This is a genomic window from Aquicella lusitana (assembly GCF_902459475.1).
Taxonomy (GTDB): domain Bacteria; phylum Pseudomonadota; class Gammaproteobacteria; order DSM-16500; family DSM-16500; genus Aquicella; species Aquicella lusitana.
The window spans coordinates 747541-862883 of sequence record NZ_LR699114.1; the positions used below are offsets into that span (position 1 = coordinate 747541).

Sequence of the window (115343 nt, forward strand, 5' to 3'; positions counted from 1 at the left end):
TTAATTGCATCATGCCAGCCTCCGCTGGCATGGCAAACGAGTGGCATAATAAAATAAATACATCTCTGTACACGACAAAATTTCTAACCGTTCGCCCTGAGGAGGCCGCGAAGCGGCCGTCTCGAAGGGCATTTTTAATCAAATTTCTTTCGCCTTTTTGCATAAATTGACAATCCTTGCCAATCACCCCTGATTAATGCTTCTTTTTTCTGTCGACTCCAACCTTTTATTTGTCTTTCCGATGCCAATGCCTCTTCTCGTGTAGCAAATTCTTGTGAAAATACTCCATATATTTCCTCCTTGGCGAAAAGGACTATATGGATTTCTATAAATATCAGCGAGCCCTTCGAGACGGCCGCTTCGCGGCCTCCTCAGGGCGAACGGTTAGAAGTTTTGTCGTGTACAGAGTAAATACATCCTGTTCCGCCTTGATTCCGTTATTTCTTCTCAATTAATAAGCATCGCCTGGCTACAATTATGCCCAGCTTATATTGTCCTGATGTAAATGCCTTCCCGCATAACCAATGATGTTAGTTGACCATTTGTTGTAGCCTATTTAATAATTAAACCCTCATATGATTATATAAACGAGGGGGTGATGCCATGCAGAGCAATAATAAAATAGATGTAAATAGAAATAAGTTAGCTGTAGATGAACGCATCCAACTATCGCTCAAAATGTTACGCCATTCTAAAAAAAATCCTTTGTCTACTACTCAAGTGATGAATAATTTGATCGCTCTTTGGCAAGAGGGTGATGCAGATGATCTTCATCCGGAACAAGCGAACCTTGTGCATGATTTAATAAATTTGCTACGCAGTCGGGAAAAAGAGCATGACTATACGACACTTTGTTATGATGCAATTGAGCTTTTTGAAGGGATTCAAATCTGGAGAAGAGAAAGCCAAGTGTCTCCCAATTGCCGTCGTGCAATTGAGCAGGCCAACTCTATAGCTCGTGTCCTGCGTGATGAGCTAGAAGGAATTGCCAGGCAATTCCAGCAAAATGAAGAAGATTGTTCGGATGGGATGTGGGCTGCCCAGCAGGCTTTTGAACTCGCTTTAAAAAAGATGTCGGATGAACCCGGTGCAGTCGCACAATTTCTGGATAAACTGGGAATAGAAGCACTGATGGGAGCAAAGACAGTAAATGAAATAAGAAACCGGGTCGAAAATTTATTCGTTTCCGTCATGAAATATAAGGAAAAGTTGATCCATTATGCGTCAATCTATCCCGACAATACGAGTGTTTTAGCTTCCTTTCAGCAGATTTCAATAAAATTCCAGGGAGCTCGTTTTGACCTGGATAATCTTGCTTTGTTGAAAAATGATCTGAAAGCAGTTGTTGAGTCTATTGAAACATTGATCGAAAAAAAGCACCGCATCGAGGATGTGCTGCATCTTGATAAGCCGAATTACGCTTTGAAAACAGGATTATTTTTTCAGACCAGAGAAAAAATCTCGCCAGATAATGCAAGCGCTCCTATGCTGAGGAGATCCGCATCGTTTTCTTAATTTATGAAAAACAGGCTAAGTTATGTATTCGCAGGGAAGAAATAGTAGTCAGAGAAAAATCATAGAAGTTTTATCGAGTCCCCAGAAAGAGGAGAGAGCAGATTTGTTAAATAATCGCGCTCTCCCGCCTGTGCCACAGAAGCCGCTGCCTCCTGTGCCTGCGGGTAATGCCTCAACTCGGCGGGTTATGCAGGGGAAGAAAACTATACCGCCTGTGCCTGTCAAACCTTTGCCGCCGATACCTGTTTCACAGCGGGCTGATAGCAAATCTGCGGCCGAAAAAAAACAGACCTCGTGGCCGCCCCAGAAAACGGTGCCTTTGGTGTCGCCGCCTGATGCCAAGGGAAGATCCCAATCTGACTCTGCTCTGGCAGGGCCTCATGCCAATCCAAACAGTTTAGCACCTGTATCGCAGGTTCCAAACCAGAAGCCCAGTTTACAAGGCTCAAGTTTACCCGACTTGTATGCGCGCTCGGATTTGAGGTTATCTATCTTTGTCAAAGAGATAGTCATTCAATCGCATGAGGCATTGCTTAATCCATCCCTGGCTCCCTATGTCTCAGAGCAGGATGATATCCATGCGGGCAAGCGATGCGCCAAAAATTTCATAGAAAAATTACGCAGCCCTGGCCTTGATCGTAGCGATAAAGAGCAAAGCTGCTTGTTGGGATTGCTAACGAAACTTTTTCAGCTGACCACGAAGCAACAGTTGGATTTTTTTGCAGAGTTAAAAAAATCAACTGTTAATCCAGAAGATTGCAAAAAAATGACAGAGATTTTCGACCTGAATGAGCAGAAAATGGCTGATCTCAATATTAAACTAAGTACCCTCAAAAAATTTATGGACCTCGTCAAAACAGTAGCAGACGGGCAGTCAGTGACGCTCGATTCTCTGACATCGCAGCCTGTTCCTGCTCAAAGACCGTTACCCATGGCACAAAGCTGCCGGCAGTTTCAGCCTCCTTCGAAGGGGCATCAGGCAGCTACGAGGTTGGAGGATCCTCATGCGACTGAAAATAATGCCTCCAATGAGAAGCCAGATGACACAAAACCAGAAAAGACGGGGTGGGTGAAATGCAGTGGCAAAACAGCTTAGTACTTAATAATAAAAGGGAGATCAGCTATAAAAAAATATGGATATCAGGCTCTAAAAATGATAAAAATGCGGGTCAGGAATTCTGTTGGAGGCCCTTAAAGGGGCTTCTTTTTGTTTTTATTTCAAAAAAATAACAAGTTATGGTACTATGTCCAGTATTATGAAAAATCAGAAGCAAGGGATGATTAGACAACGCACTCTTAAGAATGTCATTAAGGCCACTGGCATTACATTGCATGGTGGTGAGCGGGCCGAAATCATATTACGTCCGGCGCCTGTTAATACTGGCATTTTGTTCCGTCGTATTGACCTTGAGCCTATTGTCGAAATTCAGGCATTGGCTGAAAATGTGGGCGACACAACTTTATCAACCACTTTGATGAAGGACAAAGTCAGAATATCGACCGTTGAGCATTTATTATCAGCTTTTGCAGGGCTCGGCATCGATAATGCATTTGTAGATGTCACAGCGCCAGAAATCCCCATTATGGATGGCAGCGCAGGGCCTTTCGTTTTTCTGATCCAATCGGCAGGCATTGAGGAGCAGAACGCACCAAAGCGTTTTATCCGCATCAAGCGCAAGATTAAATTGACTGACGGTGACAAATGGGCAAGTTTTGAGCCGTTTAACGGCTTTAAAGTTACGTTTACTATCGACTTTGATCATCCGCTTTTTAAATCCAAGAACAAAACAGCGACGCTGGATTTTTCCAGTCTTTCCTATGTAAAAGAAGTCAGCCGTGCCAGAACATTTGGCTTCATGGCGGATTTTGAAAAACTGCAGGCAATGAATTTGGCCCGTGGCGCTAGCCTTGATAATGCGATTGCGATTGATGATTTTCGCGTATTAAATGATGACGGTCTGCGCTATGAAAATGAATTCGTCAAGCATAAAATCCTGGATGCGGTGGGTGATCTCTACCTGCTCGGTTCCAGTCTGATTGGTGCATTCAATGGTTATAAATCAGGTCATGAGCTCAATAACAAGATTCTGCGCCATTTGCTTGCTCATCAAGATGCTTGGGAATTTGTGACTTTTGAAGACAAGAGCACGGCACCCATCTCCTATGTGCGTCCTATTTTATTGGAAGCTTAGGACTGGCTGTTCGGTCTGCAATTCTTTCCATTACTTCCCGTAATTTCGGATCGTCCAATGAGGACGCGATTTCGCGTACAATGCTGGCTGTTTCAGTGGACAGAGGCGGCATTTTTGCTGCAGATTGCTTTGCTGGCGGCGAGGCAGGTTGGCTGAGGGAAGGCAGAACTTTGCAGTGAATTTCCTGGATTTCTTGTAAAGCGGGATCCTGTTTGAATTTTCTAAGCAGATCCATAGCTTGGAAGCGAAGCTGGGTGGCGACAGAGCCATTTGCTGCAAGAATAACTAAGCGACGATTCGAATAGTTTGCTACTTGACAGAAGGCCCTTAAGGCCGGATCAAGATAAACTGCTATTTTTTCCTCCAATGCTTTTAGCACTTTTACTTTATTGAGCAACGACTGTAAGTTGTGGTTGCTAGTATCAAAATAAGCATTCGCTTTTTTAGAATCCATTGTTTGACCCTGATATTCTTTGCTTTCTAAATACTACTATAACAAAGATAAACGTTACTACACTCTCTCACCCCTGCGACCTACGCGAGGATGACACAGTTGAAATAAACACCCTCGTGTAATCGCTGCGGCAAATGCTTTTAACAGTCATTTTTTTGACAAAACTGATCTTTTATCATACAATTTTTCCAGCAAACATAATAAGAAATGAGGGTGGTCAGCGAGGTAAAAGTGATGTTTTCCTTTTTTAATACTTCAGAGAAACTCAATGCAAACGAGATTGTAGACAGACTGGAAAAAGGACTGTGCTTAGAAAACTCATCGCTTGATTTTAGCAAAGATTACCGTACACGCCATCATAATACTTATTTGTTGCAGGCGCTCGCTTGGAACAGGCAAAAAGCGGCACTCAGGCTTTTGGAGCGCGATAAATCGAAGGAAGCGCTGAACTTGAAAGATGACTGGGCAACTTGTCTTAACACACCATTAATTTTAGCAGCTAAAATTAATGCGACAACCATTGTGCAAACCCTGATTGAATTGGGAGCGAAAGTTAACGAGCAAGATTATCGTGGCTTCACGGCTTTACATTACGCTTGTCTATTACGAAACCATGAAGCCATTCAATTACTTCTTGCGGCAAGAGCCGATGTTCGAATCAGAGATGCGTTTGGAAAATCTCCCTATTATTACTATTGCACGGAAATTTCGGAAGATGACCTTCAATATCGTTATGGCAGCACAGATGGTTACTTAAACCGTATGCCTGATATGGATAATCATTATTTTGGTACCAAGAAAAAATGTTTAAGCGCGCTTCGGTGGTATATTGCTCATGTGATGGTGAATAATGATTGGGGTAAAGGTGAATATGTAGGTAAATTTTCGCTATATGATTGGGCAGAACGGTGTTTGTTAAGCCGAGAGCCGGTTTATCATGCCAAAATTTATGAAGCCATGATGAAATGTTTTTGTGATAACAGGCCAAAGATGGATATAAACCTGGCAGGTCAATTATCAAAGATATCTTTAAATGTTTACCAGGATGATAAATACAATCAATACCGGCTGGATCCGTTGGATTTAGTGCCACGTTCAGCGATTCACCTGAAAGAAAATGATGAGATTTGGGTTGAGCTGCAGGAGATGGTCCCTCGGGGTTATCGCAACCGTTGAGCCCTTTATATCTGCGCACTTTATGATCATTCTCTTCAATAAGCTAAAGCAGATGCCTTTTTTAACCTGATTCCCTTGATTTTTCAGGCAGATTCCAGCATCTTTGTCTTTTTCATTTTGGCAGAATATTATTCTTCTTTGTTTTTCTAGGTAAAGATAACTCTCATGCTAAATCGCATTTTTACGAATGTTCTTGGTAGCCGTAACCAGCGTGTATTGCGTCGGTTATGGAAAACAGTAGAAAAGATTAACGCACTCGAACCCCAGATTTCAGCTTTGTCTGATGAAGCGCTTCGGGCGAAAACCGTTGAATTCAGGCAGCGCTTGCAGAGTGGGGCAGTTCTTGATGAGATTCTGCCGGAAGCTTTTGCAGTCGTTCGCGAAGCCTCAAAGCGGGCTTTGAATATGCGTCACTTTGACGTGCAGCTGATTGGCGGTATGGTGCTGCATGGCGGAAATATTGCGGAAATGCGTACGGGCGAAGGCAAAACGTTGATGTCAACGCTCGCGGCTTATTTGAATGCCTTACCTGGCAAAGGTGTCCACATTGTGACGGTGAATGATTATCTTGCCAAGCGAGACACAGAGTGGATGCGGCCCTTATACGAATTTCTGGGATTGACAGTAGGCACTAACCTGCATGGTATGACGCCGCAGGAAAAACAGCAGGCTTATGCCGCTGATATCACCTATGGCACGAATAATGAATTTGGCTTTGATTACCTTCGCGATAACATGGTCTTTAATTACAATGACAAAGTACAGCGCGGTCTTCATTACGCCATTGTAGACGAAGTGGACTCAATCCTGATTGATGAAGCACGGACACCGCTCATTATTTCCGGCGCTGCAGAAGAAAGCGTCGACCTTTACGTGGCGATTGATTCCATTATTCCCCAGTTGCAAAAACAGACAGAAAAAGAGGGCCCTGGCGATTACAGTCTGGATGAAAAATCCAAACAGGCTTATCTCACTGAAGAAGGCCATCAGCATGTAGAAGAATTATTAATCAAGGCAGGTTTGCTGAGTGAAGGTGAAAGTCTTTACGATGCCAACAATATTGTGCTGATGCACCATATTTATGCGGCCTTGCGGGCGCATACGCTGTTCCATCGTGATGTGGATTACATTGTTCAACGCGGTGAAGTCGTGATTGTAGATGAACATACCGGCAGAACCATGCCGGGGCGTCGCTGGTCAGACGGGCTGCATCAGGCAGTGGAAGCAAAAGAAAAAGTTAAAATCAACCAGGAAAACCAGACGCTCGCTTCCATTACTTTCCAGAATTATTTTCGCCTCTATGAAAAACTGTCCGGCATGACAGGGACGGCGGATACAGAAGCCTACGAATTTCAGCAGATTTATGGGCTGGAAGTCATCGTTATTCCAACGCATAAGCCCATGATACGTATGGACCAGGCTGACTTTGTTTACATGACGGCGGATGAAAAGTTTGATGCCATTGTGGAAGATATTCAAAAGACCCATGCGACGGGTCAACCCATTCTGGTGGGTACGGCTTCCATCGAAGCCTCAGAGCATTTGTCGCGGCTGTTGCAGAAAGCAAAAATTCCACATCAAGTGTTGAATGCTAAATTCCATGAGAAAGAGGCGCAGATTGTGGCCGAAGCAGGCCGCCCGGGGGCAGTGACGATTGCTACTAATATGGCTGGTCGTGGAACTGACATTGTGCTTGGCGGTAATCTGGAAGCAGAACTGAAAGCGCTGGAAAACCCGACAGCGGAAGATATTGAACAGCGTAAAAAAGCCTGGCAGGCACGGCATGAACAAGTCGTCAAGGCGGGCGGGTTGTATGTGCTTGGCACTGAGCGGCATGAATCGCGCCGTATTGATAATCAGCTGCGTGGCCGTTCGGGCCGTCAGGGTGATCCGGGCAAGTCGCGGTTTTATCTGTCCCTGCAGGATAATCTGCTGCGTATTTTTGGCGGTGACAGGTTGAATGCCATTATGCAGCGCATTGGCATGGAAAAGGGCGTGGCGCTGGAATCGCGCATGTTATCGCGCAGCATTGAGAATGCGCAGCGCAAAGTGGAAGCTTACAACTTCGATATTCGTAAGCAATTGTTAGAGTACGATGATGTAGCCAACGAGCAGCGTAAGGTGATTTACCGCCAGCGCGACGAACTACTGACCTCTGATTCAATCGCTGATGTGATTGCTGATATGAGCCATCGGGTCATGGAACAGACTGTCAGTGCCTTTATTCCACCACACAGCATGTCGGAAGAATGGGACATCGAAGGACTTGAGCAGCGTCTGGAGCGCGATTTCAATCTGAAACTGCCCATACGTCAGTGGCTTGAAGAAGATGATACGTTGGATGAAGACCGCTTGCGCGAACGTATTCAAACGGCATTTCGTGAAGCGTATCAGAAAAAAGAAGAACAGATTAGTGCGCCCATTATGCGTCAATTTGAAAAAGCAGTCATGCTGCAAACACTGGATAACTGCTGGCGTGAACATCTGGCCGCGATGGATTATCTGCGTCAGGGCATTCATTTACGTGGTTATGCCCAGAAAAATCCCAAACAAGAATATAAGCGTGAATCATTTGAACTGTTTGCACAGTTGCTTGATAAGGTCAATTATGAAGTCCTGTCTGCGTTAAGCAAGTTTGAAGTCAAAGTGGAACAAGATGTTGAACAGATGGAAGCGCAGCGTCGCCAGAGTCTGACTCGACAAGCCATGGAATACAAACACGCTGCCCCTGATATTTTGCATGGCACCGATGTAGCAGAATCTCAACCGGAAGTACTTCCATCCAATGTCACTTATATGCGCGACCGTCCTAAAGTAGGCCGTAACGATCCTTGCCCATGTGGTTCAGGCAAAAAATATAAGGCATGTCACGGGAGCCTCACTTGATCAGGACGGTTGTAGGCATCCTGGCCAGGGCAGAAAAAGTGCTGGTCGGGCAGCGGCCGGAAGGCAAGCCCTATAGTGGTTATTGGGAATTTCCTGGCGGTAAGATCGAACCCGATGAAACCGCCATCGATGCGCTGCGACGTGAACTGCAAGAAGAGCTGGACATAACAGTGATTTCAGCTCAGCCCTGGTTTGAGCATACGCATACTTATCCTGATAAAACTGTTTTGCTGGAAATGTGGCGTGTGACTGCTTTCTCAGGCGAACCGCTCGGCAAGGAAAATCAGTTATTACGCTGGGTCACGTTGCCGGAAATGTTAGAATTGCGTTTACTGGAAGGCAACTGGCCGATTATAAAAAAAATAAAAACATTATTTTCGCAACAAGAAGATTAAATAAAAATATAGCCAAGTAATTTTGAGCCATGGCGCTGTCATCCTTGTAAAGGTTAGGTAATTCGTTGATGAAACTGCACCTGTCATTGCGAGCGTAGCTAAGCAATCCAGACCTCCTTCGATTAACTTTGGCCATTTTTGAAAAGCGTTTACAAAGCTGTCATCCTGAGCGAAGCGAAGGATCTCCTTTTGCACATCAGGAGATCCTTCGCTTCGCTCAGGATGACAAAGCTTTGCTCAGGATGACAAAAAGCTGCCATCAGGATGAGAGATTCGTGAATACCTATTTTATTTTTGTCTTTGTTGATACCTGGTCGGGGTGCTTTTATAGCCCAAATTCCGGGCATGCTATTTCATCCTGTTTGGGAATCGTAGCTGCTACCTTAATCAGTGATATTCTCCCTATTATACTGTTTGGATCCAGAATGGATCGTTCCTTAAACATGGTTTCACGGTTTTTATAAAAAGCGCCCGAATTTTTTTCCATGGCAGATGAACAGGTCTTATCCGATTTGACAGGTTGGATTGCTGTTTGCTGTTTGATGGGAGGAAAAGGTTCCTGCATTCCACTGACTTGCGTATGCTCCTGCATGAGACTCGGAAGAGGTGGCAGATTTTGAAGAGTGGTGGCAACTTTTTGATGTGTAGAGAGTGTTTCTGTTTTCTTATCTTCAGTTGTTGCGACTGTTATTCCCAAACGTCGCATGATTTCATGCCATAAACTTGTTTCATTGTCCCAATTTCGTTTCACATCATAATACATAACGTTGTTCGGTAAATCACGTTGACGCATCGAGTCAACAAAATAAATTCGAAGCGCGGCAGGATTGTTTTTGTAATAGTGTTGCGGCGGATTACACCAAATGTGAATGTGGCTGTTACTTTTTATTAAATGAATATGAGTAGTAACCTGAAAGTGATGAGTATTATCGCTATTCTGCTGAATACCCAGTTTTTGCAAAAAGGTTTGCAAAGCACTATCTGAACCGCTTAGAAATAGAGTACGATGTTGCATGAGCATCCTGCTCCTTTTTTACACAGCTAAAACACTTAATCTTTATACTTAGCAATTCTATAATCGGTTTCTTAAACAAATATTAAAACCAAGGATACTTCATGAAGATAATCGTTATAGGCGGAACAGGCACAATAGGCAAAGCGGTGGTTGAAGAATTGTCAAAGCGCCATACCATTGTGGTTGCCGGACATCAGCATGGCGATGTGCAAGTCGATATGCGGGATGGGCAATCCATTGAGCGCATGTATCAATCCGTAGGTGCATTTGATGCCGTCGTTTCAACGGCAGGCAAAGTGCATTTTGGTGACTTTACCCAGATGACGCCGGAGCTGTATGGTGTGGGTCTGCAAGACAAGCTGATGGGCCAGGTGAACCTGGTTTTGACAGGATTGCGCTATATCAACGACAAAGGCTCATTTACTTTAACCAGCGGTATTTTAAACCATGACCCTATTCGGTTTGGCTCATCGGCATCTATGGTAAATGGCGCATTGGATAGTTTTGTAAAAGCGGCTGCGATTGAGATGCCTCGGGGCATACGCATTAATGTTATCAGTCCGACCGTACTCAAGGAATCCATGCCGGCTTATGGCGATTATTTTCACGGTTTTGAACCTGTGCCGGCCACGCGTGTTGCGCTTGCCTACAGTAAAAGCGTGGAAGGCGCACAAACCGGGCAGGTCTACCCCGTGGGCTATTGATAGGCGTGTGCAGGTTGATGCAGGTAAAACGCAATGGTTTTCATTATGCCTGATTCCAGCGTTTCCTGCGGCGACCAGCCGAGTTCAGCTTTGATCTTGGCATTATCTATCGCATAACGAAAATCATGCCCAGGCCGGTCTTTGACAAATTCCAGCAGGGTGGCGTAAGACACGCTGTGCGGTTTGATTTTATCCATCTGCTCGCAAATGAAACGGGCAAGCGCGATATTTTCCCATTCATTATTACCGCCTATATTATAACTTTCGCCTACTTTTCCCTGTTCAATGATCGTCATGATTGCACGGCAATGATCATCCACATAGAGCCAGTCGCGAATATTTTTGCCATTACCATAGACAGGTATCGGTTTCCTGCTAAGACAACCTTGAATGACAGTTGGGATGAATTTTTCTGCATGCTGATAAGGGCCGTAATTATTCGAGCAGTGAGAAATAGTGACGGGCAGTCCGTAGGTATGATAGTAGGCTCGTGCCAAGTGGTCTGCGCCGGCTTTACTGGCAGAATAAGGCGAGTGAGGATCGTAAGCCGTTTTTTCAGTAAATAAAGGATCGGTTGTCTGCAGGGAGCCATAGACTTCATCGGTTGAAATATGATGAAAACGGCAATGAGATACACCGCATTCTTCTATTTCAAACCAGTGATGGCGCGCAGCTTCCAGCAGCACAAACGTGCCTAACACATTTGTTTGCACAAAAGCGGCAGGTGCTGTGATGGAGCGGTCCACGTGGCTTTCAGCAGCGAAATGCACGATGGTATCAATATGATGGTGCATCAGGATATGGCGTAAAAGTTTGGCATCAGTGATGTCGCCTTGTATAAAATGATGGCGTTCTGCGTGCGGTAAATGGGTTAAGTTATCCAGGGAGCCCGCATAGGTTAGTTTGTCCAGATTGACAACGGCGACATCAGGAAAATGTGTGAGCACATAGCGAATAAAATTTGATCCAATGAATCCGGCACCGCCGGTGACAAGCATACTGCGAGGTTGATAATGGGACATAATTTGCCTTTAACTAGAAGAATGGATTAAACCGTTTAAGGCACGTTCAATGCCTGATTGCCATGACGGCTGCTCGATGTGGTACAGTTTTTTAATCTTGCTGCAATCCAGCACAGAATAAGCTGGCCGTTTTGCCGCGACAGGATATTCAGCAGTTGAAATAGCATTGATTTTTTTAACTGACAAGGACATGTGCCTGGAAGCTGTTTCGATAATGGCTGAGGCAAACGCATGCCAGGAAACCGCCGGCGCGCTGCAATAATGAAATGTTCCCCACTGCGAAAATTTTTCTATTATTGAAAAAATAGCGAGTGCAATGTCACCCGCATAAGTAGGACACGTCAGTTGGTCTGCCACGATGTTGAGTTGTCCTTTTTCCTGCGCGAGGCGCAGGATCGATTTAAGAAAATTTGTTTTATGTTCGCTAAATACACCACTTACCCGCAGAATAATGTGTGAATCACATGCTTCACGTACCGCTTCTTCGCCAAGCCATTTGCTTTTACCGTAATGATTAATCGGATTAACATCATCCTCTTCGGCATAAGGAGCAGTCTTGGTTCCATCAAAAAGATAATCTGTCGAGAGATGAATGAGTGGTATGCGGTGTTTACTGCAGGCATGAGCTATGTGTTTTGCGCCCAGCACATTGGCTTGATCCGCTTTCCCCCTTTCCGCTTCCGCTCGATCAACTGCTGTATAGGCGGCTGTATTAATAACACAGTCTGGCATTTGGGCAGTCAATACACGTTCGATAGAGGAGGGTTGGCTGATATCCATCTCGCTGTGTGAAAGCGCGTGAATTTGAAATTTACCCGCAACAGCATGACGACAAAGTGCCTGTGCAACTTGCCCTTCGCCGCCGGTAACAAGCAATTTAAGTGAATAAGTTTTCATGTGCGATCTCGTGCAAAGCGGGATAAATTTCGTCTTTGGGTGAGAGAACAGGGCTACTGACTGGCCAGGCAATATTCAAGCGCGCATCATTCCAGGCAATGCCATGCTCATAGGAAGGAGCATAATAATCGGTGCATTTATAATGAAAATCGGCTTCTTCAGACAGGACACAAAAACCGTGTGCAAAGCCAGGAGGAATATACATTTGTATATGATTTTCATCACTTAAGGTAATGCCAAACCATTGGCCAAACGTAGGCGAGCTCTTTCGTATATCGACCACCACATCCCATACGCTGCCACGCGTGACCCAGACAAGTTTTCCCTGTGCATGCGGTAACTGATAGTGGAGACCGCGCAGAACGTTGCGATGAGATCGTGAAACATTGTCTTGCACAAAGTGAGGGATGCGAAGGCTGCCATAACGCGTTTGTTGGTGTGTCTCGAAAAAATAACCACGGCTATCTTTAAACACCCGTGGTTCGATGATGAGAAGGCCCGATAAGGGACCGTTAGTGGTGTGCATGATAACCTCTATATTAAATCCAGCAGATAGGCACCGTATCCGCTTTTGATCTGCGTTTCAGCAAGCGTTTCGAGCTCTTCGGTGGTAATAAAACCCATACGCCAGGCAATTTCTTCGGGGCTGCCGATTTTCAATCCTTGTCGCTGTTCAAGCACGTAAATAAAATTGGCGGCGTCCAGCATGGATTTGTGTGTTCCTGTGTCAAGCCATGCAATACCGCGCCCCAATTTTTCCACACGCAACTTTTTTTGCAACAAGTAAAAGCGATTTACATCCGTGATTTCTAATTCACCGCGCGATGAAGGCGATAACTGTTTTGCGATCTCGATAACCTTATTATCATAGAAATAAAGCCCGATAACGGCGTAATTAGAAGCAGGTGTTGCCGGTTTTTCAATAATCTCAACGGGTTGGTTTGCTTCATTGAAGCAAATGACACCGTATCGTTGCGGGTTTGAAACATAATAGCCAAAAATGGTAGCGCCTGAGTTTAATTGGGCTACACTCTGCAGTTTTTCCGATAAACCGTCCCCATAGAGGATATTATCGCCGAGAATAAGACAGACGCTGTCATTACCAATGAAATTTTCTCCAATGATAAAAGCTTGCGCAATTCCTTCGGGGTACTGCTGTGTCGCGTATGCGAGTGATATACCCCATTGCGACCCATCGCCCAATAGTTGCTGGAAGAGGGATAATTCATGGGGCGTAGTGATTACCAGGATATCGCGTATACCCGCTAGCATAAGAGTGCAAAGTGGATAATAAACCATGGGTTTATCGTAAATGGGCAGCAATTGTTTACTGATCGGCCGTGTGGCAGGATAAAGCCGTGTTCCCAACCCACCGGCAAGAATAATCCCTTTCATTTAAAAAACCTCGTCATTGAGTTCTTCTCTTTTTCCTGGTGGAGGATGACTCTTTTACCAAGAAATGTTATTCATTAACATTCTGAGGATTTTACTCAAGCTGGAATATAATCGCTACATTTGTTTCGAGGGATTAAACTATTATGACACAGGCACTGGTAACCATACTTGTTCCCAACTATAAAACGTTGGAATTGACCAAGCTTTGCTTACGCTTATTGCGAAAATACACTGACAGCAATCAAGCGAAAGTGGTTGTTATTGATAATGATTCACAGGATGAGTCGCTTTGCTATTTACGCACCGTCTCCTGGATTGAGTTGATAGAGCGCAAAGCCATAGCCGGTGAATCCCCTGTTCAATCACATGCGCGTGCACTAGATATGGCCCTTGAACGGGTAACGACACAGTATGTCTTGTCTATCCACACGGATACGCTGGTCAAACACCCGCGATGGCTGCCTTTCCTGTTATCGCAAATCGAAAAAAAACCAACAATAGCGGGCGTAGGATCATGGAAACTGGAATCAAAGCCGCTTTGGCGACAATTGCTCAAATTACTGGAACGACAGTGGCAATCGCTTTACTACCGTCTTATCGGTAAAACCAGCCATGGTTTGGAAGGCATGGGAAAAAACTATTATTATCTGCGTAGTCACTGCGCGCTTTACCGGACGGAGCTGCTTAAGAAACTTAATTTACATTTTGCAGACGGAGATATGGTAGCGGGCAAGGAAATGCATAAGAAGCTGGTTGAAAGTAATTACCAGATGATTTTTTTGCCTTCAGACATTTTAATTAAATACCTGGAGCATATTAACCATGCAACGACTGTGTTGAATCCACATCTTTCACGACAAAAAAGTGTTGACAAGGGACGACGGCGCATTGAGAAGAGCCTCGCCCGCATGAATGTGGCGGCGATATTACAGGATGCCAGCCTGGATCACTAGTTAGAATTTATTCCGTTTCGACTTTACTTATTCTCATTCCCTAATTTTAAACTTGGGAAAGGGATTATTGTATTTAGTTTTTGTAACTGAATGCCCTTCAATTGTTCCTTAATATCAAAATTGCAGTATTTTTTGAGAAAACTATTCATATCATTATCGGATGAGATAAGTTTTAATAATGATCCTATGGCTCTCGTATAATAATATTGACCTTGAATCCCGGCGTTCAGTACATTAATGGGATCCTGTGTGCTAAGTAAGAATGAGCGGCTATGTTTTTTGCATTCGGCATGAAAAAAAGTCGTCATTTTTTCCAGAATATCTTCCTTTAATATTTTTAATATGATTTGTTGATCTGCCTCATCTGTAAGTATTTTTACCTTGTTGCAAAGCTGGATACAATTTTGCTTGTCTGATGCGGATAAGTGCTCTAGATCTATTTGACCTAATTGTAATTCAAGACAACGAAGCATATTCATTAACATTTCATCTTTACGTTTTTTGCTTTCTTTAAAAAGCCCTACAATTTTTTTCTCCAGTATTCGATGATCGTTGGAGGCGAGTTTCTCCTGGCGATGGAGGAATTCTTCTATTCTTTTTTCATTGATAGCGAACGTTTGTTCTTCTGTAGCATTGGTTGTTTCATATTTACGGGCAATATGCTGAAAAGTTTCAAGCGCCGTTTGAAGGGTGGGCCGGTCTTTGGGATCTTCTGCAGCCATTTGTTTGATAAGCTCATAAGCTGCTTTTTGCTCCGGAGAGACGGGCGGTTCTACCCATTTGAAGATATCGCGTACTTCGTTGCCCTTGTCCTTGGTGATAAAATTAAAAACTTCAGCGAAAATAAGCCCCAGTGCATACACTTCGGTTGCTTCGCTTGGCTGTGTTGCCAATCCTTTGCGTAATTCAGGAGCATAGTAAGTTAAGGTACCTACGACGCACCGTACAGGTTGTTTTGTTTCTGCATCAATAGGAGATACCGTGCCAAAATCGATGACTTTTGCCTGGCGCTTCGCAGGATCATAAATAATATTGCCTGGCTTTAAGTCACAATGATAAAAACCCAATGCCTTGCGATCTTCATTTTTATAGTGGTATGTTCCTTGAGCATGGTGCAGCTTTTGGACGTCAGTTAGTGTGCCAATGGCTATTTCAAGGCAGGTTGAGAAGGCGATAGGCCCAGTTTCTAGTAGTGCATCGAGTGGTAAGCCATCCACGTAGTCCATTACGATACAAAACTGAATTTCTTCATGAGAGGGGGCCCGCTTGGGCCGCTGGACGCTTCTTCCTTTGATTTCACCTGTTCCTCTATCCATTGCTTCAAGTGCTGCTATTTCAAGCTGAACGGTTTCTTTTACTTTTTCGGGAGGGATATTCACTTTCCGAAATCCTGACCGCGGTTTGATGGATTCCTGGGTTTTGATAGCAACGGCTGCGCCAGAAAGAAGATTTTGGCCTGGTTTAACGAGACCGTAAGCCCCTTTTTTAAGATTCTTTTTGTTACGACTGCCTTTATCAACTGCGTAATAGCTTCCTTTTAATTTGATAATGGGCCGGATTTCTGTCTCACTATCTGAAAGAGTTAATAGGGCTTCCTGCAGGCTTTTCTTGTCGTATCTTCCGTCCGGTTTTTTTTCTAATAGCGAGATGACGAGACTGATGCCTTCCTCAGGCAGCAATTTGTGGTTGTCATTTTCTTTCACTGACCTTTGTAATGCTTCAGGAAGGGATTCAAGATCAGGGATAATAGAACGATGATTGCTTTGCATGATACAGCCTACTCCGCGTTACTTATCTTTAATTTTTATCGGAATAGTATACCAAGTATTGATCATTTTTTAAAATATCAAATATAATCAAGTGGTTAAGAAGAATCGTGAGAAGATTGAACAACACAGGCAGGAGCGCTTTTGTCTGCTCTGCTTAGAAAAGTTAATAGAAATCGCCAAGGTAGGCATTATTCAGCTTAATCTGAATGCAATACAGGCCTGCAGCCATTAAATGAAAAAAACTTATTCGTATTTAAAGCCAAAACGAGAAAAGTGGCCTTCTAGTTCATCAACATTATTAAAACGAATGCGTACGTAGCCGCCGCCCCGTTCTTCACAGTCTATTTGAACATGATTACCCAGGTGTTCGGAGAGTGCGATTTCCAAGTGTTTGATATTGGCATCACTATAAGGACTGTCATTTGAAAGCGAAGCGTTCTGCAATTTTTTTGCTTCCATCTCCGTCTTGCGTACATTCCATCCTTTTTGTACGCATCGCTCCGCCAATTCGATTTGGTGTTTGGGTTCAAGGCCTGCCAAAATCTTGCCATGTCCCTCGGAAAGCTGGCCTGTCATTAATAAGGATTGAACACGCGGATCTAATTTCAGCAGGCGCAAGGAATTCGTGATGGCAGCACGTGACTTGCCTACCGATGCAGCTACTTCTTCGTGAAGATAATGAAACTCATCAATCAGGCGCTGATAAGCTTGTGCTTCTTCAATGGGGTTTAAGTCTGCACGGCTGATATTTTCCACAATAGAAGCCTGCAGGGCTTGTTCATCCGAATAATGATTAACCAGGCAGCTTACTTCGTTGAGACCCGCTAATTGCGCTGCACGCCAGCGCCTTTCCCCGGCCACGATCTCATATTTGCTGTTCGCGATGGGTCGTACAACAATAGGCTGAAGGATGCCCGTACTTTTAATGGAATCGGCCAGTTCTTTTAATTTTTCAGGATCAAAATGCTGCCGGGGCTGATATTTGCCGCGCACCAGCAGGTCAATGGCGATTTGCTGTAGGGTGGATTTACGTTTTTGCATGGAGGTATTGTACCCGAATCAGAGGGAAGAAGGAGAGAAAAATTTGGGCACCTGAAAATGCGAACGCTCAGGCCGCACGCTAGTCGGTTATGGCTTTTTTCCCAATGCTCAACCAGTTCTGTTATTTCGGATGAGGCCAAGTCAATCAATAGTTATGAGGTATAAAATTCTTATAAGCTTATTTCTAAGCAGTCGAAAAGTTGTAGCTTTATAATAGTGGTTACGGAAAGATAATAATTATAAAAACGCTGACGATTATGTTTGTATTTTAAAAAATAATTGTTCACTGGATTTTTTGTAGAAAAAATGGCGTTTTGTCGTGTACAGAGCGTTTTGAGTTTAATCGGTTCAATTTATTTTCTGGCAGTGAACTAAAATGGCAAATTCTAAAGTTAACTTATTGATTTTACTCATCGGGGTGACAGGATTTGAACCTGCGACATCTGCCTCCCGAAGACAGCGCTCTACCAGGCTGAGCTACACCCCGAATCTTAGTATGTTCTTTCTACAACAAAATCACTCAGCTCTTCCAGCGCTCGGCGGTACGGCGTTAAAGCAAGATGCGATAGCGCTGATTTGGCCTTTTGAGCATGGTGTCTCGCTGCGTCGGCAGTGTACTTTATTGCATTCGTAGATTCAATAATCCCGAGTATGGTTGCCAGATTTTCGCTGGAGCCGGTGGCAATTGCCTCACGCAGCATAGCGAGATCGGCCCCTTTGCTTTTACGCATGGCATGAATGAGCGGCAGGGTGGTTTTGCCTTCTGCAAGGTCCTGGCCTACATTTTTGCCCGTTTGCTCAACGGAAAGCCCATAATCAAGCGCATCGTCAATTAGCTGGTAAGCAAGACCCAGATGCAGGCCATAATCGCGCATGGCGATGATATCACGGTCTGACTCAGTGGAGAGGAGGGCTCCCAACTGGGCGGCAATTTCAAATAATTTGGCGGTCTTCCGCTGGATGATTTCAAAGTAAAAATCTTCTGTGGTATCCGGGTTATTGCAATTGACCAACTGGAGGATTTCGCCCTCTGCGATGTAATGTGTGGCTTTGGCGAAAATATCCAGAATAGGTTGGTGCTTAAGATCCACTACCACCTGAAAAGCGCGGGAATAAAGAAAATCACCCACTAGAACGCTGGCATCACTGCCCCAGATGGTATGAGCTGTTTTATGCCCGCGTCTTAACGTCGAGCTGTCTACCACGTCATCATGCAGTAAGGTAGCGGTATGAATTAATTCGATGACCGCAGCAAGAGCGACATGTTTTTGCACATTCTCTGCGAGTGCGCGTGCGCTCAGCAGCAATACCATCGGGCGAACACGTTTTCCGCCGCAGGTTAATACATATTCAATGATCTGCCTGATCAAAGGGATGTTGGATTCCAGCTGGGAAATAATAAATCGGTCTGTGGATTCCAGATCTGCTTTCACCAATGTACGAATAGACTCTAATGGCATGTGTCATCCCATTTTTTATTGCAATGTTGAATCGTAGTAACCCGCGAAAGGCCTGTCAAGGTGATATTGCGAAGTAAGATCAAGAATATCGCCATTATTCCCGTGATCATGATAAATTAGATCGACTGAGTTTTAGTCAAAATGTAGGGAGAAAAAGCAATGCCATCGTTTGATATTGTTTCCAACATAGATCAACATGAAATTACTAATGCAGTTGACCAGGCTAATCGTGAAATAACGACCCGTTTTGATTTTAAAGATACCAATGCACGGCTTGAGCTTAATAAAGACAAAATTACCATGATTGCGCCAACGGATTTTCAATTAAAGCAGGTGGATGAAATATTGCGTAATAAGTTGGCAAAACGGCAGGTGGATATCCGCTCGTTGCATTATAAGGACGTGAGCACCAGCTTGAATGAAGCAAAACAGGTAATCGAAGTAAAGCAGGGCATTGATGCGGAGAATGCAAAAAAACTGACTAAGCTGATCAAAGAGTCAGGGCTAAAGGTGCAAGCTGCCATTCAAGGCGACCAGGTTCGCGTGACAGGCAAAAAGCGCGATGATTTACAAGCGGTGATCGCCCTGTTGCGTGAGGCAAAGGTCGCCATACCACTGCAGTTCGTTAACTTCAGAGATTAATCATTAGCGATATTAGCGTTTTTTGCCGGCAAAGGGGTTTTCACTGGATTTGAATTCCACTTTGACCGGTGTGCCGTATAATTTCAATTTTGTCTGAAAATAATTGGCGAGAAAACGTTTATAACTATCGGGCAGGGCATTAACGCGATTGCCGTGAATAACAATCGTAGGCGGATTGTGCCCGCCTGGATGTGCGTAACGCAATTTTACGCGGTGCCCGTGCACGAGCGGAGGTGAGTGAGTCACTAATGCTTTTTCCAACAGCCGCGTTAATATGGGCGTTGACAGTTTTTTGGTAGCTGATTCGTATGCTTCATCGATAGAATCAAACAAATTGCCAACACCAGAGCCATGGAGTGCCGAGATGAAGTGCACTCGGGCGAAACGCACAAAATCTAGATGTCTATCAATGGTGGCTCGCGCGTGTTCACGTGCTTCTTCTGTCATGCCATCCCATTTGTTAATGGCAATGACCAGTGCTTTGCCGCAATCCAGCACAAAGCCTAATAGCTTCATATCCTGTTCAGAGACGCCAATGCGCGCATCAATCACATAAAGCACAACATTCGCGTTTTCAATGGCCTGCAATGTTTTTACCACTGAAAATTTTTCTGGCACTTCAGAAATTTTCTTTCGTTTGCGAATGCCAGCGGTATCGATGAGCGTGTAATGTTTATCAAAACGTTCCAGTGGAATAAAAATACTGTCGCGCGTGGTACCAGGCATATCATGCACAATGACGCGTTCTTCGCCGAGTAATCGGTTAGTCAGCGTTGATTTGCCAACGTTAGGGCGGCCGACAATAGCCAGCTTTATCGCGGAAACAGCTTCTTCTGTTTCTGCAGGTTGCTCTTCCATTACATCAGGAAAGAGCTGTTCAATCAGACGCGCGATTCCGGAGCCATGCACTGCAGCAATGGCAATCGGCGCTTCCATCCCCAACTCATAAGCCTCAGCAACGCTAAGCGCGGGGTCTTGTCCTTCCGTTTTATTCACAGCAAGATAAATGGGTTTTCCCGTGCGCCGCAGCATTTCTGCTATCATTTTATCTTCTGGCGTCACGCCTGCTTGCCCATCAATAAGAAAAAGAATTTTGTCTGCGTCTTCGATGGCTTGCGTTGCCTGATGCGTGATGAGCTTGCCTACTTCATCCGTTTCTTCTGTAATACCGCCTGTATCAATGAGAATAAAACGTCGGGATTCAAGTTCAACTTCACCATACTGCCTATCGCGGGTTGTACCGGGATAAGCAGAAATCAGCGCGTCACGCGTGCGCGTCAGCCGGTTAAACAGGGTTGATTTGCCGACATTGGGCCGGCCTACAATAGCAACAACAGGTAACATGGTCAGCTCAATGTATAAGCAACTAAATAGCCGCTATTGGTTAACACGTACAACACGTTATTCTCAACAATGGGTGCAGCATTCATGGCGCCAACGTAATCACGCGCTACAAAACGCCCATCACGTTTATCTAGCCAGTGCAGGAAACCTTTGCTGTCACCGACGATAATATAATTTCGCAGCGTTGCAGGCCCTGTTACTCCGCGATGTTCAAGATCTGTCTGACGCCAGTTGACGCCTCCGCTTTCAGCGTTAAAAGACCAGATATAACTTTTTGCGTCTGAAATGTAGATGGCATTGGCATCCGCCGTCATGCCTGTATAAGAAGAAATATCATGTGTCCAAAGCGTTCTGCCGCTTCCCCAGTCGAGTGAAGCTATTTTACCCTGATAAGTGGCAGCATAAATACGATGTTCAAAAACAACGGGGTCGGCATCAATATCGATCATACGCTGGATGGCAAAGGCGCCTTCCGGAATGGCAATGGGCTGCATCCATAACAACTGTCCATCGCCCAGCGTGAGTTTGGCAAGATTGCCGTTGGCATAGCCGACAATGACACTTCGGTCTTGGATCAGAGGTGCACTGGATCCGCGCAGGATCAGGTTGGGTTCCACCTGTTGGAATGACCAACGTTCACTTCCATCGGTTGCAGAGAGGGCGCGCGTGTAACCATCAATGGTTTTGATAATGACCATATCGCGGTCTACTGCAGGTGTAGCGAAAATGGCACCCGGCACGGTTGTTCGCCAGCGTTCCTGGCCATTTGCTTGCTGCAGGGCGATAACATCTCCCTGGCGGCTGCCTACCACAATAATACCATTACCCACGCCGGGGCCGGTAGTCAGGGGATAACGTGTATAGACCTGCCAGTTTTTGCGTCCGCTTGTTTTATCAATGGAAGTCACTGCACCGCTTGCACTGGCAGTGAAAATGGCGGTTTCGCCTATGCCTGGACTCATTTTTAAATAATCGTCGCCAATTCCCGAGCCTGCTCTGGCAGACCACAGGCGAACGGGTTTAATTTCAGGCGTGAAATGCGAAAGCGGTTTGGGATCTGGCGTATTGTCTTTATCGAAGAAGCCGCTGCAGGCAGTAAGGAAGAACATCAAGGCAATCAGGAGAAAATTTTTTATTGATAGGTTACGCATACATAAGAGCTCGGATTATCATGGGTTAAATGGATTAATGTTTTTATTCATTCCGAAATACGTGAGCGTTTAAGCTTGGCTCGTCTTGTTTGTTATCAGGTTATCGTATTTCATTTGTAATAAAGGCCGTATCACTTCAGCATTGGGCAATTGAGATAAAGCCTGCTGGTACGCTTGGCGTGCCATGCTAGTGTTTTTCATGGCAAGATAAGCATCACCTTTGACTTCTTCGGTGAGGCCGTTGAAGCTTTTATCATCTGTTTTTTGCAGGACCTTAATGGCTTCTTCCGGTTTCTGGTCAGCAATGAGAACCCGTGCCAGGCGGATGCGTGCAATTTGCCTGAAAGCGGCAGTGTCATTATGATCTAAAACCCAGTTAAGCTGTTTTTCGGCTTCTTGATAGTTTTTCTTGAGCACAGCATCGCGTGCCAGCATAAAAGCAGCCATTTGACCATAAATGGTTTTAGGATAATGGCTGAATAGCTTCTTAGCCTGCACTTGCGTTGCTTCAACGTTATTCTGGGCGCGCTTGGTCAACATTTCATCGTAAACAGCAGAAGCGTGGCGCAATATTTTTGCCTGCCGTTGCTGCCAATAGCGCCATCCGGAGATGCCGATGGCAGCAATGATGACACCGGTGATGATGACCAGCGCATACTGCTTAATCCAGTTCTTTACGATCTCAATTTGTTCTTGTTCAGTCAAATACTCAGTCAAGGGAAAAATCCTCAGCTGCTGGTTCCCGCTTAATGCAGGGATCCCTTAAGTTGTTTATATGCTTCGCACAAGCCGAGCTTGTACTTGATTGCACTGAGAGGAGAGTATTCCGATTCCCCTCTAAGAACACCCGTCACGTATGTCAGCGGAAACCGCTGGCGCTTTACCATTCGGCTTTGTATTAAAGCAGATTTCTTTCTAAGAGGGAATGCCTTACTTCTTCGAAATATTTAATCTCAAGTATTCTGCTAGTTCATCCTGATGCATGGTATGCTGTGGCAAGTCCTCACGCAGGGTTTTAAGCGATACAGAACGGGTCTTGCGCTCATGCTCGCCAATGATAATGGCATATTGGGCGCCGCTTTTGTCTGCTTTTTTAAATTGATTTTTCAGGCTTCCGCCGCCGCAATGCAGCTGGAGACGCAAGCTGGGCACTTTGCTGCGCAAATAATTGGCTAGTTTAAGACCTGCTGCAAAGGATTCATCGCTGTCTGTAATGAGATAAGCGTGCAGTGCGGCTTCAGCCCGATGGTTAAATCCGGCTTGCTGTAGCAGCAGAACCGTGCGTTCCATGCCAAAAGAAAAACCAATGGCAGGGGTTGCTTTGCCGCCTAATTGTTCTACAAGCGTATCATAACGGCCGCCGGCACAGAGAGTGCCTTGGGCACCCAGTTTATCGGTGACCCATTCAAAAACGGTTTTAGAGTAATAATCCAGTCCGCGGACGAGAAAGGGGTTGACTTCAAAAGCGATGCCTGCATGACTTAAATATTCATGCAGTTTTTCGAAATGTTCATAAGCGGCTTGATCGAGATGATCAATGAGCTTGGGAGCGCTGCCAATCAGTTTTTGCATGTCAGGATTTTTACTGTCCAAAATACGAAGCGGATTTTTGTCTAGCCGCCTTAAACTATCTTCATCGAGTTGGTGCTTGTTTTTCTCAAAATATTGGACGAGATGCTGGCGATATGCCTTACGTGATTCCAGTGTGCCTAATGAATTTATCTGCAATTTAACAAACGATTTCAGGCCAAGCTTTTCAAGCACCAAGGCAGACATCATAATTAGTTCAGCATCGATATCCGGTCCTTCCAGGCCAAATACTTCGGCTGAGCATTGATGAAACTGGCGATACCGGCCTTTTTGCGGGCGTTCGTAACGGAAAAAAGGGCCCGAATACCAGAGCCGCTGAATTTGATTATAAAAGAGCCCATGTTGAATGCCGGCACGCACGCACGAAGCTGTCCCTTCAGGACGTAAAGTCAGGCTTTCCTCATTCCGATCAAGGAAGGTATACATTTCTTTTTCAACGATATCGGTAATTTCGCCGATGGAACGTTTAAAAAGTTCGGTTTTTTCCAGAATAGGGAAACGTATTTCATGGTAACCGTGCCCTTGAAAGATTCTTCGCATTGTATTTTCTACGTGATGCCAGAGTAAGGTCTCCGGCGGAAGAATATCATTCATGCCGCGCACGGCCTGGATCATTTCAGCCACTCTTTTCTCCTTTATTCAGCGTCTTCGCTGGTCGTTTCGGTGTTATTGCTTTCTAGACCCGAAGAAGGTTCTGCACCCAGTTCAGCCCCTTCTTCCGTATTATCTTCTACGGTATTCATCTCTGCTTTTTCTGGTTGTTTTTTGGTACTCGCAGCTACCTGCGCGGGTTGTTGATCGTTGGTTGCAGAACCGGTCTCATGCGGAGCAGCGGACTGTTCCTGTCCGGCATTTGTCTGGGCGGCAGAATTACCGGCAAGGGGCGGATGGGAAACGGATTCAGCCGGGTTGGCGCTAGTAGAGGGTGGTGCAGCGACAACAGCCTGAGAAGACGGTGAGGGTAAAGCATTATTATCCGTTGCCTGATTTGCCACAGGGCTGACCGATGAAGCCGTTGCAGGAAGTGATTCTGTCACGGTTGGTGCATTAGTCGGTTTGTTAACAATGATGCGAACCGGGTTTTCGATAGCAGGAGGGGTGGCGGCTGGTTTCGATGATTTAGTATACCACCAGATTCCTGCGAGCCCCAGTATGGTAAAGATGACAAGATAAGTAAAAAGCTGGACAAAGTAGTTGCTGCTGGTAAGCGGCTCTGACAGTTCGGACAGGGCCGGTTTTATCGTAGGCACGCTTTCTGGTACGGTGACTTTGGGGATCATGGGCTCGATGGCTTTTGTGATCTCATACTCGGGGATCTGCAGCAATTTCCCGTAAGCGCGAATATAGCCGCGAATAAAGGTGGGTGGTATCTCAGCAGGATATTTGTCTTTCTCAAGCATGGTTATAATTTTTTCGCTCAAGCGTAATTGGGCTGCTGCATCCTTGCGTTCAAGTCCAAGTGCTTCACGAGCAGACTTCAAGCGGTTTCCAAAAGGAATAGGCTTATGTTCGGTCGTTTGCGTTTCTTGAGTTTCGTTTGTCATAGAACGTCACTGTCCTTGTTTGTTGAGAAAGATCTGTTATTAAAAATTTGTCCAATATTAAACCAGTCTGGTGTCTTTTCGATAGTGTTTATTTATTTAACTGTATTATCCCAGTGAAGTCTGGATGACAAACGAGTTACACAGTTAGATAAACGCTTTCGCTTTTTCTGAGTAAAAGATACCCGTTAGACTGTTTAATATATACTAAATTGTATGCCGTTCAGCTGGTTACGCCAATCATTTCTTTAGAAACCTTTGCTTTTCCGCGCAAATACCGCTCCTGCCTGCGAGTACGGTCTTTTACCTGGCCAACCAGCTGGCCGCAAGCGGCGTCAATGTCATCGCCCCGGGTGCGGCGGATGGTAGTGTTTATGCCTGCTTTCAGTAATATATCTCTGAAATGCAGAATGGTATCGTTGTCAGAGCGCTGATAGGGGGTATGAGGAAAAGGGTTAAAAGGAATCAGATTCATTTTAGCCCGCACGCCTTCGAGAATGCGAATAAGTTGTCTCGCATGTTCAGGCTGGTCATTGACGCCTGCCAGCATGACATATTCCATGGTAATGGAGCGCCGGTTGTCATCCTTGAAGTATTCCCTGCAGACGGCCATTAATTCACGGAGTGGATATTTTTTATTGAGCGGTACCAGTTTATTGCGTAATTCATCATTCGGAGCATGCAGTGAAACGGCCAGCGCAACGTCGCTTACTGCGCGCAGCTGATGCATGGCAGGTACCACACCCGCTGTGCTTACCGTGACTCGCCGCTTGGAAAGCCCGTAGGCGAAATCGTCCAGCATAAGGTGAAGGGCAGGCACGACATTATCAAAATTCAGCAGCGGTTCACCCATGCCCATCATGACCACATTGGTGACAGCATGGTCATGCACGCCATCGAGTTGTGAAAGCTTGCGAACTGCAATCCACAACTGACTAATAATTTCGGCTGTGCTTAAATTGCGATTAAACCCTTGTTTGCCAGTAGAACAGAAATCGCAGTTGAGAATACAGCCTACCTGTGAGGAAATACAAAGTGTGCCACGCGTTTTTTCCGGTATAAATACCGTTTCGATGCAGTTGCCGTCGCTTAACCTTAATAGCCATTTATAGGTACCGTCACTGGCTGCCTTTTCATAAATGACCTGGGGTACGCTGATTTCGGCTGTTTCAGCAAGCCGTTCGCGTAATACCTTGCTGATGTTTGTCATGGCGTGGAAATCCTGCACGCCATTAAAATGGATCCATTTTAAAATCTGATCTGCACGATAAGGTTTTTCACCCATGCTGACAAAAAAATCCTGCATGGCTTTGCGGTCAAGACCAAGTAAATTGATTTTAGCGGTGGGCGATATTTGCATGGCTTTTCTCGTTTCAGGCCCCGCATGAACGGAGCCTGTTTTTTAATCTTTAAGCAAGTTCGCTTTCTGGTACATGCGCAAAGATTTCTTCCGGTTTAAAGAAAAAGGCGATTTCCTGTTTTGCAGTGTCCGCTGCATCAGAACCATGAACAGCATTATGGTCGATGGATTCGGCAAAGTCGGCGCGAATGGTACCGGGGGCTGCGTCTTTGGGATTGGTCGCACCCATGATTTGCCTGTTCAATGCAATGGCGTTTTCTCCTTCCAGCACCTGAACCAGAACCGGGCCTGAGCTCATGAAATTGACTAGCGCAGCGAAAAAAGGACGTTCTTTATGTACGGCGTAGAATTGCTCAGCTTGTGTTTTGGAAAGGTGCATCATTTTCGCGGCAGCAATGCGTAACCCGCCTTTTTCGAAACGGCTAATGATTTCGCCGATCAAATTTTTTGCAACCGCATCGGGCTTAATGATGGATAATGTTCTTTCATTTGGCATGATTATTTCCTCGAAAATAGTTAACTAAATTCATTATGGACTTATTTTAACGGTGTCATTCCCCCCAGGGGCGAGGGAGGACAAATAGCGTGACATTCCACCTTTAGGTGTGCAAACACTGTCCATTCCGGCGCGGAATTATACCGAATTTTTTATCTTTTTGCCCCAATATTGTGCTTTATTTAACAATTCTTTTTCATTTAAAGTCAGTAACTCGCGATTTTTCAGGAGCTGTTTACCCGCCACCCAGACATGGGCGACCTGATAACGCGAGCTTGCATAGACAATTTGCGAAATGGGGTGATAAAGAGGGAGTGTTTCAATCTGCTCCAGATCAATGGCGATCAAGTCGGCTGCTTTGCCTGGGGCCAATGAGCCGGTAAGGTGGTCAATACCCAAGGCTTTTGCACCGTTAAGGGTGGCCATTTTGATTACCTTTTCTGCTGAAACCGCCTTGGGGTCATTTGCGACCGTCTTGCCAAGCAAGGCCGCGGTTCGCATTTCGCTAAACATATCAAGGTCATTATTGCTGGCGGCACCATCCGTACCCAGTGCGACATTGATACCGAGGCGCGTCAGTTTTTCCACGGGACAGCCGCCGCAGACGAGCTTCATGTTCGATTCAGGGCAGTGCACGATGCTGGGCTTGGTCTTTTGGAGGATATCAAAGTCGTTGTCATTAACTTGCGTCATGTGAATAGCGATAAGATCAGGCGAAGCCATGCCAATTTCCTGTAGGCGTTCGAGCGGACGCTTGTGGTATTTTTCCAGGGATTGCTGAATTTCTGCTGGTGCTTCCTGTAAATGAATATTGATTTTCAACCGGTGCGTATCAGCAATTTCTTTTGCTTTTATCAGATGCTCAGTAGAAACAGTATAAGTGGAATGGGGCGCAAGCGTGGGCGTGATGCGTTTTTTATCTTTATACTGATGATAAAATTCCAGCGCTTTTGCGAAGTATTCTTCGGGCGTTTTTGCCCAGGCGGTGGGAACATCGATAATGGTCATACCGATATGAGCGCGTAGACCCGATAAATCAGCCGCTTCCGCTGTGGCGCCCATAAAAAAATACATGTCATTAAAGCAGGTGATACCGCCGCGAATCATTTCACCCATCGCGAGCAGGGAGGCATCATACACGAGTTCCTGGCTAACCCATTTGCTTTCCGATGGCCAGATATAATGATTCAGCCAATCCATTAAATCCAGATCATCCGCAAGACCACGAAATGCATTCATAGCGAGATGCGTGTGGCTATTAATCAAGCCGGGCATAACCGCATGGGAGGAGTAATGATGCACGGAGGTTGCCTGATATTTTCTTTCCGCGTCTTTGCTCGGTAAAATTGCTAGGATTTTGTCATCCCGGATGGCTAAGGCATGATTTTCCAAAAGCGCTTGTGCTTCTTCGCAAGTGATGATCCATTTGGCATGAATGAGATGATCAATTTTTTCCATGGTTGGGCCCGCCTTAAAGAAATCGGCTTTAAGCTTTAATCAGCGGAGAGGGAGGGATTCGAACCCTCGTGGGAGTATAAACTCCCCATCCGATTTCGAGTCGGCGCCGTTATGACCGCTTCGGTACCTCTCCAATAAGGTAGCTTGAATTATACTGACTCTGACTTTTCTTTCTAGTCTTTCAACTCTTAAATGAATTATATACTTGAGCAGGCACATGTTGAGGGGCTGGATCCTCACGGCGAAGATTGGATACAGGGAACTGGAAATACTGAATACCCTGTGTAGGCACAGAAGATTGCGGAGGAGAATGCGATATTTCCCTTCTGGTTGGCGGCTTGGAAGTGGCGGCTTGTTGCACTGGGAAGAACTGCAGGGCGCTTGGATTTTGAGTCTCCTGCGTCGGCTGCTTGTCGGCCACGTGCAAAACCCTTGGAGAAGGTGAAAGATTTTTAACAGGTTCTTGTTGCCGTTTCAGGTTCTGGTTTTCGCTGGGCTGTCTACCAGGTTGCGATAGAGTACTAGGGTGGGGCATTGTGGGCGCAAAGATTTTAGGCGTGCATAAATCAAGAACTTGCACCTCTCTAGCAAGCGCGTTGAAATAGATGACGATTTCATTGATTTTTCTTTCCAAAGTATTTATGTCCTGCTGTTTTGTATGAAGTGTCTTCAGCAAGAGGTTGACGGTGTCCTTGGTTTGCGAAAGATTGTTCTCCAGTTGTATTCTTGCCTCTTTTTCCTCTTCCAGATTGGCTCGCAATTTCCCTACCTCAGATTTTAAACTTTTAATATTTTCCATGAGATCTTCTTCATCTGGATCTCCATGTAAATTGGGCGCCTTTCTTTTTTTGTTATTTGGATTGGCCGTGTTTACAACAGCTACAGGCGTTTCTTGAGACAGCTGAAGTTGATTCGTGTACAAGTTGTTTGGCGGTAATGGCTGGGGCATAGACTGAATAACGTCAGGCGTGAAAACACTTTCAATCCACGCGGTAACGTCAGCCTCTGAATTGTTATCTTGGTTATCTATCTCATGACCTGAAAACATAAAAAACTCCTCGTTTTTAATTATAAGAAGAAGTTAAGAATGAATGAGCTGTATCTGCGCGTTACAGACCCGGTGGCTCAATGCTCACTGTTTTAGCGCTCTCAGGATAATTTCGATCCGGGATTGGATAACGATTCTGGAACGCATCCGATGAAATACCCGGCGGCATTTTGAGCGGAGGAATGCTTCTGGCAGATAAATAGTGTTTGTCACGGTATTGAATAAAAGAAGGCTTAGGAATAGAAGAACAGCCGATCAGAAAAATAGGCAATAACAATAGTATGAAAAGACGTCCGAGCAAGCTCATATTTTATTTTACTCCTGCATTTTGCATGGCCTCTTTTACCTCGTGGTGGTACTTGCTGTCCAGTGGTAATAAAGGTAGGCGTATGCCTAAGGAAATTTTACCCATGGCATGAAGAGCCCATTTGGCGGGAATAGGGTTAGATTCAAGAAACAGGCGTGTATGTAGCAGCATGAGTTCTGCATTAATTTTTTCTGCCAGCATGCGATTGCCATTCAATGCGGCTTGACACATTTCGTGCATTTTTAAGGGCGCAATATTGGCAGTCACAGAGATGACGCCACGGGCTCCCTGCTGCATCAAGTCTAACGCTGTTGCGTCATCGCCACTGTAAACTGCAAATGTTTTATCACAGCGGGAGAGAATTTCCTTCGTTCTTTCCACTTTGCCAGTGGCTTCCTTGATGCCAATAATATTTTTAATTTTTGAAAGCCGCTCAACGGTTTCCGGCAGCATGTCACAGGAGGTCCGTCCGGGGACATTATATAAAATGACAGGGAGCGCGATTTTTTCAGCGATGGTTTTATAATGCTGATATAAACCATTTTGGGTCGGCTTATTATAATAAGGTGTTACAATCAGGCAGGCATCTGCGCCAGCCCGTTTGGCATTTTCAGAAAGAGTCAGGGTAGTTTGTGTCGCATTAGTACCGGTTCCGGCAATGACGGGAATACGTTTGGCTACTTGTTTCACGACGCGCGCGATCAGGTCAGATTGTTCATCATGGTTTAGCGTTGCGGATTCTCCAGTCGTGCCTGCGACAATAATGGCGTCAGTTTTGGATTCAATATGCCATTCCACCAGGTCTTCCAGTGCTTTTTTGTCGATGCTTCCATCGTCATGCATGGGTGTTACTAATGCGACCATACTTCCTTTGAACATGATAGCCCCCTTGATTTGAACAGACATTTTCGCAGGTTAATACGCTTTTTCAACTGATACAGGCGGTTCGAGTCGCTTTTTTTGAGACAATACAGCGCCCTGAAAAGTTGGAGGAATTGTGTAAACTTATATTCCATAGGTGCTGATTTGTCTATAATTTTTTGCTATCTCTGCGTATAATTTAACCCCTTTTTTGAGATTTGGCAGGTCAGACAAGCATGATGAAACAATCTAGCATGGCAGAGTTTTTATGGGGTCATCGCGGCAGATTCAGCTATTTACTCATCGCAGCTCTACTTTTGCTTTTCACCCTTTTGGGCGCACGAGAATTATGGACGCAGGAACATCGCTGGGCAGACATCGTTTTTGGGATGTTTTATAGAAATGATTTTCTGCATCCTTACCTGGGCAAGCTGCGTTACTATGATAAACCTTTGCTCTCCTATTGGTTCATCGCTGCTGTTGCCAAGCTGACGGGTGCACTGACTACCTGGGAGCTGCGTTTGCCTTCTGCGCTTGCCGGATTACTGGCGCTCTGGGCAGTCTATCGTCTGGGAGCCAAACTCAGAGACAGACAGTTAGGATTACTGGCCGGCTGGTTGCTGCTGACGACATTTTATTTTGTATTTTGGGCCCGCACCAGCAGCGCCGACATGCTGAACCTCACTGGCTCTGTTTGCGCAGTCGCCTGGTATTTCGAGAAGCGGGAAAACGCGGGCTTTTTTGCCTATTTTATTTTCTTTACGATTGTTGCGTTAACGGCTTTATGCAAAGGACTGGTGGGCATGATTGTCCCGTCGATTGCTGTTTTGGTGGATATGTGCATGCAAAAATCCTGGAAGCAGCATTTGCGTCCGCCTCTTTTTATCGCGTTGATTCCAGCCATGATGATTTATTTATTTCCATTCTGGGCATCCAGTTATTTTGGCGGCGAATCTTACGGACAAAATGGATTGTATCTGGTTTACCGCGAAAACATATTGCGATATTTCCAGCCTTTTGATCACAAGGGGCCGATTTATACCTATTTTCTCTACCTCCCCATTTATTTGCTACCATGGACCCTTTTCTTCATCCCCGCTTTGTTTACGTTGAAATCACGCTGGAAAACGATGTCAAATTCTTCCCGCTGGATCGCGTGGACACTGTTGCTGCTATTTTTATTTTTTACATTGAGCGGTTCACGCCGCAGTTATTATATATTGCCCATTGTACCCTTTGCTGTTCTCTTCACAGCTGATTGGCTATTATCAGACGCAGCCAATGCAGTAAAGCGGCGGTTATGGTCAGCGGGCTGGATAGTTACCGTGTTTCTTTTGCTGTTTTTAACACTAGACATACTGCAAACAGGCTATTATCTGGTGTTTGGTCCAGACAGGTTTGCAACTGCGCTGAAGGAAGAAGCCGGCAAAATCAAACCATGGGATAGCTGGCGCATCGTCTCGTTAGATGCCGAAGCCAAATTAAGTTTTTATTTACAATTGCCGCCTGATTACACCGCCTATGGCATAAAAGGCGACAGAAAAAAACAAGCCGCAGAGGCGCTTGAAAAAGCCTGGCCTATCATAAAAAGCAAACCGGAAAATACGATTTTTATTACGCGAAAAGTATATGCACCAGCGTTACAGTCAATCCTTGCCGGCTATCGCATGGTAGAAGTGTCTTACCCATTCCAGGCTACTTTTTTAAAAGAAGATGACATAAATGCACCGGTTGCATTTATGCCTGATAATCCGTTGGTGTGATGAAATCACAAAAAGCAATTTTACTTTTTTGCGACTTGTTTTGTTTAAGGAAAAGAATTTACTATTCAATAAAACTTATACTATGATATACCCTCGTATTTTGCATTAATTGGACATAATGAAGAAGGAAGTTGAGCATGACTGAAAATTTGCTGCAAAAGTTAGAAGAAAAAATGATGACACTGCTTTCCGAAGTGGAAGATTTACGTAATGAAGTTCAACGTTTGAATCAGGAAAATTCCTCGTTGAAAATGGAAAAGGAAAATCATACCAAAAAAGTTCAGGATTTAATTTCCTTGCTCGACGCTATTAATGTCGTGGAAAATACCGCTTCCCATTTAAATCATAATATGACAACCGTAAAACCGGTTTTACTTCAGGATATTCAGGAAAGAGCTTTCTAACTTTTTTGTTGGCAAAGGGAGTCCCTATCACATGGCTGTGAAAAGCGACAAGGTATTATTGAAGAAACTGAAAAAACAGGTGCGGACCTTGCAGCGCAAGGAAGCACAGAGCCGCAACAAGTTGCGGGCTGCGCTCAAGAAAATACGCAAGCTGGGTAGAGCCCATAAAACCAAGCTGCTGCGTAAAGCGCGTTTAATGAAAGCCAAGATAGCTGAAACGCAGGCAGCGACCTATGCCAAAGTGGCTGGCGAGATCGAAAACCAGTTACAGAAAAATATCGATGCCAAAAGCAAATCGCTACAAACCGCATTGAACAAATTTGAAAAAAAACAGATCGCCAAACTGCGGAAAAGTATTTCTAAAAAAGGAACCAAAGCTGCAAAAGTTAAAAAACCGGCTCGTAATGCCGTTATCGCTCCTGCAAGGATAAAAAAGCTCAAAGGGTTAAAGGGACGCAAAAGCGGAAGATAATCGTATCAGCCATCCGTAAGACCATTGTTCAATTTTTAAAATCTTTTGATGTCTCTATGCTCTATATTATCCCCGCTTATGCGGGGATCTTGGCGCTGCCAAGAAATGAATGATTCCTGCCTATGCACGAGAAGTGGCAGACATACAAAAGGTTGTTAGTCACGCCTTTACTTTTTCCACACGGCACGCCAATTCACCATGAAGAAGCCGCACGGTTATGGGCTCGCCCGCTTGCGCATCGCTTGCAGAGCGCAGAATTTTTTGCTCTTCATTAAGTGCAATGGCATAGCCCCGTTTAAGGGTGGCAAGTGGGCTCAAAGCATCCAGCTTGGCTGCCGCCTGAGCAAGCGCAGTGTGCTGTTTGGTCATTTGCGCAGCCATGAGGGCATTGCACTGCCGGTGAAAAAGTTCAACCTGGTTTCGGAATGCACTGATGCGATGCGTAGGTAGCTGGCGATGCAATTTGAAATCCAGATCTTTAATGCGGCTTTGCAATTGACTGATGAGCTGGTGCTGAAGTTTGACAAATGACAATTCGCAAAAATCCAGTCGTTGCATTTGCTCGGCAAGGCGACGTCTGGGATGCTGTTGGGCCAAGTGTTTTTGCATCCAATCCAGGCGCTGTTTGACGGCAATCAGTGTTTGCCGCAGACAGCGTAGGAGTTGTTGCTTCTGGCGAGCAACAAGTTGCAGGAGTTCAGTGCAGTCGGGTGTCACCATTTCTGCTGCGGCAGACGGTGTAGGCGCGCGCTTGTCTGCGACAAAATCAGCAATGGTAAAATCCACTTCATGTCCCACGCCGCTGATAATGGGCAGCTCGCTTTTATAAATAGCATGCGCGACAATTTCTTCATTAAAGGGCCATAAGTCTTCCAGTGAGCCACCGCCACGCGCAAGAATGATGACGTCACATTCCTTGCGCTGATTTGCGGTTTGAATCGCCTTGACAATAGCGGGTGCTGCTGTCTCGCCTTGCACCAGTGTGGGATAAATGATGACGGGTACAGAGGCATGGCGACGTTTTAATACTGTCAGGATGTCTCGTATAGCGGCGCCTGTAGCGGAAGTAATGACACCGATTTGTTTGGGAAAAACAGGAAAAGACTTTTTATGCGCCGGATCAAAAAGGCCGGCTGTTTCCAGCTTTTTTTTGAGTACTTCAAAAGCACGGCGTAATTTGCCTTCACCGCGTTCTTCCATATCTTCCGCAATCAGCTGAAACTCACCCCGATTTTCATAGAGGCTGACGCGGGCTTTAATCAGTACGTGCATCCCGTCTTTGGGTGTAAACGTCAATTTACGCGCGCTGCCGCGAAACATGGCGCACCGTACTTGCGCGGAGGCATCCTTCAAGGAGAAATACCAGTGCCCTGAATTAGGCGCTGCAAAATTGGAGATTTCACCTTCTACCCAAACGAGGGGAAAGCTGTCTTCCAGCAGAAAACGTACCTCATTATTGAGGCGGCTGACGGAATAAATTTCTTCGCGTTGTTCCAGATCGATGGTTTGCATGCGGCTGCGCCAATTAGTTTTTCGAGCGTTTATTTAACTGTGTCATCCCGAAGGCGGCATGACACAGTGCCTATTGTTAATCATTATCATCAAAAGTCAACCTGAAGGATCGGTTGGTTGATTTGAAGACTTTATTAAATCTCAATACAGAAGGCATTCCTCTTGTGACGAAATTAAATCGAATTTATTAACCATTGATAAATGGCCTGATGTTGTGCGGTATGCATGAGTGCCGGCGCATGTCCTGCTTCAGGCACTTCGATGACGTCGGTTTGCGGATGAATCTGCTGCATTTTTTGGATAGTAGCGGGCAATAAAATATCGGATTGTTTACCATGTAAAATCAATACAGGACAAGTGACTTTACGCCAGATATGCCACAAATCAATATCAAACAAGGTGCCTTCAATGGCTTTGAGTGGATGTAGCATGATTTGCCAGGCCATTTTACTTTTGGCAGGTGCGATTTTGACGCCGTGGTCTGTTTTAGATACAAATTTTCCCGGTGAAATTTCGCGCACACTCCGCTCTGCAACACGTCGCCACTCCTCATCACTTAATTTGCCGACGCCATCCAGTACGGATTTAAAATACCGCATGGCTTCCTCAATACTGGAAAAATCCGGATCCCTGCCGGCATATTTCGCGATCCTGCTAATGCCTGTTGCGGATATTTGCGCGCCAACGTCATTTAGCACTAGCCGTCGAATAGGCGATTGCGGCATGGAGGCCAGCACCATGCCGATCAGTCCGCCCATGGACGTGCCTATCCAGTCAACCTGGCTTGCATGGGTGCGGGCAATCATCACATTCATGTCGGCAATATACTGCTCATAAGTATAGTGCAGCGGGTTTCTCAGCCAGTCACTCTCACCGCGGCCTACTATATCGGGACAAAATACATGGCGCCCTTGACGGCTTAGATACTCAGCCAATTCATCAAAATCCCTTCCGCTGCGTGTCAGTCCGTGTACACAGATAATAGGCGGATTTCCTAATGTCGGCACGCCCCATTCGGTGTACGCAACCCGATGAAATCCTTCTTCTGAAAGCCCGAGAAAATAGTCCGTTTTCATGAAAAAATCTCTATGTATTCACTAAAAGATGTGTATAATGAGCCGTTAATTTTAACCTGCACATCTATTATAGTAGGGGAATTAACATGATACGCCTAGCACAAAACGAATTAGCACTCACTTTTGATGATGTTTTACTCCTGCCAGGCGAATCAGCGATCTTGCCCAAAGATGTAGACCTGAAAACCCGATTGACTCGCCAGATTACCCTGAATATTCCTTTGCTTTCTGCTGCCATGGACACAGTTACCGAAGCGCGGCTTGCTATTGCGCTGGCACAGGAAGGAGGGCTTGGCATCATTCACAAGAATATGCCTATCGCCGAACAAGCGTCACAAGTCCGCAAAGTGAAAAAATTTGAAAGCGGTGTCGTGAAAGATCCGATTACTATTTCACCGCAGACAACTGTTCGTCAAGTCATTGAGTTAAGCAAGAAATTCAATTTTCATGCGTTTCCAGTCGTTGAAGGCCAGCAAGTGGTCGGCATCGTGACCAGCCGTGACCTTCGATTTGAAACCAATCTGGATCAGCCCGTCGCCAACTTGATGACGTCAAAGGATCGGCTGGTGACGGTCAAAGCATCTGCTGACCGTGATCTGGTGAAAAAGCTGCTGCATAAACACCGTATTGAAAAAGTGTTGGTCGTGAATGATAACTTTGAACTGCAGGGGATGATCACCGTCAAAGATATCCTCAAAGAACAAGCCAAGCCTTCGGCCAGTAAAGATGCACAAGGCCAGTTGAGAGTAGGCGCGGCGGTAGGGACAGGCGCTGACACGGAAGAACGCGTGGCGGCGCTGGTTGCGGCGGGTGTGGATGTGATTGTTGTAGATACGGCGCACGGCCATTCTCGGAACGTAATTGAACGTGTTCGCTGGGTCAAAAAGCATTTTCCCGAGGTTTCTGTGATTGGGGGCAATATTGCCACAGCTGATGCAGCCAAAGCTTTGGCAGAGGCAGGTGCAGATGCGGTTAAAGTCGGCATTGGCCCAGGCTCTATTTGTACAACACGCATTGTTACCGGGGTAGGCGTTCCGCAAATTACCGCTATTTCCAATGTGAGTGCGGCGCTAAAAGGAACGGATCTTGGCATTATTGCAGATGGCGGCATTCGTTATTCAGGCGATGTCTGCAAGGCGCTGGCAGCGGGTGCTTCGGCTGTCATGATCGGCAGCCTGTTTGCCGGCACGGAAGAAGCGCCTGGTGAGGTAGAACTCTATCATGGCCGTTCATATAAATCCTATCGCGGTATGGGTTCATTAGGAGCCATGGCCCAGCGCCATGGATCTAGCGATCGTTATTTTCAGGATGGCACCATTGACACGGAAAAACTGGTGCCGGAAGGTATTGAAGGCCGTGTGCCCTATAAAGGCAGCATGGTTAATATTGTTAATCAGCTCATGGGCGGTTTACGCTCTGGTATGGGATATACGGGAAGCCCGGATATCGATGCCTTGCGCAATCAGGCACAATTCGTTCGGGTAACGCCATCCGGTGTACGCGAAAGCCATGTGCATGATGTGCAAATTACTAAAGAAGCGCCTAATTATCATATAGATGATAAATATGCTTAAAGAGAATACTATGACAACTGATATACATGCTCACCGGATTTTAATACTTGATTTTGGCTCTCAATATACGCAATTGATTGCTCGGCGTGTCCGTGAAATCGGCGTGTATTGCGAAATACACTCGGCTCTGATGTCTAACGAAGAAATCCAGCACTTTAATCCAGCCGGCGTCATTCTCTCCGGTGGTCCTGAAACCGTGACTGCTTTTTCAACACTGCGAATACCCGATATTGTTTTTGCCCTTGGCCGACCGGTCCTCGGCATTTGTTACGGCATGCAGGCGATGGCGCATCAGTTGGGAGGTAAAGTAGAACCCGGCAGCCACCAGCGTGAATTTGGCTATGCACAGGTAGCGATTCGTGATCCTTCACGATTACTGGAAGGCATCGAAGATCATCTTACTGACGACGGATTATCGCTTCTCGATGTATGGATGAGTCATGGTGACCACGTCAGCGCCTTGCCACAATATTTTAAAACGATGGCGAGCACAAGCAATTGTCCTATCGCAGCGATGGCGGATGAAGAAAGGAATTTTTACGGATTGCAATTCCATCCTGAAGTGTCGCATACCCGACAGGGCAAGCGTATCATCGAGCGGTTTGTGTTGGATATTTGCAACTGTCAGCCTAATTGGACTTCTAAAAATATTATCGATGAACAAATTGAGTCAATACGTCAGCAGGTAGGAAACGATAAAGTATTGCTTGCCCTGTCTGGCGGTGTGGATTCTTCTGTCGCCGCGCTGATGCTGCATAAGGCAATAGGCGATCAGTTAACCTGTGTTTTTGTGGATACCGGTTTACTACGTCTTAAAGAAGCGGAGCAAATCCAGTCGATTTTTAAAGCGCACTTTGGCTTGAATTTAATTACAGTTGATGCCAAAGAAGAATTTTTTCAGGCGCTTTCAGGTGTTGAAGACCCTGAAGCCAAGCGCAAAGTCATTGGTAAAAAATTTATTGACGTGTTTGATCGGCAAGCCGAGCAGCTGGAAAATATAAAATGGCTGGCGCAGGGCACGATTTATTCGGACGTGATCGAATCCGCGGCGACTAAAACCGGCAAGGCGCATGTGATCAAATCCCATCATAATGTGGGTGGGCTGCCTGAAAACATGCAGCTCCAACTACTGGAACCCCTGCGCGAGCTCTTCAAGGATGAAGTGAGAAAGATCGGGATCGAGTTAGGCATGCCTTATGAACTTATTTACCGCCATCCGTTTCCAGGCCCCGGTTTGGGCGTGAGAGTGCTGGGTGAAATCAAGCCGGAATACGTGGAAAAATTGCGCCGTGCGGATGCTATTTTGATTGAGGAACTTTATAAAGCGGATCTTTATTATAAAGTCAGCCAGGCTTTTGCTGTGTTTTTACCTGTTAAATCCGTTGGGGTAATTGGCGATGCGCGGCATTATGACCATGTCATTGCCATTCGCGCCGTGGAAACCCTCGATTTTATGACAGCTCACTGGGCACGGCTGCCTTATGCGTTTCTGGAAGTGGTTTCGAATCGTATCATCAATGAAGTGCCTGGCATATCGCGCGTAACTTACGATATTTCCAGCAAGCCGCCGGCAACCATTGAATGGGAATAGTGATGAGAAGTCACTCGGGTGAAAAGGATGTAGCCTTGAGGGCTGGAACATGTTTATCAAGAATCAATATGGTGCGCATTTGCTGGACCAGTATATAGATACAATAATCAAATACATCTGCCAGGAGAAGCAGGCGTCTCCTGCCCATATACTTGTAACGTTATTAAAGAACCTGATACCGCATCATACCACTTGTTTATTTAATCAGGCACCCATTACGCCTACGTTTGATTTGGTAACGATTCATGGATTGTTAGGTGTACTGGAGAGAAAAAAGAATCCGGTTGATTCTGTTATAGTGGACCGGGTTGATTCTGTTATATGGGGCCTCAATCAGGTTGCGGATAAAATTGATAACAAGAGTAAACTATTCTATCCCTTGAGTGCTTTTTTCTCTGTCTTCCAACAATACCGGACGAAATTGTCGCCGGAACTTGCTGATAAACTCGAATTTAAAGATTGCTGGAACGCCTGCCTTGATTTGGCAATAAATAAAATTCTCGCTGATTTGAGAAGCGATAAGCGCGCTATCAAGCTGGCAGCTTGTAATGCGCTAGGACAATTATCTGAGTGGATCCCCTCAGGTTCGCGGGCTGATATTATAAAAGAGCTACAAATTTGTCTCGATTGCGGCGATAACGATATTGCCAATGAAGCGTCGCAGGTCATCATCAGGCTGGTTCACTGGATTCCAACGACAGTCAGGTCGGGTATTTTTGATTTGCTGCTGGCGAATATAGCAAACGAAAGCCGTTCGATAATCGCATGCAAATCGCTAGCCCAATTATACACTTGGGCATGGGAGACGGAGAGATTCAAAGCATTAATGCAAGAGAGTGGTCAAACGCTTCAAAGCGGGGATCCTGAAATTGATTTATACATTTTGGAAACCGCGAAGCTTAAATTATTAATGAAAAATGTTAGGCTCATGATCCAATCTAAGGATTCCCACACGATCTGTCGGGGAAGTCAAATTGTCCTGCATCTTCATCCCATTATTTCTAGTGATGCATTTTTTACTGAAAGAGAAGAAGTGGTGGGGGCTTTGTTAACTAAATTGGACGATTCCTCAGAGAAAGTGATCAGTGCCGCCATCACTGTTTTCAATCAGATGAAATATAATATTAAGGAAGAAGATTTTGTCTCCGTGAGGAACAAAATGGCTCTGCTTAAGGATCATAATAGCGTCTATGTGCGGTCAGCCGTATATGAGGCTGCCACAGACGACATGCTGGCGGATGTCCAAAGCAAGCTAATAAAAAAGGAAGAAAATGTTGCTGTGCGCATTGCAGCTATTCGGGCAATGGGAAGACTATTTCGGACTATTAGTGATGAGAAATCAAGAGCAATATCAATCAATACATTAATTGATATTGTGGTAAATAAAAAACTTGATCTAAAAGAAAGAATAGCGGCGATCGAGGCTCTCTGCCAACCCCTAAAACAAGTTTCTTCTGCACTCTATCCTGCTATTTCTAATATTATTCATACGGTATTAGGGGGTCAGCAGGATGAGCTAATGAATGTTAAAATTCAATTATGTCAGGCGCTGCGCCACTTAAAATATTTTATGTATCCTAATGCCTGCGCTCTGATTGTGGATGATTTATTTTTATTAATGCATGAGAGACAAATTGAGCTTCGTGCATCCGCCTGCAAAGCGCTGATTGATATCGCTAAGGTTTTTCATACAGAAGCTGTTTCAACCAAGATAAGAGAAAAAATAAATGGCTTGATGAAAGATATGGAGCTGGCTGATTTTGCAGCTGCTAGCAAAGCATGGGTTTTGCTGGGACAATTGAAGGAACTGGTGTTGCCGCGTGAACGCAAAGAAGTAGTTAAAACGTTATTGCAAAAACTCGCTGATCTATCGGTGGATGAAAATATTTTCAAGCAGGATGAAAAAAAAGAGAGCGGCGAAACTATCTTGCAACGGCTTTATCAGGCCCTCAAATTATATGCGGACGAGGTGAGCCATCAGGATAAAGTGTTAGTGCTTTGCCGAATGAGATTCTTGGCGGCTCAGGAAAAAAATTGTCATCATCACGCAAAAATCCTGATGAATTATTATTACAACGCATACAGACAGGAACTTGCTAAATTATTATTAATGCACGTGCCCAGTGAAAATAATGGTTTCCTGCCAAGGGACGTGGCGCATACCATGACGCGTTTTGCATTTTGACAATAAACCTGCAAGTGGAGGCGAGATACAATTTTCATGTTTTCTGAGCGTGATAACTTTTGGATGCAGCGTGCCATTCAGTTGGCAGAAACGGCAGCCCTGCAAGGCGAAGTCCCTGTGGGTGCTGTGCTGGTGTTAAATGACGAAGTGATAGGGGAAGGTTACAATTGTCCTATTTCGCATGCTGATCCAACCGCTCACGCAGAAATCGTTGCCCTGCGGTCTGGCGCAAAAAAATTGCAAAACTATCGCCTGCCTAACGCAACATTATATGTGACGTTGGAGCCTTGCCTCATGTGTGCCGGCGCCGTGGTGCATGCACGCATTAAACGATTGGTCTATGGGGCGGCAGATCCTAAAGCGGGCGCTATTGTCAGCATGGCAACGGTGCTGAATGAACCTTTTTTAAATCACCGTGTGCAACACGAAGGCGGTTTGTTGGCAGAAACCTGCGGTCATCTCCTTAGCCAGTTTTTTCAGGCGCGACGACAATGAATAAGATATGCATTTGATAGATAAGCAATTATTTTGTCGTGTACAGAGAATTATTTAAAAAATGTGTACAAAAAATACCATTAAGAGCATTTTTAAGGTAAAATGGCGCCATTAAGAAAAATATACCGCCCCATCATGAGAATATTTCTTCTAAAACAAAGTGCCGTATTATTCATCTTCCTCTCCTGCTTTTACCTTCAAGGCTGCATGAGCATGATGGAAGAACCTAATGGCATTCTCAATGAAAACGCCAAGCCTGGTTATGCTGCAATGACACTCAATTGTACGGGCCTTGAGAGCTTTGCGCATCTCAGCTGTTTGCCTTCTTTTGATTTTTCCAAGAAAGAAGACGAGAGCAAGCCTTTACTTTTTAGCCCCAACAAAAAAAATAATACCCAGAATGGTTTTATTTAAAAGTAAGTTACCGGGACCAACAAACAAAATGGACATACTTCACAATGCTGTCATCCTGAGCGAAGCGCTGTCATCCTGAGCGAAGCGAAGGATCTCCTATTATGCATTTGGACTTCGAAAATGAAGATGGCATCCAGTTTTTAGTATGTCTGAACGCCACTTTTATTTCATTTCCAAGCAGGAATCGCTGCGCCATCAGGAAAAACTTTTTCCGTTTCGTGCAGCACGGCTTTTGAATGCATGACTGTCACCAGCGTTTGGATAAGCGGTTTGGTTTTATCCTGATCTCGCACCACAATTAAATTAGCATATGGCGAATCGCTGCCTTCTTTGAGCACGGCCTGACCGATGCTTAAACCGGCAGGACCCACAAAATCATTGGTGATGGCAACCAGGTCTGCATCTTTCAAAACGCGCGGCAGTTGTGCTGCATCCATTACCTTGAATTGCAGATGGCGCGGATTGTCAGTGATATCACGTACGGTTGCCAGCGTACCTGAACCGGCTTTCAATTTAATCAGTCCCGCTTTTTGCAAGATGAGTAGAGCACGCCCACCATTACTGGGATCATTTGGAATGGCGATCACAGCACCTTCTTTTAATTGCGAGAGGTGTGTGATTGTCTGCGAATAAAAACCCATGGGATAGACAAAAGTTTTAGCGATGGCTGTTAACGGATAATGGTGCGCTTTTATTTGTGCTTCCAGATAAGGCCCATGCTGGAAAATATTGGCGTCGATGCTACCATTGTTAAGCGCCGTATTAGGCTGAACATAATCACTGAAAGTTACAATTTGTAAATGCAGGCCATATTCTTTTTGCGCGACTTGTTGTGCGACGGCCATGATTTTTTCCGGTGATCCGCTCATGATGCCTATACGCAGCGTATTGGTATGTGAAGCGGCGGATGGCCAAAACTCATACGTAAAACAGGCTGCCCACAATAGAACGCTCGCATAAAAAAGAGCTTTGACGCGTCGTCTTTTTGCTAGCGTATCACCTAGCATCTGAATTAATTGCACCAGCGCAATCAGGATAATGACAGTTTCCAGCATCACAGCGATATTGAATTGCTGATAGCCATAATTAATGGCGAGCTCGCCCAGTCCGCCGCCGCCTACAACGCCTGCCATGGCAGAATAGCCAATGAGCCCGATGACAGTCAGTGTTGCGCCGCGTATCAGGGCAGGCAAACTTTCTGGAATGAGTACTTTTGTAACCGTCTGCCACGTGGAGGCACCCATGGCATGGGCTGCCTCGATCAAGCCGTATGGCACCTGCGCTAAAGCATTTTCAGCCACGCGTGCAAAGAATGGAATGGCGGCCAGGGTTAAAGGAACAATGGCGGCATTAGTACCAATGGTGGTGCCTACTAAAAATCGCGTTAGCGGGATAATGCTGATCATCAAAATGATAAAAGGAACAGAACGGGTGACATTCACGATCGTCCCGAGCAAGCGATGGATGAAGGTGTTTTCCAAAGTCTGTTTTTTCGCAGTCAGATATAAAAACACACCCAGCATCAATCCGACTAGGATACTGATAAAGCTTGCAATGAAAACCATGTAAATGGTTTCCCATGTGGCTTTAATTAAAGGTAAAAAAGCGATTTCATGCATAACCTAAGACCTCTGCGCTGACGGACGTTGAATTGATATGGGCTAGCGCCTGATTAATCGCGTCATGGTTGCCGCTTAATTGGCATACGGTAAAGCCCACGGTCGCATCCTGAATATTTTCGATGTTGGCCTGAATAATGTTGATAGTGATATTAAATTTCTGTACCAGCGTGGTAATGAAAGGCTGGCTGCTGTCATCACCCACGAAAGTGAAGCGTACAAGCGGGGATTTTGCAGGATCGGGCTCTACCTGCAAACGTTGTTTAATGACATTCGGCAGCTCAATATGCAAAGCTTTTTGCACCAATTGCCGAGTAATTTCCGATTTTGGTCTTGCAAACAGCTCAATAACCGAGCCGCATTCCACTAGCCTGCCTTGATCCAATACAGCTGCGCGGTGACAAATATGCTTAATGACATCCATTTCATGCGTAATCAACAAAATGGTGACGCCCAGTTTTTGATTGATTTCTTTTAACAAAGTCAACACAGACAAAGTAGACTTAGGATCCAACGCAGAAGTGGGTTCATCGCAGAGTAAAATATGCGGCCGAGTCGTGAGTGCGCGGGCAATGGCAACGCGTTGTTTTTGCCCGCCACTTAGCTGGCTGGGATAATGATGGCTATAGGTACCAAGCTGTACCAAGTCGAGTAGCGTGCTGACTTTCTGCTGGATCTGTTCTTTACTGGTGCCCAGCAGTTCCAGCGGCAGGGCGATGTTTTCATAAGCTGTGCGGGATTCCAGTAAATTAAAATGCTGGAAAATCATGCCCATTTGTTGCCGCGCCTTTTTTAGCTGGACAGGAGAAAGAGTAGTCAGGTCTGTCTGGTCGATAAAAATCTGCCCGCTGGTTGGTCTTTCAAGCAGGTTGACGGTACGCAAAAGTGTGCTTTTACCCGCGCCGCTTTCGCCGAAAATACCAAAAATTTCGCCACGCTGAATCGTGAGATTAATCTCGCGGAGGGCGTGATAAGTGCGGTTTTTTAGTGTATATATTTTGCAAATTTCTTTTAATTCAATCATTTACAACCCCCGACGCAGCTTTGGGCTTAAGTTAAACGGAATATTATAACGGAAAAAGCAAATTAGCGGGGACCTGGGCACCGGCATTGAACTTAAGGAGGGAGTGTTCCGAAATTACTGACAATCTCTCAAGCCCAACCATAGAGCAGCGCCCAGGTTGAGCATCATCATTGAAGGTTTTGGTCTTTTTATCATAAATTTTCTGATATTTTGTATCAAAGGGTTAAGTTAGACTAACTTATTTACAATTATTAAGTCAATGCTAAACCAGATTTTGCAAAACCCATTATGTCTGCTTTTGTTGGTGATTATTATTTGCTTAAGGTTGACCCTGTCCCTTCCTTCTTGTATCTTCATAAGAAGGAGCGACTTAAATTATGCATAATATCAAGACACTCCGATCACTCTCACGCTGTGTCTCTTTTTGTACCGCGGGCAGTTACGATCTTTTGGGTCTCGCGAATTTCTTTAAGAAAAAAGGTTATTACACACGCATCTCGCGTGATGCTTTGCACGTGAGCAGCCCTAAAAGGCCTGGGCACATTTTCTTTTTTAATTTTGGCTGTTTTGTCTGCTGGGGATTCCGAAAGCATTTTGAAGACAAACTGCTTGAATACGTCAAACCTTTCGCGCTTCATCCTCTTTCTGTCATGGAAACAGATCATTTTTATTATGGATATGGCGAAGAAACCACTATCGATACGCATGAAAAACTGCGTCTTGATATTATCACGCTAGGTTCAGATGATGTGAAAGTTAAGCTGGCTATTTCCTATGGTCTTGCTCAATCGATCAAGCTAGAGGCATTTGAAGAAGAGATCAAGGACGCTATCAAAAAAAATAGTCACCTGCCAGAAGAAATCGCGACACGGGGCGCCATTTCGCTTTCACGACGGGCATTGTTTAAACGTATGGGTGAAATTTTCATCGCCCGAAGTTCCATTAACCTCAACATCGAATATCTGGAATCGCCGGAATTTTTCTGGGCAAATCCCAGTGTTGAATCCTTTTATATCATGGTAAAACAATTTCTGGATATTCCCAGTCGTGTGACGGCACTGAATCAAAAACTGGATGTGCTACAGGAATTGCTCGACATTCTAAACAGCCAGGTACAGCACCGACACTCCAGTTTGCTGGAAAGTATTATTATTCTTTTGATTGCCGTTGAGATCGTCATTAGTCTTTTCCAGTTTCATGTGGTTTAAACAGAGTCTATTTCAAAATCATACTTTAATGAAATCAATACCAAGTTATGCGAAAAACCAGTATTCGCATATGCTACTGAAAGTCTCATTCTTGATAATTAATCATTAAAACAATCCTAACTTGACTTTAACTGATGACTTTAATGTTATGCCGATAGGCGATAATTATCATCAAAATTTGTTTATATAAGGTTAACTTAATGAATTGACTGAATAAAATTTGATAATATCAGGAGCTATAATAAACATAAGCAAGTATAAATTTAAAAAAGCGAGAAACGGGGAGGAATAGATGCCTATACAATTAAAAATTGAGACTAATAAAGATATCGATAATAAGACAGGCCAGATTTTGCGCAAGTTACTTCAGGAAAATGACCAGTTCCTCTTTGTCGGGGAAACGTACAATATTACCTTACCTGATCCTGAAAATAAAAATACCCATGTCACTTACGCAGTACAAGTTTCAGATGATATCTATCTCAGAAAGAATAAAAAAAATGAAGATCGCTATGTGGTTAGAACAAGTGAGAAAGTAGGTGAGGAAGGAGCGCAAGGCGTTGTCGTGAGAGAAGGCACTCAAGTTCCGCAACCTGATGGCAGTTTTAAATATAAATCTCAAACTCGTTTTACCAAAGCCCAGCGTGTGATGAAGGTCGAAAGAGTTGGCGGTCATAGTGATATGATATTAACGAAAGAAGCTAACAGACGATATGAAATATTATCTAGAGCAAAGGGTCTAAACTTTCGCAAACCTCAGGTTGTTTCGAATGGAAAAGGTAAAACGATTAATACTAGCATGCAATATATTCGTGGTCATAATTTACATGACATTATTAATGCGATAGGCAGATATAATTTTTCTCCAACGCCGGAATTTTGTCTGGCTTTGACAGAAAAATTCCTTGCAGCGCTCCAGGTATTGGTAAGTAGCGGTGTGATACATAGGGATATAAAGCCGTTGAATACAATGGTCAGTCATTCTTCTTATGAACAGCAAGTTGTCGTTGATTTAATAAAAATAATCGATTTGGATTCAGCAAAACTAGTATCTGATCGTAGAATTGATCCGGATTTTAAAATTTTTACGCCTGGATACGCAGCACCAGAAACGTTGGATGGGTACTCTGATGAACGTTCTGATATTTTTTCAGCAGGAAGGACATTGAGAGAATTTTGGAGTACGGTTGCGAATGCGTTGGGTGGCAAATTTGACGGAAATCCTGATCAGGAAATACTGGGTGTACTCTTCTATGAAAAAATTTTACCTCTCCTTAAAGAAATGGATCATAAAAATTATGAAAAGCGAATCGACAAGGTAGAAACAGCTCTTGAGCGAGTTAACCAGATAGCTGATCTTTATTATGCAAAAAAAGCAGCAAGAGATAACAATATGGCTGAAGCTAAAACGCTCGAGGCTATCACATCTGCTCGATATCTTGCAATCAATACGAGTAAGCGTTTGGACATGATTGCTGGTGCCATGCAAAAAGACATAAGCTCCAGTAAATTTTATAAAAATATGGATGGTTTTCTTGCCTCAATCAGAGTAGAAATTGACAAAGCTATATCTGAAACACAATATGATTTTGCCACTGCCCGATTTCTCGATGTGATTGATATTAAGGCGATAAAATTTTGTAAAGATGGAGCTGAGGCAAAACAAAAAGTGGCAGCTATCATTGAAGAGTTTCAAAGCAATAAGGAAAATCTAATCAAATTAGCCGATCTGGTAGAAGGACCAGAAGCAAAAAGCGAAGTGAAATATTATCTTGGTAAGCTAACAAAATGCACAACACTTGATATGATTTATCAATTTAATCAATTTTACAAGGAAGAATTTCCATCTTTTAAAAAAATTATCGAATCAGAGATAAAAACAAAGACTGAAGCAAAAGAAGATAAAGCCAAAAGCACTCAGTTAAAAATATTGATGTTGCAAAGTATAGATGAAGTTAAAAATGTCTATGAAATGATGCTGCAAGCGGAATTCAAGGATAATGTCAGGCATGAACGAGGGCTAGGATTTAGTGCGCTTCAGTCATTCGGTCTGACAAAAGATTGGAGTAAAGTAGGTCTAACAACAAGCTGGTGTAAAACTATTGATATACTGCAACGTAAGACATTCGAAATTATGAAAAAGCAACTCCTGGATGGGCAAAACGTTGATCAGAAGGATGTTGATATTTGTAAAAATATATTAAAACAGCCTTCAGGCAGAGTGATGAATGCAAATAACTGTGCTGCAGAGTTTGATAAATTTTTGGAACAACACAAGGTACAAAGCAAAAGGATGCAATAATATTCTCTCCTTGTAAGATGAGAAGTCGTGAAATGGATTTGCGCTGCTAATATCTCTTTACGAAGATTTCGTCGAAATCGAACGGGCAGCAGGGAAATAATCAGGGTAATGTGTGCGTATAAATTCCAACATTTTTTCCTGCACTTCAGCGCGCAAATCTGCCAGGTTGTCAGCGGTCGAAGCGCTCACTTGCATGCGCAACTCGACTGAACGGTCCGTTAAATGCGATACCTGCAGTTTTTTAGCGCGTCCATCCCAATAAAGTGAATCTTGCAGAATACGATCGAGCTCGGTGCGCAAAGGTTCAATTGGCATCAGAAAATCAACATAAAAGAGCAGGCTGCTTCGCAAGCCGCTTCCTTCATGCGACCAATTTTCGAAGGGTTTTTCAACAAAATAGGTGATGGGCACCATGAGTCTGCGTCTGTCGGCCAGTTTCAGCGTGATATATGTAAAAGTGATTTCTTCAACGACGCCCGATTCTTTTTCAATGAACACAATATCGCCAATTTTGACGGGTTGGGATAATGCAATTTGTATTCCCGAAAAAAGCGAAAACAAGGTTTTCTGTGCAGATAAACCGATGATAGCAGTTAAAAAACCTGCTGAAGCTAGCAGACTAATGCCAATATTTCTGACGCTGCTAAAGCTCATGAGAATGGCAGCGATCGTGATGATGATAATCACCACAGTGGTAATATTCCTGATGATACGCATCTTCGTATAGAGTGCATTCACTCGCCGTAAATCTTCACCCATTACCGTTAACATCCGTTGATAGGTAACGGCTTCAATCGTGTAGACGATTTGTATGGCGATCCAGCCAATTGAAATAATGATAATGACATTGATAATATTATTCGCCAGAATCAGGTAGGATTGCGTGGGCCCGGCGATAAGGATGACGATATTGATCGCGACAAGAATAAAAATCACATGCGAGCTTTTGCGCACGCTTGCGAGGATCAACGAAACAATTTTATGGGCTGGCGCGAGCTTTTGCTCGTATCGAAGGCAGAGAAAGAAAAATAAATTATAAACAAACGTTAGCAGCGCTAGCGCGATTAAAATGCTCCCGGCTTTGTTGAATAAATCGAAGAGATTTTTCCACTTTTGAATGGCAACGATGTCATCTACATAAGCTAACCCGACTAGCACAGCGCCTAGAATGAGGTAGATTGCCGGTGTTTTGGCTGCGTGTAGTATGATGCGTCTTAACAGGCTGCTTTTAATTTCCTGTGGTCCCATTGATGTCGTCATCCTTCAAATCAACAAGGTTTTTGAGGATTCGCCCGGCACAGATACGCCTTATCGGTCACTCACGCTAAACTTACTCCTTCATGTTGTAACAACCATCTTTTAATACGCAATAATGTGCCCTCTGTCGCTCCCGCATAACCGCCCAGATGATTTGCTGCCACAATGCGGTGGCAGGGAACAATGAGAGGAATGGGATTGGTACGGCAAGCTTGTCCCACAGCACGCGCACTGCTTCCCAACTGCTTAGCCAGCGCACCATATGTCAACGTGTTCCCGGAGGGGATACCTTGCAGCGCGTTCCAGACTTTTTGCTGAAAAGGTGTTCCCTTGCAATGAACCGATACGGTGAACTGATGCTGGGGATTATCAAAGTAAGTCGATAGTTCATCCGCGATCTTTTGGCCGAATGCATCTTGCGGATATTTCTCGGAGACGGTATCGGGCAAAAAGCTAAGATTGATTAATGTACCTGCCTGGACTTGAATGCCAACATGGCCAAGCGGTGATGATAAGATGCTGGTGTATTCTGTCATTTTTTCTCGTCTCGTGTTATTTGGCTATTATATCATGATGCTGTCTATGAAAGGACACTGCTTTTGTCAATGTCATTTGCTGTAAAGGATACATATTTCATTGATAAAATTGCACCTATCATTGCGAGCGTAGCGAAGCAACCCAGGCTTTTCGCGCTAGTTGCCGGGAAGCATTGTAATAACATCTCATAACTGGACTTTGGTCATTTTACAAAATGCTCGATAATGCTGTCATCCTGAGAGCGTTTTTTTGCTCGAAGGATCTCCGATGTACAAAAGGAGATCCTTCGCTTCGCTCAGGATGACAGCATTGTGAAGATCGAAGGGGGGCATGGATTGCTTTACTATGCTCGCAATGTCGGTGAAGAAAGGATTGGCGTGACAGGAAGAATTGGTTGCAAGAGTCTGAGCGTAGCGAAGCAACCCAACCCAGGCTTTTCGCGCTGGTTGCCGGGAAGCATTGTAATAACATCTCATAAACTGGACTTTGGTCATTTTATAAAATGCTCGATAATGCTGCCATACTGAGAGCGTTTTTTTTGCTCGAAGGATCTCCCAATGTACAAAAGGAGATCCTTCGCTTCGCTCAGGATGACAGCATTGTGAAGATCAAAGGAGCCTGGATTGCTTCGCTATGCTCGCAATGTCAGTGAGGAAAGGATTAGCGTGACAGGAAGAATTGGTTGCAAGAGTCTGATATATAAATGATATGGCTACAAGTCTCCGAAAGGAGAGCTTAGGCGCTATTAATGTCTAAAAAAAAGCCCGCCAAAGGGCGGGCTTTTATCTATCCTGAAAGAAGAAGGTTATTCAGCGCCCGCTTCCTGGCTATTGTCTTCTTCCGATACAACGGCTTTATTGGCTTTATTTACCGTAGTTAATTTTTCTTTGATACGCGCAGCACGGCCGCTCAATTCGCGCATGTAATACAGTTTAGCGCGACGCACATCACCACGGCGTTTGACTTCGATGGACTCAATGGCTGAGCTGTAGCTTTGAAATACACGCTCAACACCCACGCCATGGGAAATTTTGCGCACGGTGAATGAAGAATTAAAGCCGCGATTGCGTTTGGCAATAACAACGCCTTCAAAAGACTGTAAGCGAGTGCGCTCGCCTTCTTTAACTTTTACTTGAACCACCACAGTATCGCCTGGTTCGAAAGCGGGTAATGCTTTCGCAGACTGCATGAATTCGGTTTCTAATGATTGAATGATTTTATTACTCATTTTCTTATCCCCTAACAAGTCGTGCAATTTTATACATAATTAAAGCATTTTTCGAGCGTTATTTTTGCCCAGAATGTAAAAATTCTTCGATAAATTCCGCCAGGAGGGCAGATGCTTCATCATTTAACCGCTTTTTTGAGAGCAGGTCAGGCCGTTTTAACCAGGTTTTTCCAAGGGATTGTTTTAAACGCCATCGTTCTATCTGTTTGTGATGGCCGCTTAATAATACCTCCGGCACGGCAGATCCGGCAAAATTTTCAGGGCGTGTATATTGGGGATACTTTAAAAATCCGGTAGTTAGCGAGTCTTGGGCTACAGAATCCTGATCTCCCACAGTCCCGGGGATGAGCCTTGCAGCGGCGTCAATCATGACCATCGCAGCCAGTTCGCCGCCGGTAAGAATATAATCCCCAATGGACCATTCTTCATCGATTTCCTGCTCGATAATCCGCTCATCAATGCCTTCATAACGCCCGGCTACAAAAACCACGGCTGGTTTGGCAGCCAGCTCAACGGCGGCTTCCTGGTTGAATTGCCGACCCTGGGGTGACAAATAGATAACGGTGGGAACTGCCGGTGCTGATTTTTTGGCTGCATGAATGGCTGCCTGCAAAGGTTCTGCCATCATGACCATGCCGGGGCCACCACCATAAGGATGGTCATCAACCGATTTGTGTTTATCTCGAGCGAAATCTCGCGGATTCCAGAAATGGAGAGATAACAACTGCTCTTTAATTGCCCGGCCTGTGATGCCAACATTGAGGGCTTCAAACATGTCAGGGAAAAGACTGATAATACCAAACCACATGTGTTGATCCTCTGCCATGGTTCTGCTGTAACTATTCCAGTTCCCAGTCTACGTGTATTTCCTGTTTCTCAAGATTGACGTCAAGGACGACAGTGCCAGGAAGATAAGGAATGGCATGCTCTTTATCGCCTTTCACTACGAGTACATCGTTAGAACCCGTTTCTATCAGGTAAATGACCTTTCCTAGTACAACGCCATTTTTATTAATGACCGTCAACCCTTCCAGATCGGACCAGTAATATTCGTTTTTATTGAGCTTGGGAAGTTGGGAGCGGAGGATAGTAATGGTTTTGCCGGTGAGCAATCGGGCTTCTTCAGGGGTGTCATAGCCGGCAATTTTAGCAATCACTTGGCCGCTATGCATACGTCCTTCTTCGACCATCAGCTCACGCCATTGGTCTTCCCCTTGTTCAACATACCATGGCATATAGTCCAGGATGCTGGCACCAAATTCAGTATAACTATGAATTTTGAGCCAGCCACGAATCCCGTAGGGAGAACCGATTTTCCCTATTTTGATATGTGCCGCTTCTGCTTTTTTCATGGGCAACGGCCGGCTGTTTAGGCCTGCTTGGCAGTCTGCTCGGCAGTTTCTTTATGAGTTTTAATCAAATGCTTAACGCGGTCAGATGGTTGGGCGCCTTTACCAATCCAATGCTGCACACGTTCCATATCGAGAGAAAGGCGCACATCTTTGCCTGACGCAATCGGGTTGAAGTAACCGAGGCGTTCAATGAAACGGCCATCGCGGGCACGGGATTTGTCTGCAACAACAATATGATAAAAAGGGCGTTTTTTGGCTCCGCCACGTGATAAACGAATAACTACCATGGTATTAATTTTCCTCTGTCACAATCAGATGTTAGCGTGAAGGTGCAGGATTATACGTGAGTTTTAGCAGCTTGCAAACCCTGTTACTGGGTGAGAAGTGCATACTATTTGGAAGAATGTGCCAAGAGAGCTGTCATGCCAGCGAAGGCTGGCATGACAAACGAGGTATCGGGTAGCCTCTATTAAAACGGCAACCCAGGCGGAAGCCCGCCACCACCACCGAAGGGAAATTTGCCCTGCAAGCCGCGCATGAGCTTCATCATGCCGCCTTTTTTGGACATTTTTTTCATCATCTTCTGCATTTGGGCAAACTGTTTTAATAACTGGTTAATCGCCTGAATGGAAGTGCCCGATCCCAGGGCAATACGACGTTTATGCGAATTTTTAATATTGTCCGGATAACGACGTTCCTTAGGGGTCATGGAGTTAATGATGGCTTCGATCTCTACCAGTCTTTTATCATTAAACTGGCTTTTAACCTGATCTGGCAGCTGATTAACGCCTGGCAATTTGCTCATGATACCCATGACGCCACCCATTTTATGGATTTGTTTCAGCTGGTCACGGAAATCATCCAGATCAAATACCTTGCCTTTTTTGATCTTTTTGACCAGTTTCTCAGCTTTAGCCTTGTCAATATTGCGCTCGGCTTCTTCCACAAGGGTCAGAATATCGCCCATCCCCAGAATGCGAGAGGCAATGCGGTCGGGATAAAAGGGCTCAAGCGCATCAATTTTTTCACCAATACCAATAAACTTGATGGGCTTACCTGTGATATAGCGGATGGAGAGTGCAGCACCCCCTCGGGCATCGCCGTCGGCCTTGGTGAGGACGACACCGGTCAAGGGCAGGGCGTCATTGAAGGCTTTTGCCGTGTTGACCGCATCTTGGCCTGTCATGCTGTCGACGACAAACAGGGTTTCTACAGGTTGAATGGCGGCATGCAGACGCTGAATTTCAGACATCATTTGTTCATCTATATGCAGACGACCAGCCGTATCGATAATAACAACATCAACCACCTTGTTCCTGGCTGCCTGTATCGCGCCTTTGGCAATATCGATAGGGTCCTGCGATGTTTGACTGGGAAAGAACTCAGCCCCAACGGTCTTGGCGAGGGTTTCCAGCTGGTCTATTGCAGCAGGTCTGTAAATGTCGGCACTGGCCACCAATACACTTTTTTTCTGTATTTGCTGAAGCCAACGCGCCAGTTTGGCAACGGTCGTGGTTTTACCAGATCCCTGGAGGCCAGCCATTAAGATCACTGCGGGTGGCTGTGCCTTAAGATCCAGTGTTTCATTGGACTCACCCATGACGGTGACGAGCTCATCATGGACTAGTTTGATCAACACCTGACCGGGGGTCAAACTTTCCATGACTTCCTTGCCAACGGCCTTGGCCTGAATATCTTCGATAAAAGCCTTGGCAACGGGCAGGGCGACATCCGCTTCCAGCAATGCCTTGCGGATTTCCCGGAGTGTCTCCTGAATATTCGCTTCAGTCAGCCGGCCTTGGCCGGTCAGATTTTTAATGACTTTGTTTAAACGTTCGGATAAATGACTAAACATATTTTTTTCTCTTAAGCCGCGTTAAAAAGCGGCTTAAGAGTATACATAAAAAAAGCGGCGGGCGAAAAGGAATTAATTGTCTTAAATAATCGCACAGAATTTAGGTTGGCGATCATTTTTCTCTATTTGTTCCAGCTCCTTTTCAATATCTTCCAGATCATTGCTAATTTGCTGCTCCAAGCTGTTAGTTTTGGGAAAATGATTAAATGTTTGCGTTGACGGAGTGAAGAGACGATGACGGTTTTGTGTGTCATGCGACTCAACCGTGGTCACGGTCACGATCAGATCTGGTGTTGCGAAATTTTCCCGATTCTCTTCGGTCAATAAAGGTTCTTTTTCTTCCGCTGACGCTTTTTCCGGGAATAACCAACCCTTAGCCTTATTCCAGCCATTGACGACGGTGGAATAGCAAAATGAACCCAGGTTATAGGTTTTATTGGCGGTCTGTTTCACGAGAACATAAGTTAAGGGATAAAGTGCAGCGGTACCCTGTAAGGTATCCAGTACAAATACAGCCTTGGTCGTTGCATCAATTGCAGGATCAACATACCGGTGATTGTTAATGCCAATATCATTTTCAATTACATCTTTAAAAAATTCTTCATTCAGTCCCATTTTTAAGTAGGCAATACCACCCGAAATAATGCCAGAGATGGTCATCGCTGCAGATCGCTTGAGCCGTTCGCTCATGCTGGATTGAGAACGGATGTTTGCCATATAGCCATAGAACGCATCGAAGGCGCGCATGTTAAACATGCCGATAAAGCAAATGTTGGTCACCATATTCGCGCCACTTAAAGCCATAAAGATGGATTTTCCAGTCATATCCTCGGCTTTGAAGATTGTTTTCATGGCCATGTAATTTTGCACGCCATCCTGAAGGGATTTGGCGATAAAGAGACAGCCATAGGTTCGGCTCAGATGTTTGCTTATGTTGCTGTGGTAGTGACTGTGCTCATGTTCACCGTGAGGCTTATTGTGCAGCGCTTGACGAATAAGTTTTAAAGTATCGCCACCTTCCGTCGCAAGCATGGTTCCACTTGCTCCCACTGCAATTGAGTAAGATGCGATTTTCCAGGCGAGCGGGGTTTCACTGACTATTTTTAATTCCTTCAGCATGTCGCTTAAGAGAAAGGCAGTCTGAGTGAACTCATTAAAGGCGCCGCCAGCTGAAATGAGTAGCGCAAGAGAAAATGCTGCAACTTCTTTTTTTCTGGATAATTTTGGCCAGTGGTCAGGCGTGCCGGTTCGGACGAGTGAGGAAAATTCATTAACGTTATGCTTCACTTCACCATATGTTAGCCCCATGGTAGAAGCAAAAGCAGCGCCGGAACTTACGATGAGAGTAGGCAGGGATTTATTGCCTGATTGTGTCAAGCCCAGTACCAGGTTGCCCACTTCTTTCGCGCCGGTGGACACGGAGACAATTGTTGCAAATACTTTTGGCCCGCGTGGATCATGGTGTTCATGATGGGCTGACGGGTTAACGGAAACTACTTGAATTTCTTCTTCTGAAATGGAGGAAACAATATCCGATTGAACCGGAACTTGATTTGCCTCTTCGTTGGATACTTTCTTTTGTTCTTCTATGACATCATCAATTGTTAACACCACGTCTTTGTCTATTGGTAATGTTATATGCTGCATTTTATAATTCCCCGCTTTATCGTTGTATAGCTGATTTGAGCTTGATTATTATGCAATATTAATCTTAAGAGAGGATTAATATTGTTGTATGCTTGACATCATCCCCTGTTGACCATACAAGATATTGTTAATTAATAAGTAGGTATGGTTTTAATTCAAGCCTGATAATTGTCTGTATCGTGATTTTATGACCAATTAAGGATATCCGTTGAGCCATTTTCAGATTATTTTTTTTAGTTTTTTACTTATTTCACTGGTTTTGCTTGCCGCCTTTTTTTCCTGTGCAGAAACAGCCCTGATGGCAGTCAACCGCTATCGCCTTCGCCACAAGGCACGCATGAAAAAGCGCTATGCCATCCATTTGTTACAATTACTTAAGCGTCCAGACCGATTGCTGGGAGCCATTCTCATTGGCAGTACGTTTGCCAATGTGCTGGCCTCTTCGCTTGCAACGTTAATCGCATTTCATTTTTGGGGCGACAATGGTGCGTTGCTTGCAGCGTTCCTGCTAACATTTGTGATTCTGATTTTTGCGGAAATCACACCTAAAACCCTTGCAGCTATTTATCCTGACCGGGTTTCCCGCTGGGTTCTGTATCCCATTCATCTTGTGCTTAAATTATTATATCCAATGGTTTGGTTTGCAAATACGATTAGCAATGGTTTTTTACGTTGTATGCATATTCGCGTGGGTACACATTCTGTTGAACCGCTTTCAAGAGAAGAATTACGCAGCGTTGTTTACGATACAACAGGAAAAATTTCCCGTCAATACCAAAACATGCTGCTCAGCATTCTGGATTTAAGCAAACTCACTGTAGATGATGTCATGATCCCACGGCATGAAATTATGGGCATAGACATCGAGCAGCCATGGGAAAAAATGGTTGAACAGATTAATCGTATACATCATGAAGGCGCACCTGTTTACCGCGGCAATGTGGATCAACTGGTGGGTGTTCTCTATGTTCGCAGCGTATTGCAGCCACTTCTTGCGCAGAACACGATGGATAATGAAGTGCTGCAGCAACTGATACAACCGCCTTATTTTGTACCAGAAGGAACACCGTTAAATATTCAGCTGGCTTATTTTCAACAAAGCCATCACAAGATGGCATTTGTTGTGGACGAATACGGTGAAATTCAGGGGATGCTGACACTGAATGATATTCTGGAAGAAATAGTAGGCGATTTTACGTCAAGCGTTTCTGCAGGAAAACGCATTGAATTGCAGCCTGACGGAAGTTATCTGACAGAGGGTACCGTCACAGTGCGCGAATTTAATCGCGCTACAGAATGGGATTTACCATTACGAGGTCCGCGAACGTTGAATGGGTTGATAGTTGAGTACCTTGAAACCCTGCCACGCAGCGGAACAGCTGTTTTAATTGCGGATCATCCTATCGAAATTGTACAAGTAAAAGAAAATCGAGTAAAACTCGCCAGAATTTTCCCCAAGCGAGTGTGATGGTTGGGATTTCCCTGTAGCAGAGTAGATAATCTTTATTGAATAATTAATGCTGCGACGACACGGCGATTTTCCGCTGAAAGAACGTTATAAGTTCGGCAAGCTGCACTGGTATCCATAATCTCAACGCCAATTCCCTGGTTTATTAATTCGCCATATATTTCAACTGGAAGAAAGACATGGGTTGCCCCAGTACCAATTAATAAAATGTCTGGCTTTAAGGCAACAGCCAGCTGGAGAGCGTGGGCAGATAACGCAGCGGCTGTTTGTGGTGCCCAATTTTCTATCAACTGGTCAGGCGAAATGATAATACTTTGCGTGAATGTAATATCATTAACCTGAATCAGGCCCGGTTTGAAGGCTCGGATTTGATAGCCTGCCTGGTTTTCATCGAGCTCTAATGTGGCCATCTGTTCCCCCATGATTAAGTGACTGAATAAATTGACAGCTACCACCAGGGTGATTATGTTACCAAATTAAATGCTTTAATACCTCAACAAGGATTGCATATGGTCAAGATATCAACACAACCATTTACTTCGCTCCCTCCTTACAAAAGTGTAGCAGGGGCTCTTTTACTTAGCGCTTTTTTTGGGCCAGTTGGGTTGCTTTATGCGTCTTTTTGGGGTGGTTTTACCATGATTGCCGTGGGTTTTGTGGTAGTGAGCAGCAAACTTTTTTACCCGATTGCGTTATTCTGGGTCATCTGCTGTATCTGGAGCGTGGGGGCGGTTGAATCCTACAATAAAAAAATTTTACGGGCGGCACAGCAACAGACTGCGTTTCAATAAAAACTTGGTATTCATTATTCCCCTCCTGCGGAAGAATATAAATGAAAAAAAATATTATCAGACGGAGCTATCCGGCGCATGTTATTGCTTCGCTTCATGCGTTTCATCCCGTATTACAAAGAGTTTATGCGGCAAGGCAAGTTCAGTCTGCGCATGAATTAAACCACGCGCTCGATTGTCTGCATCCCTACCATACATTGATCGGTATCGAAAAGGCGGTGAACCTGATGGCTGAAGCCGTGATGCAGAATCAAAAGATACTGATTGTAGGTGACTTTGATGCGGATGGCGCAACCAGCACCGCTCTTGCGGTACGTGCCTTGCGCAGCTTTGGCGCGCAACATGTGCAATTTCTTGTGCCAAATCGCTTTGCTTACGGCTATGGTCTTACGCCGGAGCTGATTACTGCAGCGGAGGATTTTGCGCCTGACGTGATCGTGACGGTTGATAACGGCATTGCCAATCATGCGGGAGTGGAGGCAGCAAAACAGCGTGGGATCCGGGTGATTATTACCGATCATCACTTGCCCGCTGCGACGTTGCCGGCGGCGGATGCGATTGTTAATCCTAATCAACGCGGTGATAACTTTCCCAGCAAACATCTTGCCGGCGTAGGCGTTATTTTTTATGTCATGCTCGCGCTGCGCCGACATCTCTCAACGATAGGCTGGTTTGCAAAAAAACAACTGGCTGAACCCAATATGTCACGCTTGCTTGATCTCGTCGCGTTAGGGACCGTGGCAGACCTTGTTCCGCTTGATCATAACAATCGCATTCTGATTCATCAGGGTCTGCGGCGTATTCGTGCTGGTCTCTCTGTTCCGGGTATTGTCGCGCTATTGGAATTATCTGACCGCAACTTCACGCGAGCCGTGGCTTCAGATCTTGGTTTTGCCGTAGCGGCACGCCTGAATGCAGCAGGGCGGTTGGATGATATGTCGCTGGGTATTGAGTGTTTATTATGTGATGACGGTGCGCGTGCACGTGATATTGCACGCAGACTGGATCAGCTAAATAATGAACGCAAAAGTATAGAGCAGGATATGCAGACGCAGGCATTGGAAGCGCTTAATAAATTGATTTTGCGGTTGCAGGGAGAGCTGCCAAACGGTTTGTGCCTCTTCGATACATCATGGCATCAGGGCGTGATCGGCATTCTTGCTGCACGCATCAAGGATCGGTTTAACCGGCCTGTCATTGTTTTCGCACCGGGTCAGGAAAATGAGCTTAAAGGTTCGGCGCGATCAATCGCAGGATTGCATATTCGTGACATCTTGGCGCTGATTGATGCGCAGTATCCGGGGCTTATTCACAAATTTGGCGGCCATGCGATGGCGGCAGGTTTGACCATCGCCAGTCATGCGTTGGAACCATTCACCAAAGCATTCAATGAAACAGTGAGCCAGCAAATCGCTGATATCGATTTACAGCATGCACTTTTTAGTGATGGCGAACTCTGTGCAGAAGATATTTCCTTGGAAGTGGCTGCTTTGTTGCGTGATGCGGGCCCATGGGGACAAGTGTTTCCAGAGCCGCTTTTTGATGATACGTTTCAAATTGTCGATCAGCGTCTGGTAGCTGAGAAACATTTAAAGCTGCGCTTGCTTAAAGCTGAAAAATTGATTGATGCCATCGCCTTTTTTGTGGATACCAATGCATGGCCTAATCACCGCTGCCAATCCATACGCGCTGCTTACCGGCTGGATGTGAATGAATATAAAGGCAGACAAACGGTACAATTGATTATCGATTATTTTGAGCCGGCTTGTTAACGTCGCCCTATTGACAAATTATTCGCTCCTGTTGCACTATGATGAAAAGCTAATTTTCACATCTTAATTCTACCTCATCCCTTCCATCTTTCATAAGACATGCACGCGCGCATTTTCGCGCTGATTTTCTATCCACTCTTTTTTCTTCATTTCGTTGAATCGATCCATCTTTTTTAAAAGGATTTTTACTATGCAACAATCTATAAAAAATTTATCAATCGTATCATTGCAAAACCATGATGAAGCTCAATCAAAGTATTTTCAGCGGCTGCTTAATCAGATGTATTACACCCTATTGTTCGGGGAGGATGCATCTACAGCGCTTGATCTGTCAACACTGAGTCAGCTAAAAAAAATTGAAACCGCATGGATTGAGTCGGCGCAGCGGGATTGTCTGCAATATTATCCATGCGATCAAGAGGTAAGCAATGGAGAAGTAGTTGCTGCGGCGTTAAAAAAACACCGTGTTTATCAACATAAACTATTCGATTTTCTTCTCCATGAAGCTGGAATGGAGGATTTAAAAAAATTCATTCTCAGTGAATCAGTGCTAAACCTGGAATTTTTTGATTACCTGGCACTATCCATTATCGGTGTGCCTGATCAGGCAAAATCTGAAATTGCTGCTAACTTATGGGATGAAGCTGGCCGGGGTAATATTCAACAGTTTCACACCACACTGTTTAAAAAACTGATGGAAGATCTGGGCCTGCGTTATGACCGGCAAAACATTATTGAAAATATGACTTGGGAGGGATTGGCCGGTATTAATTTGTTCAGCTATTTTTCGATCTACCCATTCAATAAGATGAAATACTTCGGTTTGCTGGCAGCAACTGAGATGCTGGATCCACCCCATTATCATAAATTGATAAAAGCCATCAACCGCATTTTTAATCAAAAGATTGATCATACCTACTATGTCGAGCATGAAATTATTGATATTGAACACGCAGATGGTTGGCTGCAAAAAGTGATCTTGCCTGAATTAAACAAAAACCCACATAAGACACGTGACTTCTGGTTGGGATTTTACCTGCGGCTTGAATCAGCTGAGAAATATTACAACAGCTTGTTGTCATCTTTTATGACCAAACAAGCCGCTTAGGAGGTACTTATGGACTATATGTTAACTTCCAGTGAAAAACATATTGCAAGCGAATGGGAAAAATATAAAGGCTACACAGTACGGCCGGTGCCAAGTACGCTTTCCTATTATAGGCAGCACATTCATTCGCTTGCTGCGCAAAAATCATGTGTGATCCTCGGTGGCACGCCAGAAATCAGGGATATCTTTCAGGCTGAGCACCGTCCCGTCACCTTGATTGATCAATCGGAGGAAATGGTCAGGGCCATGGGCTGGTTAACGGCTGCGAAAAAACCGCTTGCCCCCAATGAACAATTCAGCAAACAAAACTGGCTGACAGTGGCCCTTACTGATCCGGTGGATCTGGTAGTGGGTGATGATGCTATTAATATGGTGAGTTGGGATGAGTTTCCATTATTCCTTAGTCGGATCTGGCAACTATTGAATAAAGAAGGCATCTTTATTTGTCATTTGCTTGTCAAACCGGATGATGAATTGATTGATCAAGAAGTGGAGGATGTATGGCATGCTTATCAAACAGGCTTAATTAAATCAACGTTTGACCTTGCGAGCTGCCTGAATTTTATTTGCTTTGATAAACCCTCTTATCGTATGGGATGGCAACAAACCATATCCCGTATCGGAAAAGACAGGTTGGCCCAGTTTAAACCGGAACTTGATTTTGTTGATCGGTTTCAATTGTGTAACAGCCGTTTCTGTTGTCCGCCACAATCTCTGTTCGAAGCAATAGCAGAAAAGTATTTTACGATTGAGGAAATATTTTATCCGCATGAGCATGCTTATTGTTTGTTTGAACCAGTTTATTTGCTGCGAAAAAAACAAGGATAATAAACCATGACATCTCATTTGATTGCATTTGATCAGCATACGGATTTTTTGGCAGCTGTTAAAAACAAATATGAACACTTTAATTGGCATGCTCAAACCATTGTATTTGTAGAACCCTATGGTGCATCTCTCTCGCTGCTTAAGCACGGATTATCCCGTGGATTCAACATCATTATTTTGACCGCCAATACGGATTTCCGCCAGTTATCCCACGCGATATTAGAAAAGGCATCCTTGGCTATTTGTATTGATACAATCAAAACAGCAGAAGTGATTGCTGTGATGGAGAGCTTGCGCAACATCTTTCCTATCCATGCTGTCATACCCGGATTTGAATACTTTGTTCCTGTCGCTGCGCGCGCCAGCCTGTCTCTCGGTTTGCCGGGCATGCATCCTACGTATGTGATGCGCTTGAGGCGTAAGGACCTGATGCGCCAGGCACTTCAAGCTGCTGGTATACAGGTGCCACGCTTCAGCCTGGTCAATTCCATGTCAGATCTCGGGAAGGCGATAGATTCGATTGGCTTGCCGGCTATTTGCAAGCCCATCGACGCGGCAGGCAGTGTTAATGTCAGACGAGTTAGTACGAAGGAAGAAGCCACTACGGCTGCTTTGCGTATTCTGGAAGGGCATGATGTACTTTGGGGTTATCCGTTAGCTAGGCATGTCTTGTACGAAGAATATATAGAAGGAAAAGAATATAGCGTTGAAGGTATTGTTCAATATGGCCGCATTTATCATTTCAGTCTGACAGAAAAAAATGTGTCTGATCAATTGGAGTTTGTTGAAACAGGTCATATTGTTAATGTGCCTGTAGAAGCCGGGCTAAAAAAGCGTATAGAAAATTATGTGGAAGATGTGCTTCATCACTTGGGGGCAAACCATTGCCCCTTTCATGCTGAAGTTAGGCTGAATAAAGAAGGGAAACCGGTGCTGATGGAAATCGCAGCACGGTTGGCGGGTGATAAAATTGGCGACTTGATCAACCTGGCACGTGAAATCAATTATTTTGATTATGTCTATGCGGCATATTTGGGTGAATCTCTGCCGTTGCCGCAAATGAATAGCCATTTTGCTGGTATCCGTTTTTTTTATCGGCCTGAAATAGAAAGCTATGCTTCAGTAACCGGCAGGGAGATCCTTACTAAATATAAAATAGAGGAGTTTGTTTTGTACTATGGTCCTGGCGATCCTATTCCGGCCTTTCCCAAGGCTTTGAAAAGGCTGGGGCATGTCATCATCAAAGATGACTGTTATGAAAGTCTGGTTCACGCACTGGATCATATTGATCACGACATCATTTTTAATTCTTAAAATGTTAAGGCAGCATAACCCCATTTTGGAAATTGGCTTTAAACATCATATTCACGAAAGGAATAAACAAATGAAGGATCCGAATGTCATTGTTGTTCACGGTGCTTATGGCTATCCGGAGGAAAACTGGTTTGGCTGGTTAAAAAACAGGCTTAACCAACAGGGGATAGCCAGCTATGTGCCACATCTGCCTACACCCCAAGAGCAAAGCCTGTCGCATTGGTTAAGGTTATTTAACCATTCATATTCGCATCTTGTTCACGAGCAGACAATTCTTATCGGGCACAGCTTGGGCGCTGCTTTTATTTTACGCTGGATGGCACAGTCGGCACGCAAAATTGCCGTTGCCATCTTGGTAGGTGCATTTATAGGCAAGGTAGGACTTAATGAATTTGACGAAATAAATCAGAGCTTTTTTAACGATGCCTTTGATTGGCAAGGTATTAAAAAATGCAGTCATTCTTTTATATCTTATTATGGTGATAATGATCCCTATGTCACTAAGAAGCAGTTCCACTGGATAGCTGAACAGTTAGGAGCAAGAAAAATTATTGTTTCACAAGCAGGGCATTTTAATACTGTATCCGGTTATTCCAAGTTTCCTCTTCTGCTAAGTCATTTAAAACAGATTTTAAAAGGAAATCCGCTATGGTAAATGGATTATGTTTTATTTTTTTAGGCACATTAGGATGGGGTATTTCGCTGTTTCTTGTCAAATTGCTGCTGGTATCGTTAACCCCTGAAGACATTATTATTTACCGGATGGCACTGGGTGCATTATTTTTATTTGTGTTAATCAAACATCAGAAAATAAAAACAGCCCAGTCTGGTGTATTAATAAAAGAAGGAGTTGTGATGGGCTTGATGAATATTGCCATTCCATTTTATTTGATTGTGGTGGCTGAAAAAACTGTGTCCAGTTCATTGGCGTCCATCATAAATGGATTAACCCCATTATTTACATTTCTACTCGGTATGATTTTTTATTCATCAGGACAGCGGTTCCATTTTTTTAATTTACTCAGTACTCTCCTCGGGTTGGCAGGAGTGGTGGTGATAAATATGGATTATAGATGGAATGAGAAAATTGAAGTGGATCTTTTTGCTTTAATCATGGCAAGTGTTTCTTATGCGGTCGCAGCTAACTATGCTAAAGCACGCACAAAATCAAGTGATCCCATTCAAGTAGCGGCGGCCGCTGCTGTTGTCTCCGTTTTAGCGATGCTGTTATACAAATCAATAAAAGGAGAAATATTCCACTGGCACATACCACAGAATTTGCTCCAGGTAGCCGCCTTATGCTGGTTGGGGATCATCGGTTCGGGATTGAGCCTTTATCTTTATTGCCTGTTAATACAGCGCACTAGCGCGATAACAGCTTCGATGATTACTTATCTGATGACGTTTACAGGGATCGTCTCGGGCGTAATTTTTCTGCAGGAAAAATTGACTTATCCTGTTATTTCAGGATGCGGTTTCATCCTGGCATCGCTAGTTCTTCTCAATCATGGGCGATGGATTAAAAATCTTCTCATCTGGGATAGAAAAGGGGAGTGACCCATATGCTATCGTGCAGTTTTGATTATTATTCAGAAACGACTATACAAAACATTCGTTACTCCAGATTAAATTTTATCGTTAAGCATAAATACTAAGATCTGCTATTGCGCCTGGGCCGGGTTGTGGGCTGGGGCCCTTTTTCTTCAGATGCGTTCTCAGCGTTGTTAAAAAATGATGCATGGTGCGTGCTGACCGGTGAGACGAGGGCAGGCGATAAAGTAGGTGCTTTTTGAATAGAAGGGAGTAGCAATAAAGCTGCATCTGTAAAGCTTGCCGCGAAGTGATTCTCGCTGAGAATTTTGTATATTTCTTTTTTCTCTTCTGTTGATTGGCTGATCATCAAGGCTGCTCTTTGCTGCTCATTTGAATAAACATATGTGTAGATCAGGAGAGATTTTTCATTTTTATCTAATGTATTATATGGTTTGTTCATCAACTGGTAGAATATGCGATCGCACATTTCTGTTAATTTTTTCTGAAGCAAAGCTTTTGTATTTGTTTCTAAACCAAAGACTTCATAGTGTTTTGATAATCGCTGCATTGTTTTCAGCTGGTCCTCAGTTGTTTCTAACTTTGCTATATCTAGCATAAAGAGTTTGTCTAATTCTTTTTTAGTTCGGAATTCATCAATAAATCGATAACCATCTCGTCCATAGGGAGGTGTCTTTTCACCAGGGTAATATTGCCGCCTGAAATAACTGTATATTGCATCGATATCCTTTTCGCTAATGGAATCGAGTACCTGTTTTTTATGCTCTGGATCCAATTTAACGTAGCTTCTGATAAACGCATTCATTTTCTTCTTAAGATCGAGTTTAGATGCCGATTTTACGATATTTTGCATCTGCGAAATGGATTTTTTTTCATATTGAGAAATAAATTTTACTTCAGATTTTAATCCTTTCTCGTTTAGATCATGCAATATTTTTTCTCTGTCAGATTTGTACTGTGAATTAAGTACCATTATTTTATCTTCTTTTTTCATATCCAGATATTTATCAATAAAACGACTTCGTTGTTCCGCATTTAAATTCCCATAGTAGCCATATTCGATGGCATTGTTTCGCTTTTTCTGACTTTCTCGTTTTATGAAAAATTGAGCGGTATTATCTCGGCGCAATAAGAATTTATCAGAAAAGAGGGATTTTTTTGCGCTGTCTTTTTGTGTTGATAGGACGTCATTTTTATTTTTAACGTCTAATACGATGTATAACTTCATGAAAGATTTTTTCTCATCGTCGAGATGGTCAAATTGTTTGCTTTTTAGTAACTTGGCAATATTTTTTTGGAAGATTTCAGATTTCTGGATTTTTCTGTTCTTTCTAAGCTCTACCAAATCATTCACAGACTGAAATTTCAGCAGCTTATGCTGGTATTCGGGCGTTAGTGTCTGATAATCTTTTAAAAATTGCTTTTTCTCTTTTCTTGACCGCACAGCATACGGTTTTTGCAACAAAACCATCATTGTTTTTAGTTCGGCTATTTTGGCATTGAATATCTTATCGCGCTGTGCTTTTGCCGCATTTACTGATTTGATTTCTTCTTGAAAGTCTCTATTATTTATCTCCCTCGTGTTCTTTTCGTAATCCAAATGTGAAATTTCTTGATCGTATGCTTTTCTTTCTTCTACATCTAAACTAGGCAATACTCCCTTCATGGTTTTTTGCATGGCCGTTAATTCTTCGGTAAGTTGAGATTCGATGATCAAAGCAGCCAAGCCAGGATGACTTTTGCTCAGGGCAATGTAGTTTTTATAAATTCGATTCTTTCTTTTCGCTTTTCATCCGGCTTTTGGGGATTGCTGGATTTTAAACTGTTATATGAGACAAGCAAAATTTCTTTTTGCCTCTCAAGAAAATTTATTTCATTTTGCAAGCGTTCTACTTCTTGCCTTGCAATTTCAATTCCATTAGCCGATATCATGTCTGATTCCCCGTTCGGTATTTTTTACAGCATTTATATAATTATAGGCTTGATTAAATAATTTGCGTTAAAGTCGCTGAACTTCATATTATTTTGTATTATCATTGTGTTGGATTATTTAAATGCAAGGAAAGGAAGACAATGTCAGATACATTGCTATTCTCGGTAAATGACCATATTGCCCGAATCACTTTCAACCGCCCAGCAGTAATGAATTCATTTGACAAGCAAATGGCGGATGAATTGGAGAGCATCACTGAAGAAGTGAGAGCTAATCCTGACATTCGGGCCGTGCTTTTAAATGGAGCAGGTCAATTATTTATGGCAGGAGGCGATTTGCAATTTTTTCATGAACGACTGAATACCATGCCAGCCGGGGTCATGAAAATTGTGCGTACACTCAACGCCTCTATTATTAATCTGATGCATATGCCTAAACCTGTGGTAGCAAGCGTACATGGCTCCGTTGCTGGCGTAGGTGTGAGCTTGATGATGGCTTGCGATCTGGCAATAGCGGCAGAAAAAACCAAATTTACATTAGCCTATACCGGCATTGGTATCAGCCCGGATGGCGGTGCCTCATTCAATTTGCCACGTTTAGTTGGTGTTAAAAAAGCGATGGAATGGCTCTTGCTATCTGATATTTTCGACGCTCACACGGCTCAAGCATATGGACTAATTAATTGGGTAGTGCCTGCCGACAAATTAACAGAAGAAACGGAACGCCTGCTCAAGCGTCTGGCAAATGGTCCTACCCAATCTTACGCACGTGTAAAGCGTCTGATCAATGAAAGCTGGCAATTTGATCTTGAAAAGCAACTTGAACGCGAAGGCAGGGCATTTGAAGCTTGCAGCATAACATCGGATTTTAAAATTGGGGTGAATGGATTTCTCAACAAAAATAAACCTGAATTTACTGGAAAATAATTGATCGAGGTTGGTGGAGTCAGGGGAAATGATATCGCTAACTGATTTTACGGGGTTATTGATTGCGCCCGGAGGGATTCGATCCCCGACCACTCTGGTTCGAAGTGCGGCATGGTAATTTAAATTTAACAATAAATCAATGCCTTACGGAGTATTAGCATATGGAAAACCGATGGAAACCTAATGAAATTACCTGATTTCCAATGGAGGCCTGGTACAATTCTGGTACATTGGGATTATTCTTGAAATTATATTACAATGTATTACAATGTAATATAGGTGTAAGTGAGGGCTTAGCTATGAAATTAAAATCCAGAAATACAACCAGCTACCAGCAGGATCAAGACTTAATTGATCCTATGAGTGAGTGGTTATCTAAAAATCCGGGTTTTAACAAATCAAGGCTTATAAATATGGCTGTAAGACATTTTATAACAACTGAACATAAATTGGTGCCTGTAGAAACAGTAACCGCTAGTGACAAACAAGCATCTGAAATCGCAAAGAAAATGATGAAAAAGCATGCCCATATGCTAGAGAAACTGAAGTAGATGGCTTCTTCCAAAGTAAGCTTAATTACTGTTGACCAAGTGATTTCATTTAATAAGGAAATCGTATCACAGGAAAACCAAAAGCACCTTTGTTTGGATCGCGGAAACAATATATCCAATCAGGTATCATGCAACAAGGACGGTGTGTAATCATAAATGAAAAGTCACCTTTATTTATTTCTAATTCAAAAAAAATAGAAATAAATAAATTAAAAAAAGTTGAAAAAGATGGAAAGCAATATGTAGTAATTGGAAAGGATTCTGATGGTGAGTATTTGCTAGAAATCAAAGTGCCTTAATAGCTAAAATGTAAGTACGTCTCCCCGTTCTGGTGTCAAATAACGAATTCTATATGTACTGGTTGTGTCTCGAGCTATGGCTTTTAATGCGGTCAAAAGATCATGGAAAAATGGAATCAGCCTATGCATAATTGGGCGTTGATAGCATCCTAGCTCCAGATTTATTTTGACGGTCGCTTAAATTTAGAGCTGAGATGATTTCGGACTGACACAGTTTGATGAACGCTCTCCTGATAACCAGCAATATTCCATATAAACTCTTCTTGATAATTTTATTTTAACGGATTCGAGACTAGTTGGTTTTTTGTTAAATTTTTTGCATAAGCTTATGAATAAATTTAACAAAAAAATCGACTATACCAAATTCTGGTACAGTTTTGGTACATTGTTAGGAGTTGGGATGAGGCAAAATCTAGATAGAAGTGCTTGATTAAATAATCGCGCCCGGAGGGATTCGAACCCCCGACCACCTGGTTCGAAGCCAGTAGTGGTGGATTTAAAATTAAATTAAAATCAATACCTTGTGGCAATTTTGCATCAGCAAAACTTCGATAAACCCAGGGAAATTGGTATGAATCTGAGAGAGTTACGTGACAATTTCCCTACACTTTTGGATTAGTATGCGGTGAATATCCATATTAATCTATGCAATACTTGCGGTGAATATAATTGTATATGCGGCGAATATTGACTATAATCTCCTTATTAAATGCGGAGATTATATGTACATCTACGAACATAAAAAATGGCCTAAATTTCAATGGGATCATGCTAGATTAGCTGAACTGCTGGCTGATGTTCGCTATAAGCAAGGACGCTTGCTGGGCTGGATGGATGGTATTGGTTTTCAATTGCGAGAAGAGGCTACATTAGCTACGCTAACGCAAGATGTCATAAAAACCAGTGAAATCGAAGGGGAAAAGCTCGATACAGAACAGGTGCGATCATCCATTGCCAAAAAATTGGGAATGGATATTGGTGCTGCTCGTCAGATAGATAGACATGTCGATGGTATCGTTGAAATTATGTTAGATGCGACATGTCATTATAATGCGCCTTTAACAGAGGAACGGCTATTTGGCTGGCATGCGGCTTTATTCCCAACGGGCAGAAGCGGATTTCAACGTATTCATGTTGGCAGTTGGCGCACAAAAGAAAGTGGTCCTATGCAAGTGGTCTCAGGACCTTATGGTCGTGAAAAGGTGCATTATGAAGCGCCCGATTATAGTCGGTTGAAGAAAGAAATATCTGTTTTTTTAAAGTGGTTTAACCACTCGCAAGAAATAGACTTAGTTATCAAATCGGCACTCGCGCATTTTTGGTTTGTAACAATTCATCCTTTTGATGATGGAAATGGGCGCATTGCAAGAGCAATGGCTGATATGTTATTAGCACGTTCTGAAAATAGCCGTCAGCGATTTTATAGTATGTCGGCGCAAATTCAATGCGAACGTAATGAGTATTATCAAGTGTTAGAAAATTGCCAGAAAGGAAGTTTGGATATCACTGAGTGGTTAGAATGGTATTTGCGTTGTCTGCAACATGCCATTGTAGCCTCAAATTTGGTTTTGCAAACTGTGCTGACAAAAGCAGCATTTTGGCGAGCACATAGCGGAGAATCTTTTAATGAGCGTCAGCGTATGCTTATCAATCGTTTATTAGATGGGTTTGAAGGGAAACTTAATTCATCTAAATGGGCTAAAATAGCTAAATGTTCCCAGGATACAGCTTTGAGAGATATTACAGATCTCTTGGGAAGGAAAGTATTGCTAAAAGATGAAGGTGGGGGGCGAAGTACAAGTTATAAACTTTGTTTGCCGGATTAGGTTAGGACTAGTTTATCTTAATGAGACTGGTGTGCGGATGTAAGAAATAGGCGAGAGTTGGGCTCTACCCCAAATAAGGGGGCATTTTAATCGTAAATAACATACCTTACTTGTTGAATGGACAAGGAAAAGGAGATTAAAAATGCCCCAAAAGGATATTATCCTAAGTTTACCCGGCTTTACCATCAAAAATGTCAGTGGTCATAACCCGATAATTATTGATGTTCATTATCGAAACAAACCACGATGCCCAGCTTGTAATGGCAGGAACGTGCGCAAGAAGGCTAGCTTCATTCGGCGTGTTCGTCATGAGCCGATAGGGCATAGACAAACAGTGTTGCGCTTTAAAGCTTATAAACTCTATTGCCATACCTGCCAGCGTTACTTTAACCAGCAGTTCCCTGGTATCAATAAGTATCAGCGAGCAACAGAACGCCTGCATAATCACCTTTATCATCGACACACGGAAGGTGTTTCGCAACAGTCTCTCGCTCGTGACTTTAAAATGGGTAAAGCAACCATTGAGCGCTGGTACCATCAGCAATATGTGCTTGCTCACAAAGAAATTGATGTTCGACACTGTCCTGTGTATTCCGACCTTATTAGACCACCTATTCCGGTAACATTGGGCCATCCATTCTGATTTTTCTGGGCCACTGGTTCTGGCCGTATTGGATCATCTGTTACGGGACATTGGGCCAGTGATTACGGCGTCATTGGGCTACTTACCAGCTCACGATAGTTTATTTTTTATACAATATCCTCTTGTTTTCAAAGCGAGGGGGTAGTAATCGTGAGATATATAAGTATGCGTAAAATCAGTGAAGTTTTAAGGCAATACCATGAGTTAAAATGCAGCCATCGAGTTATTGCAAGAAGTTTAAATATTGGAAAGACAACCGTTACAAGATACTTAGAACGGGCGAAAGCAGCAGGAATTAATTGGCCTTTGCCGCAATCGATGACAGAAGAAGATTTATACAATCGTCTTTTTCCATCTGCTGTAAAGGTCTCAAGACAGAAGGCATTTCCTGATTGGGAACGGGTCTATAAAGAGCTACGCAAAAAGGGCGTGACCTTACAACTACTCTGGCGAGAATATCGCGATGTTCAGCCGGAGGGCCTGGGTTATTCCCAATTTTGTACCCACTATCGAGCTTATCTCAAGGCGACATCACCCATCATGCGGCAAGTACACAAAGGTGGTGAAAAAACATTTGTAGACTATGCGGGCATGACAGTACCTTGGATTGATCCAGGGACAGGCGAAATTCATGAAGCACAAATTTTTGTAGGCTGTTTAGGCGCATCACAATTTACTTTTGCTGAAGCAACTGCCACGCAGCAAATACCTGATTGGATTCAATCACACGTCAGAATGTGGGAATATTTTGGCGGGGTCAGTGAAATCGTTGTACCAGACAATTTAAAAGCGGGTGTAAAAAAATCTCACCGCTATGATCCCGACATCAATGCAAACTATCAGCATGTGGGCGAGCATTATGGTTTTGCCATTGTTCCTGCGCGTGTTTATGAAGCAAAAGACAAAGCAAAAGTTGAAAATGCGGTTGGTATAGTTGAAAGACAAATTCTTGCGCCAATGCGGCATATCACTTTTACGAGTATTGCTGAAATTAACGCAGCCATCAAACCTCGTCTTGCTGTCCTTAACAATCAATCCTTTCAAAAAATGAAAACATCAAGACGGGCATTATTTGAAGAAATAGATAAATCAGCGCTAAAGCCACTGCCACCCGAAAAATACCAATACGCCGAATGGCAACACGCAAAAGTTCATATCGATTATCATTTTGTATTTGACGATCATTATTACAGCGTGCCGTATAAATATATTCATCATGAAGTTGAGATCCGTGCTACAGCTAACACGGTGGAGTGTTTTTATGAGAGAAAACGTATTGCTTCACATCCACGCAGTTATCATCGGTATAAACACAGCACCATCAAGGAACACATGCCGCCTGCACATCGTGCACATGCGGAATGGTCGCCAGACCGCATGAAGCGATGGGCAAATAAAATTGGCCCGCATACGATGAAGTTTATTGATCGCTTAATCGCCTCGCGCGCGTTTCCAGAACAAGCTTATCGCGCTTGCCTTGGTGTGCTTCGCCTAGGCTCAAGATATGGCGAAAACCGTCTTGAAAAAGCCTGCGCTATCGCCAATGAATCTGGTGCAACACGTTACAGCCAAGTCGAAGCAATATTAAAAAACAAACTTGATACTGTTCCCAATTCTCATTCGACGAATACGCCTGTTATTTCGTCGCATGGAAATATCCGTGGTTCTGACTATTACAAATAAAACTGGAGATAAAAAGATGTTAACTCAACCAACGTTAGAAAAACTAAGAGCGCTAAAATTATCTGGAATGGCAGAAGCTTTTTGTGAACAATTACAAAAACCCATGCCTGATCTGGATTTTGAAGCTCGCTTAGGGTTGTTGATCGATCGTGAATGGTATTTGAGAGAAAACCGCCGCTTAAACAGACGGCTTGCACAAGCAAAACTTAAAGCTCAGGCTTGCATCGAGGACATTGATTTTAAACATACCCGCAATTTAAACAAAACTGTCGTACAAGAACTTGCCCGAGGGCAATGGATTCAACAACACTTGAACTTACTGATTACTGGGCCAACGGGTTGCGGCAAAACTTATATTGCCTGCGCGCTTGCACATAAGACTTGCTTGATTGGCATGTCTGCGCGTTATTATCGACTCCCACGTCTTTGGCATGAATTAAAAATCGCAAAAGCAAATGGTAGCTATGCTAATTGGCTCGCACAACTAGCAAAAATTGATGTTCTTATCTTAGATGATTGGGGATTAGCAACTCCTGACGATGACCAACGCCGCGATCTGTTAGAAATACTTGATGATCGCTACCAACGAAAATCAACTATCATCACCAGTCAGTTACCAATCACACATTGGCATGAACATTTGAATGATGCCACTCTTGCAGACGCTATCCTTGATAGATTAATTCACAACTCAATCAGATTGGAATTAGATGGCGATTCACTTAGAAAAAAACAAAAATCTTTACAGACCGATGAAGTTTAACAGATAATGCCGTCGTGACTGGTAAAGTTGTCCCAATAAACCGGAATCATTGTCCCCTTACGGACTGGAATTAATGGTCCTTTCGATCGGAATACACACTGTCCAACAGTGCTTGGCATTGATGAGCATTTCTTTAGTAAAAAACAGGGTTATGCCACCACGTTTTGTAATCTCAGAAAACATAAAATATTCGACATCGTTAAAGGTCGATCGGCAAAAGATTTGGCAAGCTATTTAGATCGACTACCCGGAAAAGATCGCGTAAAAGTCGTCTGTATTGACTTAAGTAGCACATATCGAAGTATCGTGCATCAGTATTTCCCTAATGCCAAAATCGTTGCTGATCGCTTCCATGTGATTCGACTCATGCACCATATGTGTATGCAGACTTATCAGGAAATTGATCCCAAAATGAAAAATAAACGAGGGTTATTAGCAGCACTCAGAACTAACCCAGACAATCTCACTTCAGACAGATTGAAAAAGCGTGATCAGTATTTAAATGAGCATCCTGCAACTGCTGCCATATACCATTTTAAACGGCGCTTGCATCGATTGTTAATGAAAAAAACAGTGTTCAAAAGTCGTTGCCAGCGGCTAATTCCAGTATTTTTAAAAATGGTTACAGCATTGAAACAGAGTCCATTTAAACGATTAGTAACGCTTGGCAAAACACTTTATCAATGGCGTGAGGAGGTGGTACGTATGTGGCGATTCACAAAGAACAATGGAATAACGGAAGGCTTCCATCGGAAGATGAAATTAATACAGCGACGAGCATATGGGTTTCGGAACTTTGAAAACTATCGGTTACGTGTTAGGGTGCTGTGTTCGTAAATGGTGTGCCCCCTGAAATGGGAAAGACCCGAAAGACCCGAGAGTTGGTTAACCATTTTGGATATGAATTATTCATCGCGCCCGGAGGGATTCGAACCCCCGACCACCTGGTTCGAAGCCAGATACTCTATCCAGCTGAGCTACGGGCGCATCGGCGTGATTGCTAAGTGGGGTTTTAGCCCGAAATAAAATCACGTGTAGTGGTTTTGCTATTTCTGGTTTTTAGCACGCGCCCGGAGAGATTCGAACTCCCGACCACCTGGTTCGTAGCCAGATACTCTATCCAACTGAGCTACGGGCGCGTTCTAGAAACCAGCATTTTGCCTATCGAGTGTACTGTCGGTTTCTTCTTAACAGTACCACTTAACGGAGAGGGAGGGATTCGAACCCTCGATGGAGCTTTTGGCCCCATACTCCCTTAGCAGGGGAGCGCCTTCAGCCTCTCGGCCACCTCTCCAAAATTGACCCCGCGTTTGCTAAGGCGGGATTATCTCAGTTTTAAAACTGAGGGTCTTACTCTTTATTGTTTTCCGTTTTATCCGCTTTTGGCTCTCGCTTCTTTCTTTCTTTTGGGGCGGCAGGAGCGGCTGCTGCTGGAGCTTCTTCTTGTTTCGGCGTGGTATTTTTTTCTTGCTGTATGCGCTGATAGATTTCTTCACGATGTACGGATACATCTTTGGGCGCATTAATACCTATACGCACTTGGTTACCTTTAATACCAAGTACAGTCACAATCACATCATCGCCAATGACGATGGTTTCACCCACACGCCTTGTTAAAATGAGCATTATCCATCTCCTTTAAAAAACTGCCTTGTCCATTAGAAAAACCACTACCCCGTTAATTCCATGAGGTACAAATTTTATTAAGTATATATGGGTAATATCAATTAAGTTGATATTTTGCATCACCCTTCACAGCTCTGCTATCTATATTGACCGTTACAGTGACGGCTACCGAATATACTGGGTATATTTTATCAGGATTTACGTGAGAGCGTGGATCTCGGCGTAATTTTCTGTTCTTACCCATTAGCGCTGCTTTCAAGGTGTGCAATAGTAAACAATAAAATGGCATTCTGCAAATAGGATTTTCATTTTTTTATTCTATATATAGTTGTTGCGTCTCCATCGGGATCTTGTCCAGCTCGAATGCCTGGTGAACCGCCCGTACGCCTTGCTCCAGGTGCGCTTCATCCACTACCACCGATATTTTGATTTCCGAAGTCGTAATCATCTGGATATTAACGCCTGCATCTCCCAAGGACTGGAACATGGTGCTGGCAACGCCGGTATGCGAGCGCATCCCGATGCCCACCAGTGACAGTTTAGCAACTTTAGGGTTGGTTTTAACGGACACAGCACCCAATTCTTTAGCCAATTCTTCTATAATCTTTAAGGCCTTAGGATATTCGCGCCGGTGTACAGTGAAAGTAAAATCGACCGTATTCTGTGCGGTCATGTTTTGTGCAATCATGTCAATTTCAATATGGGCTTGGCTGACTTTCGCCAGAATACGGCCTTCCGTGCCCAACTGGCGGGGTATGCCAGAAAGCGAAATCACGGCTTCTTCACGGCTAAATGCAATGCCCGAGACAGGGAGTTTATGCATAATTTTATCCTCGAAGGTCACCAGCGTACCTTGGCCATCAGAAAAAGTGGATAGCACGCGTATTGGCATATTGTGTTTGCTTGCCAATTCAACCGAGCGCATCTGCAACACTTTAGCACCGAGACTGGCCATTTCAAGCATTTCTTCAAAGCTAATTTGCGGCAACAAACGGGCTTCCGGAATAAGATGCGGATCGGTGGTATAAACCCCGTCTACATCGGTATAAATCTGGCATTCATGCGCTTTGATGGCTGCAGCAATAGCGACGGCAGTGGTATCAGAGCCGCCACGGCCGAGCGTCGTAATATCGCCGTATTCATTAACACCCTGAAATCCAGCAATGATGACAATGCGGCCTTGTTTAAGCTCACGTTCGATAATATCCGTGTTGACTTTCTGGATCCGGGCCTTGGTATGGATTGTGTCAGTATGGATGCCAATTTGCGATCCGGTAAAAGAGCGGGCAGGACACTGCTTGGCGTTTAACGCCATGCTGAGGAGCGCCATGGAGACCTGTTCGCCGGTTGAAATCAACACATCGAACTCGCGAGGATCGGGGTAATGCGTTAAGGCATTGGCAAGCTGAATCAGGCGGTCTGTCTCGCCATACATGGCAGAGACAACCACCACAACATCATGCCCTTGTTGCTTGGTCTGCAAAATTTTTTGAGCCACATGGTGGATACGGTCCAGATTGCCGACCGAACTGCCGCCATATTTTTGTACGATGAGCGCCATACTGTAATGTTATCCTTTTTCCTGCACCCAAGTGTAAATAGATTGTAATGCTTTTTCCAAGGCTTCTGGTTTATTTCCACCTGCTTCCGCAAGATCGGCACGACCACCGCCTTTTCCGCCCACTTGGATAGCTACGCTATTAACGATCTCCTTGGCATTGAGCCTGTCTACCAAATCGGCTGTGACACCGCCTACAATACCAACTTTATTTTCCTTGACGGTTGCAAGCACAATGACAGCGCTACCCAGCGTCTGCTTGAGATGATCCATGGCATGACGTAAGGCTTTGCCATCCAGCCCTTCAACTTTAGCTGCTAATACCTTGATATTACCAATCATTTTTGCTTGGCTTGCCAGGTCTTGGCTGACCACGCCAGCCAGTTTATCCTTAAGTTGCTGGATATCTTTCTCCATCTGAAGAATGCGCTCTTCTTTTTGAGACAGCTTTTGCTTGAACTCATCTTCACGCTTTTCAATAAAGCGCAGCGCTGCATCACCCGTCACAGCCTCGATGCGACGTACGCCAGCGGCAACGCCCGTCTCGGCCGTAATTTTGAAGATGCCAATGTCACCCGTGTGATCGGCATGTGTCCCGCCGCATAATTCAACGGATGGTCCGAAGCTGACAACACGGACTTTGCTGCCGTATTTTTCGCCGAAAAGAGCGACGGCTCCACTTGCTACCGCTTCTTGTGGCGTGGTTACCCGTACTACGCCTTCGTAATTCGCACGTATTTCATCATTTACGCGACGCTCAACGGTGCGTAACTCTTCATCGGTGAGCGGCGAAGCATGCACGAAATCAAAACGCAATCGCTCGGGTTCAACGAGCGAGCCTTTTTGTACTGCATGCTCACCTAGCACCTGTCTTAATACCAGATGCAGCAAATGCGTTGCCGTATGATTTAATACAGTTGCAGCGCGCCGTTTGGCATCAACTTCTGTCAGGACTTCGTCCCCCACGCGCAAGGTTCCTTTTTCCAGTTTGCCCAGGTGTAAATGCGTGTGACCCTGCTTGATGGTATCCAATACTTTAAAAAGCGCCTGGTTTTCGATGCGCAGCAACCCCTGGTCGCCAACTTGGCCGCCGGATTCTGCATAAAAAGGCGTGCGGTCCAGTACGATTGAGCCTTTTTCACCTGCATTTAAGGCATCAACAAATTTGCCGTCGCGATAAAGCGCAAGAATTTTGCCAGTATCGGGCAGCGGTTCTGCCAGCAGATTTTTGTGCCCGATAAATTCGGTGGGCGGCTGGGATGCCTGTACGGGCGTGTATTCAGCAGTAAACTGGCTTGCCTGCCGTGAGCGTTCACGCTGTTTGGACATGGCGGTTTCAAATCCCTCATAGTCGATTAACAGGTTGCGTTCGCGTGCGATATCTGCGGTCAAATCAGCAGGAAAACCGTAGGTATCATACAGCTTGAAAACGGTTTCACCTGGGATGATATCGCCTTTCAAGTCATGGACGACTTGTTCGAAAAGCTTTAATCCCTGCGAAAGCGTCACGCTGAATTGTTCTTCTTCCTGCAGCAACACTTTTTCTACATGTGCTTGTGCTTTAACCAGTTCGGGATACGCATCGCCCATGAGCACAACCAGCGGCTCAACCAGCCGATAAAAGAAGGGCTGAGTAATGCCTAATTTATTTCCATGACGCAGTGCTCTGCGAATAATGCGACGCAGAACATAACCGCGACCTTCATTGGAAGGCAGAACACCGTCTGTGATTAAAAAGCTGCAGGAGCGAATGTGGTCGGCAATGACACGTAAAGAGAAGTTTTTTAAATCCCGGATGTCAGCCAGCTCAGCCGCCGTTTTGATTAATGGTTGAAAAAGATCCGTATCATAATTGTTGTGCACGCCTTGCATGACAGCAGAAATACGTTCCAGCCCCATACCCGTATCGACGGAGGGCTTGGGGAGCGGCGTGAGTGTGCCATCGGCTGCACGGTCATATTGCATGAATACCAGGTTCCAGATTTCGATATAGCGATCGCCATCGGCGTCTTCGCTGCCTGGTGGTCCACCTGGAATGTGTGCCCCATGATCATAAAAAATTTCCGTACACGGGCCACAAGGACCGGTGGGTCCCATCGACCAGAAATTATCATGTTCACCACAACGGCTGAATCGTGCCGGATCGATTTTCATTTCATTTAACCAGATCGCTTCTGCTTCCTTGTCATCTTCGAATACGCTGACCCATAATTTTTCAGGCGGTAAGCCCAATTTTTTCGTGAGAAATTCCCATGCGAAATGAATCGCTTCCCGCTTGAAATAGTCGCCGAAACTGAAATTGCCGAGCATTTCAAAAAACGTATGATGGCGCGCCGTATAACCCACGCGTTCCAGATCATTATGCTTGCCACCTGCGCGCACACAGCGTTGAGAAGAAGCGGCACGATGATAGGGGCGTTCTTCCTTGCCCAGGAAAACATCCTTAAACTGCACCATGCCTGCGTTGGTGAACAGCAGGGTAGGGTCATTAGCTGGTATCAGCGAGCTGCTAGGCACAATTTCATGGCCATGTTCACGAAAATAATCTAAAAATTGACGGCGTATTTCATTACTGCCTAGAAATGACTGCTTGGATTCGATTCCCATATATTTACCGTTTTTTAATGTATTCATATCTGTTTTAGTATTTAACATTCGTTGTTGCCAGACGGCCAATGTGACGATTGCTGGATATTATGACATGTGTTGTTTGTTGTTCCTAATGACATTCGCTCGGTACATATATTCAACGGGTTAAACGTCAATCCTCTCTATTTCAGCGTCCTTGTTAAGCAGCACGCTGTCAACCTGTTCACGCGTAAAACCACGATATTGTAGGAAGCGTATTTGTTTGGCGCGTTCTTTGAAATTGGTGGGTTGTTTGCCTTTAAAGTGCTTTTGCCAAACTTTATGTATTTCGGCAAGCCAAACATCGGCGGGGACAGACAATTTTTCTGCGATGACATCGTCTGCAATGCCACGGGCTTGCAGTTCAGCGGCAATACGGTGCGGGCCATAGCCTTTTTTACTACGCCAATACACAAAATTTTCTGCAAAACGCAGATCATTGATGAGGCCGGCTTGAAGCAGATCAGCAATCAGGGTTTCAATTTCATCAGGAGTGCAGCTTTTGGCTTTTAATTTTTGCCGTATTTCCTGTTGGGAATAATCACGGCGGGAGAGCCAGTTAAGAACAGTGCGATGGAACGGGCTTTTAGTCATTGTTTGAAGTGTGATGAGATTTCATGTGGTTGTCCTTAAAGGTGGGCAAACAAAGCATGCCCACCTTTACCCAATCTATCAGGCAACGCTTTCCTCAATCTCATCCTCTTTCTCGCTGCGTACCAGCGTGGCATGCAGGTTGATCATGAGTTCACGCAATTTGGTTTCAATCTCATGCGCAATTGCCGTATGTTCTTTCAGGAATTGACGCGCGTTTTCTTTGCCCTGGCCTATACGCTGTCCATTATAACTGAACCAGGCGCCGGACTTGTCAATTAATCCCTGCTGCACACCGAGGTTGATGATTTCGCTTTCGCGAGAAATGCCTTCATTGTAAAGGATGTCAAATTCAGCCTGTTTGAATGGAGGGGCCACTTTGTTTTTGACCACCTTGACGCGTGTTTCGCTGCCTTTGATTTCATCGCCTTCCTTCACGTTGCCAATGCGGCGAATATCAAGACGTACTGAAGCGTAAAATTTCAGTGCATTGCCGCCTGTTGTTGTTTCAGGATTGCCAAACATGACGCCAATTTTCATGCGAATCTGGTTAATGAAAATGACCAAGGTGTTAGAGCGTTTGATATTGGCGGTTAATTTACGCAGTGCCTGTGACATGAGACGTGCCTGCAGCCCCATGTGCTGGTCGCCCATTTCACCCTCAATTTCTGCTTTGGGCGTGAGGGCGGCAACAGAGTCGATAATAATCACATCGATGGCACTTGAGCGTACCAGCATGTCGGCAATTTCAAGTGCCTGCTCTCCTGTATCCGGCTGCGAGATCAGGAGGTCGTCTACATTTACGCCCAGCCGCCTGGCATATCCCGGATCCAGTGCGTGTTCTGCGTCAATAAATGCGGCTGTGCCGCCTTTTTTCTGACACTCGGCGATAACCTGCAGCGTAAGGGTGGTTTTACCGGAAGATTCCGGACCATAAATTTCAACGATACGGCCTTTGGGCAGGCCACCGATGCCCAATGCGATATCGAGCGAGAGTGACCCGGTAGAAATGGCTTCAATGTCGGGTACGTCAGTGGCGTTATCGCCCAGACGCATGACAGAACCCTTGCCAAATTGGCGCTCAATTTGACTCAGCGCAGCGGCGAGGGCTTTTTTCTTGTTGTCTTCCATAAGTTGATCCTTATTGTTAGTTTCAGTTAAATGATGATGACCGGCACGGCAATTGCTCAACATCTATCCAGTGGGACACTGTCACAGATTTTCTAAAGATTACCTGAATGAGACTGGCTTGAGAATGGGTGTTTTGAGAAGGCGTAGTCACGCCGCAGAATTTTTATTATTTAGAAGGTAACGGTTAATGTCAATCACTCACTCGCTAAATAAGATAACCCTGTCAAGCTTAAGGCTCTCTTAAGATTTTATGGCGTAGAATGGCAATCCCTCCTGTGCCCAAAACTTATTAAAAAGAAGGGGAAAGTGGAAGCCGAAGGTGAGCAAAAATAAATTAATTTTTAAATAAAGTAGGGAGATGCACAATGTCAACCGCAAGACAAAGCGTAATAATCGAAGAAATTACCGAAGAAGATCAAACTCAAACCAAAGAGAATAATAAAACAACCGAGTCTACAAAAGACCCCGTAATTGAAATGCCGCCTGACCAGGAAGATGATGTTGAGTTACAGGCGCCATCCAATACAAGCGAAAACAAGCCGGGGAAATTACAAGTTGTTTCCCAATACGCTTTCAGAGTCGTGGGCGGATATGCACCCGCCGTATTTTTCGGGGCACATGTATTTCCACCGATTCCCGTTCCTTTTAGCACCACGATGGGTTTTGTCGGCATTGCGATGAATGATCGCGTGGGCAGTGCTTTGGGCTATATGGTGAAGGCGGATACAGCGGAGATGGCTGAATTTTTCAGATCATCCGGTCATGGTTATATTGCGTTGGGAGTGGCGGCTGAATTTGCCAAGGGTGCGGGAAAATTCGGTTTAACAGCCATACCTCCACTGATTATGGGGTATGCGGTGGGCCAGTGGACCATTCTGTATCAATTGGAGAATGTGCCCGTTACTAGCTTTATCATGCAAAATCCGTTGCTGGAAGGCTTCATCTACGGCACAGGTGGTTTTGCTATCCAGCAGCTTGGCATGAAGGTATGGGAATGTTGTGTTCCTCCAAAAACAGCTGAGGCAAATGCACATCCGCAAAATCACTTGATCCAGACCGCATTTGGTTATGGGCTGCGTTACATGGGCGGATTTACCCTGGCAGAAACGGCACGCGAAGCGATGATTTATTATGGATTGCCCGGGTTGGCTAATAATCCGCTTATGCCTGCCACGGCTTTTGTAGCAGACCAGCTCATGCAGGGCTGGGAGTTCATGAACTCGACCAGGAAACTGGGATCTGACGAGGCAGAAAAAGCGAAAGAAGGCTATCAAGTGGTTCCCCAGACCATCGAAGAAGGCAAGGCGTTGGATATGGGAACCTCATCTACAGGAAAAACGGTGGCCAAAATTGGGCTGCGCACGACTCTTGCTATCGGATTTATAGTAGCAACGGATTATGGCGTACATAAACTGCGTGGTTATTTGGATCCCGACTATGAAAAAAGCACGCCCTCTACACTGGAACGCTTGGGTTTCTATGCGTTGAATGTGGCTGCAGGCTGGACGGTGGTGGCTGCTGCCAAAAATGCGCAATCCATTTATAAGGCTGGCCAGACGATGTTCCAACGTTGCGCTAATGCGGTGGCTTCTTCATCTGTCTCAATCCAGGTAGAAAATCAGGTAGAAAGGCAGGTAGAAAAGCAGAAGCTGATGAGTCTGCGTAGCACAATGTAACTTGCGAGAATGGCAAAAGGAGGCATGAAATATATGCCTCCTTTCATTCAATTAGTTCCAGCAATTTTTTTAATGCCGTCTCAATGGTTTTTTGCCGGATTGCTTCACGATCGCCGGAAAACAGTTGCTTTTCTGCATAAACAAAAGCCTCACGCTTTGCCCAGGCAATCCATACGGTACCCACTGGTTTGTCTCTAGAGCCTCCGCTCGGCCCGGCAATGCCGGTAACGGCAATACTCATATCGCCATGGCTATGTTGCAGCGCTCCTTGCGCCATCTCTCGTGCAGTTTGTTCACTAACCGCGCCAAAATTTTCAATCGTCTGCGGGTTGATGCCCAGTAGCTCCATTTTGGAAATATCGCTGTAGGTTACAAAACCGCGTTCAAACCAGTCTGAGCTGCCGGGAATATGTGTGATCCAATAGCTTATTCCTCCTCCCGTGCAGGATTCGGCCGTGACAAGCATCAGGCCCTGTTTTTTAAGCGCCAGGCCGGTTTCTTCAGCCAGTTTTTCAATGCTTGCTGTCATGTATTCATCCTGATGTTAAATAAACCAAGATAACTGTAGGGTGGCACAGACTTGAATGGATGACAAGGCGACGTATTTTAATTAACATCACGCATTGCAGCGTGGCTGGTGACTAACTGTGTCATTATTCTGACACTCTCTAAAAAGACGGAATGCGAAATGTTATGGCGCTATCAATGATTGACTCTTCTCATCCTCATACGCCGATGATGCAGCAATATCTGCGTATTAAGGCGGATTATCCGAACACGCTACTGTTTTATCGCATGGGCGATTTTTACGAACTTTTCTATGATGACGCGCAGCAGGCAGCGCGCTTGCTGGGCATTACGTTAACCGCCCGCGGTCAATCTGCCGGCAAACCCATTCCTATGGCGGGCGTACCATTTCATTCTGCTGAATCTTATATTGCAAGGCTTATACGGCAGGGTTTGTCTGTGGCAATCTGTGAACAAATAGGCGATCCCAAAGCGGGCATAGGCCCTGTGGAACGCCAGGTAGTACGCATTTTGACGCCAGGCACGGTGAGTGACGCAGCCTTTTTGGATGATCATCACGATAATCTTTTGCTCGCGCTTTTTGCACAACATCGTTGCTATGGTCTTGCCTGGCTTGATATCAGTGGCGGCCGTTTTCATTTGCTTGAAGTTGAAGGCGAAGAAGCTTTGAGTAGTGAACTTGCGCGACTGAAGCCGGCTGAACTGCTGGTGAGTGAAGAATGGGATCATGGATTATTGAGCGCCTGCAGGCAGCAAGTCAGGCGCCGCGCACCGTGGGAATTTGACTATGAAACCTCCGTACGATTATTAACCGAACAAATGCAGACGCATGACTTAAAAGGTTTTGGCTGTGAAAACCTGTCAGCTGCGTTGTGCGCAGCGGGTTGCCTGCTGCAATATGCAAAAGAAACACAGCGTGCGAGTATGCCGCATGTTCGAACGATTCAAGTAGAACGGCGTGAGGAAAGTTTGCTGCTGGATGCTGCGACACGCCGCAATCTTGAACTGATAACTAATTTGTCCGGCGGTACGGAAAATACGCTAGTGTCGGTATTAGATCAGACGCAGACTGCCATGGGTAGCCGTATGCTGAAGCGCTGGCTAAACAGACCATTACGCGATCGAATCATACTGCAGGGCCGGCAGGAGAGTGTAAGGGAATTGCATGAACAACACGCTTATGCATGCTTGCAAAAAACACTGCAGGCAAGCGCTGATCTTGAACGCATCCTCGCGCGTATTGCACTCAAGTCTGCGCGGCCGCGTGATCTTGTCGCGCTGCGAAGCACGCTTGCGCTGCTGCCCGTGCTGCAGCAGCAATTGCAGGGATTGCGTGCGGCGCAGTTACAGCATTTGCAAAATGAAATCCGTACCTTCCCCGAGCTTTATGATTTGCTGACGCGTGCCATCATTGACCAGCCGCCCCTGACAATACGGGATGGTGGCGTGATTGCGCGTGGCTACGATGCGGAACTCGATGAACTGCTCGCCATCAGTGAAAATGCCGGAGATTATTTAATCAAGCTGGAAGAGCAGGAAAAGCTGCGCACGGGCCTTTCAACCTTGAAAGTGGGCTATAACCGTGTGCATGGTTACTATATTGAAATCAGCCGCCTACAGGCGCAGCAAGTGCCGATGGATTATATCCGCCGTCAGACACTCAAAAATGCGGAACGGTTTATTACACCGGAATTAAAAGCGTTTGAAGACAAGGCATTGAGCGCGCGTGACCGCGCATTGGCCCGTGAAAAAATATTATATGATGCTTTACTGGATGCGCTGCTGCCATCCATCCCCGCGCTGCAAGCTTGCGCGAACGCGATGGCGGAAGTAGATGTGCTGGCGAATTTTGCTGAACGCGCTGTCAGTTTGCGTTGGTGCTGCCCGGATTTGGTAGATGAGGCAGGTTTGGAGATTATTGAAGGACGGCATCCAGTGGTGGAGTCAGTGGCGGAACAACCCTTTGTGCCGAATGATATTACACTGCATGCAAAGCAGCGCATGCTGATTATTACCGGACCTAATATGGGAGGCAAATCCACCTATATGCGACAAACTGCCTTAATTGTTTTGCTCAGCCACATCGGCAGTTTTGTGCCGGCGCAATCGGCAAAAATAGGGCCCATCGATCGTATTTTTACCCGCATCGGCGCAGCGGATGATCTGGCGAGCGGCCGATCTACTTTTATGGTGGAAATGACGGAAACCGCTAATATCCTGCATAACGCCACGTCGCAAAGCTTGGTGCTCATGGATGAAATTGGACGCGGTACCAGCACATTTGACGGTTTATCGCTGGCCTGGGCCTGTGCGCAATATCTTGCACAGGGTGTGCGCGCTTTTACTTTATTCGCCACACATTATTTTGAATTGACTACGCTCGCAGACGAAATGGCAGTGGTGCAAAATGTGCATCTCGATGCTACCGAACACGGCGATACGATTATTTTCTTGCATCGCGTTCAGCCGGGACGTGCGAACCAGAGCTATGGTATTCAGGTTGCGCAGCTGGCAGGGGTGCCGCGCGCAGTGATTCAGCAAGCCAAAACAAAATTGCAGGAATTGGAACGCCAGGCTTACCATGTGCAGCAAGCGCATTCGCCTGTTCCTGAGCAGCGTGATTTATTTGCAGAGCCTGAAGAAGCGCATCCGGTGGTCTTACAATTACGCGATCTTAATCCGGACCAGCTTACTCCTAAAGAAGCGCTGGATTGGTTATATCAATTAAAAGCGGAAGCTGGCAATTCAGGCAAATAATTAATGGCATTACCTTAAGAGGAAACAATATTGTAAAGGTTAGGTAATTCGTTGGTGAAACTGTGCCTGCTATTGCGAGCGTAGCGAAGCAATTTAGGACACACTTCACAATCTGTCATCCTGAGCGAAGCGAAGGATCTCCTTTTGTATATCGGGAGATCCTTCGAGCAAAAAACGCTCTCAGGATGACAGCAGGGTCCATCAATAACTAATTAACAGAAGTTTCTAACATCATTACCGAGAATATTTTACTTACAGCTTTCCGGCGTTTTCACACAAGCAGCGATCGGTGAAGCAGGTGCAATGACGCTCTCTAAAACTTTATAAGGTACGAGAACTTCGGGTTGTCCAAATACATAAGCGGCAACCTGGTATTCCTCAAAAGTAAACAAAATACCTTCGGGTAGCAGATTCCAGTTCTTGTAGTTTTCCGATTTAGGAGCAGTGCCTTTTTCAAACCAGTCGTTGTCCTGTTGTTGTAGTTCTTTTTTTAACTGTTCCCGGCTGTAGGTAGCGATAACATTCAGATAGTTGGAATTGGCTTTGAATAAGTCATTCAGCGCCAATTGTTTTCCAGTCTGCAGATCGTAATTGACGACCTGAATTTTCCGGCCGGGATGCGCTGCGCCTGCAAAATAGAATTCATTGTTAAAACGCACGCTCAATAATGTTTGCGAACCTGCACTGACGGTTGATAGATCATAGAAAATATCTAGATTGTTTTGCCGAACGGATTCAGGCAGATTTTTGATGTCCGGAAAAGACTTGACGACTTCTTTTTTAAACTGATCGATTTGCCCGGACACAGCAGTATCAATAAGTTGATTAAATTGTTTTGCTTGCGAATTCAAGTTTCCAGCCAGCTCAGGGGATTTTGCTTTGATTTGATAGGGCGGTTCCTTACTGCTTTCATGGCGCATTTTGCTTTTGAACGTGAAGCCATTTGGGAGCGACAGTTTCTTTTTTTCAAATGCAGTTTGCTCGGCGAATACATATTGTGAAAACAATACAACAATCACAAGGAGTAGTAATTTTTTCATGAGGCGTCTTCTTTAGTAGTAAGTTCAATTAATTCTGCCACTTCATCTTCAGTCAGTTCAACGCAGCGCCCGCGTTTTAAACCCGCAGGCAGATAAACGGGACCAAAACGAATACGAATAAGTCTGCTCACAGTAAAACCCAGCGCGTCCCAAAGCCGGCGGACCAGCCGATTACGGCCTTCCGAGATGGTAACATGGAACCAGTGATTAGCTCCGCTGCCGCCTGCGTCGACAATTTTTTCAAAATGGGCTGGACCATCTTCCAACTGCACACCTTTTTTTAGCTGCTCCAGCGCTTCAGGCGTGACTTCACCACGCACGCGCACAGCGTATTCACGCTCGATATGAGAACGGGGGTGCATAAGATGGTTAGCAAGGGTGCCGTCATTGGTGATCAGTAGCAGGCCTGAGGTATTGAAATCCAGTCTGCCTACGCAAATCCAGCGGCTATTACGAATGATAGGCAAACGTTCGAAAATGGTAGGACGGCCTTCCGGATCATTGCGGGTACACATTTCTTTTTCAGGCTTATGATAGAGCAGTACCCGTGATTTTACATTCAAGCTTTTGAAAAGTTTAATTTCACGGCCATCAACGCAAACCCGGTCCCGATAGGTCATGCGGTCACCGATGGTCGCAATCCTGCCGTTGACGGTGACTCTGCCGTCCTGAATCCAGGATTCAATTTGCCGGCGTGATCCAAGCCCGGCATTCGCCAAAACTTTTTGTATTTTTTCACTCATGATTCAGTTTTCTTCTAGCCTGTGGCTGCTTCTTCATCTGCGTTATGATCAGGGCTATCCAGGTCGGCATCATCATCCAGCTTGACTATATTGTCTTCGTCGCCTGACAGAATGGCTTCCCGTTCTTCCGGTATGGCTTCGCTATTATCGGGGCCCACTTTACTGTTTTCCAGCGCTAATTGCACCTGCAATTGTGCTTCCTGTGCCTCCAGGTTTTTGAATTCAGCGAGCGTGGGCAGATCAGTCAACGACTTCAAGTTGAAATGATCAAGAAATTCCTTGGTGGTGCCATAAATAGCGGGTTTGCCTGGGACTTCACGGTAGCCAATGATACGAATCCATTCGCGTTCCTGCAGTGTCTTGATAATATTGCTGCTGACGGTAACACCGCGGATTTCTTCGATTTCAGCGCGAGTAATGGGTTGTTTGTATGCAATAATGGCAAGTGTTTCCAGAAAAGCGCGTGAATAGCGCGGCGCGCGCTCTTCCCACAAGCGGGAGAGCCAGGGACTTAATTCTGTTTTGGCCTGCAGGCGATAACCGCTCGCCACTTCTTGCAGCTCAATACCGCTTTCCTCGTGTCGCGCTTTAATATTAGCCAGAATTCCCCTGACTTCGGAGGTGCTGGGTCTTTCTTCTTCAGTGAATAGATTTTGTAATGACAACACGGTCAAAGGTTTTCCCGCAACCATCAGGGCGGCTTCAATAATCGATTGCATTTTTTCCAGCGACAGGGCGGCCATTTCTTTTCTCCAAAAAAACAAAATCAATGCATGCAGATAAGTAGAATCGGCTAAAATTTTCGCAAATTCTCACCCAATAGTCACGGCTATTCTCTGCCGATTGATAAAAAATTCGGAACAGGCGTGGCATGTATGTCAGCTTTTACTAGCATGATCTGCAGTTTAAGCGCAGTGTTTATTTTTTTCATCATGCAATCTAGTAAAAAGCAGGTAATTATCATACAGTTTCCCCATTTGGAAATGGCCGTAGAGACAAGAGGTTGTGCTGGTGCCTGCAAAACTGATACGTGGTTTATATAATTTAGGCTCCCAACAAAGGGGCGGTGTCCTGACGATTGGGAATTTTGATGGTGTACATATCGGGCATCAACAGCTGGTGGCGAAGGTGCTTGAAAAGGCAAATCGCTTGAAAGTGCCTTCCGTCGCAATGACTTTTGAGCCGCATCCCTTTGAATTTTTTTCAGGTGAAAATTTAACCATCCCTCGCATCACGCGGCTGCGGGAAAAGTTTTGCGCCCTGGCTGCCTGTGGTATCGATAACGTGTTAATATTACCATTTAATCAAGAGATTGCGAGCATCTCTGCAACCGATTTCGTGCAAAAAATTCTCTACGAAGCCTTAGGTCCCCGCCATATCATCATTGGCGATGATTTTCACTTTGGGCACAAACGCCAAGGTGACAAGGCGCTGCTTGAGGAAATGGGGCGTACTCGCGGATTTTCTGTGGAATCCATGCACACCGTCATGGTGGAAGGCGAACGGGTGAGTAGTACGCGTGTGCGTAAGGCGCTGGCAGAAGGGAGCCATGATTTGGTGAGGCAGTTGCTTGGCCGCCCTTATTCCATGATGGGGCGTATCCGCTTTGGTGATCAGCGGGGCAGACAGTGGGGGTTTCCTACCGCAAATATTTTTTTACACCGCAAGCTGACGCCAGTCAGGGGCGTCTACACTGTGTATGTGCATGGCGTGGCGGAACATCCTTGGCCTGGTGTTGCCAATATCGGCGTCAGACCGACTGTGGATGGCACTCGAACGCTGCTCGAGGTACACTTACTCGATTTTAACCGCGAAATTTATGGGCGGTATGTGCGCGTCGAATTCTGCGAAAAATTGCGCGATGAAATACGTTTTTCCAGTCTGGATCTGCTAAAACAGCAGATTGCCGCTGATGTTGTGTCGGCCCGGAACTATTTTCAGAAACAGGGTAGGTTATGAGTGATTACAAAAATACATTAAATTTGCCGCAAACCGATTTTCCCATGAAAGCCAATCTGGCCCAGCGTGAGCCTGAGTTATTAAAAAAATGGCAGGACATGGCGATTTATTCAACGCTGCGATCGAAGCGGAAAGGACAGAAAAAGTTTATTTTGCATCTCGGGCCGCCTTATGCAAACGGCCATATTCATCTCGGTACGGCCACCACAACGCTCCTCAAGGACATTATTGTCAAATCCAAAAGCATGAGTGGTTTTGATGCACCGCTGGTGCCGGGATGGGACTGCCATGGATTGCCGATTGAATTGAATGTAGAAAAAAAAGTAGGTAAACCCGGCCGCAAAGTCAGTGCAGCCGAATTTCGTGAAGCCTGCCGTGATTATGCAAAATCGTTTATCAATATCCAGCGAGAGGAATTCAAGCGTCTTGGCATCATCGCAGATTGGGAACATCCTTATCTGACGATGGATTTTAAATACGAAGCCAACATCATTCGCAGTCTGGCCAAAATTATCCGTAATGATCACGTGCAAAAAGGGTATAAACCCGTGCATTGGTGCCTGGATTGCGGATCTGCGCTGGCTGAAGCTGAAGTAGAATATGCAGAAAAAACCTCTCCTTCCATTGATGTGCGATTCGCTATTGCTGATGTGGAGGACTTCTGGGCGCGATTTGATACGTTGCAAAAAGGCATGGGTCCACTCTCTATTCCGATCTGGACTACGACTCCATGGACATTGCCGGCCAACCAAGCGGTGGCATTGAATCCCTTACTGAATTATACACTGGTCGAAATGGATGGACGCGAACAGCTACTGATAGCTGAAACGCTGCTGCCTTCTGTACTGCAACGCTATGGTGTAGAGAACCATCGTACGCTGGGGAAAATAACGGGTGAAAAATTAAGCGGCATTAAACTGAAACACCCTTTTTACGAACGTGAAGTACCCATTGTCGTTGGCGAACATGTGACGGTTGAATCAGGAACAGGCGCAGTGCACACTGCGCCTGCGCATGGCCAGGATGATTACATCGTGGGCCAGCAAAATAATTTACCGCTGGATAATCCAGTGGGCGATGATGGCTGTTTTATCGCTTCCACGCCTTTATTTGCTGGCATTCATGTCAGCAAAGTGAATGACAAAGTGATTGATGTTTTGCAATCACATGGCGCCTTGTTACATCAGGAAACGATACGCCACAGTTATCCGCACTGCTGGCGGCACAAAACACCACTGATTTTTCGCTCAACGCCGCAATGGTTTATCAGCATGGATAAAAATGGCCTGCGCGATATGGCGATGCAGGCTATCGACCGGGTAGAGTGGGTGCCAGATTGGGGCAAAGCCCGCATTCGTTCCATGATGGAGAACCGTCCGGATTGGTGTATTTCACGTCAGCGTACCTGGGGCGTGCCGTTGACTTTATTTATTCATAAAGAAACAGGCGAACTACATCCCAATACACTGGATCTGATGGAAAAAGTCGCGCTGCGAGTGGAAGATCAGGGTATAGAAGCATGGTATGCGATGGATGCCAAAACGCTTCTAGGTGATGATGCGGATCACTATCAGAAATCAATGGATGTGCTGGATGTATGGTTTGATTCTGGCGTAAGCCATGAGTGTGTATTGAGGGCTCGTCCTGAGCTTGCATTTCCTGCCGACCTGGTGCTGGAAGGATCTGATCAGCATCGCGGTTGGTTCCAGTCATCCCTGTTGACTTCGCTTGCTATCAACGCGACGGAATCGTATAAGGCCGTGCTGACCCATGGTTTTGTCGTTGATGGACAGGGACGCAAAATGTCTAAATCGCTGGGTAACGTGATTGCACCGGAAGAAGTCATTCAAACCTTGGGCGCGGACATTTTAAGACTATGGGTTGCCTCCATTGATTATCGATATGAAATCAGTGCCTCAAAAGAAATTCTCACACGCACGTCCGAAGCTTATCGTCGCATCCGTAATACCGCGCGCTTTTTTCTGTCGAATTTGCACGGCTTTGATCCAGAACACCATTTACTTAAACCTGAAGAAATGCTGATGCTTGACCGCTGGGCTGTGGATAGAGCGCGGCTCATGCAGGAAGAAATTCTTGAAGCGTATAACACGTTTCAGTTCCATTTAGTGGTGCAGAAAGTACATCAATTCTGCGTCACGGATATGGGCGGATTTTATCTGGATATTATTAAAGACCGCCAGTACACCATGCAGGCAAATAGCCGTGGTCGCCGTTCTGCCCAGACGGCGATGTATCATATCGCGCGTGCGTTTGTATGCTGGATCGCGCCTATTCTGAGTTTTACGGCGGAAGAAATTTGGCAATATATCCCAGGCAAACGATCGCCTTCTATCATGCTTGAAACCTGGTATGAGGACTTGGCGGGACTCACTGATGATGAATTAATGAACCGCACTTACTGGGAAAAAATTCGTCAGGTGCGCGAGGCGGTAAACAAGGAAATTGAAAACCAGCGTAATGCAGGCAAGATCGGTTCTGCGCTGGAAGCGGAAGTATATTTATATTGCGGACCGAATTTGAAGCCACTGCTCGATGCACTGCAGGATGAATTGCGTTTTGTGCTGATTACTTCGTTTGCCAGGGTGATCCCCGAACATTCTGGTCCAGTAGATGCGATCATGACGGATGTGGCGGGTCTTTTATTGAAAATTGAAGCAACCAAACAACCTAAATGTGAACGCTGCTGGCATCGGCGCAGTGATGTGAGTGCAAATTCGGCATACCCAGGGCTCTGCGGCCGCTGCGTTGAAAATGTGGCGGGAGCTGGAGAGGTGAGGGAATTCGCCTGATTATTTTTAGTGAAGGCTGCAGGTGGGCGCTTTGTGGCGCCTGCGTTCTATCCTGGAAGGAGACGGTTCTCAATGAGAAAATATTTTTCAACCGGACTTAACTGGCTCTGGATTGCTTTACTGGTGGTGTTAATTGATCGCTATGCCAAGTATTGGGCAGTACACAATCTCACGCTAACGGAGCCGCTTCCCATTTTTTCTGTTTTCAATCTGACGCTGGCTTATAACAAGGGTGCAGCGTTTAGTTTTTTACACAACGCATCGGGCTGGCAAAACTTGTTTCTCGGCAGCCTGGCGGCGATCGTGAGTCTTTTTATTCTTGGCTGGTTATGGACGCTTTCCGCACGCGAACGCTGGACAAATATCGCATTATGTTTGGTGCTGGGCGGTGCAATAGGAAATGCGTGGGATAGAATATTGTATGGTTATGTCATCGATTTTTTTGATTTTCATCTGGGCGATTGGCATTTTGCCATTTTTAATACGGCAGACAGTGCGATTTGTGTGGGTGCGGCGATGCTCCTGTGGCACTGGTTAAGGTCCCCAGATCGAGGCAGTCATTGAGTCCTGATTTGCTATACTAATAGTAAGCTTTTGTAGGATATTCCTATGAAACTTATTCTTAATGTCTTAATAAGCGTTTTAATTTTCAGTGGGTTAAGTGGTTGCTCTACCGCGACTAAACAACCGAGCAGTGCTTCTTACCAACCCGGCTACGGCTATGTGAGGCCCGCTTATTCCTATCCGCAGTATCGCTATTATCCAGCAAGCTCATACTATTATGAATATCATCTTGGCTTTGAAAAAAAGCGCGTGCGTTAAACGGGCCTCCTACTTATTTAATTTCAAGGAGGCCTGTTTGTTTATGAGCCAGATTCACCGGACAGTAGTGGAGCGTAGCGAAGGATCTCATGATGTGAAAGCTTTGCGGCTTACTTTGACGTCATGATGAAGTGCAAGATTTTTTCCGCCATGAAGTTAAAATCAGGATTATAAGTTAATTCAAGCCGCCTGCGTTTAATGACGCCTGCTTGGTAAAGACTGTCATACAATTTTTCTTCGATGCGATTATAAGCCCCATAGAATACTTCGTTGGATCGTGGTCGCGAAGCATGAACATAATCGCCATTCTGGCCGTAATGACGATTATCGGGCGAGAAAGGAATGGAAACGTGCGAGAAGTGGTTGATGGAAAGCTCGGGATAATGCGAGCGGCGCGGCAAAATGCGTGGATCGGAAAATGATTGATCCCCTGCAGTATAAAGCAGCAGGCTGCTGTTTTCATGATGCTGGCTGGAAAAAAAATCAATGGCATGATGACTTGAAATCGTTTCATCTTCATGGCTGATGATCATCAGCATGGGTGTGTGGAGCGGGCGATGCTGGCGTAATTCACGCAGCACCATGGTTAACTTGGTCACCTGATTGACTGGATTGAGCGCCACCGATTTATATTTGGCATAATCAATTTCACGTTCCTGACAAACCCATGCAAGACTGTTCCTGCTAATGGTTTTCATGACCTGATGCCAGCCTACTACAATATCAACAGGTGCTTTTATACGGATCGCTGGCGACAGTAGTATGATGCCCTGGACGTGTTTGTCCTGCAAAGCCTGGTAGACAGATAGTGCGGCGCCTGTTGAGTAGCCCACCAGAAAAATATGATCGACTTCACGTTTGAGGCTTTCAACGCCATAGCGCACGGCCTGTAGCCAATCGTGATAAGAAACTTGCAATAAATCCTGGGGTACCGTGCCATGACCCGGGAGGACAATGGCGCGGCTTAATATGCCTTCCTTTTGAAGCCTTTGGCCGATATCCAAAAGCGAAAAAGGACAATCAAGCAACCCGTGGATTAACAGGGCGCCATATTTTATTCGTCCTTGTGTAGAAGTAGAGGGGCGAAGTTCGAAGGGGCTGTTGGCATCAATAATAGTCGTTGGATCAAGCGCTTGCCCTTCTGTTTCAAATAGTGAGAAAGCAGCGCGGCGTTCTGCTATAATAGCGCGTGAACGGGCAATATAGTCTGAAAAAGGAAGGCTGCTATCTGAAATAGGATAGTTTATCATTGAGCTGCTAAGGGTAGCGGAAAGGTTGTCAAACATACTATCTAATCTATAATAAAATTGAAAAAAATTCCATTTACGTAAAAATCAGAGTGATCATGGGCAGGTTTGTCTTTTTAATGATAATTTTATCCCTGTTGCCGCTAAAAGCGGTGGCGGGCAATAATGATTTGGGTGTGGGTGGTGTGGCGCAGAACTTGATGGAACCCGTCGGTTTTTTTTCAGATTTTGTCCAGACAGGCTGTTTTATCATTGGCGCTTCCTTCCTTTTTGCGGCGCTGATTAAATATTTTGAGCACCGGCGAAGCCCGCTTATGGTGCCGATTAGCACCGTTATCTTCCTTGTCATTGCCGGGGTCGTGCTGGTTCTTTTGCCATTTCTTTCTCTTGTGGTGGATAATGGCGTTCCTTATTCATTAATGAAGTGAAAAATGACAATAAAATTTATTCGTTTGATGGCGTTAATTTTCGTACCGCTAGTGCTCGCTGGTTGTAACGAAGAAGTGACTTATTCTTATCTGATGCAGCATCCTTCTTTTTTGCAGAAAGAAGCTGCGCGTTGCCAATCGTATGACACACTAACTAAAAATCAGGAAGCCTACTGTGAAATGGTTGACCGGGCTGTTCGTGATGTTATCTCCCTCATTAATGAGCAGCAAGAAGATCCGGAAGGCTTTGGCCAGCGCATCCTGGATGCGCAAATTGCCTGTCACAAGCGCTCTGCTCAGACAAAGCCTGATTTTAAAAAGTGTGAGGAAGCAAAAGTGTTGCTAGCCGTGGCAGGCTTGAATACACCGGAGTAATTCTTGATTTGAAGAATAAATATGCTAAGCTTCTTCAGCTATTTTTTTGGTGAAGAAAATTTCAACCTTTTTGACATTCAAATTACCGCGTTTCTAATGGAACTTCATGTCGTGCGGAATAGTTTACCTGATTCAATCATAAGCGAGGATTATCATGTCATTTCGATCAGTTTTTAAACCTGTAAAGCCTTTAGATAATTATTCCTTGGAGATAGCTAATAGAAAAGATGAAGGAGAAGTCGCGCCCAAGCTGACTTTGTTTTTTTACGATATAAATTATATGTACAGTCAATCCATCAACCAGCAGGCGGTTGGATTTGAACAGACTGTTCTCTCTGAGAGTCAGACCAAAGCGAATGAAGAAGTTAATAATCTGCGCCGCCCTAAAGTAGCTATTACGCTTAAGCCTACCAAATCCAATCTTGACGAAATGGATAAAGCATTCCGAGATGCCGTGAAGAATGCGTATGAACATCGTATTATTTCGTTACGGGATTATGATGAAATTTTCACTAAATATGAAAATTATCTGAAACAGAATGGATTAAAAGCGGCAAGCACAGACAAAAAGAATAATCGCAGCGATTTTAGCAGTTTTCGTCCCACGGGTGGAATGGTTCATTAATTATCATTTACCGATGATAAGGATGCTGGTGCAGAATGCTCCAGGCGCGGTAGAGTTGTTCTGCTACAATGACGCGTACAAGAATATGCGGAAAAGTGAGCGTAGAGAGAGACCACTTTTCCGCTGCTTTTTGTATGCAAGCAGGCGCTAAACCATCCGGTCCGCCAACCAGCAGGTCAATATTGCGTCCCTGCTGACGCCAGTCATCCATTTGGCCGGCTAATTCTTCCGTCGTCCAGAGCTTGCCTTTTACATCGAGCGCAATAACATGATGACCAGGTTTAACGGCTGCGAGGATTTTTTCTCCTTCACGCTCCGTAATGCGCTGAAGGTCCGCATTCGCAGTGCGCTTTTCCGCAGAAATTTCCACAAGTTCCAGCGCACAGGAAGGAGGTAAACGCTTGGCGTATTCATTGTAACCTTCCCGTACCCAGGAAGGTGATTTATGCGTGACAGTAATAAGCCGGATGCGCATGTATACACAGCTCTACGAGCTGCTTTTATTTTCGCGCAATTCTTTAACCGGTTCCCAGAGATCTTCCAGGCCATAAAAGGCGCGTGTTGCGGGCGTCATGACATGAACGACTACATCGCCCAGGTCTACCAGTATCCATTCACTCTCACGTTCGCCTTCAGTGCGCACAAAAGTTGCATTCATCTTTTTAGCGCTCACGGCTACATTATCCGCCAGCGCTTTTACCTGCCGCGTAGATCGGCCGGTGCAAATGACCATGTAGTCAGTGATGCTGGTAAGCGAGCGTACATCCATTGTGACAATATCAATCCCTTTTAAATCATCTAGTGCTTTAACGACAAGATCGCGTAATTCTTCAGATTTCATGTTTAGATCCGACAATACTGTAAGTGCCATGTTGTTTAATATAATGATAAACGTTATCGGGCAATAAATACCTTGGATTACGTCCCATTGCAATCTGTTTTCGGATATCCGTAGCGGAAATATCCAAAGAGGTAATGGGGCGGAGCAGAATTCCACCCGCCTGATTTTCATGGATGAAAGCAATTTCATGTTGCAGGCGCTCGCTGATGAGATCAGCGATCAGACCAGTTGGGGGGAGTTGATAATTTGGACGGTGAGCCACAATGATATGGGCCTGATCCAGAATTTCCATCCAGCGGTGCCAGCTTGGAAAGCCTAAAAAGGCATCAATGCCGACCAGCAGGGCAAGCGGAGTACCTGGCATTTCTGACCGCATTTCCATCAATGTATCAATCATATAGGAAAGCCCTTTGCGGCGAATTTCACGATCATCAGCGAAGAGAGCGGGTTCATCCTTTACGGCGCATTGCACCATGGCCAATCGCTGCTCGGGGGAAGCAACGGGAAGTTTACGATGGACCGGCTGGAAGCAAGGGATGATATGGATTTTGGCTAGATCCAATGCCTCATACAGTTCAATGGCCATGCGTAAATGGCCCAGATGAATAGGATCAAATGTACCGCCCAGAATACCAATCGCTTTATGTGTTTGATGCATGAACCTTAACCTTTTTCTTTATTATACCTGTAATCTGTGGGAGTGTTTATTTAACTGTATCATCGCCTGCGCGAAGATCTATCGCATAATGCTGGTGGTGACAGAGGGACATAAGGCTGATTAACTGTGCAAAGTAAAAAAGACCCAGCGTCATCTGCTTCAACTGTTCTTGGCTTTTATGCGGTTCTTAAGCAAAACAACTGTAATTGGTCCCATGGATTACCCGGCTCACTGCCCTTGATTTTCTTATCGATACTCGCTGCATGGGAGAGTAATTGCCAGCAGTCTTCCGCAGAAAAACGGCTTAAAAAACGCCGGACAGCCGCTTGCCGGCGGGCAAAGATGCGGTGTTTCTGAAAGATCATTTCGTACGTCATGCCTTGACTTAATTGCATGGCAGACTCAGCCAGAAGCCGTAATTCACGCGTGATGCCCCATAAGATGAGCACAGGCTCGGCACCTTCCGTTTTGAGACTTTCCAGAATGTGTAGCATACGGGATACATTGCCCGCCAGTAGATTATCAATAAAATCGAATACGGTGAAACGGCTTTCGTCAGTTAAAACAGCTTTAATCAGCTCACTATCTATTTTATGGGCAGGACGTAGCAAGTAGATTTTTTCCAAGGCATTTGCGGCAGCCACCAGATTTCCCTCTACATATTCAGCGAGTAAATTAGCCGCATCCCGATTAAGTTCCAGCCGATATTTTTGGGCACGCTGCAGGATCCATTGTGGCAATTGCTCACGAGGGATGGGCCAGATAGTGACAACAATACCGATTTTTTCCAGGGACTGATACCAGGCACTTTTAGCTGTTTTGTCATCCAATTTGCCAATATCAATGAGAAGGATATGTTCGCTGGAAGGCTGCTGGCTGTATTCCTGCAATATCTTGCTTGCGGTTTTGGGTGGTGAAGTGTCCCGAAAATCCAGTTCAATCAGGCGTTTTTCAGCGAGCAGAGAGGAAGAGTAAAGTAATGTATAGAGCTGGTCCCAGTCCAATCCTGCTTCCGGTATCATCCGGATTCGTTCATTAAAGCCATGCTGCTTGGCAGCCCGTCGAATTAGCCCCACGGCATCCTGCTTGAGGAGTAATTCATCACCGCTTACGATATAAACCGGCTGCAATTTTTTAGTGAGGTGCGCCTCAAGCTGGAAATAAGTCAGTTTCATGACGGCAATTTCATATTCCGCTGATTTGGCTGAGAAGCAAAAGCCTTGTTAACAGCGTGGGTGACTTGCTTCGAAGCCAGCCGGTTCATAATGGCGTAAGCAAGGACACGACGCATTTGCTGATAAAGCAGATTGACGTCATTGCTGCTTCCCAGGATCTGATTGGATTGAGTTGTGATCGTTCTTTCTTCCGTGAAAGCGCTTGGTGCCACAATAATCCGGCCTTTTGCATCTTGGATTTCAATAACCACTGTCACGATGAGTTTATATTGTCGTGTCTGTTGCGTACCGCTTACGCTTAATAATTGCTGCGTGGCTGTATCACTGACAATGACTAAAATTGTATCTGCTTCCGCCGGTGTTGAAACCAGTTCTACTTTGGAGAGCTTGAGATATTGCCGCAGGTTGCGCACCAGATAACTGTAGGGATCGGCGGATTGGATGTACATGCGGTGCAGTGGTGGCGCAAGCTGCATCTCTCCCTGCAGGTGAAAGCCGCAAGAAGTCAGGATAAAAGTGGAGGCGAGCAGCAGAAAAAGACGCACAATGCTATTTCCATTCAGTTGTTTCAGCGCTCGATAGCTGGAAAAATTAAAATACATTCCTTTTACATCCTTCTTGCATAGAAAATTAATTTATCAGTCAATCTGCTATTTGCTAAATGTTATTCCCCTGTAACCACATTCACGAGCTTGCCCGGCACAGTGATAATTTTCTTGATGGGCTTGCCGCCAATGGCCTGCTGTACTTTTGAATCATCCTTAATGGTTGTCTCTATCGCCTGCTGGTCAGCATTCGTTGGGATACGGACCCGGCTGCGCAGTTTGCCATTGACTTGCACGACCAGTTCAATGGTATCAACCTTGAAGACGATGGGACTGGACTTGGGCCATTCGGCGTCCAGAATTGCGCCTTCGTACTGTAAATCCTGCCATAACTGATGAGCGATATGAGGGGTGATCGGTGCTAGCAATCGCAATAAAATACTCAAGCCTTTATGAAGCACGATCTCGCGTATATCAACCGCGTCGATACGATGCGATTCGCTTACTTTCATCAATAGATTCAGGATCTTCATGCACCCTGATACAACCGTATTAAACTGTTGCCGTTCATAATCAAATTTAGCCTGTTCCAGAATTTCATAAATCTGGCGAAAAATATCAATTTGGTTGGGGTCAGCATTTTCCCAGTTGGATGTACCAAGCAGATTGGATTTCGGCAGGCGGTTTTGTTTCTGTACAATCGTTTTGTTTTCGTATGCAAACGCCCATAAGCGTTTTAAAAAGCGGTGCGCGCCTTCTACTCCGCTATCCGACCACTCGAGACTTTGCTCAGGCGGCGCAGCGAAGATGATGAACAGGCGAACGGTATCGGCTCCGTAACGTTCTATCAGTGTTTGCGGGTCAACCACGTTGCCTTTGGATTTTGACATTTTAACGCCTTTGTTTAAAACCATGCCCTGAGAAAGCAGCCGTGCAAAAGGTTCGTCACTGTTTAACAGGCCTTCGTCCCGCATGAGTTTATGAAAAAACCGGGCGTACAAAAGATGCAGCACTGCGTGTTCAATGCCGCCTACATACTGATCGACCGGCAGCCAGTAATTGGCACGGCCATCCAGCATGGCTTTATGCTGCTTTTTGCAAGCAAGACGCGCGTAATACCAGGAAGATTCCATGAACGTATCGAAAGTATCTGTCTCACGCTCGGCAGGTCCCTGACAAACTGGACAGGTTGTCTCATAAAAAGAAGGCATGGATTTAAGCGGTGAACTCACACCGGTAAATTGCACTTCTTCAGGCAATATCACGGGAAGATCCCGATCAGGGACGGGCACAGGGCCGCATTTTGGGCAGTTGATAATAGGGATAGGCGCACCCCAGTAACGCTGTCTGGACACACCCCAGTCGCGCAATCGGTAGTTAATTTTTCGCTGGCCTGCATGCAGAGACTCGAGATGAGCGGCAATCGCGTCGAATGCCTGCTTGGAACTCATGCCGGTGAATTCGGCAGAATCCATGAGTTCGCCCATTTCTGTATAGGCTCCCCGTGTAAAGTCCCAATGGATACCTGTCTCGGGGACGATGACCTGTTTGATGGGCAAATGATATTTCTGAGCAAATTCAAAATCCCGCTGATCATGGGCGGGCACAGCCATTAAAGCACCCGAGCCGTATTCCATGACGACAAAGTTGGCCACCCAAATGGGAATAGCCTGTCCGGTAATAGGGTGTTGGGCATGAATACCTAAAGGCATCCCGCGCTTTTCCATCGTGGCGATATCCGCTTCTGCCAATTTGATATTACGACATTCCTCAATGAACTGGTGCAGGGCAGGGTTATCTTCAGCCAGCTGTTTGGCAAGCGGGTGCTGCGGCGCAACGGCTAGATACGTTACGCCAAACAGAGTATCCGGACGAGTGGTAAAAACGGTAATGGGATGGTGATCATGAACCTTAAAGGTAATTTCAACGCCTTCAGAGCGTCCGATCCAATTGCGCTGCATGGTTTTGACCTGATGCGGCCAATGTTCTAATTTATCAAGGTCGTTCAGCAATTCTTCCGCGTAATCGGTAATTTTTAAAAACCACTGGGGGATTTCACGACGTTCTACGAGCGCACCTGAACGCCAGCCGCGGCCATTGACGACTTGTTCATTCGCCAGCACGGTTTGATCCACTGGATCCCAATTCACTTCCGCATTTTTTTTGTAAGCCAATCCCTTTTTGTAAAGCCGTAGAAAGAACCATTGTTCCCAATGATAATACTCGGGATCACAGGTGGTAATTTCGCGGCTCCAATCATAGGCGAACCCCATCTGCATCATCTGGCTGCGAATATGGTCGATATTCTGTCGTGTCCATTTCGCAGGCGGAATATTATGCTTGATAGCAGCATTTTCAGCGGGCAGTCCGAAGGCATCCCAGCTCATCGGTTGCAGCACATTTTTTCCAAGCATGTATTGATAGCGAGCAATAACATCGCCAATTGTGTAGTTTCGCACATGCCCCATATGCAAACTGCCGCTCGGGTACGGCATCATAGACAAGCAATAGAATTTTTCTCGGTTAACGTCTTCCACTGCCTGAAAAGTATTTTTTTCCTGCCAGTATTGTTGTGCGTCGGCTTCAATTTTATGTGGTGTATATTGTTCTTCCATTCTGTTCTCACTTGATTTGTGCAATTTGACCTTAGTCCTTAAGACTACTGCTTTGTATGGGTGTGCGTGTTTCTGCCTGTTTTGCTGCTCTTTTGTTTTCTCGAACGGCGGCAACAATGAATCCCAGCAGGAGAACCAGCAAAGGATCCATGCCATTGTACATCCAGGGAGTGAGGCCAGTGGTGGGCTGGACTGTCCCATTCAGTACATATACTGCCCGCGGCGGAGCAGATGCTTCGATGGCGCCATCCGGATTAATAATAGCTGTAATACCATTGTTGCTGACAAATAAAACCGGCCGCTTTAGCTCCAGCGCCCGCATCTCTGCCATTTGCAAGTGTTGGGCTTGTGCGGATGATTCGCCAAACCACGCATCATTTGACACGGTAAGCAGTAGACCAATCATTTTGTCCTGCGTGTTTATTAATTCAGGAAAGGCGATTTCGTAGCAGATAGAAACAAGGATTTTGACCTTATCAATTACAAAAGGCGCCTGTTTGACCTTGCCAGCAATAGTATTCCCCAGCGGAATATTCATAAAATTAAAGAGATGGGGAAAAAGCTCCAGAAAGGGAACATATTCTCCAAACGGTACCAGTCGTCGTTTCAGATAAACTTGTTTTTCATGGCCAAGGGTGACAACGGCATTGAAATAACCAGCATTGTCCGCTGCCTGGATGGGGATGCCCAGAATGAGACTGGACCCGCTGGTTCTTGCTTTTTCATCCATGGTTTCAATAAACCCCGCGGCATCCTGGAGAGACAAAGGAATGGCGGCTTCTGGCCAGATAATCAGCTTGTTTTTTCCCCATAAGGGTTCGGTGAGTTTTTCATAACGGTCAAATGAAAGGCGAAGATGATCAGGCGACCACTTAACGGCTTGCGGGATATCGCCCTGTACCAAACTAACGGGAATCGGGTTTCCAGTCGGCTTTGTCCAGGGAATAAAACTCAGCAGTCCTCCAGCAGCCCACAGACAGGTAATAGCAAATAAGCTCAAATAAACGGAGGCATAAGCCTTTTGCCTTAGCTGGAGAATACCATTAACGATTAATCCACTGGTCATGAGAACGATGAGTGACACGCCATATACACCCAAAACCGGGGCATAGCCTTTAAGCGGCGAGCTGGTTTGGCTGTAACCAATTAGTAACCAGGGGAAGCCTGAAAAAATAAAGCTACGCAGCCATTCACTGAATACCCAAATAGCTGGGAAGGCAAAGATCAGCTTTTTGGCATTCGTAAAAGGGAAGTAGCGGTTGCAAAAATAACCCACCAGGGCGGGAAAGAGGGCAAGTACACCAATGAGCCCGCTGGTGATTAGGCCGGCAGGAAAAGAGGGGACCCCGCCAAATACGTGAATGCTATGAAAAACCCAGTAAACACCTGTGCCAAATAGGCCCAGCCCAAAAACAAACCCGAGCCAGAAAGCGCGCTTGGGAGAAGCATTTAACCACAAGGCCAGCAGGCCTGCAGGAGCAACCACAGCGAAGGGAAAAACCGCATAGGGTGCAAAAGCAAAGGAAAGCATGGCTCCAAATAACAGGGCCGCCAAGTCAATCAGCAGAAGATTTAACCAATTTTTCATGGGAAAATTCGATTTATTAACCGCGCAAGATAGACAAGTTTACTGGAGATGAAAGCGGAATAGCAACAGAAGGGATCTTTAAATTTTTTTCTTCTTGAGTTGTTATAGCCTTTTTGATAATTTCCTCGTTTCAGTTTGTTTGACTAAATTTTCCTCCAGGTCTTTGGTTTTGAGATCTGAAACACACCATGAAGTGATAAAACTAAAACAACAAGGAGAAATCCTAATGAAAGCCCATTTGAGACCGTTTGCGGTTGCACTATGCCTGGCGGGGTTTACTGCTGTGCCTGCGCTTGCTGCCACATCCGGAACTGGCAATATTGACAATGCACAAATCGAAAAGCTCTCCTCTCAAACCCGATTGCTTCTGGCGGAAGTGTCCCGTTTGCAGAAGGAAGTGAAGTATCTTAAAAACCATACCAATTCAACGACAGCGACGAACTCAACTTATACGCGGCCCAAGGCAGCTAAAGTATTGGCCAGCAATCAACGCACCCGATCTGCTTCGACTGCGACCAATACGACCTCAACCAATACTGCTAGTACTGCTACCAAGCATTTACAGACGGCGCCTGATGAACAAACGTTGCCAACTGCAGCGAGACTCACGGGAAAAGACATTTTCAGGCTAATTGCTGAACAGAAAGAATATCTGCCATTTGATCTTGATGTGCCTGGCCAAGCTTTTGTTTCAACAGGTCCATATGTTGGTGTGCCGATTCAGTTTGCGGGTTCTGATCTGGTCATTAACAGTCCCAGCGTCAACACGGACACGCAGTTGTTGGGCATTCGTAAATCTATTCATCGGCAATTAGTGGCGATGGGCGGCCAGCTTTTTAAAGAACCTTATCATTCTCATCTCCTGTTGAGCGGTGTTGTTGAAGGCCAGGCAAACTATACCAATACAGGCGGCGCACCCAGCACAACCAACATTGATGTCACCAATGTTAGCCTTGATGCTTTCTTTTTAGGGCCGAGTGATTGGACATTAGGTTTTATCGAATTTAGTTATGATAATTCTCCGCCTTCAGGCAGTGTGTTTTCTTCAACCAATCAATATACAGTTGCCAATTCACGGGTGTATGTGAATAAAGCGTTCATCACCATCGGTGATCTTGCGGAATCGCCGCTCTATGGGTCATTTGGTCAGTTTTATGTTCCATTCGGCCGCTATTCTTCAGTAATGGTGAGCGACTTATTGACCAAGGTCCTAACTCGTACCAAAGCCCGTTCTATTTTAATGGGCCTGCAGCAACAGGGCGAAAATGCATTTTATGGTTCTGCCTATATTTTTAGAGGTGATAGCCACGCTGCATCGGTAGATAAAGTTAATAACGGCGGTGTTAACGTTGGCCTTAAATTCAAGCAAGCTAACATGAGTGGCGATATAGGTGCAGGCGTGATTGGCAATATTGCTGATTCAGGCGGTATGCAGAATGGCACTGGTTTTGCTAACTTTGAGCAGATTGTACATCGCGTACCGGGTTATAACCTGCGTGGTATCTTCAGCTTCCTTCAGCACTACGATATCATCGCCGAATATGTAGGTGCATCAACGAGTTTCAATCCCAATGACATGAGCTTTAAGGGTAGCGGAGCCAAGCCATGGGCTTTTGATACGGAATTCGCGTATTCCTTCTATATTCTCGACAATAAGCCGAGTTCTATTGGCATTGGCTATCAGCAATCCCATGAAGCACTGGCCTTAGGCTTGCCTCTGGCGCGTTACTCAGTAGTGTTTAACACGTCAATATGGAGAAATACCTTACAAAGTCTTGAGTTGCGCCATGACCGAAATTACGCTGCTAGCAGCACGGCAAATGGCCCAATCGGTGCAGCGTCCACGCCAGGTGCGTGTACTGCCGCAGCTTGTACAGGTACAGGAAAATCGGATAACGCTATTACTGCGCAATTTGATTATTATTTCTAGCCATTTTGGGCTGTGTAAAAACGCCCCATTAGGGGCGTTTTTTGAAAGTTATTTAATTTCTCTCAATTTTTCCAGGTAATTTTCATCGTTTGGCATTTCGCCAGTCTGCTGTGCCTTCCATAACATTTGTGCTAAACAAGTCATCATTAAATGTTCTACCTGATGTATATCCTGATAAGCAGCCATTAACTCTTGATGGATTTGAGCAATTCCAGTGGGACGATTTGTTCTGATTTGTTCACGAACGGCAAGATGCAGGCTCATGTGAAAAAAGGGATTTTCTTCCAGCGTGAATTCCTGTTGCTGGAAAGCGGCTGGCTTTTCCAATAAGGCATGATACTCGGGATGGTAGAGCATGATTTCAATTAACTGTGCTTCCACAGGCTCTAATTCTAATGTCTGCTTTTTTAAGTGTTTTTCCCAGGCTTCAAAAAATGCCTGACGATAGGCTTCGCGGTGATTGGTAAACATTACTCGACTACCGTCTTGTCAGGGTATTCACAAAGGTCATTGATGAGACATGCCGGGCAATGCGGCTTGCGCGCCACGCAAACATAGCGGCCATGCAGAATTAGCCAATGATGGGCGTCATGTTTGAATTCATCAGGGATATTTTTCATCAGTTGTTTTTCAACTTCGAGCGGTGTTTTGCCCTTGGCAAGCCCTATGCGGTTGGCAACGCGAAAAATATGGGTATCGACTGCAATTACGGGTTCACCAAAACAGGTATTCAAGATGACATTGGCTGTTTTTCGGCCCACACCAGGCAAGGATTCCAGCTCTTCCCGGGTACGCGGCACCTTGCTATTGAATTTTTCAATCAGCAGCCTGCAGGTATTAAGAATATTTTTGCCTTTTGTGGTATATAAGCCAATGGTTTTAATGTATTTTTTTAAACCACGCTCGCCTAGCCCCAACATTTTTTCCGGCGTATTGGCTACGGCAAACAACGTCTCGGTCGCTTTATTAACGGATTTATCCGTTGCCTGGGCTGATAAGATAACCGCAATCAGCAGTTCAAAGCGGTTATGATAAACGAGCTCAGTTGTGGGCTTAGGGTTCGCTTTGCGGAACCGCAAAAAAATTTTACGTATGGTTTTACTGTTCATAGAGGTCTGTATTCACTCAGCCAATCATACTATAATTCATCGCCAAATTAAGTTTAATTGACCACGGTATAAAACCCGTGGTCAGCTTAAGGGGAGAGCTAGTGCTTCTCTCCTTAAGAACCCGATAGCTAAAGTTCCTGCGGCAAGCCGCGAGGAATAAATTAAAATGAGGATAAAGATCCGTTATGTCGCAAAATCCGTATATTAGCATAGTTATCCCGGTTCATAATGAGCAGGAAGTGTTGGAAGAGCTGTATACCCGTCTGACGCAGTCGCTGGATGCGCTGGGTAAAAGCTACGAAATCATCCTGACCAATGATGGTAGCACAGATCGCTCAAGCGAAATGCTGCGTGCCATGCACGCACGAAGACCTGACCAGATTCGCGTGATCGAATTCAATGGTAACTTTGGGCAACATATGGCGATTATGGCGGGTTTCGAGCGGGTGCGCGGCCAGATTGTTATCACTATGGACGCCGATTTGCAAAACCCGCCGGAAGAAATCGGCAAACTGGTTGCAGCGATGGAACGGGGCCACGATGTTGTTAACACTTATCGCCAGGATCGCCAGGATTCCTGGTGGCGCTTGCAGGTATCCAAATGGCACAACCGTGTTAGGGCCTGGATGATGCCTAAGCTAAAGATGAAAGATGAGGGTTGTATGTTGCGCGCATACAGCCGTTCCATCGTGGATCTGATGGCGGCAACAGGTGAGAGCACGACATTTATTCCGGCGCTTGCGCTCACCTATGCCTCTAATCCAACAGAAGTGGGTGTCGCCCATGCTGAACGCAGCGCGGGGACTTCTAGCTACAATTTTTATAAACTTCTTCGCTATAATTTTGACCTGGTAACAGGGTTTTCCGTTTTTCCTCTCCAGGTTTTTACCATGATCGGCTTGCTGATTTCCTTGTGCAGTTTTGCCTTTGTGGTTTTCCTGGTACTACGCCGCCTGATTGTAGGGCCTGAAGTGGAAGGTGTGTTTACCCTGTTTGCTATTATGTTCTTCTTGTGCGGCATCGTTTTATTTGGGCTGGGGATCGTGGGGGAATATATCGGACGTATTTATCAGGAAGTCAGAAAGCGCCCGCGTTTTGTAATACGCCACGTTTTAGAAAGGCCGGTTGAGATTACGGCGAGCAGAGAAGAGGATGAAGCCTATCTATCCCGGGTAAGTGCATCAGAAGGATAGAAGCCCAGCGTTCCGTAGGTAGCAAGAAATGCCATGCCGTCTGGCATGGCAAAGTTTAAAAATGGAAGGAAGAATAAAAAATGCAGGATGTGCCAAAGGAGCATTTGATAGCTGGCGTGGACGAGGCAGGACGCGGTCCACTGGCGGGCCCGGTGATCGCTGCGGCCGTGATTCTGAATCCTCGTCAGCCTATAAACGGATTGACAGATTCTAAACAATTATCCGAAAAAGAACGTGAAAGACTGTTTCATCTTATACGCGAACGGGCATTGGCCTGTGCGGTTGGGCGAGCCAGCGTGCGGGAAATCGATACGATCAATATCTTGCAGGCAACCTTTCTGGCAATGCAGCGTGCGGTAGCCCGCTTAAAAATAGCGCCTCATTTAGTGCTGGTAGATGGTAATATGAGCCCTGCTTTTCCTTGCGAAGCGCGGGCGATTATTCAAGGTGATTTGTCTCAGGCTGAGATCAGTGCGGCTTCTATTGTGGCTAAAGTCGTGCGGGACCGTCTGATGGTGAGGCTGGATAGCAAGTATCCAGGATATGGATTTGCTGGTCACAAAGGCTACGCGACAGCCAGGCACATCGAAGCTATACAGCTGCAAGGTATCTGCCGCATTCATCGAAAATCATTTAGACCTGTTTCCGAAGCCCTGAAATAAAAAAACCCTCAAGAGAGGGTTTTTTTGATGATCATGAATCTTATGCGGTAGCGATATGCTGTATAAGTGTCGGTCGGTTAGAAATGTCAGCACCGCCATAAACGATAGTGATGTCGTTTTTATGTTGTTGCGCGTGCATTGTTTGAGATGCTTTTACTGCTGAACTCAACGCGTTTAGCTGGGGCGAGTTTTTGCCCAGTGTTGAGGATATGCCAGCAATACTGCCGGTCGCGACCAGAATTGCCCCAATCATCAGGATAAACTGCTTCATGTTTCCTCCCAGTACGGACGTAGATTAAAATCAGGTACATTATATATAAAAATTGTACAAGAACCAATAGTTAGTTTGAGAGGAGTTAAGCCTTCCTTAAGGAAGGGTATTCGGTGTCTGTTTTTGGGCGTTTGGTAATTGGTCGCTAAGTTCGAAGCGATACCTCAGAATTATTGCCTCACTGTTGGGACGACAGCGAGCGGAAATTACCGAAAATAATGCATTGCGCTCAAAATGACACTTGATGCAAGATGCCTGTTAAAATGTCAGCAGGCCCGATGCTCTAAAAAAATAATTTCTATTGATTTGTTCTAAGCAGATTAAAATTCAAAAAACATATGCAATCACGATAAATAAATTTGTTCACTTCAGAAAAAATAAAAATCGCTTGTGTAATCTTAAGAAAACATTAAATGAATCTTAAGAGAATATTAATAATAAAATCTTAATGTAGCATCCTTATAATCCAAAGAGTTATCAAAAATAAAGCGTCGATGGAGTGCGCGGCATGAACTCAACTAGAAATGATGTAGATTCCAAGGCGGCTTCCCCGGAAGAAAAGCTTTTGACAGCAGTTCAGGAAGTTCAGGAAAAAATTCGTGATAAATTATCCATTGACTATGCAAAAGCCTTTAATCCGCATTATAAATTTCGCATGTTTCATAATGCAGCGCTATTTGACAATGTTAAAAAGCCAGTCGCCAAAACACTGTTAAAATACGCTGTGTCTAATATATCGAATCTGCATCAGCTCAGCTATTTCATTGCCGAATATCAGCGTTTGTTGCAGTTGAATAATGAAAATGACCCCACAGGATTCTTTGATGGCATGCGCAAAAAACACCAGGGCGGTGAGTTGGGAGGTATTTTAGCTGCTTCTTCAAATGAGATTTCTGCGCTTGATCACCAGCTCGCAACCTATTTTAAAAATAAGTTAGATGAAATTCAGGTTCGCCTCGAGATGATGCGCCATGTATTGACTGCTTTGGAGGAAATGGAATTTGCCAGATTTTTACTCCATTTGTGGCCAGAGAAAATGCCTATTGCTGAATATCATATTCAATGCCTTGATGATCTGAAAAAGCGACCTGGAAACTCATTTCTTATCCAGGAAATTGATACGATGGTTAAATGGTTGTCGGATCCGTCACCTGACAAAATGAAAGCAAACATGCGCTCTCTTCGGCGCGAAATAAAAAAATGTCATAGCCAGCGATTGGAAATTGATGCTGCGATGCTGATGGGCGAAGTGAAATTCCTGAATCTGAACGTCAACGAGCGACTACGTTATCTGGTAACGCGCGAATTACTACGCGGTTTTGTCGATAATCTGAAAATGCTGGAAAAGAAATTTCTCTGGCGGTGGTTTGTCCGTGCCATTAACGGCCATATGAGCCATGTTTTTGATTCCAAAATATCAAAGACAGTAAGAATTAGAACCGGTGCTGACCTCGTAACTGAAGCCAGAAAATATTATGTCAGGCGAGAAGGTCAAGCAAACGACTTGTTTGAAAATGGCCATTTAAGCAATCAGCTGATGGGTTTTCTTGATGAAATAGATTGCGCTAAACAGGATGTCAGTGATGCAATATTAAAGCAGATTGAATATCATTTGGATGAGCGCGGTTGTTTTCAGGAATTAGAAAATAAAAAGAGCTGGGAAATGTTATGGAAGTTTCAGGATACAAAATGGGGTCCGTTTTTGATTGAAGAAGCTAAAAAATCATTGATTAGCCCGCTTAAATCCCTGGGGCTTGCTATCAATTATAAATCAAGGCTCAATGCTGGGGATGAGACGGAAGAAGATAGCAGAAAATCATTCAATGTTTTTAGTTTGCTTCCTCAAGAAATAAGATCGCTGATTTTTGGAAAGTTATCAGCAAAAGACCTGGTTAATCTCCGTCATGTCGATAAGTTTCTTTATTCTGATTCAGCTCTTAATACTTTGTTAGATCCCAATACAAATAATATATTGGGTCATATTCCGCCTGAATTAAGAGACTATATTTATAAGTATCTATCTGGAATGGATCTTGCTCATCTTCGTCAGACTGCAAAATTCTTAGCGAAAGATGAGTTTATAAAAATTAATATGCTGGAATCAGAATGGTCTAGTCTGTTTGGGGATGTCGAGGAAATTCTATCTAGAATTGAGGTGTTGGAAGCCTGTAAAGCGGCAGCATTTGAAAAAGACGAGGAACACGCGCTGGAATCGAGCAAGTTAAGCATCACACACGGGATGAATTGATCGCATAAACCCTGCCGCTTGCGATCGCGTTTTTATCCTGTAAAAAGCGATGATTAAATTAGCTCAGGCCCGCTATCTTGTCTCGCGGCTTATTCCCGGGCGCCTTCGCTAAACAGGCAACAATGGTTTATGCAGCGCCGGTTTTATCAGAGGTATCGGGATTTTCAGCAATTAATACGGATTCTGTTTTTATTCCGTTTAACTCGGCACGTTCAATTTGCACAAATCGCTGCGTAATTTTTCTTGATGAAATATGCACTTGTTCAACGTCCGTGTGGGCTTGCGCAATGCGTTTAGCAAGATTGTCCATGCGCATTTGGAAGCGCTCAAAATCTTCAGCAAGCATGCGCAAGTGCTTTTGAATTTCATGTACCTGCTGACGTGTGGCGGCGTCCTTAAGTACTGCGCGCGCGGTGGTGAGAATGGCCATCATAGTAGTGGGCGACACCATCCATATCTTGGATTTCTGGGCAAATTCCACGAGATCCGAGTGGTGTGCGTGGATTTCAGCAAAGACTGCTTCTGCGGGAATAAACATGACTGCACCATCGGCTGTTTCACCCGGAATAATGTATTTTTCTGCGATATCCTGAATATGTTTGCGTATATCAAGTTTAAACTGGCGAATTGCCTGTTGCTTTTCCATGTCCGTTAGCGATGAGTCTATCAGCAGGCGAAAATTTTCCAGGGGAAATTTGGCATCAATGGCAATATTGCCCGTCGGCTCAGGCAAAAATAGCATGCAATCGGGCCGTCGGTTATTGCTTAACTGGTGTTGGAAACTGAAATGCTGCTCAGGAATCATGTTATAAATCAGCGCTGACAATTGCACTTCACCAAACGCGCCGCGCGAGCGTTTATCATTCAGTATTTCCTGAAGGCTGACCACGCTGCTTGACAACTCGGTAATTTTCTTTTGTGCGGCATCAATCAACGCCAGTCGCTTGATAACATCGCCAAAGGTTTCATTGGTTTTTTCAAAACCCTCGGCTAGCCGTTTTTCAACTTGCTGATTGATTTCTTTCAATTTAGTTTCTGTGGTCAGTGTTAACTGTTCAACACGTTTACTGAGTTGGCTCGAGTGCTCGGACAGCGATTCACTGACTTGCTGACGGGTGTCCTGCACGCCTTTTTGCAGAGTATCATGCAGGATTTTGAGCGCTTCCATTTGCCGCTCATCAAAGCGTGCACGGTGCTGGGCAAAAGCCTGCTGTAATTGTTCCCTCAAATCAGCCGACTGTTGTGTCTGCTCCACACGGGAGTGGCTTAGTTTTTCCAGAATGGCTTGCTGTAACCCGGCAAAATTGACTAGCAGATTTTCTCTCAGCTGCTGGTCCTGTGCCTGATTCTGCTTTGAAAGCTGCGTTACTTGCTCATCCACTCTCATTCCTGCCTGTTTAATACGGCTATCCGTCATGATCAGTTTGATCAGTATTATTAGCATGAGTGCAAGTAGGCCAGCATTTAAGCCAATAAGAATGTATGTGAACATGAAAATCATCCTTTCTCACGAGTAAACAAAATAGATCATGCCAGTCGTTACAAACCAGCATGATGGCATAAACCTTGCCGCTTGCGGCCAAGGTTTTATACTAAAATAATCGAGTGTGAGCGCCGGCATTTGCCGGCAACGTTATTAATGTGAGATTAAACCATCACCGCATAACGTGACACAGGCCGTGATTTTTTAATCAGCTGGTTTTCCTGCATGAATTTGGCAAAACGCCGCCATTCATCTCTATCGAATTCGGCAGGATCTTCAGCGAAGTAGGGGATTGTAGCAAACCACGCTTCACGATTCACTTTATTATTTGCTTCAGGGTACTTCTGGATAAATTGTTCCCATGCTTCACGTGGATGCGCATCCAGGTAAGCGACTGCTTTTTTGATAGCAGCAAGAAAGCGAGGGAAACGCTTATCATACATGCGGTTCGTATTGGCGATGAAAATCAGCTCACTGTAATTGGGAATACCGTTTTCCTCAGGAAAAAAAGCGGAAACTTTATGTCCATTCAATTCCAGCTGTGGAACTTCGAAATTACGCATCATGCCTGTGACCGCATCCACTTTACGGGACAGAAGTGCCTGCGTCAGGTTATAGCGCACGTTCACTAATTCAATATCTTTTTCCGTTAATCCCTGTTTTGCGAGCATGACTTTAAGCATAATGCCTGACAATCCGCTATTGCTTGACCCAATCAGTTTGCCTTTAAGATCTGCGAGTGTCTTGATACCGCTTTCATCGAGCACCACCAGGCAGTTAAGTGGTTTGTCTATTAATGTACCGATGCGCACCAGCGGTAAGCCCTGGTCTACCTGCTCCATGAATTCTGGCTGATAAGTGATACCAATATCTGCTTTTTTCGCTGCGACCCATTTAGGTGGATCGGTAGGATCAGCAGGGCCAATGAGTTCCACTTCCAACCCTTCTTCCTTAAAAAAGCCCTGCTGTTCGGCAATAATTAAAGGCGCATGATCCGGGTTTGGAAACCAGTCAAGAACGACAGTCAGTTTTTTCGGCGCCTCGGCAAAGCAGGCTGCAGCAAAAACTGTTAAAAATAAAAATAAGATTATTTTTTTCATACGGTGTACTCCGATTCAGTCTGTCATCCTGCTTTACCTTGAAGCCTTATTTTGCAATTCAGTTCCACCACACCAGTCTGCGCAGAAGCCTGTCTACGCTGAAATACAGGGTCAAGGCCAATAAAATAATAACAATTAATGCGGCAAACATCATGTCAATTTGCAGCCGGGCATTGGCGTTTAACATCAGGTACCCGAGCCCGTGGCTGGATCCGACCCATTCACCGACAACAGCGCCTATAGGTGCGACGACAGCAGCGATACGGATACCAGAGGCCAGTGCGGGCAAGGCTGCAGGAATGCGGATGTGTAAAAATATGCGCCATTCTTTAACATGCATGACCCGGGCGAGCGCGAGCCAGTCGGGGTTCGTTTTGCGCAGGCCATCATAAAAAGCACTGGTAATGGGGAAAAAAATCATTAGGGTGGTTGTCGCTATTTTTGATGCTGTTCCATATCCCAGCCAGATGACTAGCAGGGGAGCGATAACAAAGGTGGGAATCGCCTGGCTGATAATAAGAATAGGCAGAAACCAGCGAGTAAGCGGACGAACAAAAGCGACCACGATCGCTGCCATGGCACCAAAAAAAATGCCCAAGAGGAAGCCTGCTATGGTTTCATAAAGGGTGGGTATGGCTTGAACAGCGATCAGGTCACGCTGTTGATAAAGCGTAGCGAAAACCTGCCAGGGAGGAGGCAACAGATAATCGGGTAATTGCCAAATTTGGACAATACCTTGCCATAACAGCAGCAAACCCGCAGTGATCAGGAGCATGCGTAACAATGGCCTCATAGTGCTTCTCCCGCCGCCTGTGCCAGCTCCCGGAAAAGCATTGCCTGCAGATCGATAATTTCGGGCTCGGACAATTCACGCGGTCGCAATGAGGTTAGGCGGGCAACGCGTTTTAAACTCGCGGGCTCGCCTTGCATAATATAGATAGTGTCAGCGAGGCGCAGCGCTTCCAGCGGATCATGTGTAATGAATAGAACGGTTTTATCCTGGAGTAATTGGGCAGCAAGCGTTTGCAGCTTGTAGCGAGTGATCGCATCGACTGCCGAAAAGGGCTCATCCATCAAGACCAGTGGTTTATCCTGCATTAGGGTCCTGACCAGTGCGACCCGCTGCCGCATGCCGCCAGATAATTGATGCGGATATAAATGAGACGCCTCGGCTAACCCTACTTTGTTGAGCAGGGAAGCAGCTTGCTGTGCGGCCTCGGTCCAGCGGGTTTTGCCTGTGCGCAGGCGGGCACTGACCATCGCATTTTCCAATACGGTCAGCCAGGGTAACAACATATCCGTTTGTCCCATGTAGGCGACTTGCTGGCTCAGCGGTTGGTGATTGTCTGCGTAAAAAGTACCCTGTGATATTTCCTCGGGCGAGGCCAAGCCTGCTATCATGCGAAGAAAAGAGCTTTTACCTACACCACTTGGCCCCAGGAGGGCTATCCATTCACCCGCAGGCAAGTCGATATCAAGATGCGAAAAAACAAGATGCCCGCCATAGGCAAGCGCCGCATTTTTAATGTGAATATGTGGAATTTTCACTGCTTCCTCCGCCAGTATTGTCTGGATCAGGTACAAAGGGTCGTTCCCGCTAGGGATCTCTCAGCCAGGTGGATGGTTATAGGTATATGGCGCCCCTGAGTGTGGAGAAGATAGTACGCTATTTGGTTATGGCGATGCAATCGGATCCACATCAGGTGCTGGAGGGATTCTCAGGAAGGCCAAGCGCGTC

The 115343-nt window shown here is 45.0% G+C and carries 109 protein-coding genes, 5 tRNA genes, 1 pseudogene and 1 riboswitch (2 of these 116 only partly in view); of the genes and pseudogenes, 48 read left to right on the forward strand and 67 right to left on the reverse strand.

Features of this window, described 5'->3' with window-relative positions; translation table 11 throughout:
* A protein-coding gene (locus AQUSIP_RS12465) for a hypothetical protein (protein ID WP_147277478.1) crosses the window boundary here: on the reverse strand, positions 1 to 163 show its 5' portion. 17 nt of this gene lie to the left of the window's left edge; the window shows 163 of its 180 coding nt (coding positions 1-163); its start codon is at positions 161 to 163; its stop codon lies beyond the left edge, outside the window.
* A 440-nt stretch (positions 164 to 603) separates the two neighbouring features.
* Here AQUSIP_RS12465 and AQUSIP_RS03500 point away from each other — a divergent pair, with 440 nt between their 5' ends.
* From AQUSIP_RS03500 to lpxC, 3 genes are all read left to right on the forward strand, one after another.
* The gene (locus AQUSIP_RS03500; protein WP_114834130.1) at positions 604 to 1515 is read left to right on the forward strand and encodes a hypothetical protein; all 912 of its coding nucleotides are present in this window, start codon (positions 604 to 606) and stop codon (positions 1513 to 1515) included.
* 103 nt (positions 1516 to 1618) lie between these two features.
* A complete protein-coding gene (locus AQUSIP_RS03505) occupies positions 1619 to 2611 on the forward strand; it encodes a hypothetical protein (protein WP_114834131.1) in 993 nt (330 codons plus the stop codon).
* A gap of 181 nt (positions 2612 to 2792) precedes the next feature.
* The gene (lpxC, locus tag AQUSIP_RS03510) at positions 2793 to 3707 is read left to right on the forward strand and encodes a UDP-3-O-acyl-N-acetylglucosamine deacetylase (protein WP_114834194.1); all 915 of its coding nucleotides are present in this window, start codon (positions 2793 to 2795) and stop codon (positions 3705 to 3707) included.
* Here lpxC and AQUSIP_RS03515 read toward each other — a convergent pair.
* Entirely contained in the window at positions 3688 to 4161 is a 474-nt protein-coding gene (locus AQUSIP_RS03515) for a DciA family protein (protein ID WP_114834132.1), read from the reverse strand. The genes lpxC and AQUSIP_RS03515 overlap by 20 nt on opposite strands.
* A 234-nt stretch (positions 4162 to 4395) precedes the next feature.
* On the opposite strand from AQUSIP_RS03515, the gene AQUSIP_RS03520 reads away from it, so the two are divergent.
* The 3 genes from AQUSIP_RS03520 to AQUSIP_RS03530 all read left to right on the forward strand — a co-directional run bounded on the left by AQUSIP_RS03520 (position 4396) and on the right by AQUSIP_RS03530 (position 8618).
* Positions 4396 to 5337 (forward strand): ankyrin repeat domain-containing protein, encoded by a 942-nt coding sequence (locus AQUSIP_RS03520; RefSeq protein ID WP_170131776.1) that lies wholly within the window; start codon positions 4396 to 4398, stop codon positions 5335 to 5337.
* A 165-nt stretch (positions 5338 to 5502) separates the two neighbouring features.
* Entirely contained in the window at positions 5503 to 8223 is a 2721-nt protein-coding gene (gene secA / locus AQUSIP_RS03525; protein ID WP_114834134.1) for a preprotein translocase subunit SecA, read from the forward strand.
* Positions 8220 to 8618 carry a (deoxy)nucleoside triphosphate pyrophosphohydrolase gene (locus AQUSIP_RS03530; RefSeq protein WP_170131777.1) on the forward strand — a complete coding sequence of 133 codons (399 nt, stop codon included), beginning with the start codon at positions 8220 to 8222 and terminating at the stop codon, positions 8616 to 8618. Before secA ends, AQUSIP_RS03530 begins: the two co-directional genes overlap by 4 nt.
* Positions 8619 to 8943: 325 nt before the next feature.
* On the opposite strand, the gene AQUSIP_RS03535 is transcribed toward AQUSIP_RS03530, so the two are convergent.
* Positions 8944 to 9633 (reverse strand): hypothetical protein, encoded by a 690-nt coding sequence (locus AQUSIP_RS03535; protein WP_147277479.1) that lies wholly within the window; start codon positions 9631 to 9633, stop codon positions 8944 to 8946.
* Positions 9634 to 9734: 101 nt separating this feature from the next.
* Here AQUSIP_RS03535 and AQUSIP_RS03540 point away from each other — a divergent pair, with 101 nt between their 5' ends.
* Positions 9735 to 10337, forward strand: coding sequence for a short chain dehydrogenase (locus AQUSIP_RS03540; protein ID WP_114834138.1), 603 nt, complete (start codon positions 9735 to 9737; stop codon positions 10335 to 10337).
* On the opposite strand, the gene rfbB is transcribed toward AQUSIP_RS03540, so the two are convergent.
* Genes rfbB through rfbA form a run of 4 tightly spaced genes read right to left on the reverse strand, consistent with a single transcriptional unit; the run spans position 10331 to position 13651 of the window.
* Positions 10331 to 11359: a dTDP-glucose 4,6-dehydratase gene (gene rfbB / locus AQUSIP_RS03545; RefSeq protein WP_114834139.1), complete on the reverse strand. Its 1029-nt coding sequence runs from the start codon at positions 11357 to 11359 to the stop codon at positions 10331 to 10333. The two genes, AQUSIP_RS03540 and rfbB, sit on opposite strands and share 7 nt — an antisense overlap.
* 9 nt (positions 11360 to 11368) lie before the next feature.
* Entirely contained in the window at positions 11369 to 12256 is an 888-nt protein-coding gene (gene rfbD / locus AQUSIP_RS03550; RefSeq protein WP_114834140.1) for a dTDP-4-dehydrorhamnose reductase, read from the reverse strand.
* Complete coding sequence (rfbC, locus tag AQUSIP_RS03555) at positions 12237 to 12782, reverse strand: dTDP-4-dehydrorhamnose 3,5-epimerase (protein ID WP_114834141.1); 546 nt, start codon at positions 12780 to 12782, stop codon at positions 12237 to 12239. Before rfbC ends, rfbD begins: the two co-directional genes overlap by 20 nt.
* Before the next feature lie 8 nt (positions 12783 to 12790).
* The gene (gene rfbA / locus AQUSIP_RS03560; protein ID WP_114834142.1) at positions 12791 to 13651 is read right to left on the reverse strand and encodes a glucose-1-phosphate thymidylyltransferase RfbA; all 861 of its coding nucleotides are present in this window, start codon (positions 13649 to 13651) and stop codon (positions 12791 to 12793) included.
* Positions 13652 to 13794: 143 nt separating this feature from the next.
* On the opposite strand from rfbA, the gene AQUSIP_RS03565 reads away from it, so the two are divergent.
* On the forward strand, positions 13795 to 14604 hold the full coding sequence (locus AQUSIP_RS03565; protein WP_114834143.1) for a glycosyltransferase: 810 nt from the start codon (positions 13795 to 13797) through the stop codon (positions 14602 to 14604).
* Between the two features lie 23 nt (positions 14605 to 14627).
* Here the strand turns inward: AQUSIP_RS03565 and AQUSIP_RS03570 are convergent, their stop codons facing one another.
* The 4 genes from AQUSIP_RS03570 to AQUSIP_RS03585 form a co-directional block, all read right to left on the reverse strand.
* Positions 14628 to 16373, reverse strand: a complete 1746-nt coding sequence (locus AQUSIP_RS03570) for a protein kinase domain-containing protein (RefSeq protein WP_114834144.1) — start codon at positions 16371 to 16373, stop codon at positions 14628 to 14630.
* Between the two features lie 243 nt (positions 16374 to 16616).
* Positions 16617 to 17414, reverse strand: a complete 798-nt coding sequence (locus tag AQUSIP_RS03575; RefSeq protein ID WP_114834145.1) for a ParB/RepB/Spo0J family partition protein — start codon at positions 17412 to 17414, stop codon at positions 16617 to 16619.
* Positions 17415 to 17827: 413 nt separating this feature from the next.
* Positions 17828 to 17901 (reverse strand) — tRNA-Pro (locus tag AQUSIP_RS03580).
* A gap of 4 nt (positions 17902 to 17905) precedes the next feature.
* A complete protein-coding gene (locus AQUSIP_RS03585) occupies positions 17906 to 18874 on the reverse strand; it encodes a polyprenyl synthetase family protein (protein ID WP_114834146.1) in 969 nt (322 codons plus the stop codon).
* A 159-nt stretch (positions 18875 to 19033) separates the two neighbouring features.
* Between AQUSIP_RS03585 and AQUSIP_RS03590 the strand changes: the two genes are divergently transcribed.
* Positions 19034 to 19516, forward strand: a complete 483-nt coding sequence (locus AQUSIP_RS03590; protein WP_114834147.1) for a YajQ family cyclic di-GMP-binding protein — start codon at positions 19034 to 19036, stop codon at positions 19514 to 19516.
* Positions 19517 to 19528: 12 nt separating this feature from the next.
* Here AQUSIP_RS03590 and der read toward each other — a convergent pair whose 3' ends face one another.
* The 12 genes from der to dapA form a co-directional block, all read right to left on the reverse strand.
* Positions 19529 to 20860, reverse strand: coding sequence for a ribosome biogenesis GTPase Der (gene der / locus AQUSIP_RS03595; RefSeq protein WP_114834148.1), 1332 nt, complete (start codon positions 20858 to 20860; stop codon positions 19529 to 19531).
* Positions 20861 to 20862: 2 nt separating this feature from the next.
* Positions 20863 to 22011: an outer membrane protein assembly factor BamB gene (gene bamB / locus AQUSIP_RS03600; protein WP_114834149.1), complete on the reverse strand. Its 1149-nt coding sequence runs from the start codon at positions 22009 to 22011 to the stop codon at positions 20863 to 20865.
* A gap of 69 nt (positions 22012 to 22080) precedes the next feature.
* The gene (locus AQUSIP_RS03605; RefSeq protein WP_170131778.1) at positions 22081 to 22728 is read right to left on the reverse strand and encodes a YfgM family protein; all 648 of its coding nucleotides are present in this window, start codon (positions 22726 to 22728) and stop codon (positions 22081 to 22083) included.
* A gap of 213 nt (positions 22729 to 22941) precedes the next feature.
* Positions 22942 to 24225 (reverse strand): histidine--tRNA ligase, encoded by a 1284-nt coding sequence (gene hisS, locus AQUSIP_RS03610; protein ID WP_172621966.1) that lies wholly within the window; start codon positions 24223 to 24225, stop codon positions 22942 to 22944.
* A gap of 11 nt (positions 24226 to 24236) precedes the next feature.
* Positions 24237 to 25145, reverse strand: coding sequence for a helix-turn-helix domain-containing protein (locus AQUSIP_RS03615; RefSeq protein ID WP_114834151.1), 909 nt, complete (start codon positions 25143 to 25145; stop codon positions 24237 to 24239).
* A gap of 220 nt (positions 25146 to 25365) precedes the next feature.
* Positions 25366 to 26502: a dual-specificity RNA methyltransferase RlmN gene (rlmN, locus tag AQUSIP_RS03620; protein ID WP_114834152.1), complete on the reverse strand. Its 1137-nt coding sequence runs from the start codon at positions 26500 to 26502 to the stop codon at positions 25366 to 25368.
* Between the two features lie 49 nt (positions 26503 to 26551).
* Positions 26552 to 26998: a nucleoside-diphosphate kinase gene (ndk, locus tag AQUSIP_RS03625; RefSeq protein ID WP_114834153.1), complete on the reverse strand. Its 447-nt coding sequence runs from the start codon at positions 26996 to 26998 to the stop codon at positions 26552 to 26554.
* Between the two features lie 138 nt (positions 26999 to 27136).
* Positions 27137 to 28456 (reverse strand): TRZ/ATZ family hydrolase, encoded by a 1320-nt coding sequence (locus tag AQUSIP_RS03630; protein ID WP_114834154.1) that lies wholly within the window; start codon positions 28454 to 28456, stop codon positions 27137 to 27139.
* A gap of 43 nt (positions 28457 to 28499) precedes the next feature.
* Positions 28500 to 28589, reverse strand: a tRNA-Ser gene (locus AQUSIP_RS03635).
* 48 nt (positions 28590 to 28637) lie between these two features.
* Complete coding sequence (locus tag AQUSIP_RS03640) at positions 28638 to 29504, reverse strand: hypothetical protein (protein WP_114834155.1); 867 nt, start codon at positions 29502 to 29504, stop codon at positions 28638 to 28640.
* A gap of 61 nt (positions 29505 to 29565) precedes the next feature.
* Positions 29566 to 29811 carry a hypothetical protein gene (locus tag AQUSIP_RS03645; RefSeq protein ID WP_114834156.1) on the reverse strand — a complete coding sequence of 82 codons (246 nt, stop codon included), beginning with the start codon at positions 29809 to 29811 and terminating at the stop codon, positions 29566 to 29568.
* Positions 29812 to 29814: 3 nt separating this feature from the next.
* Positions 29815 to 30690: a 4-hydroxy-tetrahydrodipicolinate synthase gene (gene dapA, locus AQUSIP_RS03650; protein ID WP_114834157.1), complete on the reverse strand. Its 876-nt coding sequence runs from the start codon at positions 30688 to 30690 to the stop codon at positions 29815 to 29817.
* Positions 30691 to 30908: 218 nt separating this feature from the next.
* On the opposite strand from dapA, the gene AQUSIP_RS03655 reads away from it, so the two are divergent.
* The 3 genes from AQUSIP_RS03655 to AQUSIP_RS03665 all read left to right on the forward strand — a co-directional run bounded on the left by AQUSIP_RS03655 (position 30909) and on the right by AQUSIP_RS03665 (position 33311).
* Positions 30909 to 32435, forward strand: coding sequence for an ArnT family glycosyltransferase (locus AQUSIP_RS03655; protein WP_114834158.1), 1527 nt, complete (start codon positions 30909 to 30911; stop codon positions 32433 to 32435).
* 137 nt (positions 32436 to 32572) lie between these two features.
* Entirely contained in the window at positions 32573 to 32839 is a 267-nt protein-coding gene (locus AQUSIP_RS03660) for a hypothetical protein (protein ID WP_114834159.1), read from the forward strand.
* Positions 32840 to 32870: 31 nt separating this feature from the next.
* Positions 32871 to 33311, forward strand: coding sequence for a hypothetical protein (locus tag AQUSIP_RS03665; RefSeq protein WP_114834160.1), 441 nt, complete (start codon positions 32871 to 32873; stop codon positions 33309 to 33311).
* 159 nt (positions 33312 to 33470) lie between these two features.
* On the opposite strand, the gene xseA is transcribed toward AQUSIP_RS03665, so the two are convergent.
* Both xseA and AQUSIP_RS03675 read right to left on the reverse strand, forming a co-directional pair.
* The gene (gene xseA / locus AQUSIP_RS03670) at positions 33471 to 34823 is read right to left on the reverse strand and encodes an exodeoxyribonuclease VII large subunit (protein WP_114834161.1); all 1353 of its coding nucleotides are present in this window, start codon (positions 34821 to 34823) and stop codon (positions 33471 to 33473) included.
* Between the two features lie 173 nt (positions 34824 to 34996).
* Positions 34997 to 35899: an alpha/beta fold hydrolase gene (locus AQUSIP_RS03675; RefSeq protein ID WP_114834162.1), complete on the reverse strand. Its 903-nt coding sequence runs from the start codon at positions 35897 to 35899 to the stop codon at positions 34997 to 34999.
* A gap of 89 nt (positions 35900 to 35988) precedes the next feature.
* Here AQUSIP_RS03675 and guaB point away from each other — a divergent pair, with 89 nt between their 5' ends.
* The 5 genes from guaB to AQUSIP_RS03700 all read left to right on the forward strand — a co-directional run bounded on the left by guaB (position 35989) and on the right by AQUSIP_RS03700 (position 42158).
* Positions 35989 to 37473: an IMP dehydrogenase gene (guaB, locus tag AQUSIP_RS03680; RefSeq protein WP_114834196.1), complete on the forward strand. Its 1485-nt coding sequence runs from the start codon at positions 35989 to 35991 to the stop codon at positions 37471 to 37473.
* Between the two features lie 10 nt (positions 37474 to 37483).
* Entirely contained in the window at positions 37484 to 39064 is a 1581-nt protein-coding gene (gene guaA, locus AQUSIP_RS03685; protein WP_114834163.1) for a glutamine-hydrolyzing GMP synthase, read from the forward strand.
* A 49-nt stretch (positions 39065 to 39113) separates the two neighbouring features.
* Entirely contained in the window at positions 39114 to 41249 is a 2136-nt protein-coding gene (locus AQUSIP_RS03690) for a HEAT repeat domain-containing protein (protein ID WP_114834164.1), read from the forward strand.
* 36 nt (positions 41250 to 41285) lie between these two features.
* Entirely contained in the window at positions 41286 to 41744 is a 459-nt protein-coding gene (gene tadA, locus AQUSIP_RS03695) for a tRNA adenosine(34) deaminase TadA (RefSeq protein WP_114834165.1), read from the forward strand.
* A gap of 213 nt (positions 41745 to 41957) precedes the next feature.
* The gene (locus tag AQUSIP_RS03700; RefSeq protein WP_114834166.1) at positions 41958 to 42158 is read left to right on the forward strand and encodes a hypothetical protein; all 201 of its coding nucleotides are present in this window, start codon (positions 41958 to 41960) and stop codon (positions 42156 to 42158) included.
* 167 nt (positions 42159 to 42325) lie between these two features.
* Here AQUSIP_RS03700 and AQUSIP_RS12420 read toward each other — a convergent pair whose 3' ends face one another.
* The 3 genes and pseudogenes from AQUSIP_RS12420 to AQUSIP_RS03710 all read right to left on the reverse strand — a co-directional run bounded on the left by AQUSIP_RS12420 (position 42326) and on the right by AQUSIP_RS03710 (position 44801).
* Positions 42326 to 43165, reverse strand: coding sequence for a MetQ/NlpA family ABC transporter substrate-binding protein (locus tag AQUSIP_RS12420; RefSeq protein ID WP_197737861.1), 840 nt, complete (start codon positions 43163 to 43165; stop codon positions 42326 to 42328).
* A pseudogene (locus AQUSIP_RS12425) lies at positions 43139 to 43777 on the reverse strand (methionine ABC transporter permease); the annotation flags it as partial. The pseudogene AQUSIP_RS12425 and the gene AQUSIP_RS12420, both read right to left, overlap by 27 nt.
* Positions 43770 to 44801: a methionine ABC transporter ATP-binding protein gene (locus AQUSIP_RS03710; RefSeq protein ID WP_114834168.1), complete on the reverse strand. Its 1032-nt coding sequence runs from the start codon at positions 44799 to 44801 to the stop codon at positions 43770 to 43772. The pseudogene AQUSIP_RS12425 and the gene AQUSIP_RS03710, both read right to left, overlap by 8 nt.
* 377 nt (positions 44802 to 45178) lie before the next feature.
* Here AQUSIP_RS03710 and AQUSIP_RS03715 point away from each other — a divergent pair, with 377 nt between their 5' ends.
* Both AQUSIP_RS03715 and AQUSIP_RS03720 read left to right on the forward strand, forming a co-directional pair.
* A complete protein-coding gene (locus AQUSIP_RS03715; RefSeq protein WP_114834169.1) occupies positions 45179 to 46009 on the forward strand; it encodes an RMD1 family protein in 831 nt (276 codons plus the stop codon).
* Between the two features lie 292 nt (positions 46010 to 46301).
* On the forward strand, positions 46302 to 48311 hold the full coding sequence (locus AQUSIP_RS03720) for a protein kinase domain-containing protein (protein WP_114834170.1): 2010 nt from the start codon (positions 46302 to 46304) through the stop codon (positions 48309 to 48311).
* A gap of 57 nt (positions 48312 to 48368) precedes the next feature.
* Here AQUSIP_RS03720 and AQUSIP_RS03725 read toward each other — a convergent pair whose 3' ends face one another.
* The 8 genes from AQUSIP_RS03725 to AQUSIP_RS03760 form a co-directional block, all read right to left on the reverse strand.
* Complete coding sequence (locus AQUSIP_RS03725) at positions 48369 to 49559, reverse strand: mechanosensitive ion channel family protein (protein ID WP_170131779.1); 1191 nt, start codon at positions 49557 to 49559, stop codon at positions 48369 to 48371.
* A gap of 71 nt (positions 49560 to 49630) precedes the next feature.
* Positions 49631 to 50104, reverse strand: coding sequence for a methylated-DNA--[protein]-cysteine S-methyltransferase (locus tag AQUSIP_RS03730; protein ID WP_114834172.1), 474 nt, complete (start codon positions 50102 to 50104; stop codon positions 49631 to 49633).
* An 806-nt stretch (positions 50105 to 50910) separates the two neighbouring features.
* Positions 50911 to 51333 (reverse strand): 50S ribosomal protein L19, encoded by a 423-nt coding sequence (gene rplS, locus AQUSIP_RS03735; protein ID WP_114834173.1) that lies wholly within the window; start codon positions 51331 to 51333, stop codon positions 50911 to 50913.
* 58 nt (positions 51334 to 51391) lie between these two features.
* On the reverse strand, positions 51392 to 52141 hold the full coding sequence (gene trmD / locus AQUSIP_RS03740) for a tRNA (guanosine(37)-N1)-methyltransferase TrmD (protein WP_114834174.1): 750 nt from the start codon (positions 52139 to 52141) through the stop codon (positions 51392 to 51394).
* Between the two features lie 31 nt (positions 52142 to 52172).
* Complete coding sequence (gene rimM / locus AQUSIP_RS03745) at positions 52173 to 52685, reverse strand: ribosome maturation factor RimM (RefSeq protein WP_114834175.1); 513 nt, start codon at positions 52683 to 52685, stop codon at positions 52173 to 52175.
* A gap of 17 nt (positions 52686 to 52702) precedes the next feature.
* Entirely contained in the window at positions 52703 to 52972 is a 270-nt protein-coding gene (gene rpsP, locus AQUSIP_RS03750) for a 30S ribosomal protein S16 (protein ID WP_114834176.1), read from the reverse strand.
* 182 nt (positions 52973 to 53154) lie between these two features.
* Complete coding sequence (gene ffh, locus AQUSIP_RS03755; protein ID WP_114834177.1) at positions 53155 to 54540, reverse strand: signal recognition particle protein; 1386 nt, start codon at positions 54538 to 54540, stop codon at positions 53155 to 53157.
* Between the two features lie 81 nt (positions 54541 to 54621).
* Complete coding sequence (locus AQUSIP_RS03760) at positions 54622 to 56187, reverse strand: hypothetical protein (RefSeq protein ID WP_114834178.1); 1566 nt, start codon at positions 56185 to 56187, stop codon at positions 54622 to 54624.
* Positions 56188 to 56395: 208 nt separating this feature from the next.
* On the opposite strand from AQUSIP_RS03760, the gene AQUSIP_RS03765 reads away from it, so the two are divergent.
* On the forward strand, positions 56396 to 57655 hold the full coding sequence (locus AQUSIP_RS03765) for an HlyC/CorC family transporter (RefSeq protein WP_197737820.1): 1260 nt from the start codon (positions 56396 to 56398) through the stop codon (positions 57653 to 57655).
* 35 nt (positions 57656 to 57690) lie between these two features.
* Here AQUSIP_RS03765 and AQUSIP_RS03770 read toward each other — a convergent pair whose 3' ends face one another.
* Positions 57691 to 58065, reverse strand: coding sequence for an Mth938-like domain-containing protein (locus AQUSIP_RS03770; RefSeq protein WP_170131780.1), 375 nt, complete (start codon positions 58063 to 58065; stop codon positions 57691 to 57693).
* Positions 58066 to 58164: 99 nt separating this feature from the next.
* On the opposite strand from AQUSIP_RS03770, the gene AQUSIP_RS03775 reads away from it, so the two are divergent.
* The 7 genes from AQUSIP_RS03775 (at position 58165) to AQUSIP_RS03805 (ending at position 65025) form a co-directional block, all read left to right on the forward strand.
* Positions 58165 to 58446, forward strand: coding sequence for a hypothetical protein (locus AQUSIP_RS03775; protein WP_114834180.1), 282 nt, complete (start codon positions 58165 to 58167; stop codon positions 58444 to 58446).
* 41 nt (positions 58447 to 58487) lie between these two features.
* Complete coding sequence (gene recJ / locus AQUSIP_RS03780) at positions 58488 to 60218, forward strand: single-stranded-DNA-specific exonuclease RecJ (RefSeq protein WP_114834181.1); 1731 nt, start codon at positions 58488 to 58490, stop codon at positions 60216 to 60218.
* A gap of 190 nt (positions 60219 to 60408) precedes the next feature.
* Complete coding sequence (locus AQUSIP_RS03785; protein WP_114834182.1) at positions 60409 to 61326, forward strand: iron-containing redox enzyme family protein; 918 nt, start codon at positions 60409 to 60411, stop codon at positions 61324 to 61326.
* Between the two features lie 9 nt (positions 61327 to 61335).
* Positions 61336 to 62154 (forward strand): class I SAM-dependent methyltransferase, encoded by an 819-nt coding sequence (locus AQUSIP_RS03790; RefSeq protein WP_114834183.1) that lies wholly within the window; start codon positions 61336 to 61338, stop codon positions 62152 to 62154.
* A gap of 6 nt (positions 62155 to 62160) precedes the next feature.
* The gene (locus AQUSIP_RS03795; protein ID WP_114834184.1) at positions 62161 to 63468 is read left to right on the forward strand and encodes an ATP-grasp domain-containing protein; all 1308 of its coding nucleotides are present in this window, start codon (positions 62161 to 62163) and stop codon (positions 63466 to 63468) included.
* A 70-nt stretch (positions 63469 to 63538) separates the two neighbouring features.
* Positions 63539 to 64123: an RBBP9/YdeN family alpha/beta hydrolase gene (locus AQUSIP_RS03800; protein ID WP_232058627.1), complete on the forward strand. Its 585-nt coding sequence runs from the start codon at positions 63539 to 63541 to the stop codon at positions 64121 to 64123.
* Positions 64117 to 65025, forward strand: coding sequence for a DMT family transporter (locus AQUSIP_RS03805; protein ID WP_114834185.1), 909 nt, complete (start codon positions 64117 to 64119; stop codon positions 65023 to 65025). The genes AQUSIP_RS03800 and AQUSIP_RS03805 overlap by 7 nt, the downstream gene beginning before the upstream one ends.
* A 94-nt stretch (positions 65026 to 65119) precedes the next feature.
* Here the strand turns inward: AQUSIP_RS03805 and AQUSIP_RS03810 are convergent, their stop codons facing one another.
* Positions 65120 to 66697, reverse strand: coding sequence for a hypothetical protein (locus AQUSIP_RS03810; protein WP_114834186.1), 1578 nt, complete (start codon positions 66695 to 66697; stop codon positions 65120 to 65122).
* Positions 66698 to 66762: 65 nt separating this feature from the next.
* On the reverse strand, positions 66763 to 66951 hold the full coding sequence (locus AQUSIP_RS03815; protein WP_114834187.1) for a hypothetical protein: 189 nt from the start codon (positions 66949 to 66951) through the stop codon (positions 66763 to 66765).
* Positions 66952 to 67092: 141 nt separating this feature from the next.
* On the opposite strand from AQUSIP_RS03815, the gene AQUSIP_RS03820 reads away from it, so the two are divergent.
* The 8 genes from AQUSIP_RS03820 to AQUSIP_RS03850 all read left to right on the forward strand — a co-directional run bounded on the left by AQUSIP_RS03820 (position 67093) and on the right by AQUSIP_RS03850 (position 74480).
* Complete coding sequence (locus tag AQUSIP_RS03820; protein ID WP_114834188.1) at positions 67093 to 67878, forward strand: enoyl-CoA hydratase/isomerase family protein; 786 nt, start codon at positions 67093 to 67095, stop codon at positions 67876 to 67878.
* A gap of 299 nt (positions 67879 to 68177) precedes the next feature.
* The gene (locus AQUSIP_RS03825; RefSeq protein WP_147277481.1) at positions 68178 to 68429 is read left to right on the forward strand and encodes a hypothetical protein; all 252 of its coding nucleotides are present in this window, start codon (positions 68178 to 68180) and stop codon (positions 68427 to 68429) included.
* A gap of 128 nt (positions 68430 to 68557) precedes the next feature.
* Positions 68558 to 68728: a hypothetical protein gene (locus tag AQUSIP_RS12320; protein WP_170131781.1), complete on the forward strand. Its 171-nt coding sequence runs from the start codon at positions 68558 to 68560 to the stop codon at positions 68726 to 68728.
* A gap of 722 nt (positions 68729 to 69450) precedes the next feature.
* A complete protein-coding gene (locus tag AQUSIP_RS03830) occupies positions 69451 to 70554 on the forward strand; it encodes a Fic family protein (protein ID WP_114834191.1) in 1104 nt (367 codons plus the stop codon).
* A gap of 142 nt (positions 70555 to 70696) precedes the next feature.
* Positions 70697 to 71197, forward strand: a complete 501-nt coding sequence (locus tag AQUSIP_RS03835) for a transposase family protein (RefSeq protein WP_148326084.1) — start codon at positions 70697 to 70699, stop codon at positions 71195 to 71197.
* 165 nt (positions 71198 to 71362) lie between these two features.
* Positions 71363 to 72880, forward strand: coding sequence for an IS21 family transposase (gene istA / locus AQUSIP_RS03840; RefSeq protein WP_170131899.1), 1518 nt, complete (start codon positions 71363 to 71365; stop codon positions 72878 to 72880).
* A 16-nt stretch (positions 72881 to 72896) separates the two neighbouring features.
* Complete coding sequence (gene istB, locus AQUSIP_RS03845) at positions 72897 to 73643, forward strand: IS21-like element helper ATPase IstB (protein ID WP_114835531.1); 747 nt, start codon at positions 72897 to 72899, stop codon at positions 73641 to 73643.
* Between the two features lie 45 nt (positions 73644 to 73688).
* Complete coding sequence (locus tag AQUSIP_RS03850) at positions 73689 to 74480, forward strand: ISL3 family transposase (RefSeq protein WP_332066536.1); 792 nt, start codon at positions 73689 to 73691, stop codon at positions 74478 to 74480.
* A 76-nt stretch (positions 74481 to 74556) separates the two neighbouring features.
* Here AQUSIP_RS03850 and AQUSIP_RS03855 read toward each other — a convergent pair.
* The 8 genes from AQUSIP_RS03855 to recA all read right to left on the reverse strand — a co-directional run bounded on the left by AQUSIP_RS03855 (position 74557) and on the right by recA (position 81177).
* Positions 74557 to 74630, reverse strand: a tRNA-Arg gene (locus AQUSIP_RS03855).
* Between the two features lie 78 nt (positions 74631 to 74708).
* Positions 74709 to 74782 (reverse strand) — tRNA-Arg (locus tag AQUSIP_RS03860).
* A 65-nt stretch (positions 74783 to 74847) separates the two neighbouring features.
* A tRNA-Ser gene (locus tag AQUSIP_RS03865) sits at positions 74848 to 74937 on the reverse strand.
* 56 nt (positions 74938 to 74993) lie between these two features.
* On the reverse strand, positions 74994 to 75269 hold the full coding sequence (gene csrA / locus AQUSIP_RS12550) for a carbon storage regulator CsrA (protein WP_114834473.1): 276 nt from the start codon (positions 75267 to 75269) through the stop codon (positions 74994 to 74996).
* Between the two features lie 313 nt (positions 75270 to 75582).
* Positions 75583 to 76830 carry an aspartate kinase gene (locus AQUSIP_RS03875; protein WP_114834474.1) on the reverse strand — a complete coding sequence of 416 codons (1248 nt, stop codon included), beginning with the start codon at positions 76828 to 76830 and terminating at the stop codon, positions 75583 to 75585.
* 9 nt (positions 76831 to 76839) lie between these two features.
* Positions 76840 to 79434 (reverse strand): alanine--tRNA ligase, encoded by a 2595-nt coding sequence (gene alaS, locus AQUSIP_RS03880; RefSeq protein WP_114834531.1) that lies wholly within the window; start codon positions 79432 to 79434, stop codon positions 76840 to 76842.
* 147 nt (positions 79435 to 79581) lie between these two features.
* Positions 79582 to 80049 (reverse strand): regulatory protein RecX, encoded by a 468-nt coding sequence (locus tag AQUSIP_RS03885; RefSeq protein ID WP_114834475.1) that lies wholly within the window; start codon positions 80047 to 80049, stop codon positions 79582 to 79584.
* Positions 80050 to 80127: 78 nt separating this feature from the next.
* Positions 80128 to 81177: a recombinase RecA gene (recA, locus tag AQUSIP_RS03890; protein WP_114834476.1), complete on the reverse strand. Its 1050-nt coding sequence runs from the start codon at positions 81175 to 81177 to the stop codon at positions 80128 to 80130.
* Between the two features lie 365 nt (positions 81178 to 81542).
* Here recA and AQUSIP_RS03895 point away from each other — a divergent pair, with 365 nt between their 5' ends.
* Positions 81543 to 82853, forward strand: a complete 1311-nt coding sequence (locus AQUSIP_RS03895) for a hypothetical protein (protein WP_114834477.1) — start codon at positions 81543 to 81545, stop codon at positions 82851 to 82853.
* A gap of 43 nt (positions 82854 to 82896) precedes the next feature.
* Here AQUSIP_RS03895 and AQUSIP_RS03900 read toward each other — a convergent pair whose 3' ends face one another.
* Entirely contained in the window at positions 82897 to 83382 is a 486-nt protein-coding gene (locus AQUSIP_RS03900) for a CinA family protein (RefSeq protein ID WP_114834478.1), read from the reverse strand.
* A 164-nt stretch (positions 83383 to 83546) separates the two neighbouring features.
* Between AQUSIP_RS03900 and mutS the strand changes: the two genes are divergently transcribed.
* Positions 83547 to 86138, forward strand: a complete 2592-nt coding sequence (mutS, locus tag AQUSIP_RS03905) for a DNA mismatch repair protein MutS (RefSeq protein ID WP_232058628.1) — start codon at positions 83547 to 83549, stop codon at positions 86136 to 86138.
* Positions 86139 to 86386: 248 nt separating this feature from the next.
* Here the strand turns inward: mutS and AQUSIP_RS03910 are convergent, their stop codons facing one another.
* Genes AQUSIP_RS03910 through scpB form a run of 3 tightly spaced genes read right to left on the reverse strand, consistent with a single transcriptional unit; the run spans position 86387 to position 88664 of the window.
* Positions 86387 to 87178 carry an RsiV family protein gene (locus AQUSIP_RS03910; protein WP_114834479.1) on the reverse strand — a complete coding sequence of 264 codons (792 nt, stop codon included), beginning with the start codon at positions 87176 to 87178 and terminating at the stop codon, positions 86387 to 86389.
* The gene (gene rluB / locus AQUSIP_RS03915) at positions 87175 to 87921 is read right to left on the reverse strand and encodes a 23S rRNA pseudouridine(2605) synthase RluB (protein WP_114834480.1); all 747 of its coding nucleotides are present in this window, start codon (positions 87919 to 87921) and stop codon (positions 87175 to 87177) included. Before rluB ends, AQUSIP_RS03910 begins: the two co-directional genes overlap by 4 nt.
* Positions 87922 to 87935: 14 nt before the next feature.
* On the reverse strand, positions 87936 to 88664 hold the full coding sequence (gene scpB / locus AQUSIP_RS03920) for an SMC-Scp complex subunit ScpB (protein WP_232058629.1): 729 nt from the start codon (positions 88662 to 88664) through the stop codon (positions 87936 to 87938).
* A 268-nt stretch (positions 88665 to 88932) separates the two neighbouring features.
* Between scpB and ribF the strand changes: the two genes are divergently transcribed.
* The 4 genes from ribF to AQUSIP_RS03940 all read left to right on the forward strand — a co-directional run bounded on the left by ribF (position 88933) and on the right by AQUSIP_RS03940 (position 93512).
* Complete coding sequence (ribF, locus tag AQUSIP_RS03925; RefSeq protein ID WP_114834481.1) at positions 88933 to 89880, forward strand: bifunctional riboflavin kinase/FAD synthetase; 948 nt, start codon at positions 88933 to 88935, stop codon at positions 89878 to 89880.
* Positions 89877 to 92690, forward strand: a complete 2814-nt coding sequence (ileS, locus tag AQUSIP_RS03930) for an isoleucine--tRNA ligase (protein ID WP_114834482.1) — start codon at positions 89877 to 89879, stop codon at positions 92688 to 92690. Before ribF ends, ileS begins: the two co-directional genes overlap by 4 nt.
* A 72-nt stretch (positions 92691 to 92762) precedes the next feature.
* Positions 92763 to 93254, forward strand: a complete 492-nt coding sequence (gene lspA / locus AQUSIP_RS03935) for a signal peptidase II (protein ID WP_114834483.1) — start codon at positions 92763 to 92765, stop codon at positions 93252 to 93254.
* 45 nt (positions 93255 to 93299) lie between these two features.
* Positions 93300 to 93512 carry a hypothetical protein gene (locus tag AQUSIP_RS03940; protein WP_114834484.1) on the forward strand — a complete coding sequence of 71 codons (213 nt, stop codon included), beginning with the start codon at positions 93300 to 93302 and terminating at the stop codon, positions 93510 to 93512.
* Positions 93513 to 93622: 110 nt separating this feature from the next.
* Here the strand turns inward: AQUSIP_RS03940 and AQUSIP_RS03945 are convergent, their stop codons facing one another.
* Positions 93623 to 94762 carry an alpha/beta hydrolase gene (locus tag AQUSIP_RS03945; RefSeq protein ID WP_170131813.1) on the reverse strand — a complete coding sequence of 380 codons (1140 nt, stop codon included), beginning with the start codon at positions 94760 to 94762 and terminating at the stop codon, positions 93623 to 93625.
* A 116-nt stretch (positions 94763 to 94878) separates the two neighbouring features.
* Between AQUSIP_RS03945 and AQUSIP_RS03950 the strand changes: the two genes are divergently transcribed.
* The 3 genes from AQUSIP_RS03950 to AQUSIP_RS03960 all read left to right on the forward strand — a co-directional run bounded on the left by AQUSIP_RS03950 (position 94879) and on the right by AQUSIP_RS03960 (position 96187).
* Positions 94879 to 95187, forward strand: a complete 309-nt coding sequence (locus AQUSIP_RS03950) for a hypothetical protein (protein WP_114834486.1) — start codon at positions 94879 to 94881, stop codon at positions 95185 to 95187.
* Between the two features lie 3 nt (positions 95188 to 95190).
* A complete protein-coding gene (locus AQUSIP_RS03955) occupies positions 95191 to 95562 on the forward strand; it encodes an EexN family lipoprotein (RefSeq protein ID WP_114834487.1) in 372 nt (123 codons plus the stop codon).
* A gap of 154 nt (positions 95563 to 95716) precedes the next feature.
* Positions 95717 to 96187, forward strand: coding sequence for a hypothetical protein (locus AQUSIP_RS03960; protein ID WP_114834488.1), 471 nt, complete (start codon positions 95717 to 95719; stop codon positions 96185 to 96187).
* A gap of 7 nt (positions 96188 to 96194) precedes the next feature.
* On the opposite strand, the gene rlmH is transcribed toward AQUSIP_RS03960, so the two are convergent.
* From rlmH to lnt, 7 genes are all read right to left on the reverse strand, one after another.
* Complete coding sequence (gene rlmH, locus AQUSIP_RS03965) at positions 96195 to 96662, reverse strand: 23S rRNA (pseudouridine(1915)-N(3))-methyltransferase RlmH (protein WP_114834489.1); 468 nt, start codon at positions 96660 to 96662, stop codon at positions 96195 to 96197.
* A 12-nt stretch (positions 96663 to 96674) separates the two neighbouring features.
* The gene (gene rsfS / locus AQUSIP_RS03970) at positions 96675 to 97028 is read right to left on the reverse strand and encodes a ribosome silencing factor (protein ID WP_114834490.1); all 354 of its coding nucleotides are present in this window, start codon (positions 97026 to 97028) and stop codon (positions 96675 to 96677) included.
* On the reverse strand, positions 97018 to 97686 hold the full coding sequence (gene nadD, locus AQUSIP_RS03975) for a nicotinate-nucleotide adenylyltransferase (RefSeq protein ID WP_114834491.1): 669 nt from the start codon (positions 97684 to 97686) through the stop codon (positions 97018 to 97020). The genes rsfS and nadD overlap by 11 nt, the downstream gene beginning before the upstream one ends.
* A 176-nt stretch (positions 97687 to 97862) precedes the next feature.
* Positions 97863 to 98861: a DNA polymerase III subunit delta gene (gene holA / locus AQUSIP_RS03980; RefSeq protein ID WP_114834492.1), complete on the reverse strand. Its 999-nt coding sequence runs from the start codon at positions 98859 to 98861 to the stop codon at positions 97863 to 97865.
* Entirely contained in the window at positions 98858 to 99463 is a 606-nt protein-coding gene (locus tag AQUSIP_RS03985) for an LPS-assembly lipoprotein LptE (RefSeq protein WP_114834493.1), read from the reverse strand. Before AQUSIP_RS03985 ends, holA begins: the two co-directional genes overlap by 4 nt.
* A 62-nt stretch (positions 99464 to 99525) precedes the next feature.
* Complete coding sequence (gene leuS, locus AQUSIP_RS03990) at positions 99526 to 102021, reverse strand: leucine--tRNA ligase (RefSeq protein ID WP_114834494.1); 2496 nt, start codon at positions 102019 to 102021, stop codon at positions 99526 to 99528.
* Between the two features lie 31 nt (positions 102022 to 102052).
* Complete coding sequence (gene lnt, locus AQUSIP_RS03995) at positions 102053 to 103609, reverse strand: apolipoprotein N-acyltransferase (protein WP_114834495.1); 1557 nt, start codon at positions 103607 to 103609, stop codon at positions 102053 to 102055.
* A gap of 226 nt (positions 103610 to 103835) precedes the next feature.
* Between lnt and AQUSIP_RS04000 the strand changes: the two genes are divergently transcribed.
* On the forward strand, positions 103836 to 105539 hold the full coding sequence (locus AQUSIP_RS04000; protein ID WP_114834496.1) for an LbtU family siderophore porin: 1704 nt from the start codon (positions 103836 to 103838) through the stop codon (positions 105537 to 105539).
* Positions 105540 to 105587: 48 nt separating this feature from the next.
* On the opposite strand, the gene AQUSIP_RS04005 is transcribed toward AQUSIP_RS04000, so the two are convergent.
* Together AQUSIP_RS04005 and nth are read right to left on the reverse strand one after the other, a co-directional pair.
* Positions 105588 to 106010 carry a DUF1841 family protein gene (locus tag AQUSIP_RS04005; RefSeq protein WP_114834497.1) on the reverse strand — a complete coding sequence of 141 codons (423 nt, stop codon included), beginning with the start codon at positions 106008 to 106010 and terminating at the stop codon, positions 105588 to 105590.
* On the reverse strand, positions 106010 to 106648 hold the full coding sequence (gene nth / locus AQUSIP_RS04010) for an endonuclease III (protein ID WP_114834498.1): 639 nt from the start codon (positions 106646 to 106648) through the stop codon (positions 106010 to 106012). Before nth ends, AQUSIP_RS04005 begins: the two co-directional genes overlap by 1 nt.
* 185 nt (positions 106649 to 106833) lie before the next feature.
* On the opposite strand from nth, the gene AQUSIP_RS04015 reads away from it, so the two are divergent.
* Positions 106834 to 107841, forward strand: coding sequence for a glycosyltransferase (locus AQUSIP_RS04015; RefSeq protein ID WP_114834499.1), 1008 nt, complete (start codon positions 106834 to 106836; stop codon positions 107839 to 107841).
* 80 nt (positions 107842 to 107921) lie between these two features.
* Positions 107922 to 108503, forward strand: coding sequence for a ribonuclease HII (gene rnhB / locus AQUSIP_RS04020; protein ID WP_114834500.1), 582 nt, complete (start codon positions 107922 to 107924; stop codon positions 108501 to 108503).
* Positions 108504 to 108543: 40 nt separating this feature from the next.
* Here the strand turns inward: rnhB and AQUSIP_RS04025 are convergent, their stop codons facing one another.
* Positions 108544 to 108774, reverse strand: coding sequence for a hypothetical protein (locus tag AQUSIP_RS04025; protein ID WP_114834501.1), 231 nt, complete (start codon positions 108772 to 108774; stop codon positions 108544 to 108546).
* A gap of 508 nt (positions 108775 to 109282) precedes the next feature.
* Here AQUSIP_RS04025 and AQUSIP_RS04030 point away from each other — a divergent pair.
* Entirely contained in the window at positions 109283 to 111022 is a 1740-nt protein-coding gene (locus AQUSIP_RS04030; protein ID WP_114834502.1) for an F-box protein, read from the forward strand.
* 127 nt (positions 111023 to 111149) lie between these two features.
* Here the strand turns inward: AQUSIP_RS04030 and AQUSIP_RS04035 are convergent, their stop codons facing one another.
* The 5 genes from AQUSIP_RS04035 to AQUSIP_RS04055 all read right to left on the reverse strand — a co-directional run.
* The gene (locus tag AQUSIP_RS04035; protein WP_232058630.1) at positions 111150 to 112514 is read right to left on the reverse strand and encodes a DNA recombination protein RmuC; all 1365 of its coding nucleotides are present in this window, start codon (positions 112512 to 112514) and stop codon (positions 111150 to 111152) included.
* Between the two features lie 155 nt (positions 112515 to 112669).
* Entirely contained in the window at positions 112670 to 113605 is a 936-nt protein-coding gene (locus tag AQUSIP_RS04040) for an ABC transporter substrate-binding protein (RefSeq protein ID WP_114834504.1), read from the reverse strand.
* Between the two features lie 58 nt (positions 113606 to 113663).
* A complete protein-coding gene (locus AQUSIP_RS04045) occupies positions 113664 to 114398 on the reverse strand; it encodes an ABC transporter permease (protein WP_114834505.1) in 735 nt (244 codons plus the stop codon).
* Positions 114395 to 115153: an ABC transporter ATP-binding protein gene (locus AQUSIP_RS04050; protein ID WP_197737822.1), complete on the reverse strand. Its 759-nt coding sequence runs from the start codon at positions 115151 to 115153 to the stop codon at positions 114395 to 114397. The genes AQUSIP_RS04045 and AQUSIP_RS04050 overlap by 4 nt, the downstream gene beginning before the upstream one ends.
* Positions 115139 to 115260, reverse strand: a riboswitch (TPP riboswitch). It overlaps the preceding gene by 15 nt.
* Before the next feature lie 44 nt (positions 115261 to 115304).
* A protein-coding gene (locus AQUSIP_RS04055; protein WP_114834506.1) for an efflux RND transporter permease subunit crosses the window boundary here: on the reverse strand, positions 115305 to 115343 show its 3' portion. Its footprint extends 3039 nt past the window's final position; only the last 39 of its 3078 coding nucleotides appear in the window; its start codon lies off the right edge, out of view; its stop codon occupies positions 115305 to 115307.

Coding starts and splice junctions, on each gene's coding strand:
- AQUSIP_RS04005 (WP_114834497.1), bottom strand. CDS start 106,010: ATGTTTACCAATCACCGCGAAGCCTATCGTCAGGCATTTTTTGAAGCC.
- AQUSIP_RS03655 (WP_114834158.1), top strand. CDS start 30,909: ATGATGAAACAATCTAGCATGGCAGAGTTTTTATGGGGTCATCGCGGC.
- AQUSIP_RS03830 (WP_114834191.1), top strand. CDS start 69,451: ATGTACATCTACGAACATAAAAAATGGCCTAAATTTCAATGGGATCAT.
- AQUSIP_RS03900 (WP_114834478.1), bottom strand. CDS start 83,382: ATGACAGCAAGCATTGAAAAACTGGCTGAAGAAACCGGCCTGGCGCTT.
- AQUSIP_RS03885 (WP_114834475.1), bottom strand. CDS start 80,049: ATGACTAAAAGCCCGTTCCATCGCACTGTTCTTAACTGGCTCTCCCGC.
- lspA (WP_114834483.1), top strand. CDS start 92,763: ATGAGAAAATATTTTTCAACCGGACTTAACTGGCTCTGGATTGCTTTA.
- AQUSIP_RS03590 (WP_114834147.1), top strand. CDS start 19,034: ATGCCATCGTTTGATATTGTTTCCAACATAGATCAACATGAAATTACT.
- bamB (WP_114834149.1), bottom strand. CDS start 22,011: ATGCGTAACCTATCAATAAAAAATTTTCTCCTGATTGCCTTGATGTTC.
- rluB (WP_114834480.1), bottom strand. CDS start 87,921: ATGAGTGAAAAAATACAAAAAGTTTTGGCGAATGCCGGGCTTGGATCA.
- AQUSIP_RS03515 (WP_114834132.1), bottom strand. CDS start 4,161: ATGGATTCTAAAAAAGCGAATGCTTATTTTGATACTAGCAACCACAAC.
- AQUSIP_RS03690 (WP_114834164.1), top strand. CDS start 39,114: ATGTTTATCAAGAATCAATATGGTGCGCATTTGCTGGACCAGTATATA.
- AQUSIP_RS03645 (WP_114834156.1), bottom strand. CDS start 29,811: ATGAGCTTGCTCGGACGTCTTTTCATACTATTGTTATTGCCTATTTTT.
- AQUSIP_RS03785 (WP_114834182.1), top strand. CDS start 60,409: ATGCAACAATCTATAAAAAATTTATCAATCGTATCATTGCAAAACCAT.
- lpxC (WP_114834194.1), top strand. CDS start 2,793: ATGATTAGACAACGCACTCTTAAGAATGTCATTAAGGCCACTGGCATT.
- lnt (WP_114834495.1), bottom strand. CDS start 103,609: ATGAAAAATTGGTTAAATCTTCTGCTGATTGACTTGGCGGCCCTGTTA.
- recA (WP_114834476.1), bottom strand. CDS start 81,177: ATGGAAGACAACAAGAAAAAAGCCCTCGCCGCTGCGCTGAGTCAAATT.
- AQUSIP_RS04045 (WP_114834505.1), bottom strand. CDS start 114,398: ATGAGGCCATTGTTACGCATGCTCCTGATCACTGCGGGTTTGCTGCTG.
- ffh (WP_114834177.1), bottom strand. CDS start 54,540: ATGTTTAGTCATTTATCCGAACGTTTAAACAAAGTCATTAAAAATCTG.
- csrA (WP_114834473.1), bottom strand. CDS start 75,269: ATGCTCATTTTAACAAGGCGTGTGGGTGAAACCATCGTCATTGGCGAT.
- trmD (WP_114834174.1), bottom strand. CDS start 52,141: ATGTGGTTTGGTATTATCAGTCTTTTCCCTGACATGTTTGAAGCCCTC.
- AQUSIP_RS03700 (WP_114834166.1), top strand. CDS start 41,958: ATGATGGAAGAACCTAATGGCATTCTCAATGAAAACGCCAAGCCTGGT.
- AQUSIP_RS03910 (WP_114834479.1), bottom strand. CDS start 87,178: ATGAAAAAATTACTACTCCTTGTGATTGTTGTATTGTTTTCACAATAT.
- AQUSIP_RS03815 (WP_114834187.1), bottom strand. CDS start 66,951: ATGATATCGGCTAATGGAATTGAAATTGCAAGGCAAGAAGTAGAACGC.
- AQUSIP_RS03795 (WP_114834184.1), top strand. CDS start 62,161: ATGACATCTCATTTGATTGCATTTGATCAGCATACGGATTTTTTGGCA.
- AQUSIP_RS03835 (WP_148326084.1), top strand. CDS start 70,697: ATGCCCCAAAAGGATATTATCCTAAGTTTACCCGGCTTTACCATCAAA.
- AQUSIP_RS03535 (WP_147277479.1), bottom strand. CDS start 9,633: ATGCAACATCGTACTCTATTTCTAAGCGGTTCAGATAGTGCTTTGCAA.
- AQUSIP_RS12420 (WP_197737861.1), bottom strand. CDS start 43,165: ATGCTAGGTGATACGCTAGCAAAAAGACGACGCGTCAAAGCTCTTTTT.
- AQUSIP_RS03800 (WP_232058627.1), top strand. CDS start 63,539: ATGAAGGATCCGAATGTCATTGTTGTTCACGGTGCTTATGGCTATCCG.
- AQUSIP_RS03985 (WP_114834493.1), bottom strand. CDS start 99,463: ATGTATTTTAATTTTTCCAGCTATCGAGCGCTGAAACAACTGAATGGA.
- leuS (WP_114834494.1), bottom strand. CDS start 102,021: ATGGAAGAACAATATACACCACATAAAATTGAAGCCGACGCACAACAA.
- AQUSIP_RS03540 (WP_114834138.1), top strand. CDS start 9,735: ATGAAGATAATCGTTATAGGCGGAACAGGCACAATAGGCAAAGCGGTG.
- AQUSIP_RS03660 (WP_114834159.1), top strand. CDS start 32,573: ATGACTGAAAATTTGCTGCAAAAGTTAGAAGAAAAAATGATGACACTG.
- AQUSIP_RS03945 (WP_170131813.1), bottom strand. CDS start 94,762: ATGATAAACTATCCTATTTCAGATAGCAGCCTTCCTTTTTCAGACTAT.
- nadD (WP_114834491.1), bottom strand. CDS start 97,686: ATGCATCAAACACATAAAGCGATTGGTATTCTGGGCGGTACATTTGAT.
- rlmN (WP_114834152.1), bottom strand. CDS start 26,502: ATGCAAATATCGCCCACCGCTAAAATCAATTTACTTGGTCTTGACCGC.
- AQUSIP_RS03790 (WP_114834183.1), top strand. CDS start 61,336: ATGGACTATATGTTAACTTCCAGTGAAAAACATATTGCAAGCGAATGG.
- der (WP_114834148.1), bottom strand. CDS start 20,860: ATGTTACCTGTTGTTGCTATTGTAGGCCGGCCCAATGTCGGCAAATCA.
- AQUSIP_RS03770 (WP_170131780.1), bottom strand. CDS start 58,065: ATGGCCACATTAGAGCTCGATGAAAACCAGGCAGGCTATCAAATCCGA.
- AQUSIP_RS03715 (WP_114834169.1), top strand. CDS start 45,179: ATGCATAATATCAAGACACTCCGATCACTCTCACGCTGTGTCTCTTTT.
- AQUSIP_RS04035 (WP_232058630.1), bottom strand. CDS start 112,514: ATGTTCACATACATTCTTATTGGCTTAAATGCTGGCCTACTTGCACTC.
- dapA (WP_114834157.1), bottom strand. CDS start 30,690: ATGTTCAAAGGAAGTATGGTCGCATTAGTAACACCCATGCATGACGAT.
- AQUSIP_RS03585 (WP_114834146.1), bottom strand. CDS start 18,874: ATGCCATTAGAGTCTATTCGTACATTGGTGAAAGCAGATCTGGAATCC.
- AQUSIP_RS03615 (WP_114834151.1), bottom strand. CDS start 25,145: ATGACAAACGAAACTCAAGAAACGCAAACGACCGAACATAAGCCTATT.
- AQUSIP_RS03675 (WP_114834162.1), bottom strand. CDS start 35,899: ATGAAAACGGACTATTTTCTCGGGCTTTCAGAAGAAGGATTTCATCGG.
- AQUSIP_RS03895 (WP_114834477.1), top strand. CDS start 81,543: ATGTCAACCGCAAGACAAAGCGTAATAATCGAAGAAATTACCGAAGAA.
- AQUSIP_RS04015 (WP_114834499.1), top strand. CDS start 106,834: ATGTCGCAAAATCCGTATATTAGCATAGTTATCCCGGTTCATAATGAG.
- AQUSIP_RS03730 (WP_114834172.1), bottom strand. CDS start 50,104: ATGACAGAATACACCAGCATCTTATCATCACCGCTTGGCCATGTTGGC.
- AQUSIP_RS03775 (WP_114834180.1), top strand. CDS start 58,165: ATGGTCAAGATATCAACACAACCATTTACTTCGCTCCCTCCTTACAAA.
- istA (WP_170131899.1), top strand. CDS start 71,363: ATGCGTAAAATCAGTGAAGTTTTAAGGCAATACCATGAGTTAAAATGC.
- AQUSIP_RS12320 (WP_170131781.1), top strand. CDS start 68,558: ATGCAACAAGGACGGTGTGTAATCATAAATGAAAAGTCACCTTTATTT.
- guaA (WP_114834163.1), top strand. CDS start 37,484: ATGACAACTGATATACATGCTCACCGGATTTTAATACTTGATTTTGGC.
- AQUSIP_RS03950 (WP_114834486.1), top strand. CDS start 94,879: ATGATAATTTTATCCCTGTTGCCGCTAAAAGCGGTGGCGGGCAATAAT.
- AQUSIP_RS04030 (WP_114834502.1), top strand. CDS start 109,283: ATGAACTCAACTAGAAATGATGTAGATTCCAAGGCGGCTTCCCCGGAA.
- rimM (WP_114834175.1), bottom strand. CDS start 52,685: ATGAAAAAAGCAGAAGCGGCACATATCAAAATAGGGAAAATCGGTTCT.
- rfbB (WP_114834139.1), bottom strand. CDS start 11,359: ATGTCCCATTATCAACCTCGCAGTATGCTTGTCACCGGCGGTGCCGGA.
- AQUSIP_RS03500 (WP_114834130.1), top strand. CDS start 604: ATGCAGAGCAATAATAAAATAGATGTAAATAGAAATAAGTTAGCTGTA.
- nth (WP_114834498.1), bottom strand. CDS start 106,648: ATGAACAGTAAAACCATACGTAAAATTTTTTTGCGGTTCCGCAAAGCG.
- rpsP (WP_114834176.1), bottom strand. CDS start 52,972: ATGGTAGTTATTCGTTTATCACGTGGCGGAGCCAAAAAACGCCCTTTT.
- secA (WP_114834134.1), top strand. CDS start 5,503: ATGCTAAATCGCATTTTTACGAATGTTCTTGGTAGCCGTAACCAGCGT.
- rnhB (WP_114834500.1), top strand. CDS start 107,922: ATGCAGGATGTGCCAAAGGAGCATTTGATAGCTGGCGTGGACGAGGCA.
- recJ (WP_114834181.1), top strand. CDS start 58,488: ATGAAAAAAAATATTATCAGACGGAGCTATCCGGCGCATGTTATTGCT.
- mutS (WP_232058628.1), top strand. CDS start 83,547: ATGGCGCTATCAATGATTGACTCTTCTCATCCTCATACGCCGATGATG.
- rplS (WP_114834173.1), bottom strand. CDS start 51,333: ATGAGTAATAAAATCATTCAATCATTAGAAACCGAATTCATGCAGTCT.
- tadA (WP_114834165.1), top strand. CDS start 41,286: ATGTTTTCTGAGCGTGATAACTTTTGGATGCAGCGTGCCATTCAGTTG.
- AQUSIP_RS03720 (WP_114834170.1), top strand. CDS start 46,302: ATGCCTATACAATTAAAAATTGAGACTAATAAAGATATCGATAATAAG.
- AQUSIP_RS03960 (WP_114834488.1), top strand. CDS start 95,717: ATGTCATTTCGATCAGTTTTTAAACCTGTAAAGCCTTTAGATAATTAT.
- AQUSIP_RS03565 (WP_114834143.1), top strand. CDS start 13,795: ATGACACAGGCACTGGTAACCATACTTGTTCCCAACTATAAAACGTTG.
- rlmH (WP_114834489.1), bottom strand. CDS start 96,662: ATGCGCATCCGGCTTATTACTGTCACGCATAAATCACCTTCCTGGGTA.
- AQUSIP_RS03955 (WP_114834487.1), top strand. CDS start 95,191: ATGACAATAAAATTTATTCGTTTGATGGCGTTAATTTTCGTACCGCTA.
- AQUSIP_RS03570 (WP_114834144.1), bottom strand. CDS start 16,373: ATGCAAAGCAATCATCGTTCTATTATCCCTGATCTTGAATCCCTTCCT.
- AQUSIP_RS03710 (WP_114834168.1), bottom strand. CDS start 44,801: ATGATTGAATTAAAAGAAATTTGCAAAATATATACACTAAAAAACCGC.
- AQUSIP_RS03575 (WP_114834145.1), bottom strand. CDS start 17,414: ATGCAAAAACGTAAATCCACCCTACAGCAAATCGCCATTGACCTGCTG.
- AQUSIP_RS03820 (WP_114834188.1), top strand. CDS start 67,093: ATGTCAGATACATTGCTATTCTCGGTAAATGACCATATTGCCCGAATC.
- AQUSIP_RS03875 (WP_114834474.1), bottom strand. CDS start 76,830: ATGGCGCTCATCGTACAAAAATATGGCGGCAGTTCGGTCGGCAATCTG.
- AQUSIP_RS03630 (WP_114834154.1), bottom strand. CDS start 28,456: ATGGAAAAAATTGATCATCTCATTCATGCCAAATGGATCATCACTTGC.
- AQUSIP_RS03825 (WP_147277481.1), top strand. CDS start 68,178: ATGAAATTAAAATCCAGAAATACAACCAGCTACCAGCAGGATCAAGAC.
- AQUSIP_RS04040 (WP_114834504.1), bottom strand. CDS start 113,605: ATGAAAAAAATAATCTTATTTTTATTTTTAACAGTTTTTGCTGCAGCC.
- istB (WP_114835531.1), top strand. CDS start 72,897: ATGTTAACTCAACCAACGTTAGAAAAACTAAGAGCGCTAAAATTATCT.
- rfbD (WP_114834140.1), bottom strand. CDS start 12,256: ATGAAAACTTATTCACTTAAATTGCTTGTTACCGGCGGCGAAGGGCAA.
- alaS (WP_114834531.1), bottom strand. CDS start 79,434: ATGGGAATCGAATCCAAGCAGTCATTTCTAGGCAGTAATGAAATACGC.
- AQUSIP_RS04000 (WP_114834496.1), top strand. CDS start 103,836: ATGAAAGCCCATTTGAGACCGTTTGCGGTTGCACTATGCCTGGCGGGG.
- AQUSIP_RS03725 (WP_170131779.1), bottom strand. CDS start 49,559: ATGGGACCACAGGAAATTAAAAGCAGCCTGTTAAGACGCATCATACTA.
- rfbA (WP_114834142.1), bottom strand. CDS start 13,651: ATGAAAGGGATTATTCTTGCCGGTGGGTTGGGAACACGGCTTTATCCT.
- AQUSIP_RS03665 (WP_114834160.1), top strand. CDS start 32,871: ATGGCTGTGAAAAGCGACAAGGTATTATTGAAGAAACTGAAAAAACAG.
- AQUSIP_RS03520 (WP_170131776.1), top strand. CDS start 4,396: ATGTTTTCCTTTTTTAATACTTCAGAGAAACTCAATGCAAACGAGATT.
- AQUSIP_RS03940 (WP_114834484.1), top strand. CDS start 93,300: ATGAAACTTATTCTTAATGTCTTAATAAGCGTTTTAATTTTCAGTGGG.
- AQUSIP_RS03760 (WP_114834178.1), bottom strand. CDS start 56,187: ATGCAGCATATAACATTACCAATAGACAAAGACGTGGTGTTAACAATT.
- xseA (WP_114834161.1), bottom strand. CDS start 34,823: ATGCAAACCATCGATCTGGAACAACGCGAAGAAATTTATTCCGTCAGC.
- AQUSIP_RS03805 (WP_114834185.1), top strand. CDS start 64,117: ATGGTAAATGGATTATGTTTTATTTTTTTAGGCACATTAGGATGGGGT.
- scpB (WP_232058629.1), bottom strand. CDS start 88,664: ATGGCCGCCCTGTCGCTGGAAAAAATGCAATCGATTATTGAAGCCGCC.
- rfbC (WP_114834141.1), bottom strand. CDS start 12,782: ATGCACACCACTAACGGTCCCTTATCGGGCCTTCTCATCATCGAACCA.
- holA (WP_114834492.1), bottom strand. CDS start 98,861: ATGAAACTGACTTATTTCCAGCTTGAGGCGCACCTCACTAAAAAATTG.
- AQUSIP_RS03810 (WP_114834186.1), bottom strand. CDS start 66,697: ATGCAAAAAACCATGAAGGGAGTATTGCCTAGTTTAGATGTAGAAGAA.
- AQUSIP_RS04025 (WP_114834501.1), bottom strand. CDS start 108,774: ATGAAGCAGTTTATCCTGATGATTGGGGCAATTCTGGTCGCGACCGGC.
- rsfS (WP_114834490.1), bottom strand. CDS start 97,028: ATGAAATCTGAAGAATTACGCGATCTTGTCGTTAAAGCACTAGATGAT.
- AQUSIP_RS03640 (WP_114834155.1), bottom strand. CDS start 29,504: ATGTTTTCAGGTCATGAGATAGATAACCAAGATAACAATTCAGAGGCT.
- ndk (WP_114834153.1), bottom strand. CDS start 26,998: ATGCCAAATGAAAGAACATTATCCATCATTAAGCCCGATGCGGTTGCA.
- ileS (WP_114834482.1), top strand. CDS start 89,877: ATGAGTGATTACAAAAATACATTAAATTTGCCGCAAACCGATTTTCCC.